Raw genomic sequence first — 96066 nt, 5'->3', positions numbered from 1 at the left:
CGCCGGAGAGCCTCGCCGCGTTCAGGGCGCAGACGCCGGCCGGGCGGCCCGCCGCGGTGACCGCCTCGGTGGGGGAGTGCCGGGCGTGTTCGTCGCCGTCGCCCCGCCCGCCGAGCCGGCGCCCGCCTCCGTGGCGGGCGCCGGCCGGCGGGGCCGCCGCCCGTGGCGCAGGGCCTCGCTCGTGCCGTACCTCTACCTGCTGCCGGCGCTCGCGCTCCTGATCGTGTGGACGTACAAGCCGCTCGTGGAGACGTTCCAGCTGTCGTTCTACGACTGGAACCTCCTCCCCACCTCGCCCCAGACCCCCGTCGGCGTGCAGAACTACACCGACGTCGTGGAGCTGCCCGAGCTCCGGGCGGCGCTGCGGAACACGGCGATCTACGTCGGGGCCTCCCTCGTGTTCTCACTCGTGCTTCCGATCCTGGTCGCGCTGCGGGCGCGCCAGGTGCGGGGACGGGCGCGGACGGTCTACCAGGCGCTCGTCTTCGTGCCGTTCCTCGTGACGCCCGTGGCCACGGCCGCCGTCTGGCGCTGGCTGTTCGCCGAGCAGGGCGCGATCCCCACGGTGGCGCGAGCGATGGGTCTGGACTTCGGCAACGTGTTCCGCGACCCGGCGCTCGCGATCTGGGCGGTCGTCGTCATCGTCGGCTGGCAGATGCTGGGGTTCGGCGTGCTCGTCGTGTCGGCGGGCCTCGCGGGCATCAGCCCCGAGTACGCCCAGGCGGCGTCGCTCGACGGCGCGAGCTCGGCACAGATCACGCGACGGATCCTGCTTCCCCTGCTGTCCCCGACGATCGTGTTCCTCGGGCTGATGACCATCCTGCTGGCCGCGCAGTGGAGCTACCCGATCATCGACCTGCTCACCCAGGGCGGCCCCACCAACGCGACCACGAACATCTACTACCTGCTGTACCAGTTCGGGTTCCAGAACTTCGACGCCGGGCTGTCGGCGGCTGCGGGGGTGCTCTTCTTCCTCGGGTTCGCCCTGATCGCGTGGGTGTTCATGGAGCTGCAGGACCGGCTCAGCTTCTACGACAACTGAGAGAGGCACCCCCATGGCATTCGTCGCCGTCGACGCCCCCGTCGCGCTGACCGCCCGTCCGGACGCGGCGGACCGCGCCGGCGTCGAGACCGACGACGCACCGGTCGCGTCCCGCTCCCGCGCGAGCGTGGCCACGGGCCACGTGGTCCTGGCCGTCGTCGCCGTCTTCAGCGTCTTCCCGGTGTACTGGATGTTCGCCACGTCGCTGCGCGCGCCGGAGGACGCGCTGTCCCAGACGCCGTTCCCCTGGCCCCTCAGCCTGGAGAACTTCGCGTACGTCTGGGACACCATCCCGATGGGCTCGATGCTCGCCAACACGTTCGCGATGGCGCTCGTCCTGGCCGTCGTCCAGCTGCTCGTCGCGACCCTCGCGGCGTACGCCTTCGCGGCGTGGGAGTTCGCCGGCCAGAAGCTGCTGATGTTCCTGTTCATCGGGTCGTGGCTGGTCCCGTTCCAGGTCACGATGATCCCCAACTACCTGCTCGTGTCGCAGATGGGCCTGCTCGGCACGATCGGCGGCGTCGTCATCCCGCAGCTCTCGGGGGCGTTCGCCGTCCTGCTCATGGTGCAGCACATGCGCGCGTTCCCCCGCGAGCTGCTGGACGCCGCCCAGATGGACGGCCGCTCGAGCTGGTCGATCCTGTGGACCGTCGTCGTGCCGAACATGAAGCCGGCGCTCGCGGCCCTCGGGATCATGGGGTTCATCTCGGCGTGGAACGAGTACCTCTGGCCGTCCCTGATCATGCAGCAGAACGACGCGCTCGTGCAGGTCGGTGTGCGCAGCTTCCTCACGGCGGAGGGGAACAACTGGGGCGCCACGATGGCCGCCGCCGGCCTCGCCTGTATCCCCGTGCTGCTCGTCTACGTGTTCCTGCAGCGCTATGTCGTCGACGCCTTCGTCCGGTCCGGGCTGAAGTAGCGGTACTGGTCACCTGGGTTACGACGGGTTCAGCCGAAGTTCGCGTCCAGCCAGGAGCGGCCGACGAGGGCGGTGGTCGACCTCGGGAGGCGCGGATCGCCGCCGTCGGCGAGCGCGCGGCAGGCCCGCATCGCGGCGTTGAAGCTCCAGGACTGCCTCGCGCCGCCCTCCATGCTGCCGCCGTCCGGGTGCCAGGTCGCCGTCCAGTCCTTGCCGTCGAGCAGGACGAACGGTCCGGCCACGACACCGAGGACGTCGTCGTCGATTCCGTCGAGCAGGCCCGCCGAGCCCCAGTCGCAGGCGTCGCACCCGCAGTCGGGGACGCCGTAGTCGATCCGGTGACCGGGGTCCTGGACCGCCACCTGCAGGAAGTCCGTCGTCTCGCCGTGCACCGTGGGCCCGGCGTCCTGCTCCAGCAGCACGAGCGGCAGCGTGCCCGGCACGGGGGAGACGATCCGCACGCCGCGGTCGAACTCGTGCCGATCCGTCGTCACGGGCCCGAGGTGCTCGACGACGACGCCCGGCAGTGCGCCGAGCATCTCGGTCCATGCGCGGGCGCGGCCGTGTACCACCCGGTACTTGTGCGGATCGGAGACCCGTGAGTACTCCTCCTCCCGCGCCTCCGCGTCGTCGGGCCGGGGCGACGGCCAGGACGGAAGGTCCAGACGGGCGTACGCGGCGTCGACCTGGGCCTTCAGGACGCCGGGGGTCACGACGCCCCGAGCCCGCGCACCACGAGTCCCTGCGCGAGGACGCCGAACGCGCCGCGCTCGTCGTGCAGCACGCTGCTCGTGAGGCCCGCCCCGGCGTCGCCGAAGGTGACGGTGGTGTCGAGCCCGAGCCACCCCGGCTCGGGCGTGCGGTACAGGTGCGCCGAGAGGTCGACGTTGGGGAACGCGACCTGCTGCGGGTCGGCCCGCACGGACATGCCGTTGGCGAGGTCGAGCAGGCCCGCCGTCCGGGCGAGGCCGCCCACCTTCTCGTCCTCGACGAGCTCGTGGTCGGTGCGCACCCACACGGTGCCGCGGCCCGGGGCCGCCAGCGTGCGGCGCACGTCGATCGACTCGACGAAGGCCCCCGGCCAGTCGGCGCTCGGCAGCCAGGCCTCGTGCTCGTCGGGGCCCGGCACGGGCGCGGGCGAGCCCCCGGCCAGGGCGCGGGTGTCGCCGACGGCCGTGAGCCAGGCGCGCAGCGTCACGACCCGGCGTCCGCCGCACGCCACCTCGGCCTCGACCAGCTCGACGCCGCGGCCGGGGCGCAGCACCCGCACGTCGGTGGTCATCTCCTCGAGCGGGTACGGGCCCCAGATGTCGAACGTCAGCCGCGTGGCCGCCAGGTCGTCGCGGCCGCGCCGCTCCCGGTCGGTCTCCACCAGGTGCGTGAGCAGCCCGAGCGTCGGCGCCACGTGCTGCTCGTCGGTCTTCCAGGCGCCGCCCACGTGCGGGGTGGGCTGGAACGTCGTCGCGCCGGTGCGGCGGAAGTAGGCCATGGTTCCGTCCTTCGAGGTCCGTCCTTCGTGGGGAGTGACGGCCATCCTGCCAGGGACGTCACGTGCCTGGCGTCAGCGTGCGGGTGCGACGACCCCCAGGAGCACGAGCGGTCGGCGACGAGCGCCAGGCCGCCGACGCGGAGCCGCGACGCGGCGGAGTCGATCGACCAGCCGGGACACCAACCGCACCACGACCGCGCCGTGCCGGTGCGCGAAGCCGCCGAGGGTGAACCTCGCAGGTCAGGACGTCGCGAGCCGGACGTCCACCGACGCCGCACCCCGCAGCGGCGCGAGCTGCTCGGCCTCGCGGCGCAGCTCCTTCTCCGCGCGCTGCGGCAGGGCGTCGAACGTCGTCACCGCGAGGGTCAGCGTCGTGCCGCTCTTGCGCGGGCGCCAGGTGCCCGCGACCTCGCCGTCGACGAGGACGGTGCCCGGGGCGCCGACCGACTTCCACATCTCCCGGTGGTGCTCCATGCCGACGATCGTCTCGCGGTCGCGCAGCTGCGTGTACGGGTCGCGCGGCGGGAGCAGGCGCACCCCCGTCGGCGCGGGCGTCGACCCCAGGGCGTCGAGGTCGTCGGCCAGGAGCCAGGCCCGTCGACCGACGTCGACCGGCGCCAGCTCGTCCTCGATCGGCTCCCACCAGGGCCCGACGTCGCCGGCGCGGACCCCCAGCCAGGCGGCGAAGTCCGCCCGGGTCGACGGCCCGTAGCAGCGCAGGTAGCGGCGGAGCAGCTCGGCGCGCGCGGCCTGCGGGTCGGCGTCCGGGAGCGGGTGGCCGAGCCACTCGTCGACCAGCACGAACGGGGCCTGGTTGCCCTCCCGGGGTGCGAAGCACACGACGCCCTGCAGCGTGAGGACGCGCAGGCAGAAGTGGACGACGCCCTCCCCGAGGGGCTGGCCGGCGGCGTACGGGCCCTCCTCCGTCCAGGTGCCGCGCCGGTCGCGGGGCAGCCGGGGAGCGACCCGCGCGGACAGCTCCGCCCCCAGCTCCCCGACGGCGAGACGGCGCCCGCCGAGCACGTCGCGGATCTCGTCACTCGTCAGGTCGACCGCCTCCGTCAGGCTCAGGCCGAGCCGGTCGAGCGACGGGCCGACGCCCTGGAGGAGTCGGCGCGTCGCCTCCTCGGTGGGAGGCAGCACCCCGGCGGTGAAGACAGCCGCGTCGGCGGTCGGGACGACGAACGGCGCGCCGCGCATGGCCCAGGTCGTCAGCAGGCTCTTGTCCTCGCCGAGCGCGCCGTCGAGCCGCTCCGTCGAGATGCCCTCCACCCGGGCGTGCAGGGCGAGCAGCGCCGACCCCGGCGGGCTGTCCTGCACCCCGCACCGCCCGGCCACGTCGACGAGGTCGCTCTCCGACCCCCGCCCGTCGAGGTGGTGCGCGGCGAGCCGGAACCGGACGACCTCGGCCCGCGACGCCCGCGCGGTCACCGCGGGCGGCCCGCGGCGACGTCGCGTCCGTCCGTGTCGGCGGCCCATGACGCGAGCAGGCGCAGCCGTTCGGCCGACGGCGACCCCGGCTCCGCGGTGTAGACGAGGAGCACCTGACCGGGCTCGGCGGTGATGGCGAGCTCCTCGAACGCGAGGGTCAGCTCCCCGACCACGGGGTGGTGGAAGCGCTTGGTGCCCGCGCCGTGGATGCGGACGTCGTGGGCGGCCCAGAGCGTCCGGAACGTCTCGCTGCGCGTGGACAGCTCGCCGACCAGGTCCTGGAACGCCTTGTCGTGCGGGTTCCGGCCCGCCTCGGCGCGCATCACCGCCACGCACATCTCGGCCATGAGGTCCCAGTCCGGGTAGAAGTCGCGCGCCGCGGGGTCGAGGAACTGGAACCGGGCCAGGTTGGGCGTGCGTCCGCCGTCCCCGATGACCGGGGCGTAGAACGCGCGACCGAGCGCGTTGGTGGCGAGCAGGTTCTGCCGCGGGTCGCGGACGAAGGCGACGGCGTCGGCGATCGCCTCCAGCGCCCACTGCAGGCTCGGCCGCGGGGCGCCGGGCCGGGGCGCCCGGCCGCGCGGGCGCCCGGACGTCGGGATGCCGTCGGCCGCTCGCGCGAGGTCCAGCAGGTGCGCGCGCTCGGCGTCGTCGAGCCGCAGGGCGCGCGACACGGCGTCGAGGACGGAGGCGGACGCCCCGGCGATCGCGCCCCGCTCGAGCTTCGCGTAGTACTCGACGCTCACCCCGGCGAGCGTCGCGACCTCGCTGCGGCGCAACCCCGGGACGCGCCGGTTCGGCCCCGCGGGGAGGCCCGCCTCGTCGGGGGTCACCTTGGCGCGGCGGGACATGAGGAACTCGCGCACCTCGGATCGGTTGTCCATGCGGCCAGGCTAGGCACGGAAGGCCGGCCACGGCCGGGCGGAGGGGTGCACTGTCGGTACACCCCTCGACAGGGACTCCCGTGCCGCGAGCGCGGCGCGGATGCTGGAAGGCATGTCGGCCCCCTCCGCACCAGCCGCACAGGCCCGGTATGCCCGGTTCCTGCCGGCGCTGCTGCTCCTGCTCACCGTCTTCGGGCCCATCTCCATGGACCTGTACCTGCCGGCGCTGCCCGCGCTGACGGCGGACCTCGGGGCGGCGACGTCGGTCGCGCAGCTCACGGTGACCGCGTGCCTGGTCGGGCTCGCCCTGGGGCAGCTGGTCGCCGGCCCGCTGTCGGACCGGCTCGGACGGCGCGGGGTGCTGCTCGTCGGCGTCGTCGCCTACGTGGCGACGTCGACCCTGTGCGCCGTCAGCCCCACGGTGGAGCTGCTGATCGGCGCGCGGTTCGTGCAGGGCCTGGCCGGAGGGGTGGGGATCGTCATCGCGCAGGCCGCCGGCCGCGACGTCTTCACCGGCGGCGCGCTGATCCGGTTCTACGGCCGCCTCACCGTGGTGGGCGGGCTCGCGGCGATCGTCGGCCCGCTGCTCGGCGGCCAGCTGAACACCGTCACCGACTGGCGCGGCCTGTTCGTCTTCCTCGCCGCCGCGGGCGCCGTCATCCTCGTCGCCGCGCTGGTCGCCTTCCCGGAGACCCTGCCCCCCGACCACCGGACGGCCGGCGGGTTCGCCCGGACCGGCCGCGACTTCCGGGTGCTGCTGTCCGACCGCGTCTTCGTGGGCGCGGTGCTCCACCAGGGCTTCATGTACGCCGCGCTGTTCGCCTACCTGTCGGGCGCGACCTTCGTGCTGCAGGGCATCTACGGGCTGTCCCCGCAGGGATACGCGCTCGCGTTCGGCCTGAACTCCGCGGGGTTCATGCTCTGCGGGTTCCTCGCCGGGCGCGCCGCGGAGCGCTGGAGCGTGCCCGGCACGCTCGCGGTCGGGACGGGCCTCGCGGCGCTCGGCGCCGTCGGGCTGCTCGTGTCGGGCCTGACGACGACGCCGCTGTGGGTCGTCGTCGTGTCGCTGCTGGCCCTGGCGAGCGGCGTGGCCACGACCTCCCCGCCCGCGACCACGCTCGCGCTGGTCGGGTACCCGCGGCTCGCCGGCACGGCGTCGTCCCTGCTGGGCACGCTCCGGTTCGGCTTCGGCGGCGTCGCCGCCCCGCTGGTCGGGCTCGCCGGGGCGGCCACCATCCTGCCGCTCGGGCTCGTCACCGTCGTCGCGGTCGGCCTCGCCGCCGTCGCCTTCCTCGCGTTCGCCGCGCGCCGCCGCGCCGCCGCGCCCGCTGCCCACCGCGTCGCTCTCGACGCGGACCCCGTCCATCTCTGAGAAGTCGCAACGAACGGAGCATCAACATGCGTGGAGTCGTCCTCGAGGCCGCAGGCACCGTCACGGTCGCCGAGCGGGAGAACCCGACGATCGTCGAGCCGACGGACGCCATCGTCCGCCTCGCCGCGACGTGCATCTGCGGGTCCGACCTGTGGCCCTACCGGGGCCTCGAGCCCGCCGACCATCTGCCCATGGGGCACGAGTACGTCGGCGTCGTCGAGGAGGTCGGCGACGCCGTGCGGAACGTGAAGGTCGGCGACTTCGTCGTGGGGTCCTTCGTCATCTCGGACAACACCTGCGAGATCTGCCAGGCCGGCTACCAGTCGAAGTGTGTCCACGCCCAGTTCGTGCACGGCACCATCGGGACGCAGGCGGAGCTCGCGCGCATCCCGCTGGCCGACGGCACGCTCGTCGCGACGCCCGGCCGGCCCGACGCCGACCTGATTCCTTCGCTCCTGGCGGTCTCGGACGTGCTCGGCACCGGCTGGTTCGCCGCCGTGGCCGCCGAGGCCGGCCCGGGCAAGACTGTCGCCGTGGTGGGCGACGGCGCCGTCGGCCTCATGGGCGTGCTCGCTGCCAAGCAGCTCGGGGCCGAGCGCATCATCGCGATGTCGCGCCACGCCGACCGCCAGGCCCTGGCGCGCGAGTTCGGCGCGACGGACATCGTCACGGAGCGCGGAGACGACGGTGTGGCACGGGTCAAGGAGCTGACGGGCGGCCTCGGCGCGCACTCGGTCATCGAGGCCGTCGGCACGCAGGAGGCGATGAGGCAGGCGACCCGTGCCACGCGCCCGGGCGGGCATGTCGGGTTCGTCGGCGTCTCCCACGACGTGACGATCCCGGGCGAGGAGCTGTTCTTCTCAGAGATCCACCTGCACGGTGGCCCCGCCCCGGTGCGGCGATTCCTGCCGGACCTCATCCAGCTCGTCTGGGACCGGAAGATCGACCCGGGCAAGGTTTTCGACCTCACCCTGCCGCTCGAGCAGGCGGCCGAGGGCTACCGCGCCATGGACGAGCGCCGCGCCACCAAGGTGCTGCTCACGGTCTGACCCGTCGGTGGAGCCTGTCGAGCCTGTCGACGCCACGAGCGAGGTGTCGACAGGCTCAACCGGCGTCACGCGGCGCGAGGACGAGGGTGTCGGCGAGGGCCTGCGGCACCCCGGTGCCGCGCACGGGACCGGGGTCAGGGAACGACCCGTGCCCGAAGAGGATGCGCCGCGCCGCCGCCCGACCGGGCGGGGTGCGCAGCAGCGCGACGCCGGCGCTCGCGGCGGCGGGCGTGCGGACCAGCGATAGGCCGCGGCGCAGGGTGAGCCGGCCGCGGAACCGGGCGCGCAGCGCGGCGCCGTCGTACCGCGCGAGCTCGCGACGGTCGCCGGTGCGCAGGGCGCGGTCGAGGACGTCGGCCGCGTGGTCGGACAGCCGCAGGCACGGGTCGAGCCCGCCCGCGGTGAGAGGCGAGACGGCGCCGGCGGCGTCGCCCACGAGCAGCCCGAGCGGGCCGGCGATGCGGCGCAGGAGCCCGCCGACCGGGATGGGCCCGGCGCGGCGCTCGACCGCCTCCGGACGGGGGACGCCCGCGAGGCCGGGTGCGGTCGCGGCGAACCGCCGCAGCGCGTCGCGCATGCCGTGCGGGTAGCGGTCGGCGTACCCGGCGACGCCCACGTGCGCGTGCCGGCCGTCGTCGAGCACCCACGCGAGGTAGCCGGGCGCGAGGCGCGGGTCGAGCACGCAGTGGAAGGCGGGCACCACCTCGCGGGGTGGCACGGCGTAGACCTCCTCCGCGCCGACCAGCAGCTCGCGGTTGCGGTCGAGGCCCAGCTCGCGCGCGACGGCGGACCGGGCGCCGTCGGCCCCGACGACGAACGTCGCGCGGACCTCGAGCGGGCCGCCCGGGCCGTGCAGCAGGTGGACGTCGTCGCGCCGCCCGAGGTACCGGGTCCCGAGCTCGAGCCGCACGCCCGCCGCGACGGCCCGACCGGCGAGCGTCACGTACAGCGGGGCCATGTCGCCGACGCGGAACTCGTCGTGGGCGCTGTCGAGGGTGATCGGGCTCCGGTGCGACGGCGGGTACAGCACCATCCGGCGGATCGGCGGCCCGAGGTGCTCCGGCGGCAGGTCGAAGTCCTCCAGCGTGCGGCGCACGAAGATGCCGGTGGTGCGCACGGTGGTGTCGAGGCGGGTGCGACGGTCGGCGAGGACGACGTCGTGCCCCCGCCGCGCCAGCTCCGTGGCGGTCCACAGCCCGGCGAGGCCGGCCCCGACGACGAGGACGTCAGCGCGCACCGTCGCCCCCCTCTCCGGACGTGGCGTCGTCGTCCACCCACTCCAGCAGGTCGCCCGGCTGGCAGCCGAGCACCCGGCACATGGCCTCGAGGGTGGCGAACCGGACGGCCTTGGCGCGCCCGTTCTTCAGGACGGCGACGTTGGCCGGCGTGAGGCCGACCTGCTCGGCGAACTCGCCGACGCTCATCTTGCGGCGGGCGAGCTCCACGTCGAGGCGGACGACGATGGGCATCAGATCACCCCGTCGAGGTCGGTGCGCAGCTCCGTGGCCTGCCGCAGCAGCGCGCGCAGCACCACCATGAGCAGCCCGACGGCGGCCCCCACGAGCAGCACCAGCAGGAGCAGGGCCGCCAGCCCGACGAGGCCCTCGGCGGCCACGAGCAGCACGAACGCGGCGAGCACGAGCACCCAGGCGCCGGCCGCGGCGGCGACGATGCCGTTCACCCAGACGAGGGCGTGGTCGGAGAAGATCCGGTCGTCGCGCACCATCGTCAGCAGCCGCCACGTGCACACGATGACCGCCTCGACGCAGACCAGGCCGACGACGGCGAGCACCAGCAGCGGCCACCGGAGCGGCGCCAGGTCGGGCGACTCGTCGGCCATCCGCGCGAACGCCGCGGGCAGCACCGCGACCTGGGCGACGACGAGGGCGGCGAAGGTCGCGACGAGCAGCGCGCGGAGCGGTCCGACGAGGCGTTGGGTGCGTGACATGCGGACGAGACTGGCGCCATCGCCTATCGAAAGTCAATAGATATCGATCGTTTCGCAGAACCTTCGCAGGACCACCGCACCCGGTCGTCGACGTGTGTCTCGCCGCGGATGCTGCCGGGTGCCATGCTCGGCGGCGAACGGAGCCCGACCGACTGGAAGGACACCATGCCCGCCTATGCCATCGCGCACCTGCAAGAGGCCGCCCCGGCCCCTGAGGTCGTCGAATACATCGAGCGCATCACCGCCACGTTCGAGCCGCACGGCGGCCGATTCCTCGTGCACGCCGCGCAGCACGAGGTGAAAGAGGGAGCGTGGCCGGGGAACGTCGTGGTGATCGGCTTCCCCGGGATCGCTGAGGCACGGGCCTGGTGGGACTCACCCGCGTACCAGGAGATCGCACCGCTGCGCTCGCGGCACATCGAGGGCGACATCATCCTGGTCGAGGGCGTCCCCGCGGGGTACGACCCCGCTACCACCGCCAAGGCGATGCGGGAGGCCATGCCGACCGAGTAGCCCCCCGTATCAGCCGATGGCGGTACGGGGGTCTGGCGGCGTGCTCGGCTCAGGCGCCGAGGGTCACCGCCCCTCGGCGTCGAGCAGCTGCTCGCGCAGGATGTCGGCGTGCCCGCAGTGGTGGGCCAGCTCGCGCAGGACCTGCAGGTACACCCAGCGCAGCGTTCGCGGTCCGGCCCGGTGCCCGGTCGCGACGGTGTCCAGCGGCAGGTCGACGACCACCGCCCGGGCCGTCGCACAGGCCGCGCGGTGGGCCGCCGTGACGGAGGCGACGGTGTCGTCGTCGGTGAGCCGGAACGACTCGTCCGGGCCCTGAACCAGGCCGAGAGCCCGACGGGACGTGCCGCCGACGCACTCCTCGAACCACACCCGCTGCATCCATGTGACGTGCTTGAGCAGACCGAGCAACGTCGTCGCCGACGACACGAGCCGGCGGCGGGCCTGCTCCTCGGTCAGGCCGTCGAGGGTCGACTCGATGGCGCTCCGATACTCGTCCACGAACGCGTCGAGCTGGATGCGTTCGTCGTCCAACGGCACATCGAACGAGCTCATGAAGGTCTCCCGTGCGTCGTGAGCCGAGGGCGTACTCCCGGTGGTGGACCGGGTGCCGAACGGTCGGGATGGCGGGCCGGGCATCAAGGACACTGTGGACAGGCCCTAGTCGTCGCCGAACACCCCGCCGTCGAGCAGCCAGTGGTAGCGCAGGCGCAGCGCGCGCTCGGTGCTGGCCACCAGGGTGGCGACCAGGAGCGCGACGTTGAGGCCGGAGGGGAGGCGGACCGGCGAGGTGAACGTGCCGAACCGGTCGGCGACGGGCGGGATCTGCGAGACCTGCTCGACGATCTGCGGCACACCGAGCACCAGCGCGACGGCGAGGACCACCCAGGTCACGACGCCGATGCCGCGGCTCAGGCCCGGCCGGTCGCGCTCCAGGCGGGCGCGGCGGCCCTCGGCGGACGCCGGGTCGGGCACGAGCTGCCGCTCGCGCCCGTCGGGGGTCACGTAGTGGCAGCGGCGCAGCCCGTAGCCGCTGTTGTCCACCTGCACGGTGCCGCCGGTGACGAGGAACTCGGCCGGGAGCTTCGACGTGGCCTGGTGGACGCCGTCGCGGTACAGCCGCGCCCGCACCTCTCCGTCGTCCGAGTCGCCCCCGAGCCGGACGTCGACGGACCACCGCTCGGGCCGTCCGTCGTCGCCCACGAGGTCCAGGTGGAAGAGCGTGCGCAAGAGCGGCTGCCACCACCGGAAGCGCTTCAGGGCGTGCCCGTCCCCGGGCTTGATCCGTCGGGCGGCACGCCGACGCCTGCGGTCCGAGAACATCCCGGGCAGCGTATCCGTGCTCCGGACCCGTGGCCCGTCGGACGCGGCGGGTGCACGATGTCTCGCGAACCCGACCGCACCGCCCCGCCACGGAGGACCCGAGCGATGAGCACGTCCGAGACGCCTGCCCGCGCACGGCTCGTCCCCATGCGGGGGCGCGACCCGCACGAGCCGGGCCGCACCGCGAGCACGCTGGAGCTGTTCTTCGACCTCGTCTTCGTGGTCGCGGTGAGCACCGCCGCCGTCCAGCTGCACCACGCGCTCTCCGAGGGCCACGTGGGCGACGGGCTGGCCGCCTACGGCATGGTGTTCTTCGCCATCTGGTGGGCATGGATGAACTTCACCTGGTTCGCCACGTCGTTCGACACCGACGACTGGCTCTACCGCGTCCTGACGGTGGTCCAGATGGCCGGCGTCCTCGTGCTCGCGGCGGGGATCGAGCCGGTGTTCGTCGACCGCGACTTCACCGTGGTCATCGCCGGGTACGTCGTGATGCGCGTGGCGATGATCGCGCAGTGGCTGCGCGCCTCCGCGGCGGCGGGGCCGACCCGCGGCGCGACGCGCGCCTACGCCGCGGGCATCGCGGTGGTCCAGGTCTGCTGGCTCGCCCTCCTGGTGCTCCCCGAGGGCGTGCAGGCGGCGGCGTGGGTCGTGCTCGCGGCGGCCGAGCTCGCCGTCCCGGTGGTGGCCGAGAGCCGCGGCCGCACGCCGTGGCACCCGCACCACATCACCGAGCGGTACGGCCTGTTCACCCTGATCCTGCTCGGCGAGAGCCTGCTCGCGTCGTCGAACGCCATCATCGAGGCCCTGCACGACGAGCAGGACCTCGGCTCGCTGATCTCCCTCGCCGTGCTGACGGTCGTGGTCACCGCCGCCCTGTGGTGGATCTACTTCTGGCCCCCGCACCACCGCGTCGTCGGGGAGGACGGCCGGCTCTCGCGGTCGCTGCGGTACGGGTACGTGCACTACTTCGTCTTCGCCGCCGCGGGCGCGTTCTCCGCCGGGGTCGAGGTGGAGGTCGACGCCCTCACCGGGCACACCGAGCTGAGCGACGTGGGCGCGTCGTTCACGGTCACGATCCCCATCGCCGTGTTCGTGCTCGGGATCTGGTGGATCGCGATCCGCGAGAACGCCGACCGCATGGTCAACACGGTGGTGCCCGTGGGCGCCCTGCTCGTGCTGTGCGACCCGGTCGTGCCGATCCCGGTCACCCTCACCGCGGTGATCATGGTGGCGGTCGTGGTCGTCCTGGTGCTGCACCCGCCGCTCAGCGAGCCGCGACCTCCGCGAGCAGTTCGGCGGCGGGCGCCGGGTGCACCGGCCGGCCGAGGTGACTCGACCTGAGGGTGCGCACCTCGGAGCGGTTGTCGGGCGTGACGGCGGTGGTGAGGCCCGCGGGGCGGGGAGGCTCAGGCGGACGCGGGCAGCGGCGCGTCCTGGCTCGTGCGGCGGGCGTTCACGGCGCGTGCGAGGAACAGGCCGACGATGCCGAGCGCGATGAACAGGAAGTTTGTCGGCGCGGCGAGCGTGATCAGGGTGTTGGTGGTGGCGGCGCCGGAGACCTCGTCGATGCCGCCGGTCGAGAGGAAGAGCAGCGGGTCGAACAGGCCGTGCAGCAGGATCGGCCACACGAGGTTCCGGGTCACGCGCAGCGTGAGGTACATGGCGGTGCCGAAGCCGAACGTGTACAGGACGGTCACGGCCACCGTCCCGAGCGGCATCCCCGACAGGAGGTTCGCGGAGTGCAGGAGGGCGAACACCAGGGACGACACCACCATCACCGCCCACTCCGACCAGCCCCCGCGGCGCAGCAGCGTCACGACGATCCCGCGGCACAGGACCTCCTCGACGAACCCGATCAGCAGGCCCGCCGCGAGGGCGGTCGCGACGACCCCGGGTGCGTACGTGGCGTAGTCGATCCCGAGGGCGCGCAGCACGATCGGCACGAGCACGAGAGCCGGGGCCACCCACATCCACCCGCGTGCGGGGAGCGTCTGGCGGGCGAAGAGCAGCGGGAACCACCGCAGCGAGGCGAGGAACACCGTGAGCACGACGGCCCCGGCGAGCAGGGGCGCGGCCAGTCCGAGGAACACGCTGAGCGGTGTCGCGAAGATGTCCTCCGCGTCGATCGACGACCCGAACCACGTGCCGACGAGCAGCCCGGCGAGCAGGTAGAGCGCGAGGTACACGACCGCCACCAGCAGCGCGCGCCAGAGCCCGCCGCGCTCCCAGAAGCTCTGCCATCGTGAGGTGACCGGCATGCCGACCATCGTGTCTCCCGTCGCCGTGCCGTCCGGGGGCGAGCGCCCCCCGGCCCGAACCGTAGACGCTTGCCGACGAAGGTGCGCGCGGGCGCGCACTTCCAGGGGTCACGGCGCCGTACGACCCGGCCGCCCGCGTCGTGCGCGACATCGCGGAGGGCTGAGGCTCAGGCCTCCCCGGCGGCGGCCAGCTCGGCGTCGCTGCGCAGGATGCAGAACTCGTTGCCCTCGGGGTCGGCGAGCACCACCCAGCCACCCTTGCCGTCGGGCCGGCGGCGGTCCGCGACCTGCGTCGCGCCGAGCGCGAGCACCCGCGCGACCTCCTCCGCCTGCGTGCGGTCCGTGGGCCGCAGGTCGAGGTGGCCGCGGTTCTTGACCGACTTGGGCTCGGGCACCTCGATGAACAGCACGCGCCCGTGGCTCTCGGCGGGCGCGTCGTGGTCGGCCGGCGGCACGATCATGCACTCCTCGTGGCCGGGCAGGTTCGGGTCGCCGGGCACGTCCGTGTAGCCGAGCACCTCGGCCCAGAACACGGACTGGGCGTAGGCGTCGCGGGCGTCGAACGTCGTGTGCGAGATGCGTGAGGTCATGCGGGCATCCAAGCAGCGCCCGCGGCCTCCCGACCAGGAATTTCGCCGGTCGTCCGCATATCCTCGCCGGAGCCCTGTCCCCGCGAGCCCCTGGAGGCCCCGCATGGTCGCGCACGACGCGCGGGTCGCGCCGTGAGCGCCGACGTCACCGCCACCGTCGGCTCCGTCGTCTGGTCGGTGGTGGTGTGCGCCTTCTGGGCGGTCTGGCTCGGGGTGTCGCTGCGCGCCGACCGGCGCCGGCTGCGCAACGGCTTCCTGCTGATCGCCGTCGTGTACACGGGCGTCGGGGTGGTGGGCCAGCTCGTGACCCTGCTGCCCGAGGGCGACACCGTGCTGGGGTGGGTCGGGTTCGCCCTGTTCGCGCTGCTCGGGCTGGGGATCCTCGTGCTGCCGGCGTTCCTGGTCCTCAACGGGCTCACGATGGTGCGTCGCGAGCGGCGGAGCGTCGGCAACCTGCTGTCCCTGCTCGTCGGGCTGGCGATGCTCGCCGCGCCGTTCGTCGTGGCCGCGCCCGTCCTGGTGCGCTCCCCGTGGACGGCGGGGCTGTCGGTGGCTGTCATGCTGGGCACGGCCTGGCTCGGATTCGTCTTCCTGGGCTTCGTGGCCCAGACGCTGCTGTACCGGCGGTACGCGGCGCGCGCGCCCGCGCACGGCGTCATCGTGCTCGGCTCGAAGGTGGTCGGCGGCCGGGTGCCGCCGCTGCTCGCGTCCCGGCTCGCGGCCGGGGTCGCGGCAGCCGACCGGCTCGCGGCCGACGGCGGGACGCCCGTGCCGATCGTCCCCTCGGGCGGGCGGGGCGCGGACGAGGACCGCCCGGAGGGCGTCGCGATGGGGGAGTGGCTGACCGACCACGGCGTGCCGCCCGAGCGGGTGCTCGTGGAGGACCGGGCGCGCACGACGCGCGAGAACCTCACGCTCGGCGTCGCGGTGCTGCGGCAGCACGGCGTCGACGGCCCGTACCTCCTGGCGACGAACGACTACCACGCCCCGCGTGCCGCGCTCGAGGCGATGGACCTGGGCCTCGACGTGCACGCGGTGGGCGCCCCGACGGCGCGCTACTTCTTCCCCAGCGCCTACCTGCGCGAGTTCGTCGCGGTGCTGCGCCGCCGCCCGACGGTGCACGTCGTGGCGGCGGCGGGCATCGTCGCCGTGGCGGTCCTGGTGACCGTCGTCGTGGCCGCCGGGCTGTAGGGGATCAGCCGACCGGGACCGGCTCTCCCTCGGCGTCCGGGACGGCCTGCAGGTGCCGGGCGTCGGCCTGCGTGCCGCGCTGCCGCGGGATGAACAGCACGATCACCGCGCCGATCGCCGCCGCGAGGGCGCCGATGACGAAGCACAGCTGGAACGCGGCGCCGGTGGGGATCGCCGGGCTGCCCGGGGCGAGCACGGTGGTCTGGCTGGTCAGCACGATGGCCATGACCGCGCCGGCCACCGTGGTGCCGATGGAGCGCATGAGGCTGTTCAGCCCGACGCTCGCCGCGGACTCCGCGGCCGGCACGTTCGTGAGGATGAGCGTGGGCATCGCGGCGTACCCGATGCCGACGCCGGCGGACGCGACGCAGGAGGCGAGCATGAGCTGCCACGGTGCGTCCATGAGGAAGACGGCGACGACGTAGCCGAGCGCCAGGACGGCGGCACCGATCGCCATGGTGCTGCGGCCGCCGAACCGGGTCAGGAGCCGGGACGAGACCGGCGTGAACAGCATCATCATCAGGCCCGCCGGGGCCATCCACAGCCCGGCCTGGAGGATCGTCTGGCCCAGGCCGTAGCCCGTGGCCTCCGGCATCTGCAAGAGCTGCGGCACGACGATGGACTGCGCCATCATGCCGAAGCCGATGAGCACGGCGGCGATGTTGGTGAGCAGCACCGGCCGGCGGACGGTGGTGCGCAGGTCGACGAGCGGGTCGTGGTGGCGCAGCTCGTACCAGCCCCACAGGAGCAGCACGGCGACACCGCCCACGATCATGCCGAGCGTGCTCGCGGAGCCCCAGCCCCAGTCGTTGCCCTTGGAGACGCCGACGAGCACGCCGACGAGGCCGACGGCGAGGCCGAGGGCGCCGACGACGTCGAGCCGGCCGGGGTGCGCGTCCTTCACGTGCGGGACGACGGTGGCGGTGAGGACGGTCATGACCACGGCGAGGACGACGGAGACCCAGAACAGCACGTGCCAGTCGAAGTCCTGGGCGATCCAGGCGGCGAGGGGCAGGCCGAGCGCACCGCCGACACCGAGGGTGGCGCTGACGCCCGCGACCGCGGTGTTGCGCATGTGCTCCGGCGCCGCCTCGCGGACCAGGCTGATCGCGACCGGGATGTAGCCCATCGCGACGCCCTGCAGCACCCGGCCGACGAGGACGGGGCCCACGGAGTCGGACACCGCGCAGACGAGGGAGCCGACCACCAGCACGGCGGCCGACACCACGAGCACGGGCTTCTTGCCGTACAGGTCGGCGAGGCGGCCGGTGACGGGCATCGCGACGCCGCCGCCGAGCAGCGTGGCGGTGACCACCCAGGACGCCGTGCTGGCCGACGTGGACAGGAGCTCGGGGAGCTCGCTCTGGATCGGGATGACGAGCGACTGCATCAGGGCTGCGCAGAGGCTGCTGAAACAGACCACCACCACGACGGCGATGGCGCGCCGGTCGGCGCGCGGGGGCGCTCCGGCGGCGGGGGACAGGGACGAGCTCACGGCACACCTCGGGATGTGTAAGTTACATAAGACCGTGTGTATGCTACCTACACATTCGCCAGAGTCAACCCCTGGAGGAGTCGATGTCGTCTGGGACACTGTCGTCCGTGACGTCTCCGCACCACGACCAGCCGGTCACCGCCGACCGCCGGGTCGCCGGCCTGCTGGTCCGGCTGGAGGTGCACCGCCGCACCGCCGAGCACCGCAGCCCCGTCGGCACTGCCGACGGCCGCCTGCTGTGGCTGCTCTCCGACGGCCGCCCGCGCACGCTGCGCGAGATCGCCGACGCGCTCCGGCTGGAGCAGTCCACCGTCAACCGGCAGGTGAACGCCGCGCTCGCGGCGGGCCTCCTGCGCCGCTTCACCGAACCCGGGCGACCTGCCCGCCTGATCGAGCCGACCCCCGAGGGTCTCGCCGCGTTCGACGCCGCCACGAGCACCGCCCTCGGCGCCTACGCCGACGGTCTGGCGGCGTTGGGTGACGACGCCGGGGCGTTCCTCGACCTCCTCGACCGGTTCGTCGACGCCTATGGCGACGCGGTGGGCGAGTAGACGCACCCTTGCCCGGAATCGGGCAGATTCTGGCAGGTCGTGATCGACGGATGCATGATGTCCGGGTGACCGACGCCGATCTCGTCGCCCGCATCGCGACCTCCACGGGCCTGTCCCCGTCCGAGGCCGCGCGCGTCGTCGAGGACGTCCTCGCCTGGTACCGCGAACCGGTGGAGGACTACGTGCGGCGCCGGCACGCCTCGCTGCGCACCTACGGGCACCGCAACGAGGAGATCTACGCGCTGATCGCCGCCGAGCTGCGCGACCGCCTCGTCGCGGCGCCCGAGCTCACCGAGCGTCAGGTACGGCGCACCATCTACGGCTAGGAGCTTCGTCCCATGTGCGGAATCGTCGGCTACGTCGGCCCCCAGCAGGCAGCACCCGTCCTCGTCGAGGGCCTCACGCGGCTGGAGTACCGCGGCTACGACTCGGCGGGCGTCGCCGTGCTCAACCCGCGCTCGAGCGCGCACCCGTCGCGCGTCGTGCGGGCCAAGGGCCGTGTGCGCGACCTCGAGGCCGCGCTGCCGGCGCGCCTGGCCGGCACGGTCGGCATCGGGCACACCCGCTGGGCGACGCACGGCGAGCCGAGCGAGCGCAACGCCCACCCGCACACGTCGTTCGACGGCCGGGTGCACGTGGTGCACAACGGGATCATCGACAACTTCGCCGTGCTGCGCTCGCGTCTCGCGGCCGACGGCGTGGAGCTCACCTCCGACACCGACACGGAGGTCGTGGCACACCTGGTGGCGCTCGAGCTCGCCGGCGGGCTGGGCTTCGAGGACGCCGTGCGCGCCGCCGTCGGGCACGTCGACGGCACGTACGCGCTCGCGGTGGTCGACGTCCGGACGCCGGACCGGATCGTCGTGGCGCGCAACGGGTCGCCGCTGCTGCTCGGCGTCGGCGACGGCGAGATGTTCGTCGCCTCGGACGCCGCGGCGATCGTGCGGCACACCAGCCAGGTGGTGCTGCTCGACGACGGCGACTTCGCCTCCGTGACGGCCGACGGGTTCCGCACCTTCACCGCCGACGAGGAGCACACCGCGCGCTCCGCGATCACGATCGACCTCACCGTGGAGGAGCTGGAGCTCGGCGGCCACGCCCACTTCATGCACAAGGAGATCCACGAGCAGCCGGAGTCGGTGGAGCGCATGCTCTCCGGCCGCCTCGACGACCGGTTCGGCACCGCCAAATTGGACGGGCTCAACCTCGACCCGCGCGAGCTGCGCCGCTTCACGCGCGTGAAGATCCTCGGCTGCGGCTCCGCGTACTACGTGGGGCAGCTCGGGGCGTCGATGATCGAGGACCTGGCCCGCATCCCCGCCGACGCCGAGCCCGCGAGCGAGTTCCGCTACCGGAACCCGATCATCGAGCCGAGCACCCTGTACGTGGTGGTCAGCCAGTCCGGCGAGACCGCGGACACCCTGTTCGCCGTCCGCGAGGTGCAGCGCAAGGGCGGCACCGTGGTCGGGCTCGTCAACGCCGTCGGGTCGTCCATCGCCCGCGAGGTGGACGGCGGCGTCTACCTGCACGCCGGCCCCGAGGTGGCCGTGGCGTCGACCAAGGCGCTCACGCACATGGGCGTCGGGTTCGCGCTGCTGGCGCTCGCGCTGGGCCGCGTGCGCGACCTGTCCTTCGCCGACGGCAAGCGGATCATCGCCGGCCTGCGGGCGATCCCCGGGCAGATCGCGCAGGTCCTGGGTGACGAGGAGGACCTCGCCTCCGCCGCGAAGGTGCTCTCCGAGGCGCCGAGCCTGTTCTTCATCGGGCGCGTGCGCGGCTACCCGGTGGCGCGCGAGGGCGCGCAGAAGTTCAAGGAGATCACCTACCGGCACGCCGAGGCGTACCCCACGAGCGAGCTCAAGCACGGCCCGCTCGCGCTCATCAGCCCCGAGCTGCCGACGGTCGCGATCGTGCCCGCCGACGACCTGCTGGAGCGCAACATCACCGCCGCGCAGGAGATCCGCGCCCGTGGGGGCGCCGTCGTCGCGATCACGCATCCCGGCGTCGAGCTCGGGGACTCCGCCACCCGGCGCATCGAGGTGCCGCGCAACGAGGTGGAGCTGGACCCGATCCTGCTCACCATCCCCACCCAGCTGCTCGGCTACCACGCGGCCGTCGCCCTCGGCGAGGACGTCGACCGGCCGCGCAACCTCGCCAAGTCCGTCACCGTCGAGTGACGGGCGGCCGGCGTCAGCCGAGCTCGGCGAGGAGCTGCGCCACCCCCTCGCCGTCCATGAGGCCGATGACGTTGCCGGCCGGGTCGGTGAACCAGGCGCCGTCGCCGCCCTCCATGAACCCGCGGGCGACGCCCTTCTCGTCCTGGTCGAACCCGTCGTACCGCGCGAGGGTCACGCCCTTCGCGAGGAGGTCGTCCACCACCGGGTCGACGTCGTCGACCGCCAGGTGGAAGACGGTGAACGCCGCCGGGGTGTGGTCCTCCTTCGGGTAGACGAACACGGGGGCGCCGGAGCCGAGGTGCAGCACCAGACCCATGCCGTCGTCGAGCGCCGTGACGCGGAGCCCGAGGGTGTCCGCGTAGAAGCTGCGTGCCGCGTCGAGGTCGTCCACCGAGAAGCTGGAGAACCCGCGCCGAGTCGAGACCATGTCAGTTGCACTCCTTCGTGACCACCGGTCCCCGGGGCACGGGGGAGCCGCCACGAGGTGCCGGACCCCTCCAGCATCCGTCCGCGGCGGTGGCCACGCCGCTCCCGGCGGCGCTGCGCCGGGTGAAGTTTCGGACGTCGAACTCGGGACAGCCGCGTGCAGATTCGATATCTGGTGTTAAATTTGCACGGTGATCCCCCGGGCGGTGCAGGACGACGTCCGCCGACGCCTGGAGTCGACGTCGGCGGTCGTGCTCCTGGGGCCACGCCAGGTCGGGAAGACGACGTTGGCGCGGGACCTGGCGGAGAGCTGGCCAGCGGGCGCCGTGTACCTCGATCTCGAACGCCCCGCCGACGTACGACGCCTGGGCGACGCCGATGCCTACCTGCGGTCGCGGGCGCCCCGCCTCACGGTGCTCGACGAGGTCCAGCGAGTCCCCGCGCTGACCGAGACGTTGCGAGGCGTGATCGACGACAACCGGAGGTCCGGCTTCCGCTCGGGTCAGTTCCTCCTGCTTGGTTCGGCGGCCCTCGACCTGCTTCACCTGTCGTCCGAGAGCCTGGCGGGGCGTGTCTCGTTCGTGGACCTGGGTGGCGTCAACGTGGACGAGGCACACGCCGTCGGGATCGAGCCCGACGTGCTCTGGGTTCGCGGGGGTTTTCCTGACTCGCTCGTCGCGGCGGACGACGACACGTCGCTCCGGTGGCGGCAGGACCTGGTGCGCTCCTACCTCGAGCGTGACGTCCCGATGTTCGCCCCGCGCATCCCTGCCGCGACGCTCCGTCGGTTGTGGACGATGCTCGCGCACTCGAGCGGCGGGCTGCTCAACGCCAGCGCGCTCGCCCAGAGCCTCGGCGTCAGCAGCCCCACGGTCGGCCGGTACGTGGACCTGCTCGTGGACCTCGGTCTCGTGCGTCGTCTCCCGGCGTGGCACGCCAACGTCGGGAAGCGGGTGACGCGGTCGCCCAAGGTGCACGTCCGCGACAGCGGGTTGCTGCACGCACTGCTCGACATCGACTCGCACGACATGTTGCTCGGCCACCCCGTGGCCGGTGCGAGCTACGAGAGCTTCGTGGTGGAGTGCCTGGTCGACGCGGCGGGCGATCGATATCAGCCGTACCACTACCGCACCGCTCGCGGCGACGAGCTGGACCTCGTCCTGGTCCGCGCCGGCAGGCCAGAGGTGGTGGTCGAGGTCAAGAGGTCCAGCGCGCCCACGGTGTCGGCGGGCTTCCATCGAGCGGCCGACGACCTGGCGGCGCCGCGTCGCTTCGTCGTCCACCCTGGTGACGACGAGTACCCGGCCCACCAAGCCGTCGTCATCGGGCTGCGCAGGCTCGTCGAACAGCTCCGGGCCTCCTGATCGCCGGCGGGCGGTCCCCGGTCAGACCGGGTCGGGCTGGTCCTCGATCTTCACGCCGGTGAGCTCCGGCGTGAAGGCGAAGAGGGCGCCGTCCGCCTGGCCGACCCACCAGCCGTCGCAGACGAGCGTGGCGTCCTGCTCCTGCCCGGTGGTCCACCAGCCCGCCTTGAGCGTGGAGTCCGTGCGGTAGTCGTCCGTGGTCAGGCCGTCGCGCGCGGGCGTCGCGACGAGCGGGTGGTCGGCGTCGACGGACCGGCAGTCGGCGGGCAGGGACGTCACGTCGGCGTCCATCGTGAGGATGACCTCGTCGCCGGTGGTGCGGAAGACGCCCTGGACGTCGGTGGCGCCGTCGGGCACCCAGGCGGGCAGCACGTCGGCGTCCTTGCCGCTCCGGCCGCTGTCGTAGGAGAAGGCCCGGGTGTGCCCGGCGTTGCGGTCGTTCAGCGCCTCCGTGATGGCGCCGCAGGCGGTGGTCGTGACCGCGACGACGGAGACGAGCGCCAGCGCCCCGACGCCGCGGTAGCGGCGCAGCGGCGAGGTGGTGACGTCGGCGAGGTCGGTCGGGCGGTCGCTGTGGGAGTCGCGGTGGGAGTCGTGGTGCGTCATGCCCTCGACGCTACGAACGCGCAGGTCGCGCCCGCGTCGGCCCCGGAGCGGAACCTCGCGGGCCGCGTGTACGACCACGGGACGACGCCGGGCTCAGGGGTGGCTCAGGGGTTCACCCGAGCCGGCCTCACGGGGCGCCGTCGAGGAAGCCGCGCACCAGTGGCGTCGCCACGGCCTCGCCCTCGTGGAAGTAGGCGTGCCGCAGCCCGGGCGGCACCTCGACCCGCGCGCCGGGGATCCGCTCGCCGAGCAGGGTCGCGTTGACCGCCGGGGCCAGCAGGTCGTCGGCGCCGTGCAGCACCAGCGTGGGGGCGAGCACCCGCGGCAGCTCCTCCCAGGCGTCGTGGCCGCCGCTGGCGCTCAGGTGGTCGCGCCGGGCCTGCGGCGTCATCGACGGGTCGCCCTCGACCGTCGTGGGGCCGGGGTGGGCGGCGAGCCACGCGGGGGTGTACATGAGGTCGAGCAGGGCGGCCCGGGCCGCGCGCCGGTCGAGCTGGGCCACCGCGCGGCGCGCGCCGTCGCCGTCTTCTGAGCTCGACCCGGAGCATTGGAGTTCAGTTCGTCGGGCGCTGGGTGAGGGCGTTGCGGACGGTCGATGTCTCGTCCAGCCAGGCGGCGAGGTCGCGGTCGATCGTGCGGGCCAAAAGCATGTACGCGTCGTGTCCGTGGAGGGCGCTGATGCGACGTTTCTGGCCGGGGAGCGGGATGCCGCGCAGCAAGGGCTCGTGATGGGCGCACCGGTTGCGCACGGCCTGTTGCGCCCCGGGTTCAGTGGAGGCTCGGTTCTGACCGAGGGGACATCGGAGCTGGCGGCGTCGGTCGTCTCCGGACAGCGACGCTCGTCGTCCCTGGCACCGAGGCCGGCCCACCGTGTGTACGGATCGGATCAATGGCGGCGGTCCGATCCTGGCTTGACTGGAGTCACGCGGTGAAGACGCGTTCGGCTGTGTCGCGGTGGGCATACAGGTCCCAGCAGAGGGGCGCGATGTCCTCGGCCGGTGCGGAGGGCATTCCCGGCGGGGCGCCGGTACCGACCCATGCGCCGATAGCGATGTGTGCTGCCTGGATCCCGGTGTCGGCGAGTTCCTGGTGCAGGCCCAGGGCCCAGTTTCGTAGCGCGGCCTGGGCGGCGTTGAGGTTGCCGAGCATCGGATTAGGCTCGATGGAGCCGGCGCCGTTGGTGTAGAGCAGAGTGCCCGCGCCGGCTTCGCGCATCCCGGGTAGTACCGCCTGGGTGGCGGCGATGGCCCCGTGGAGCAGGAGGTCCATCGCCCACTGCACATCGGATGGGCTGGTCGCGGACGGGGCGGTGAGCGGCGCGGAATCGAGGCTCCCGCCCGGCGAGTACTCCAGGACGTCGATGCCGCCGAACCGGGTGTCAGCGTCCTTGAGCGCTTGAGCGACGGCGTCATGGTCGAGCACGTCCGCGGGAAAGGCGGCGGCGGTGATGCCATCGGCCTCGAGCCGGTCGGCTAGGTGTGATGTCCAGGGAGGTTGGTCAGCCGGGTGATCGGTGGCTGGCCGCCGATGGCGGAGTGGGCTCGATGGTGATTGTAGAAGTGGAGCCATCCGGGCAGGGCAGCGTTGCGCTGGCTGGTTGAGTCGTAGAAGCGGGCGTAGGCCCATCCGTCAGCCAGGGTCCGGTGGAATCGCTCGATCTTGCCGTTCGTCTGCGGGCGGTAGGGGCGGGTGCGCTTGTGCACGATTCCGAGGTCCGTGCATGCGTGGGCCCAGGCGTGGGACTTGTAGGCGGCGCCGTTGTCGGACAGGACTCGCTCGATGGTGATGCCGTGATCGGCGAACCAGGTCTGGGCGCGTTGCAGGACGCCGATCGCGGTCGGGGCCTTCTCGTCGGCGTGGATCTCGGCGTAGGCGACACGGGAGTGGTCGTCGATCACGGTGTGCACGAATGCGGTGCCGACCAGCGGTCCCCGCACGCGACCCTTGCGGCGTTCGGTCACGGTCGCGGCACGGTTGCGGTCGCCCTGCGACTTGCCGACATACCGCCACCCGCCGCCGTCGGGGATGTTGCCGAACTTGGTCACGTCCACATGGATCAACGATCCGGGGTGATCGTGCTCGTAGCGGCGCAACGGTTCTCCGGTGACCCGGTCGATGCGCCAGAGCCGGTTGATCCGGCAGCGCACGAGGACGGCATGCACGGTCGCGGCCGGGATGCCGAGCCGGCCAGCGATCTGAACCGGGCCGAGCCGGTGGCGCCAACGCAGTCGCACGATCGCCTTGACGACCGGCTGCGGAGTGCGGGTCGGGCTGTGGTGCGGGCGCGAGCTGCGGTCGGCCATGCCGGCCGTGCCCTCGGCCCGGTATCGATCGGCCCATTTCTTCGCAGTGCGCGGCGAGACCATGAACATCTTCGCCGCGGCGGCGTGGGTCCAGCCCGACTCGACGATCAGCAGCGCCAGACGCAGCCGCGTCTTCGGAGTCAGCAGGGCGTTAGCGTGGGACACGAAGGCCTCCGGTGGGTGGAAGTGGTTCCTCGACAGCTCCACTTCACAACCGGAGGCCTTCGTCTGTCAGACAGGCTCACCGGATCCGAACGGGACAACGTCCCTGGACATCACAGCTAGGGCGTCGAGCTTGGCTCGGTTACGGGCGATGAGTGCGACGTCGAAACCGCGGGAGCCGAAGGTACGGGCGATGGCCAGGCCCATGCCGGGGCCAGCGCCGACGATGGCGATGCTGGGCATAGTGATTCCTTTGCTGGTAGATCGGCGGGGGAATGGCTGGATCGAGAGTCGGCAGGCGCGACCCTGCCCCGCCGTGCCGTCACTGCGTGTGGGCGATGAAGTGGGTGTCGTGGGCTTCGTGATGCCGGTGCAGTGCGGTGGGCGATGTCGCCGATCCACGACGATGGTCAGCGTGGCCCAGCTCTTGATCGAGCCGTACCGGCACCCGCTGTTCCACTCCTGGCTGCGCCGTCGCCGCTTGTGGACCTGCAGCGATCGACCTGCCGATCGTCGTGGCGACGGTGGTGATTACGGGAGCACCACGATCCGGCCGCGGACGTCGCCCTTGGCCAGCAACTGGTAGGCACTGACGACCTCCGCGAGGGGGAGGGTCGCGTGGATCCTGGCCGGGACCGTCCCGTCGGCCACGCGGTCGAGCAGCCGCGCAAGCAGCCGTCCGTCCGAGCGGCTGACGACCGCGCCGACCGTGATGCCGCGCTCCTCGTCGGGCTCCAGCCCGGGCTGCACGCCGACGAAGCTCCCGCCGTCGCGCACGAACGGCATCGCCGTCTCCTGCATCGCCGCGGCGTCGACGACGGCGTCCCACCCGCCCTGGGGTGTGGTGACGAAGCCGGCGCCGAGTCCTCGCACGAAGCCTTCGTCGCCGGGTCGCGCTAGCCCGGTCACCTGCCAGCCCTGTTCCTGGGCGAGCACCACAACCGACGCTCCCACGCCACCGGCTGCCCCTGTCACCAGCAGTCGGCCGCCTTCCGGCGGCGCGGCGCCGAGGATCTCCACGATCTGGGCCGCAGTCGTGAGGGTGAGCGGCGTGCTCGCCGCCACGTTGGGGCACATGCCGTCAGGCAGCGCCGCGATGTCGGCCGCGTCGACCAGAAGGTGCTCGGCGTGCGAACCGTGGTCGCGGTCGAAGCCGCCGACGAAGCCGGCCACCCGTGTGCCGAGGGCCAGCTCAACGCCGGCGCCCGTAGCCTCGACCACGCCCGAGAAGTCCGCGCCGAGCCCGGTGTGCTCGGTCTGGGACACCAGACCGAGTCCGTGGAGCCGGCCGCTCACGACGTCGAGGTCGACAGGGTTGATCGCGGCGGCGGCGACCCTGACCCGAACTTGGCCCCAGCCAGGGTCGGGAACGGGCACGTCGACGATCTCGATCGACTCCGGTCCATCCGGCGTACGGACCACGGCTCGGCGCGATGTCTGGTGGTTCATGGATCTCTGCTCCTTGGTCGGTGCTCTGTTGCCCGAACGGTGGATCACCACCACGATGGAGAAGTTGCTTCCGATCGGGAAGTAGGCACCTTGAGGTGCGTTAGCCACCGGACGACGGGAGAGCCCATGCCGACCATGACAGCGGCCCAGCACCGAGCCGTGGCGAAGCGGGAGTACGACGCCTTCCTCGACGTCTGCCCGAGCCGCCAGCTCCTCGCGCGGATCTCCGACAAGTGGGTCGCCCTGGTGCTCGCCGCGCTCGGCGGTGACGGACCCGGATCGGGACCCACGCGCGGACCTCGGCCGATGCGCTACTCCGAGCTCTCCCGACAGATCTCAGGCGTGAGCCAGAAGATGCTCACCCAGACCCTGCGATCGCTCGAGCGCGACGGACTGGTGACCAGGACCGTCACCGCCACGGTGCCCGTAACCGTCACATACGAGATGACGGATCTTGGACATTCCCTGCAGGGCGTCATGCGGGACATCAAGGCGTGGGCGGAGGGCCACATGGACGAGGTCCTCACCCATCGCGACCACCACGACCAGCGACAGGCGGCCGACGGAGCCTGACACCTTCCGAACAACCGCCCTGATCATGTGTCACATGCCAGCGTCAGGCCTTCTGCCGCCAGTGCGGCATGGATCGATCTGGTGGTTTCGAACCTGTTCCGCGCGCCTCAGGAGGATCTGCTGCACGAATAGGTGACAGCGGTTGTCAGGCGGCGAGTGCGACCTGAGTGGTCATGATGGCTTCGTACTCGATGGGGGTCAATCGTCCGAGGCGCTGCTGGCGGCGGCGTCGGTGGTAGGTGCGTTCGATCCAGGTGATGATCCGGATGCGCAGCTGCTCGCGGGTCGTCCATAGACGCCGGTCCAGGACGTTCTTCTGCAGCAGCGAGAAGAAGGACTCCATGGCCGCGTTGTCGCCTGCGGAGGCGACCTGCCCCATGGAGCCGACCAGGCCGTGACGACGCAGCGCGGCGAGGAATTTCCTGCTTCGAAACTGACTGCCTCTATCGCTGTGCACGATGCAGCCGGCCACGTCGGCGCCGTCAACCCGGCGCCTGGCGACGGCGTTCTCGAGCGCCTGGACGGCCAGCCTCGACTTCATGCGGTCGCTGATGGAGTAGCCGACGATCCGGTTCGAGTACACGTCCTTGATCGCGCACAGGTAGACCTTGCCCTCGGTCGTCGGGTGCTCGGTGATGTCCGTCAACCACAAGGCGTTGGGCTCACTGGCAGTGAAGTCCCGCTGGACGAGGTCGTCGTGCGCCGGAGGGCCGGGCTTCTTGCCGTTCTTCGAGCGCTTCTTGCCGAACACCGACCACCAACGCCCGTCCCGCACGAGTCGCCACATCGTGCGGTCACACGCGATGTGGCCGGCGTCTCGGGCCTCGTCGGCCAGCAGCCGATACCCGTACTCAGGGTCATCGCGGTGGGCGTCGAACAGCGCGTTCGCGAGGTGCGCCTGCTCGAGCTCCCGGGCCGTCACAGGTGCGGCGAGCCACCGGTAGTAGGGCTGGCGGGCGAGCTTGAGGACCCGGCACGTCACCGCGACGGGGACACCGTCAGCAGCAAGTTCACGGACGAGCGGGTAGGTCATTTTCCCGGCAGGTGCGCCTGGGCGAAGTACGCCGCCGCCCGGCGCAGGACCTCGTTCTCCTGCTCCAGCAGCCGCACACGCTTGCGGGCTTCGCGCAGCTCGGTCGACTCGTCCTTCGTCACGCCAGGCTTGGCGCCGTCCTCGACGTCAGCTTGGTGCAGCCAGTTGCGCAGGCACGACTCGGAGATGCCGAAGTCCTTCGCGACCTGCTTTATCGGGGTCTCGCCCTGGCGCGCGATCGCCACGACGTCGTCGCGGAACTCCTTGGGATGGGGTCTGGGCACGGGACACATCCTTCCAGCAGCGCCCGCAGGCACCACAGGTCAGGTGTCACCTATTCGTGCAGCAGACCCGGATCGGTCGGTTCTGAGGAGTCGCGTCCTCGTCCCTGTGTCCTGTCGTGCATGTCGTGGGGCGGGCCATGTCGCCGCTTGCGTTCGAGTGCGCTCGAAGCCCTACCGTCCTCGGCATGGAACAGGACGACGCACTGCATGAGGCGCTGCGCCTGGCGGTGGACCCCCCGGGCGGGGTCTCGGTCGAGGCGCTGCGCGAGCTCGCGCGCGACGACGACGCCACCGAGTGGGACATCGCCACCACGGCCAAGCACCTCGAGGTCAGCCCGCACACCTTGAGGTACTACGAACGCACCGGGCTGGTCCGCGTCGCCCGCGACGCAGCCGGCCACCGCCGCTACGACGCGCCGGCCGTGCGGCGGCTGGTGTTCCTCACCCGGATGCGCACCTCGGGCATGTCGATCAGCGACCTGCGCCATTACGTCGACCTTGTCGACGCAGGACAGGACACCGTGTCCGAACGTCTCGACCTGCTGCTGGAGCACCGCGACACCCTGCGGTCCCAGATCGCCCGCCTGCAGCTCGCGCTGGCCGCTACCGAGTACAAGATCGCCACCTACCAGGAAGCACCGCAGCCATGACCACCACCGCGCAGCACGACATCGACAGCCCCGCCAACCTCGCCCGCCGCCGGCACGGCCAGTCCGTCCTCTCCCAGATCGACGGGCATCAGGGTGAGGCCGTTATCGACTCCCTCGCCGATATCAGCCCCGCCCTCGGGCATCACGTCGCCGCGTTCGCGTTCGGCGACATCTACGACCGACCCGGACTCGACCCACGCAGCCGACAGTTCGTCACCCTCGGCGTCCTGACCGCGCTCGGGGGCTGCGAACCCCAGCTCAAGGTGCACATCGGCGCAGCCCTCAACGTAGGCATCAGCCGAGAGGAGATCACCGAGGCGATCCTGCACGCCGCCGTCTACTGCGGGATCCCCCGAGCGGTGAATGCGACCTTTGCCGCCCGTGACGTCTTCACCCAGCGTGACGGCGATGCCGCTCGCACATCCGGGGAGGCCCCCGACCTCGCCACGGACTGACGGGCCCGCCCCAGCCACCAGTGGCGGCTACCAGGGGGGGGCGGCCGCGTGGTCGACGTCGCTGGCCGGTCCTCGACAGCGCTTCCCGCGGCACAGACGAGGTCGGGGTCGGCGTCCGCCTCGCTGACCGTCCGCGGGTCGAGACGCGAGCGGTGGCGTTCCTACACGTGGACGTGGCCTGGTAGAACGGGACGACGGAGGGACGGCACCCGGGATACCCGAACGCGATCCCCGCGTTCGCGTGGTTTTCGAATTTCCAAAACCCGATTCTGGTGCGTTGGTGGGTTGAGACCGCCGTCATTTTTGAGCGTCGACATCGATCTGTTGAGGTTTGACAGAACCATTGTGCCGCCACCGCCTCGGTGAGGGACGGGGCCCTGGAAACCCGCTCGTCAGCTCGCGGGATGAATCGACGTCGGCGCGGCCGGGTCGTAGGGATCGACGACGATCTGGACGTCGTCCTCATAGATCACGCGCCCCGGGTCTTCCGACTCGACCCGGACGCACTCCACGCCGTGCGCCCCGAGGATCTCGAGGTACGGCGGCACCCGCTCGAGGAGGTGAGCGGCCGTCTCCTTGAACCACGCCGTGGCGCGCGGGTGCACCGTCTCGTCGTAGACGGAGGGGTCGGTGTCCGTCGGATCCGGGTAGGCGGCGTTGTACCAGTCGTTCCCTGCGCGCCACGCCGCATGCTCGTCGGGCGTCAGGTGCCCCGCACGTCCGAGGAGGTTGGTGAGCCCGAAGACACCAGTGTGCACACCGCGCTTGCCGGGGATCGGCGACTGAAAGCGGACGAACATGAACGTAATCTCACCACGATCGGTGACCCTGACCTTGCTGACCTCGACAGCACCTGCCCGTGCGGTCGACCTCGGGCTTCGAAACGTCCAGAACCCGAGTCTGGCGCGCCTCAAAATCGGTCATTTCTGGAGCGTCGGCCGCTGTTGTTGAGATTCGACGAGCCGGGGGTACGGAATTTCCCTTTAGGTGACGCTGGCCGCGTGCGCGCGTGACATCGATGGAGATCAAGCCCCTGGACGGAACCGCCGCGCACGATCACGGCGTCGTCTGGATGAACGTGCCCTACGCCAAGTCCTCGGGCAGCCCACTCAGCCTGCAGATCCTCTGGCCGCCGATCCCGGACTGGTTCAGCCAGGCCCGTTATCCCACGATCGTGTTCGTCCAGGGCTCCGGCTGGCGCCGCCAGGAGCTCGGGCAGTGGCTTGTCGCGTTGTCACAGTTCGCCCGTCGTGGGTACGTCGTGGCCATCGTCGAGCACCGTTCCAGCGATGTCGCGCCGTTCCCGGCGCAGATCGAGGACGTCCGAGCGGCCGTCCGTTTCCTGAACGAGAACGCGGAGCGCTACCGCATCGACACCGACCGGGTCGCACTGTGGGGCGACTCCTCCGGCGGTCACCTCGTGGCCCTCACCGCTGTAACAGACGGAGTCGCCGGAGCACCGGGGGTGCACGACGACGCGCCTCTCGGAGTGGGCGCCGTCATCGACTTCTATGGACCGAGCGATCTCGCACGGATGCCCGTGGACGACGCATGCGACACGCTCCTCGGCGGGCATGACCCGAAGCAGCACCCTGAGCTCGCGACACCGGCCGCCGCCGCGACGCACATCCGGCCCGCCACGGAGCAGACGCTCCCGCCGTTCCTACTCATGCACGGCAGCGACGACGACGTCGTTCCCTTCGAGCAGAGCGTCATCTTCGGCGAAGCGCTGACCGAGGCCGGGCACGACGTCGAGCTCTACTGCCTCGATGGTGCTGGGCACGGCGCTGGAGCGTTCTTCCGGGAACCCGTCCTCGACCTGGTCGACGAGTTTCTGCACAAGAGCCTCGACACCTGACACGAGAGCGGCGGTCCGCCGCTCTCCCCACGTGACCCACTACTGAAAGGCACGCCTCGCCCGGAGGTGCGAGTTCCAGGACGCGGTGCGCCCGTGGCTAAGTAGCCGTTCAAACCATCAGCGCGGAAGATCGCAGCCATGGTGGAGCAGCGGGCGCAGGGCGCGATCTGTCCCTTTTGCGAGATTGCGGCTGGGCGTGCACCGGCGTTCGTCCTGACGGAGACGGACGACGCGCTGGCAATCCTCGACATCGCACCGGTGAGGCGGGGGCACGCACTCATATTGCCTCGCAGGCACGTGGAAGACCTCACGAGTACGGGAGCGCGCGAAGCGGTCGCCGCGCTGGCCGGGCCGCTGACTGAGGTCTCGGCCCTGCTCGTCGAACGGCTGGGCGCCTCTGGCCTGACCTGCATTCAGGCGAATGGGGCGTCTGCCGGCCAGGAGATTGCACACCTGCACTTCCACCTGGTCCCGCGGTTCACCGCGGATGAGCGGTGGACGATCTGGACCCGACAGCCGCGTGATCGATGCGCCCTCGAGCAGGTGTTCCGCACCCTCAGCGGAGGGTAGAGGCCGGGCGTCATCGCATGCAGGTGCGAGTTCTGCATCAGATGCAACTCGCACTCTTCCACTGGTAGAGGTGCGTGCTCGCGAGGTGCGAGTTCCTGGGGCAGGCCGCGCCGCGAAGCGGCTCCGGTCTCACGCGCCGGCGAGGTGCCGGCGGCGCGTGGACACCGACACTCCGAGCGCCCGTGCTACGGCGGCAACAGGTTGGCCGCCGGCGACGGATGCTCGCGCCGCGGCGAGTCGTTCCGGCGACATCACGGTGGGGCGTCCGCAGACCCGTGCGCGCGAGCGGGCGGCCGCCAGGCCATCGAATGTGCGTTCGCGGATCAGGTCGGCCTCCAGCTGGGCAAGGGCGGCCAGCATGTGCACCATGAACCGGCCTGCCGACGTGCTCGTGTCGATCTGTTTGGACAGGGACCAGGTCCGTTCCCTGTCACGTCCTGCGTGTTGAGTTCGATGTCTGCACGCGGCGCGGCGCCGGTGTTCAGTGTGCTGCTGTGGCTACGCGGTCGCGGAGCAGGGCGAGCTTCTCGGCGGCGCCGGTGTTCGGGGCGGCCCAGTTCAACACGATGTGCAGGTCGGCGCGTTCGATGGTCATGATGTCGCAGTCGAGGACGATCTCGCCGAGCTCGGGGTGGACTACCGTCTTGTGTGAGCGCCCGATCGGCAGGGTTTCGTAGCGGGTCCAGAGATCGGCGAAGCGCCGGTTGGACTCCCGCAGCCCGTTGATCAGCTCGGTCACGGCGCGGTCATCCGGGTATCGGTCGGCGGCCCGGCGCAGGTCGGAAACCATCATGCGCTCGAAGGCGTCGGCGTGTGCGGCGCCGCGCTCGATGCGGGAAGCGCCGGGTACGGGCAGGGCGGCGAAGTGCCCCCAGATCAGATTGCTCGACCGGGCATCGGCGTTGGCCGGGCTGCCGAACAGCTCGGCCCAGAGCTGGTTGTTCTGCACGATGTCCCAGGAGGCGGTGAAGACGGCCAGCGGGGTGTCGCTCATCCGGTCGATCATGCGCTGCACGCCGGGCGGCACCTCACGTGGCACCGTCCCGGACGGCGGGACGACCGCGCCGGCCAGCCGGTAAAGCAATTCGCGCTCCACGGCATTGAGCCGCAGCGTCTGCGCGAAGGCCGCCAGCACCTGGGGAGAGGGATTCTTCGCACGGCCCTGTTCGAGCTGAACGAGGTAGTCGACGGAGATGCCGGCCAAAACCGCCAGCTCCTCACGGCGCAGGCCCGGAACCCGTCGGTTTCCCGCAACCGGCAGACCCACCGTGGCCGGGCCGATGCGCTCCCTCCACGCCCGCAGTGCTGGGCCGAGCTCGGTGTGAGTGGTCATGAATCCAGTATGAGTCTGCTGGCGAGGGGCTGGGGGGTACTGGCGCTACCAGTGACGACAACGCCTGGTGCCCCCCTGTCACCAGGCCGAGTATCGACGTGTCAGTCCGAGTGCGTCAGAGGCACGGCGGAACCCTGCCGCCCTACTCGCGGCGCCATTAATGCAAGGAGATACCCAAGATGGCACCCACCGTCGGAATCATTGGCTCCGGTCTGGTTGGCGGCTCCGTCGCTCGGCTGGCGGTCGAGGCCGGCTACAGCGTTGTGCTCAGCAATTCGCGGGGCCCGGAATCGATCGCGGAACTCGTATCGGAGCTCGGTCCGCTGGCGCGCGCCGCAACGGTCGATGAGGCGATCGAGGCCGGCGACATCATCGCCCTCCCCGTGCCGCTCGCGAGTTTCGAGGCCCTGTCGGCCGACAAGCTGGCCGGGAAGGTCGTCCTGGACCAGACGAACTACTACCCGGAGTTCTGGCGCAACGCCGAGCTCGATGCGGGGAAGCTCACCTCGAGTGAACTCGTGCAGCGGCACCTCAAGGACTCCCTGGTCGTGAAGGGCCTGCACAATCTGGACTGGAACCACATGTACTCCAACGCCCGCCCGAAGGGCGACGCCGAACGGACAACGCTGCCGATCGCGGGCGACGATCCCGCTGCCAAGAAGGCGGTGACGCGGTTCTTGGAAGCGGTCGGCTACGACGTGGTCGATGCCGGCTCGCTCGCGCAGAGCTGGCGGATTGAGCCTCAGACGCCGCTCTACTTCTGGCCGTACGCCCCTGCCATCCCGGACGGGATCACTGGGGATGAGGAGAAGCGCTTCTACCTCGAGCACCCGGTCCCGCCCGTCTCGCCCGAAGCCGCCCGCGCGATGATCGACGGCGCGAAGCGCCCATCACCCGTCGGTGGCACGCTGGCGGGGATGCCTCCCGCTCACGTCGCCATCTTCATGGACCAGGCGAGCGCCAACACCGTAAACAAGTAGAACTCGGGCACGCCGAGTGCCGTCCTGCGGCAGTCGGCGCGCCGGGGCCTTGACCCCTGATGGTGAACACGCGGGTTGGTCTCGGATGCGAGCTCTTGCATCAGAGGCAACTCGCACACGTTTAGCTGGTAGAGGTGCGTGCTCGCGAGGTGCGAGTTCTCGGGCAGGGAGCGCCCCGCGGAGCCGGCTCAGCGGTGAGTCCGTTGAAGCTCACGGAGTGCCGGCAAGGCGCCGGCGGACCGTCGAGGCTGAGACTCCGAGCACTCGCGCGTCGCCCTCATCGACCTCGGCGAGCAGCGCGGCCGGGACCGGACGGGCGTCGCGCGGCCCGGACGCCGTCTCGACCCGCAGGTGCCGCGCATGCCCATGCGATGGCGAGCATGCTCGACGAGCTTGCCGCCGACGACGGGCCCCTCGCGGCCCTTCGCTCAGCCGGCCACGACGAAGCCCTTGCAGTGCCAGCTTCACGCCCGTCTCGTCAGGTCAGAGCCCTAGGTTTCGAAACATCCAGAACCCGATTCTGACGCACCTCAGAATCGGTCAGTTTTGAAGTGCCCAGGCCCGTTGTCGGGTTCCGCAGAAATCGGTGCGCGGAGCATCTGTGGACCTGGGCCCGCGGACAGAGGGGTGGGCGTGCGTGCTGAGGGCGTGGCAGTGATATCCATGGCGTGTGAAGTCCGCAGCAGACGCCCACGACCTGCCCTTCGACGCCGTCCTGTGCGACATCGACGGAGTGATCCGCTTCTACGACACCGACCTGGTGTCACACCTGGAGGAACGGGCCGGTCTGCTGGCGGGCACCACGGCAGCCATCGGGTTCGCACCGGAGAATGATCTGCCCCTGCTGCTCGGACAGATCACGAGGGAACAGTGGGCCTACTCGATCGTCCAGGGTCTTGTTTCCGACGTTTCGCAAGCTGAGGCGCAGGCGCTGGCCAAGGCATTCAGTGAGGCAGAATCCCGCACCGACGAAGCCGTCGTGAGCCTCCTTCGCCGGGTCCGGTCGCACTGTCCCGTCGTCCTCGTGAGCAACGCGCCGGTGTGGCTAGACGAAGACCTCGAGCTCCTCGGGCTGCGCGACCTCGCGAACGGCGTCGTCAACAGCTCGCTCGTCGGCGTCGCCAAGCCGGACCGTCGCATCTACGAGATCGCGGCCGAACGGGCTGGTGTCCCCGTCGACCGTTGCCTCTTCGTAGATGATCGCGAGGAAAACACCACAGCAGCAGCCGAGCTCGGAATGACGACGGTGCTGTATCGCTCCGCTGCCGAGCTGGAGGAAGCGCTCGCTCCCGTCCTCAGGTCTTCACTCCTGACCTGAGGACAGGAGCGCCACAGCCAGAAGGTTTCGAAACGTCCAGAACCCGGTTCTGGCGCGCCTCAGAATCGGTCGGTTCTGACATGCCTCAGGTGCCCTTCCGACCAGCAGCTCCTGGTATTGGTTCCGACGGTCAATGACGACAACGTTTCTCGGTGAGGCTCGACAGCACCCACTGCGACATTCCGCCAGAACGTGTGTGGCGGGCGCTGCAAGGACCTGACCCGCGGCGACAGGAGACGATTGAGGTGCCGAGTCGAGGAGGGACTGTGCCACACCCGGTCACCACCGAGCATCGCGCCGATGAGCGCCACCGTCTTCGTCCGCCACTGTGGGCCACGCTGGCGGCGCTGGGCATCGTCGTCCTCGCCGTGCTGGCTGCGACCGTCGGGTCGCGCGTCATCGCGCCACAGGCGTGTCCGGCGATCGGGTACTCCAGCCTCCTGGCGGTGACGATGACGGGCGAAACGTTGGAGGTCGACCTGGTCCAGGTGCGGGACAGCGACCGGTGGCAGCCTCCCGCCCCGGGGAGCGAAGATGCGACAGCGCCCTCCCTCATGACGTCCCGCGACGGGGACACGTGGACGTTCACGCTGGTCTACCCGCCGAACCCGATCGCCCTGCGCGCTCTGGACGACGCCGGCGACGTGATCGCGCGGACGGAGGTCGACGTCCACTGGGTGCGTGTAGGCGGAACGGCGGAGTGCGGCGGCCCGATGGAGGGCCATGTCGACTGGGCTCTCTGACCTCCTCCACCGCTCTCCCGGTCGTCACCGGACCACCTCGACCTCAAACAGGACCCTCCTGTCGGGCCCGCTAGCTCAGGTTTCGAAACACCCAATACCCGATTCTGGCGCGCCTCAGGTGATGGCCTAGCGACTGGCGGCCCGTTGAGTCAGCCCCTCACTACTAGTCTCAGGAGGAGCAAGCCAGCGGTCGAGGACGGGCAGGGTGGGGCGATGGGCGAGCGGGCGCGGTCGAACGTCTGTGGGCTGGTCGCCGCGGTTCTGATGTCCACTTTGGCCGCCTGTAGCGGAGCCGGAGACCTCTCCGTCATCAACGAGAGCAACGACGAGGTGAAGGTTTCGACCGGGGACGAGCAGTTCGAGGTTCCCGCGACCGGGCAATCGGTTCTGCTCGACTACAAGTGCACTCCAGGCGACGTCACGGTCGAGTTCACCTCGGGCCAGGTAGCCACGGTCGCTGGACCAGTGTGCTCGGATGAGCAGATCGTGATCCACACCGGCGAAGTCAGGTTGGAACCGGCCGACAAGGAGTAGGCCACGAGGCCCTCCGCGAGCGAAACCTCCGGATCCCAAGCCGCGTCCTGGCGCGCTGGCGGAGGTTGTGTCAGTTCGGTGTGCGCAGCGGAATTCGCCCTTCGATGTCGTCTGCCCGGGACGTGCCGGGTGCCATGATCTGCGCATGACGCTCCAGGGAGACGTCGGCCGCGACACCGGTCGAGAGGAGGCCGCCCTTCTCCTTGTCGCGGCCCTGGGGGTCATGACCGCGTCGGTCAGCGTGGCGATCCTCGGACCCTGGGCACCAATCGTGGGCGTGGCCGTGCTGGCGCTCATCCGGCTCGGACTTAGACGTCCAGTCGCCACCGAGCGATCCAGACTGTTGCGAGGAGTGCTGACCTGGGCGCTCGTCGGGTGGACAGCGGTGGCCGCTTTCATGGGCGCAGCGCTCTTGATGGTCGGGACAGACATCGACTGAAGACGCCTGACACCGACGGACCCACTTCCGAGCTGTCGATGGGGGTGCCGTACATGATCTCCTGGAGGGGCGATGGCTCACCTGGCCAAGATGCGGCCTGTGGAGGTGCCTGAAGAGCGACCGGCCCGGGGCATGAACGTCTGGTTCTTCCTCATCCTCGCGTTGATGATCGCGTCCGCGATGCTCGTCCCGGGGCTGTCGCTGGTGTGGCCGTTGGTGGGGTTGCTTACCCCGCTCAGGAGGTCGCGGTGGCGCATGGCGTGCCTGTGGGGCCTCGGGGGTGCAGAGCTCGTGAGGCTGTGGCTAGGGCTGGCGGCCTGGGACGGGACCTGGCCCGATTGGCTCGTCTTTGACTCGGAAGACCCGGTGCACGAACGCTAGCCAGCCCAGGTCCCGCAGGCCCGAGCGACGGTGAGACCCGGCTCCGGGTGGGTTTCGAAACCTCCAGAACCCGATTCTGGCGCGGCCCAAAATCGGTCGGTTCTGGAATGGCCCGTGTCGAGATCCGCCAAGTCGGCGCCCGCCAGGGTCGGAACTCATCAGTAGGCGGCCGCGCCGGTGATGATATCGACGGCGTAGTCGGCGCCGACCGCCAGCCCATAGAGCAGGCCTGCGAGGACGACGACCGCTACAGCAGCTGGCAGCCAGGCCCTGACGTCTTGGGGGGCGTGGCCGGTGCGGCGTCCATCGTGGATCCCGACGACCGTCCGTCTTGGTGGTTGCGGTGACCCGTGCTGGCTTCACCGCTCGGCTCCCGGCCCGTAGACCGTGATCTGCACGCTCCCGCCGATGGCGGCGTCGACGCGTGCGCAGTCGGTCGTGTCGTCTGTGATCGCGGTGGCTGTCAGGGTGTCGTCGGCGCCGACCGACGAGTAGGTCATGTACAGCTCCTCGGCGAGGTGCTTCGCTTCGCCGACGGTCAGGCAGCGGTCCGCGATCTTCGTACGAAGCTGGTCCGCCAGCGGCCATTCGCCGTCGACGAACGTGTCCAGCGGCTGGCCGCCGGACCCGACGGTGACGACGCCCGGTTCCTGGGCGTCAACCCACGAGCACGGGGCGTCCGGGTCCTGGTGGTCGACCCGCACCACGGACCAACCCTGGAGCCCGAGGCGTTCCAGCTCCGTCCGGGCCCACTCGACCTGTTCGGGAACGGTGCGGCAGGCCGCGTTGCCGCCATCGACGAAGTCCAAGGCGCTCTGTCGCATCTCAAGCGCCTGCGGGGTGACCGCTACGCCGGAAGCGAGAACATTGGCCCCGCCGGGCACCTGGCCGGCGGGCGTGACGTAGGTGTAGTCCTGGAGCGTGAACGCGACCGGGTCCTGGATCGGGGCGAGTCCGGCGTCGCGCATGAGCGTGTCGCAGTCCGCGATCGCGTCGCCGGTCAGCCAGGACCCGACCACGGCGGCGTCCTGGTCGGACCAGTCCGCGAGGCAGTTGGGGCCCTGCGGTGTGCCCCCGAACCATCCCTCGATCCCGGCGTACCCCACCCCGCCGCCGATCAGCAGCACGGCGAGGCCGATGCTGAGGATCCCGCGCTTGCCGAGCCGCTTCTTTCGCCCTGTCTGCCGCTGTACCTCACCGAGGGCGCGGGGTGTCGCGGCGATCGAGTCCTGCATCGCCGACCAGGCCCCCGTGCTGATCGGAGGCAGCTCCGACTGCCGGACAGGGTTCGTCGCCCGCAGGCGTGTCATCGGGTCCGTCATCATGCCTCCTCGCTCCGTGCCGTCGTCCGCTGCGTCGTGACCGGCGTGGATGCTGCCGGGAGCGTCGCCGGTTGCTCGCTTTGCGCGAGGACCGACATCTGCTGGGCCAGGCGTTTGCGCGCCCGGTGGAGTCGCACACGCACCGCGCCGCGCGAGATGTTGAGAGCCACGGCGATCTCGTCGCGCGCGAGCTCCTCCCACGCCACCAGGCGCAAGATCTCCCGGTCGTCGTCCGGCAGGCTCGCCATCGCCCGTTCGACGTCGTCGAGGCGTGACGCACGGCGGGGCACCTCGAAGCCGCGCAGGTCCTCACGGAGCCGGTCGGCCAGCGCGATCCGGCGCCGTTCGCCGCGTTGGTGATTGGCCAGCACACCCCGGGCCACGCCGAAGAGCCACGGCCGAGCATCTTCGCCCGCAGGGACTTCGTCGAGACGACGCCACGCGATGAGGAACGTCTCGGCGACGACGTCTGCCGCGTCCTCCGGCACCGCGAGCCGGCGCACCGCGTAGGCGAGCAACAGCAAGTGCGTAGCCCCGAAGATCGACGCGAACCTCTCGTCCGCCGTCTCCGGCTCCTGCTGCGGCGGCTGCCGACCCATCGATGGCCCTCCCTGGCTTCCCGTGTCACCTCTACATGTCCGGCGACCCGCGAAGCGTTACAGGTGAGCGATCCATGATCCGAACCCACTCGAGCGTCGGAACGCTCACGGGGAGGGTTTCGAAAGCTCCAGAACCCGATTCTGGAGCGCGTGAGAATCGGTCGTTTTCAGGGAGGGCGAGGGTGAGGGCCTCAGATGGACGCGGACAGGTGGAAGAAGTCGTCCCTCGGGGTGGCTCCAGAAGCACGGCGGCGTGGTTCCGGCGAGCGGGCTCCCTGTCGGACATTACGTCCAAAACGTCTCGGGAACACTCGAACCTATCGCCATTTCGGCACTACATCTGGGACGACACGCCGAAGTGTTCAAAATTCCGGTGTGTTGTGTTTTGCGCCGTTTGTCCGGGATGAAGCGGGTGGGGCAAACCGCTCCGCGGGGACGCGTAGATCCTCCAGGAGCCGCGCTATTCCGCCGATCCGCGGCCTGGCGTTCCGGCGGCCTTCGCAGGCATGCGGCCGCGTGTGAATGACACGGATGTCAACCACAACATGTAGTCCCCGCCGTTTTGGCGACCCTCACCGGTACCATCGGGGTAGTTCGAGGAAAAGGTCTTCGAACGCCGAAGGCCCGGTGTTGGAGCACCGGGCCTCGGGGACACCACTAGCCGAGACGTACTCGGGCGAGGATGTCGGGGTTCTGGTCGAACACCGACAGTCTCGCACGGAATCGCCGGCCCGCAGAACATGCGGTCCGGCGATTCCGTGATCGGGTGCGTCGGAGCAGGAAGGGGACACATCGTGCCCCAGGAAGTTCCTCTCTCTCAGTTCGTGAAGTACGCGTCGACGCCGCCGAACCGCCGTGGTCCGGTCGTCGGCCAGATCGTCGGAGGTGCGGGCTGGAGCCCGCGCACCGACTTCTATCTCGGGATGCGTCATGCTCTCGTGAGCGATCGGCGCACGACCCGGGACGGGGCTGCTGTCGAGGCGGCCGCCGTGAACGCGAACACGCGGAAGCAGGCGCGCTACTCCGCGCTCGCCTCCGCGTGGAGCAACATCCTCGGACGGTGGGCGGCGTGCAGCTCGGTGCACGTCGAGCGCACCCGGATCGCGATCGGCGGGCTCTCGGTCCGTGTGCCGGCCCCGATCGCGGAGGAGCACGAGGACGGCACCATCGAGCTCGTGAAGGTCCATCTCGCCGAGCCGGAGCTCGATCCGACGACCATCGACATGTTCCTGCGGCTCTATCAGCGCGCGTATGCCGCCGAGTACCCCGAGGCGGGTATCACGTTCGTCGACCTCTCACGGGGCGGTCTGTGGACCAGCGAGGGTCGGGACTTGGCGGCGCTGGACTTCTGGATCGAGACCGACGCCGCCGGCCTCGCGTACGCGCTGCGCACCGCGGCCTGATCATCGACCGTGGCTGCCCCCGGCGCCTTCCTGGTGCCGGGGGCGTCCTCGTGGACGAATCCGGCGTGGCCCCTGGTGTCGCTGGGAGGATGTCGGACATGACGTCGTCTGGCAATGATCTGGAGCCGGCCGGGTACGCCGAGCTGTTGGCTGATCTGAAGGCGCGGGTGCGCGCGACGCGGTTCCGGGCGGCGCGGGCGGCGAACACGGAGGTACTGCGGCTGTACTGGTCGGTCGGACGGGACATCCTGGACCGGCAGCGCACTGCGGGCTGGGGGAGCAAGGTCGTCACGTCCTTGGCGGCGGACTTGCGGCGCGAGTTTCCGGATCAGCGCGGCTGGTCGAGGTCGAACCTGCTGTACATGCGTCGGGCGGCGGAGACCTGGCCGACCGAGGAGGAGTTCGTCCACCACGTTGGTGGACGATTGCCGTGGCGGCACGTAACGGTGCTGCTCGACCGGCTTGCCACGCGTGAGGAGCGGGACTGGTACGCCGCGCGTGCGTTGGAGGACGGGTGGTCGCGCGCGGTGCTCGAGCACCAGATCAAGGCCGACCTGCGTCGTGCGATTGGGGCGGCGCCGACGAACTTCACCGCCGCGCTTGAGGCTCCGGATTCCGAGCTGGCGCAGCAGCTGGTCAAGGACCCGTATGTGTTCGAGCACCTCGCGATGGTCGAGCGAGTGGCGGAGCGTGACGTCGAGCAGGCGCTGATGGACCGGCTGCAGGACACCATGCTCGAGCTCGGGCGCGGCATGGCGTTCGTCGGGCGTCAGGTGCGCCTGGCCGTGCCGGACGACGCGAGCGACCGTGTGGAGGAGTTCTACGTGGACCTGCTGTTCTTCCACGTCGAGCAGTTGCGCTACGTGGTGGTCGAGCTGAAGATCGGGCAGTTCGAGCCCGGCCACGTCGGCCAGCTCGGCACGTACGTCGCGATCGTCGACGATCAGCTGCGCCGGGCGGAGATCCACGCACCGACGATCGGGATCCTGCTGTGCACGGGCAAGGCCGGTCCCACGGTGCGGTACGCGCTGGCCAGCACAAGCGCGCCCGTTGCCGTGGCGGACTACCAAGGTCTGCCGCCCGACGCCCGCGGCGTGCTGCCCAGCGCCGCCGAGCTCGAGGCCGTTATCGAGGACGAGCTCGACCACCGGCCGTGACTCAGGAACCCCTCCTGACCAGCCAGAACGCCTGACCGATAATGGTCGCTATGTCCGATGGTCCCACCGACGGTGCGAGTTCGCCTGGCCGGCGAGCAGCACCAGCGCGGGGCCCTCGCCTCGCACCTGGTACGCGATCGTGGCGGAGTCCTCGGCGATCGCGAACGGCACGGGCTCCACCCTAGGCGCGGCCACCGGGTACGCCGCGACCGCCTGCCTGCGTCCTGCGAGCCCCGCTGACCCCACCGGGCTAGGCTCACGGCCGACCCGGTCCGCACGACGAGGCGAGGCAGCGATGAGCGGTACCGACGTGGGCGCCGGTCTGATGATCGTGCTGCTCGGGCTCGCGGTGACGGTGGTGGCGGTGGTCGTGGTGGCCCTCTGCCTCCGGGCGCGGCCGCACTGGTCCGTGTGGGTGCTGAGCGCCGTCGCCCTGGCGGTCGTCGTCGCCGCGCTCTGGGCCGCCGTCGCGCCTGCCGTGACGGTGGACGGCGTCACCTGCACGGGGAGCGCCGCGGACCGGTTGGTCGGTGCCTCCACGCCGGACGACCCGTTCCCCGAGGAGTGCCTCGAGGAGGCGCGCGTCCAGGTGGTCGGGTGGCTGTTCCTCGTCGCGGTCGTGCTGCTCGTCTGGGCCGTGGCGATGGCGCGGGCGTTGGGCGCGCGGCGGCCGGGCACGCGCGAGGACGCCGCGGCGGCCGCCTAGGTGTGATGTCCAGGGAGGTTGGTCAGCCGGGTGATCGGTGGCTGGCCGCCGATGGCGGAGTGGGCTCGATGGTGATTGTAGAAGTGGAGCCATCCGGGCAGGGCAGCGTTGCGCTGGCTGGTTGAGTCGTAGAAGCGGGCGTAGGCCCATCCGTCAGCCAGGGTCCGGTGGAATCGCTCGATCTTGCCGTTCGTCTGCGGGCGGTAGGGGCGGGTGCGCTTGTGCACGATTCCGAGGTCCGTGCATGCGTGGGCCCAGGCGTGGGACTTGTAGGCGGCGCCGTTGTCGGACAGGACTCGCTCGATGGTGATGCCGTGATCGGCGAACCAGGTCTGGGCGCGTTGCAGGACGCCGATCGCGGTCGGGGCCTTCTCGTCGGCGTGGATCTCGGCGTAGGCGACACGGGAGTGGTCGTCGATCACGGTGTGCACGAATGCGGTGCCGACCAGCGGTCCCCGCACGCGACCCTTGCGGCGTTCGGTCACGGTCGCGGCACGGTTGCGGTCGCCCTGCGACTTGCCGACATACCGCCACCCGCCGCCGTCGGGGATGTTGCCGAACTTGGTCACGTCCACATGGATCAACGATCCGGGGTGATCGTGCTCGTAGCGGCGCAACGGTTCTCCGGTGACCCGGTCGATGCGCCAGAGCCGGTTGATCCGGCAGCGCACGAGGACGGCATGCACGGTCGCGGCCGGGATGCCGAGCCGGCCAGCGATCTGAACCGGGCCGAGCCGGTGGCGCCAACGCAGTCGCACGATCGCCTTGACGACCGGCTGCGGAGTGCGGGTCGGGCTGTGGTGCGGGCGCGAGCTGCGGTCGGCCATGCCGGCCGTGCCCTCGGCCCGGTATCGATCGGCCCATTTCTTCGCAGTGCGCGGCGAGACCATGAACATCTTCGCCGCGGCGGCGTGGGTCCAGCCCGACTCGACGATCAGCAGCGCCAGACGCAGCCGCGTCTTCGGAGTCAGCAGGGCGTTAGCGTGGGACACGAAGGCCTCCGGTGGGTGGAAGTGGTTCCTCGACAGCTCCACTTCACAACCGGAGGCCTTCGTCTGTCAGACAGGCTCACCGGATCCGAACGGGACAACGTCCCTGGACATCACACCTAGGCTGCCGTCGCGGTCCTGCGGTCGAGACGAGCGGCGACGGACGCCGCGGCGACGGCCAGCGCCGTGGTCGCCGTCGACACGACGATCACGCCGGACCAGCCGGCGTCCTCCCAGACGTGCGTCGTGACGGCGCCCATGACGGCGCTGCCCACGTAGTAGGCGAACAGGTACGCGCTGGACGCCTGCGCGGTGCCGCGGCCCTGGCGGTGCGCGCGGTCGACCGCCCAGCCGCTGACCAGGGAGTGGGCGCAGAAGAAGCCGACGGTGAGCACGCCGAGCCCGACCACGACGGTCGTCACGGCCGGCGGCGCGGTGAGCGCGACGCCGACCGCGAGCAGCAGCAGCCCGAGGACGACGGCGGTGCCGCGTCCGCGCCGCCGGGCGAGGAGCTGCGCCACGGACGGCGTGACGATGCCGACCGGGTACGCCAGGTACACGAGGGTCACCGCGTGGCCGAGCGAGAAGGGCGGCGCCTCGAGCCGGAACGCGACCGCGTTGTAGACGCCGACGAAGGTGCCCATGCTCGCGAAGCCGACGGCGCACAGCAGCGCGACGACGGGGTCGCGGAACGCCGACGCCGTCCCCGTGAGGACGCTCCCGAGCCGCAGCGGCCTGGGCGTGAACCGGGCGGGCCGCGGCACCAGGGCCCACAGCGCGACGGCGGCGAGGAGCGTCGTGACGCCGAGCACCTCGGTGGCCAGGGTCCACCCGCCGAGGGCGGCGAGCGGCCCGGGCACGAGCCGGCCGACGGCGCCGCCCACCGCGGTCCCCGCGATGTAGGTGGCGTTGGCGCGGGCGTGCGCGCCGGGGTGCATCTCCTCGCGCAGGTAGGCCAGCGCCACGGCGGGCAGGCCGGCCAGCGCCACCCCGGCGAGGCCGCGCAGCACCAGCAGGCTGCCCCACGTCGGGGCGAAGGCGCTCGCGAGCCCGAGCACGCCCGACGCGAGCAGCGACCAGCGCATCACCTCGACCCGCCCGAACCGGTCCGCGACCGGGCCCACGGCGAGGAGGGCGACCGCCATCGCCGCCGTCGTCACGGACAGCACCTGCGCCGACGCGCCCGCCGAGACGTCGTAGTGGGCGGCGACCTGCGGCAGCAGCGGCTGCACGTAGTAAAGCAGGGAGAAGTTCGCGAGCCCGCCGGCGGCGAGCCCCAGCAGCGTGCGGCGGTACGCCCGCGACCCGGGGCGGTGGCCCTCCACGGGCGCCGCGCCGGGACGCGGGGTCGCCTGCGGGGCGGTCGAGAGCTCGGGGGCGGCGGTCACCGGTCCACGGTGCACCCGGCCCGTCGATGCGCAAAATGATGCGGGTGCGCCATGTGATGCGAGGATCGCATCTGGACGAGTCGGGTCGGAGGGGTCGCGGATGGACGAGCAGACGCTGCGGGTGTTCCTGTCGCTGTGCGAGACGGAGAGCACCCGCGACACGGCGGCGCTGCTGCGGGTGGACCAGTCGACGGTCTCGCGCACGCTGGCGCGGCTGGAGGCGGGGCTCGGCGTCGAGCTGTTCCGCCGGCACGGGCGCCGCATCGCCCTCAACCGCGCGGGCGTCGGCTTCCGTGGCGACGCGGCGCGGGTGCTCGACGAGATCGAGGTCGCGCGCCGGCACGTGCGCCAGCAGGCGCTCGGTGCGCGGACGGTGCGGCTCGGCTTCCTGCAGTCGGTCGCGCGCTGGCTGGTGCCGCGCATCGTGACCGAGCTGCGCCGCGACGACCCCGCGCGCCGCTTCGAGCTGCGGCAGGGCTTCGCCCAGGACCTGTTCGGCTGGCTCGACGACGACGTGCTGGACCTCGCCCTGGTCACGCCCCCGCCGCCCACCCGCACCACGGGGTGGCGGCTGCTGCACGAGCAGGTGCTGTGCGTCGCCGTCCCGCCCGGGCACCGGCTGGCCGGCCGGGCGGGCGTCGAGGTCGCCGACCTGCAGGGGGAGCGGTTCGTCGCGTTCTCCCGCACCACCGAGCTGCGCGGCGTCGTCGAGGGCATGCTCGGCGCCCAAAGGGTCGAGGTGGAGGTCGCGTTCGAGTCCAGCGAGGTGGACACCATCCGGGGCCTCGTCGCCGCGGGCCTGGGCGTCGCCGTGCTGCCCCGCCCCGAGCGGCCCGACGCCGCCGATCCGGTCTACGTGCCGCTGCGCCCCCGCACGACGCGCCGGCTCGGCGTGGCCTGGCCCGACCGGTCGCGCGTCCCGGCGCCGGCCCGGGTCCTGACCGGGTCGTGACCGGGTCGTGACCGGCTCCTGACCCGGCCTGAGCGGGTAGGTTCGCGGACGTGACTCCCGAAGCGCTGACGCCGGAGGCCGTGGCGGCCCTGCAGCGTCGGACGTTGATCACCGTCGTCGCGAGCCAGGTGCTCGGCGGCGCGGGCCTCGCCGCCGGCGTCACGGTCGGCGCGCTCCTCGCGCAGCAGATGCTCGGCAGCGACGGGCTCGCCGGGCTGCCCACGGCCCTGTTCACGCTCGGGTCGGCGCTCGCGGCGTTCCTCGTCGGGCGCATCACGCAGCGGGCCGGCCGCCGGGTCGGCCTGGGGCTGGGCTTCGCCGCGGGCGGCCTGGGCGCGGTCGGGGTGGTGGTGGCCGCCGCGCTCGACGTCGTGCCGCTGCTGCTCGTGTCGCTGTTCGTCTACGGCGCCGGGACGTCGACCAACCTGCAGGCCCGGTACGCCGGCACCGACCTGGCGGCGCCCGACCGGCGGGCCACCGCGGTGAGCGTCGCGATGGTCTCGACGACCCTCGGCGCCGTCGCGGGCCCCAACCTCGTGGAGCCGCTGGGCGGCCTCGCGACGTCGCTCGGGCTCCCGGCGCTGGCCGGGCCGTTCCTGCTCGCGGCCGTCGCCTTCCTCGCGGCCGGGGCCACGCTGTTCGGGTTCCTGCGGCCCGACCCGTTCCTCGTCGCGCAGGAGCTCGCGCGGGCCGACGAGGCGGCGTCGCCCGCACCGGTGCCCGACGACGCCCCCGGCGGGCGGCGCGCGGTGCCCACGGGCGTGGTCGTCGGCGCGACGGTGATGGTGCTGACGCAGGTCGCGATGGTCGCGATCATGACGATGACGCCGGTGCACATGCGCGGCCACGGCCACGACCTGGGCGACGTCGGCCTCGTCATCGGGATCCACGTGGCCGCGATGTTCCTGCCGTCGCTCGTCACGGGCGTGCTCGTGGACCGGGTGGGGCGCGTGCCGATGGCCATGGCCGCCGGCGTCACGCTGCTGCTCGCGGGCATCACCGGCGCGGCCGCGCCGGGGGACTCGATGGGGCTGCTCGTGCTGTCGCTCGCGCTGCTCGGCCTGGGGTGGAACTTCGGGCTGATCGCCGGGACGGCGCTCGTCGTGGACTCGACCACCCCCGCCACGCGCGCCCGCACGCAGGGCACCGTCGACGTCCTCATCGCGCTCGCCGGGGCGGGCGGGGGCGCGATGTCGGGCATCGTGATGGCGGGATCGAGCTACGCGACGCTCGCCCTCGGGGGCGGGGTGCTGTCGCTGCTGCTCATCCCGGTGCTGTTCCTCACGCGGGCGGGGCGGCCGGCGGCGGCCTGACGCGCGCGCCGGGGTGTGCCGGGGTCAGGACTCCGGCTCGACCGGCCCGTCCTCGCCCGCGACCAGCTCGCCGCAGCTCGCCTCCTGCGCCGTGACGACCACCGGGTCGTCGGGGCCGACGTCGTGCGCGACGGTCGACTCCTCGCCGTTCGACGCCGTCATCGCGCCGTCGTCCAGGTCGACGAACGTGCGCGTCACCGTGAACGACGTGCCGTCGGCCGAGGTGGCGTTCAGCCCGGCGAGGCGGAGCTTCCCGTCCACCTCGGTGCAGCCGACGCCCGTGCCGTTGCCGGTGAAGCCCTTGTCGAAGGTGTACCCGTCGCCCGCGAGGTTCTGGGTCGCGGCGATGTCGCAGTCGGCCACGGAGAAGAGCAGCACCTCGCGGCCGGTGTCGACCAGCGCGACCGGGGCGGTGCCGTCGCCCGCCGCCACGACGTTCACGACGGCGGACGCGCGCTGCGGGCTCGCCGAGTCGATCGGGACGGAGAACGTGGCGCCCGACGCCGTGGTGAGGCCGAAGCGGCGGTCGGCGCCACCGGTGAGCCACGCCGTGTCGGGCTCGCCGTCGCCGTCGACGTCCACCACCTCGTGGGTGTCCGCGCCCTCCGGCGTGCCGTCGTCGGTGGCGTCGCAGCCGGCCGCGCCGGTCGTGCTCGGCGAGGGTTCCGCCGCGTCGTCTTGCGACTCCGTGGCCGTGGGGGACGACGTGGCGGGGGACGACGCGGTGGCGGACGGCGCGGCGGCGGGCGCGCCGCCGCCGTCGTCGCTCCGCACGACGAGCCAGACGACGACGGCCACGACCACCACGGCCACGAGGACGACCACCCGCCAGGTCCACGGGTGGCGGACGGGGCCGGTGGGGTCGGTGGGTTCGGGGGAGTCGCTCATGTTCCCCAGGCAATCACTCTCAGGCGGGGTCGTGCACCCCGTGGAGCCGGGCGTGCAGCGAGCGGATCTCGTCGGCGAGCTCCAGGGCGGGGCCGCGCGTGGGCACGCCGGGCGCGACCTCGCCCACCGGCAGCGGGCTGACCGGCCCGGGGGCGACGCCCCACTCCTGCAGCCACGCGCCGAGCTGCGCGGTGCTCGCGGCGTACACGATCGGGCCGAGGCCCACCCAGGCGTGCGCCGCGCTGCACATCGGGCAGTGCTCGCCGGAGGTGTACGCGGTCGCCCCGCGCCGCTCCTCGGGGGAGAGGTGCTCGGCGGCCCAGCGGGCGATCTCGAGCTCGGGGTGGCGGGTCTGGTCGCCGCCCCGGACGCGGTTGCGGTCCTCGAACAGCACCGTGCCGCCGGCGTCGACGAGGAGGGAGCCGAACGGCTCGTCCCCGTCGTCGAGCGCCTCGCGGGCGAGGTCCACGCACCGGCGCAGGTGCGGCAGGTCGTCGGCGGTCACCGGGGTCGGGCTCGGGTATCCCATGACGCCATCCTCACCCCGCGGGCGCCGGGTCTGCTTCTCGTCGCACCCGACCCTCACGACCGGCGCCGCAGCGCCGGGTCCTCCTCGTTCGCCTCGAGCGCGGCGATGAGCGTGCGCGCGTCGTGCGGCCCGCGGTGCCGGACGCCGTCGAGGAAGAACGTGGGCGTGCCGCGCGCGCCCGACGCGGCGGCGCTCGCCTCGTCGGCGCGGACGCGGGCGTGCACGGCCTCGTCCGCCATGTCGGCGTCGAACCGCTCGAGGTCGAGGCCGATCCGGGCGGCGTGCTCGCGCAGGTCGTCGGGCTCCAGCCGGGACTGGTGGCTGAACAGCTGGTCGTGCATCTCCCAGAACTGCCCCTGCCGCTCCGCGGCCTCGGCGGCGACGGCCGCGAGGTACGCGTGGGGGTGCACGTCCTCCAGCGGCAGGTGCCGCACGACGTACCGCACGCGGTCGCCGAAGTGCGCGCGCAGCTCGGCGCCCATGCCGGTGGCGCGGGCGCAGAACGGGCACTCGAAGTCGAGGTACTCGACCACGGTGTGCGCGGCGTCCTCGTCGCCCTTCGCGTGGTCGCGGCCGGTCTCGACGACGGGCGTGAGGGTGACGGGCAGGTCGGCGCTGGCCTCGCCGTACCGCACCCGCGCGACGGTGAAGATCGTCCAGCCGAGCAGGGTGGACAGCACCATCGCGATGAGGATCCCGACGGTCGCGGCCTGCCCCGCGGGGGTGCCGTCGAACGCGAGGTCCACGACCAGCAGCGACACCGTGAACCCGATGCCGGAGAGGGCCGCGCCCCCCAGGACGCTGCCGGGGCCCACGCCGTCGGGCAGCGTGCCCAGGCGGGCGCGGACCGCGCCCCACGTGCCGAGGCCGATGCCGACGAGCTTGCCCACGACGAGACCCGCCACGACGCCCCAGGTGATGACGGAGCCGAGGGCCGCGGCGAGGGCGCCGCCGCGCAGGTCGATCCCCGCGTTGGCGAGCGCGAACAGCGGCACGACGACGAGCGACACGGGCGCGCGCAGCGCCTCGTGCAGCCGGTGGTTCACGGAGATGGACCGCGCGAGGCCGACCTGCACGCTGCGGGCGACGCTCGCGTTCGGCGACTGCCAGTAGTCGCGGAACAGGGTCTTGGCCTCGAGCACGTCGTCGCGCCGCGTGGCGAGCGCGGGCACGAGCAGCCCGGCGAGCATTCCCGCGATCGACGGGTGCACCCCTGCCTGCACGGTGGCCCCCCACAGCACCACGACCACCAGCACGTACGGGGCGCTGCGCCACTCGCGCATGCGCCCCAGCAGCCACAGCACGCCCAGGCAGGCCGCGGCGACGACGAGCGGCGCGATCCGCACGTCCTCGGAGTAGACGACGCCGATGATGCCGACGGCGAGGAAGTCGTCCACCACGGACAGGGTGAGCAGGAAGACGCGCAGCTGGCTCGACATCGTGGGCCCGACGAGCGCGAGCACGCCGAGCAGGAACGCGGTGTCGGTGCCGACGACGACGCCCCAGCCGTGCGGGTCGGCGTGCCCGGCGACGGCGAGGAAGACCAGCGCGGGGACGACGACGCCGAGGGTGCCCGCGACCAGCGGGACGAGGCGCGAGCTGCGCTGCCGCAGCGAGCCGATCGCCAGCTCCTGGCGCACCTCGAGCCCGACCACGAAGAAGAACAGCACCATGAGGCCGTCGTTGACCCAGTGGTGCAGGTCCATGTCGAAGCGCAGGTCGCCGACGTCCACGTGGATCGGCAGCTCCCACAGCCGCTCGTACCAGCCGGACAGCGGCGAGTTCGCCCACACGAGCGCCAGCAGCGTCACGCCGACGAGCAGCAGCGCCGCACCGGACTCGGTGCGCAGCCGTTCCCTCAGCGCGCGTACCGGCATAGGTCGTCTCCCGTCCGTGGGTGGGTGCGGGTCGGCCAGGTCAGCCAGGAGCCTACGTCTCCGCAGGCCGCCGGTCTCGGGATCGGCCCCGGGCCCGCGCGGGGAGAACAGCGTCCACGCGGTCCGTGTTCCCGGCGGTGGTCGGGAATCACGGGCGCCTCCGGCGGGTTAGGGATGAGGGTAGTTGAGAATTGTTCTCAACACCGGAGGAGGGAACGTCTGATGGCAACCCGCACCGACCTGCGCCCGGTGGTCAAGCTTCGCTCGACGGCGGGCACCGGCTTCACGTACGTCACCCGCAAGAACCGTCGCAACGACCCGGACCGCGTCGTGCTGCGCAAGTACGACCCCGTCGTCCGGCGGCACGTCGACTTCCGCGAGGAGCGCTGACGACCACGACCCTGGTGACAGAGAGGAACCGCACCATGAAGCAGAGCATCCACCCCACCTACGGCCCCGTCGTCTTCCGCGACACCAGCGTCGGCACCGCGTTCCTCACGCGCTCCACGCTGGCGGGGGAGACCGCCTCCGGGCCGGGCCGGCCCACCCGCACCGTCGAGTGGGAGGGCGGCCGCACCTACCCGGTGATCGACGTCGAGATCTCGAGCGCCAGCCACCCGTTCTGGACCGGGGCCTCGCGCGTGGTCGACACCGCCGGCCGCGTCGAGAAGTTCCGCCGCCGCTACGGGCAGAGCGCCCGCTAACCCCGTCCGCGTCGGGTCTGGCGTCCGGCGACGCCCTCCTGCTATGTTCCACGTATTAGATATACCTAAACGATGGAGCATGGATTCATGGAACCGCGCACCGCCGCGACGCTGGACCCGCGCGTGCTGGACGACGTCACCGCCCGCGTCGCCGACGCCTTCGACGCAGCCACGGCCGAGGTCTTCGCCGCGGCGCTCCGCCGCACGCTGCGGGACGCCGTGGCGCTCGAGCCGGACGGCACGGCGTTCGTCCTCACGGGGGACATCCCCGCGATGTGGCTCCGCGACTCCGCGGCCCAGATGCGCCCGTACCTCGCGCTCCTCGGCCTCGACGCCGGGCTCGGGGACGTCGCGGCCGCCCTGGTGCGCCGGCAGAGCCGCCAGATCCTCCAGGACCCGTACGCCAACGCCTTCAACCGGGGGCCGGACGGGGCCGGCCACCAGGCCGACCGCACGGCGATGGCGCCGGGCGTCTGGGAGCGGAAGTACGAGGTCGACTCGCTCGCCTTCCCGCTCCAGCTCGCGCACCAGGTGTGGCTCGGCACCGGGCGCACCGACCACCTCGACGAGGCGTTCCGCAGTGCCGCGGAGCTGGTCATCGCCACCCTCCGCACCGAGCAGGACCACGACGCGCGGTCCGACTACCGGTTCCAGCGGGACGACTGCCCGCCCACCGACACGCTCGTGCGCGACGGCCAGGGCTCGCCCGTCGCCGTCACCGGCATGACCTGGAGCGCCTTCCGTCCCAGCGACGACGCGTGCGTCCACCACTACAACGTGCCCGGCAACCTGTTCGCCGCCGCGTCGCTGCGCGGCCTGGCCGAGCTCGCCAGCGGGCCGCTGGACGACCCGGACCTCGCCGCGCGGGCCGCGGCGCTCGCGACCGAGCTCGACGAGGCGACCCGGCGGCACGGCGTCGTGGAGCACCCCGAGCACGGGCCGATCCTCGCCTACGAGGTCGACGGCCTCGGCCACCGGCTGCTCATGGACGACTCGAACATGCCGAGCCTGCTCTCGCTGCCGCTCACCGGAGGCATCGCCCCCGACGACCCGCTCTACCTCGCGACGCGGCGCTTCATCCTCAGCGACGACAACCCCACCTTCGTGCGCGGCGCCACCGGCGACGGCCTCGGCAGCCCGCACACGCCGCCGCGCTACGTCTGGCCGATCTCCGCCGCCGTCCGGGGCCTGACCTCGACGGACCCGGCGGAGAAGCGCGCGCTCGTCGCGTCGATGCTCGCCACCAACGCGGCGCGCGGGCGGATGTGCGAGTCGTACGACGTCGACGACCCGGAGCGGTTCACGCGGAAGTGGTTCAGCTGGGCCGACTCGATGTTCTGCGAGCTCGTGCTCGACGTCGTCGGCCACCGGGTCCCCGGGACGGCGACCGCAAGGTTTACGCACGCCGCATAGGAGCGGTTCGTGCGGATCGGCAAAGGAGGCGATCAGCACCATGACAGTCACGACAGCGGCAACGGCGCCGCTCGGGCGTGAGGAGGCGGCACCGCCGCCCTCCCCGCCCGGACGACGCCGGCCCTCACGCCAGTGGCGGATCCAGGAACGGTGGGGCTGGCTCTTCGTGGCCCTCCCCATGCTCCTGTTCGCCGTCTTCGTGGTGGTCCCGGCGGGCATGGCGCTCGTCATGAGCTTCACGAGCTACTCGGTCATCGGCGACTCGGAGTGGCTCGGCGTCGACAACTACCGCCGGCTCTTCCTCGACCCGTACTTCGCGATCGCGCTGCGGAACACGGCGTACTACACGCTGCTGTTCGTCCCGCTGGGCATCCTCGTCGCGCTCGCGACGGCCCTGCTGCTCAACCGCCGCGTGCGGGTCGCGTCGCTGTTCCGCACGTTCTTCTACGTGCCCGTGGTCTCCTCGACCGTCGCGACCGCGACCATCTGGTACTGGCTGCTCAACCCGCAGTTCGGGATGATCAACGTCGCCCTCGGCTGGTTCGGGATCGACGGGCCCGCCTGGCTGTACGACTCGGTCTGGGCGATGCCGGCGATCGTCATCATGAGCGTCTGGGCGGGCTTCGGCACCAACATGATGATCTACCTCGGCGGCCTGCAGGGGATCCCGCCGCAGCTCTACGAGGCGGCGCGCATCGACGGCGCGGGCTGGTGGCAGCAGCTGCGCTACGTCGTCATGCCGAGCCTGTCGCGCACCACGTTCCTCGTCTCGACGCTGCTCGTGATCGGCGCGTTCCAGGTGTTCGACCAGGCCTACGTGCTCACCAAGGGCGGCCCGGGCAACTCGACGATCACGCTCGTCTACTACATCTACACGCAGGGCTTCGGGAACCTCGAGATGGGCTACGCGTCGGCGATCTCGTTCGTCCTCTTCGCGATCATCGCGGTCTTCGCCGTCATCAACGCCCGGGTCACGGGAAGGGACAACTCATGAGCGCGCAGACCGCCTCCGCCGGGTCCCCCGCGTCGCTCGCCGGCGCGGCCGTGCTGACCGGGCCCGCCGCCGGCGGGTACGTCGAGCCGCACACGAAGCACCGGACCCCCGCCCAGCGCGTCGGCGCCGTCGCCTGGTGGGTCGCCGTCGTCGTCGTCGCGATCCTCACCGTCTTCCCGCTGCTCTGGACGCTGGTGACGTCGCTCAAGCCGGCCGGGGACATCCTCTCGGGCGCGACCGACCTGATCCCGAAGACCGTCACCCTCGAGAACTACGAGCGGGTGATGACCGAGGTGCCGTTCGCGCGGTACTTCTGGAACTCGATGGTCCTGGCCGTCGGGGGCGTCGTGCTGAACCTCTTCTTCGGCTCCCTCGCGGGGTACGCGTTCGCGAAGCTGAAGTTCCGTGGCCGGCGCGCGCTGTTCGTGACCCTCCTGGGCTCGCTGATGGTGCCCGGCATCGTGACCATGGTGCCGTCGTTCCTCGTGCTGCGGGCCATCCCCTTCGCGGGCGGGAACAACGTCGTCGGCCAGGGCGGCGTCGGCCTGCTCAACACCTACTGGGCGATCATCCTGCCCGGGGCCGCCGGCGCGTTCGCCGTGTTCTTCATGCGGCAGTTCTTCTCGTCCATCCCCGACGAGCTGGGCGAGGCCGCGCGCATCGACGGCGCCTCGGAGTTCCGGATCTTCGCGCAGGTCTACCTGCCGCTGGCCAAGGCGGGCGCGGCCGTCCTCGCGATCCTCACCTTCCAGGCGGGCTGGAACAGCTTCATGTGGCCGCTCATCGTGCTCAACGTCCAGGAGATGTGGACCGTCCAGGTGGGCCTCGCGTCGTTCGTCACCGACTACGCGACCGACTACGGCCCGCTCATGGCGGGCACCGTCATCACCAGCCTGCCGGTGCTGCTGCTCTTCGTCCTCGCCCAGCGCTACATCATCGAGGGGGTCTCCCATGTCAACGCCCGTTAGCCGCCGCGCGATCCTGCGGGCGCTCGGCGTGGGCGCCGGCGCCGCCGTCCTGGCGTCCTGCGCGGCGCCGAACCAGCCTCGGTACACGGACGCCGGCGCCCGCCGGCTGACCATGTGGGGCAGCTGGTCCGGCGACCAGGCCACCCAGATCCAGACGCAGCTCGAGGCGTTCAACGCCGCCCAGGGCGAGTACGCGTTCCACTACGTGCCGCAGGGCGTGCTCGAGGAGAAGATGCTCACCGGCATCGCGTCGGGCAACGTGCCCGACCTGGTGCTGTGGGACCGGTGGCAGACGGCCAAGTACGGGCGTCGCGGCGCGCTGCAGGGGATCGACTCCTGGGCGGCGCGCGACGGCGTCGACCTGGCGTCGTTCTACGCGGAGTCGGTGCGGGAGATGAGCGTCGGCGACGAGACGTTCGGGCTGCCGCTCCTGGTGGACACGCGAGCGCTGTTCTACAACAAGGCGCACCTCGACGAGGCGGGGATCCGCCCGCCGACGACGTGGGCCGAGCTGGCTGACGCCGCGGAGGCCCTGACGGTCCGCGAGGGCGGGCAGCTCAAGCGCGCCGGGTTCGAGATCCAGGACGTGGGCCTCTTCAGCATGTGGCTCAAGCAGGCCGGCGGGGAGCTGCTCGACCCCACCGAGCGGTTCACGGCGTTCGACTCCCCGCAGGGCCTGGAGGTGCTCGACTTCTGGGACGACCTGCTGCACCAGCGCAAGGTGTACGAGCTGGGGTTCTCCGACGGCATCGACGCGTTCGCGCAGGGTGCCGTGTCCATCAAGTACGACGGGCCGTGGAACTTCCCCACCTGGGACGCCGTCGACGGGCTCGAGTACGGCGTCGTGCCCGCCGTCGTCGGGCCGCGCGGCGACTCCGGCGCCTCGATGGGCGGCTTCGGGCTCGTGATCCCCACCGACGCCCCGTGCCCCGAGGGCGCGTGGGAGCTCATGAAGTGGTGGGCGGCGGACCAGGAGAACAGCCTCGCGTTCGCCGAGATCAGCAAGAACATCCCGGCGAACGTCGAGGCGTCGCGCCGGGCCGTGGGCAGCGTCGACCGGCGCTTCGCCCCCATGGTCGACACGATCGAGGTCGCCTCGATCCGTCCGCCCGTGCCCGGCTACTCGGACGTCGAGGGCCTCGCACTCATCCCCGCCCTGCAGCAGGTGATGTCGGGGGCCCTCAGCGGGCCCGCGGCGCTCGCCGACGCCAGCGCCCAGGGCGACCGCATCCTGGAGGCCAACCGATGACCACGACCGTCCCCGCCGCCGGGCGCCTGCTGACCTGGGCGGACCGCGCCGACGTCGCGCAGCACAGCCTGGACCTGCTCTACGGCGCCGCGCAGCCGCAGCTCCTGCACAACGGGCATCCCGCCGCCGACGACGGCACGTTCAACTACTGGTGGCTCGCGCACGTGATCGACTGCCGCCTCGACGCCGCCCTCCGGACGGGCGACGAGGCGTGGCTCGACGCGGCCCGGGCGACGGCGGCGAACATTCGCCGGCGCAACGACGGCAGCCTGTTCAACGACTACTTCGACGACATGCTCTGGTACGCGCTCGCCCTCCTGCGGCTGGCCGACGCGACGCCGGACGACGTCGAGCGTGCCGCCGTCGAACGGGACGTCGTGGCCCTGTGGGAGCACGTCGTCACCCTCGGCTGGAACGACCTGCACGGGCCGTCCCTGTCGTGGCGCAAGCAGCAGCCCGACTACAAGAACACCCCCGCGAACGGGCCGCTGGCGATCCTCGGGGCGCGGCTCGGACGCCGCACCGGCGACGAGGCCTACCTCGACCGCGCGCTCCGGACCGTCGCCTGGCTGGAGGAGCACCTGGTCGGGCCCGACGGGTTCGTCGAGGACGGCCTCGGCCGCGAGGGCGGGGACGCCGTCGACACGCACTGGCAGTTCACCTACAACCAGGGCTTGTACATCGGGGCGTGCGTCGAGCTGTACAAGTCCACGGGTGACGCCGTCTGGCTCGACAAGGCCGAGCGCACGGCGCTCACCTCGGTGCGGCGGCTCGCGACGGACGGCGTCTTCCACCGCGAGGGCGCGCTCGTCGACGACGACGTCCCCGACGCCGCGGGCGGGGACGTCGGGCTGTTCAAGGGGGTCTGGTACCGGTACGCCGCGCAGCTCCTCGACGAGCGTCCCGTCGCCGAGGTGCTCGACCTCGTGCGGGCCAGCACCGACGCCCTGTGGGCGCACGGGCTCGTGCCGTTCGACGACGCCGCGCCGTCGGGCGGGGCGCCGCGGGCCGCCGTCGACGCGCTGCGCGAGGCAGGCGTCGTGCTGCGGCCCGGCGACGACTGGGCGCTGCCCGCGCCGACCCAGGTCGGCTACTCCACCGTGCTGAGCGCGATCATGGCGCTCGAGGTCCGGGCGCTGCTGGAGTGAGCGCCCTCTCGCCGAGGTAGTTCGAATCTCCGCGAGGTAGTTCAATCCACCGCGAGGTAGTTCGGGATGGGGCGAGGTGGTGCGGGATGTCTCGTCGCGAGGCGCGCCATCCGGTCGCTCGTTCCTCGCGACCTCCCGCCAGGCCCGACCAGCCTCGCGACGAGACATCCCGCACCACCTCGCGGCCTTCGTCTCGCGCACACCTTCGGCAGGGTCCGACTACCTCGCGGGAGCTCGGACTACCTCGCGGGAGCTCGGACTACCTCGCGGGAGTCCGGACTACTTCGCCGGGGCGGTGGAGCCGCCCTCGACGATCCGGACGGGCACGGTGTCCTGCGCGACGTCGCCGCGCTCCTCGACCTGTCGGGCGATGAGCTCGAAGGCGCGGGTGCCGATGGCGCGCTGGTCCTGCTCCACGTGGGTGAACGGGGTGGCGGCGTCGACGAACTCCGGGGGTGCGTCGAAACAGATGATCGAGAGGTCGCCGGGCACGGACCGGCCGATCCGCTGCGCGGCCTGGAGCACGAGGCGCGCGGAGTGGTACTCCGTCACGACGCACCCGGTCAGCTCGGGGCGGGCCTCGAGGAACGCGACGAGCCGGTCGACGTCGTCCTCGGGGGTGGTCGCCGACCCGGGCACCACCGACCGCACGTCGGAGTACACCTGGCCCTCCTCGAGGCGGACCTGGTGGGCGGCGTGGGCCGCGACGACGCCGCGGCGGCGCTCCTCGAGGGACGAGACGGAACTGGGGGACTCGACGAGCGCGATCCCGGTGTGCCCGAGGTCGAACAGGTACTCGGCCGCGATCCGGCCGCCGTTGACGTTGTCGGAGGTCACCGTGCTGACGGGCACGCCCTTGAGGGTGCGGTCGACGATGACGATCGGGAAGCTGCGGCCGACGAGCGCCGCGACGGCCTGGGGGATGAACTGCGAGGACGACGGCAGCAGCACGAGCCCGTCGATCCCGCGCGCCAGCTGGTCCTCGATGAGTCGTTCCTCGAGCTCCGAGTCGCCCCGCGAGGTGGCCACGACGACGTGCGCCCGGTGGGCGGACGCCTCGAGGATGCCGCCGAGCAGGTGCGAGCCGAAGGCGTCGTCGAAGCCCGGCACGATGTACCCGACGAGGGGGAGGCCGTTCGCGGGGGCCTTCCGGTCGTCGTCCGGGGCGGTGGAGACGACGACCGTCCCGATCCGCGGGCGGCGCGTCACGAAGCCCTCGTCCCGCAGCATGTCGAGGGCGCGCTTGATCGTGATCGCGCTGACGGCGAACTCCTCGACGAGCTCAGCCTGCGACGGCAGCTTGTCGCCGACCGCCAGCGTCCCGTCGACGATGCGGGCGCGCAGCGCCTCGTGCACCTGGGCGTACAGCGCCTCGGTCAAGCCAGCTCCCTCATCGGGCCGAATGAATATGGTCCTGCTCCAGGACCATTGTGGGCCACCGGGGCCCGACCGTCTGTGGTCACGCCAGTACCCGTACCGCCCTGATACGTTTCAATCGCCCAGGACGACGGGCGCCAGATGTTCCCTATGGCGGGTTCGTCCCGCGAGGAGGCGCGACGATGCGCATCGAACGGCTCGTGGCCGAGTACGACGCTCCGGACCTGGGGATCGGCACCGCCGCGCCCCGGCTGTCCTGGACGCGCAGCGGAGGAGACGGCGAGCAGCAGGCGTTCGCGCTGCGGCTGCGGGCCGCGGACGGCGACGTCGAGCTGGCCGGCGGGACGGGACCCGAGCAGGTGTTCGTCGCCTGGCCGTTCCGGGAGCTGCGCTCGCGGGAACGGGTCGAGGTCCAGGTCCGGGTCGAGGCGGGCGGTGAGTGGACGCCGTGGAGCGAGCCGCTCGCGATCGAGGCCGGGCTGCTGGCGCCCGAGGACGTCCGGGCGCGGTTCATCAGCCCGCGGGACGTGGGCGGCCTCGACGGGGGCGCGGTGGTGCTGGCGCGGGACCTCGAGCTGGACGGCCCCGTGGCCGACGCGCGCCTCTACGTCACGGCGCACGGCGTCTACGACGCGTGGATCGGTGACCGGCGGGTGGGCGACCACCGGCTCGATCCGGGCTGGACGACGTACGACGCGCGCCTGCGCTACCAGACCTTCGACGTCACGGAGCACCTGCAGGCGCCCGGCGGGGACCGGATCGCGGTGGGTCTCGGCAACGGCTGGTACCGCGGGCAGCTCACGTGGAACCTGCAGCGCGACTCGTACGGCGACCGCCTGGGGCTCCTCGCCCAGCTCGAGATCACCTACGCGGACGGCCGCCGGCAGACGGTGGTCACCGACGAGCGGTGGTGGGCCGGGACGACCGGCGTGCTCGCCGACGACCTGTACGACGGCCAGGCCACGGACCTGCGGGTGCCGCTCGCGCCCGCCGCCGTCGCGGACGGCCCGGTCGACGTGCTGGAGGCGGACCTCGGCCGGCTGGTCGCGCCGACGGGACCGCCGGTGCGCGAGGTCGCGACCGTCCCGGCGCGCGAGGTGCTCACCTCGCCGGGCGGCGCGCAGATCGTGGACTTCGGCCAGAACGTGGTCGGCTGGGTGCGCCTGCGCGTGGCCGGGGAGCGCGGGGCCACGGTCACCGTGCGGCACGCGGAGGTGCTCGACGACGGCGAGCTGGGCGTGCGCCCCCTGCGGGCGGCGAAGGCGACGGACACCTACGTCCTCGCCGGCGGGGAGCAGGTGCTCGAGCCGGGGTACACGTTCCACGGCTTCCGGTACGCGGAGGTCACGGGCGCCGAGGTGCGCGCCCAGGACGCGGAGGCGGTGGTGGTCAGCTCCGACCTGCGCCGCACGGGCTGGTTCGAGTGCTCGGAGCCGGACGTCAACCGGCTGCACGAGAACGTCGTGTGGGGCATGCGGGGCAACTTCGTCGACGTGCCCACGGACTGCCCGCAGCGCGACGAGCGGCTCGGGTGGACGGGCGACATCCAGGTGTTCGCGCCGACGGCCAGCTTCCTGTTCGACGTCGGCGGCTTCCTCGGTTCGTGGCTGGAGGACCTCGCGGCGGACCAGCACGCCGACGGCGGCGTGCCCATGGTCGTGCCGGACGTGGTGCACGAGAACGTCAGCGGGCCGCGCCCCGGGGACGAGGGGCAGTCGCCGGGGGCGGGGCGGGCCGACGCGGCCGTGCACGTGCCGTGGACGCTGTACGAGCGGTACGGCGACGTCGGCGCGCTGGCGCGCCAGTACGACTCGATGCGCGCCTGGGTGGACAAGGAGCACGCCCTGGCTGGCGACTCCCTGCTCTGGGACACGGGCTTCCAGTTCGGCGACTGGCTGGACCCGGACGCGCCGCCGCACGACGCGGCCGCCGCGAAGGCCGACCCGGCGGTGGTCGCCACGGCGTACCTGGCGCGCAGCGCCCACCTGCTGGCGCGCACGGCCGAGGTGCTCGGGCACGAGGCCGACGCCCAGCGGTACGGGCAGCTGGCGGACGACGTCGCGCGCGCCTTCCGCGCCGCGTACGTGGGCGAGGACGGCACGGTCCGCAGCGACTGCCAGACGGTGTACGCGCTCGCCATCGTGTGGGACCTGCTGGCGACCGACGCCCAGCGGCGCGGCGCGGGGGACCGGCTGGCCACGCTGGTCCGTGAGGCGGACTTCCACGTCAGCACGGGTTTCCTCGGCACCCCGGTGATCCTGGACGCGCTGTGCGAGGCGGGGTACCCCGAGCTGGCGCACGCGATGCTGCTGACCCGCACCAACCCCTCGTGGCTCTACCCCGTGAGCATGGGCGCCACGACGATCTGGGAGCGGTGGGACTCGATGCTGCCGGACGGGTCGGTCAACCCCGGCGAGATGACGTCGTTCAACCACTACGCCTACGGCGCCGTCGCCGACTGGCTGCACCGCCGCGTGGCCGGCCTGGCGCCGGCCGCGCCCGGCTACCGGGAGGTCGCCGTGCGCCCGCTCGTGACCGGTCAGCTCGACCGTGCGGAGGCGGCTCTCGAGAGCCCGTACGGCCCGGTCCGGGTCTCGTGGCGCCTGACGGGGGAGCGGTTCGAGCTGGAGCTCGACGTGCCGCCGGGGGTCACGGCGCACCTCGACCTGCCGCTGGACGAGCCCGCCCGCTCGGTCGGGCCCGGCCGGCACCAGGTGGCCGGGGACTGGGTGCCGGTGGGCAGCGCGCTCCCGGCACGGTGACGACGCCGCGGGGCCGGACGTGCCAGGGTGGAGCCCATGGCACCCAGGATCGCGACGAACACCCGCGTCGAGCGTGACGAGCTGCTGGACTTCCTGCGTTCGCGGAAGCACGGCGTGCTGGTCACGACGCGCGGCGACGGCTCTCCCCAGCTCAGCCCGGTCACCTACGGGGTGGACGCCGAGGGGCGGGTCGTCGTCTCCACCTACCCGGACCGCGCCAAGGCGGCGAACCTGCGCCGCCGCCCGCAGGCCTCGTTCCTGGCGCTCGGCGACGACTTCGACGACGCCTGGGTGCAGGTCGACGGCACCGCCGAGGTGCTGGACGTCCCCGACTCCGTCGAGCCGCTGGTCGACTACTACCGGGTGGCCGCCGGCAAGGAGCACCCGGACTGGGACGAGTACCGCGAGGCGATGGTGCGGCAGGGCAAGTCGCTCGTGCGCGTCACGATCGAGCGCTGGGGTCCGGTCGCCACCGGCGGGTTTCCCCCGCGGCTCGCGCAGGACTGACAGGATCGGCCGCACGACGACGAGAGAAGGTGGACGATGGCGATCACCCTGTGCGTGCTGCTGTGGGCGGCCGACGGCGAGACGGAGACCCTCGAGGAGTACGAGACGGACGTGCTGGCGCTGGTGCCGCGGCACGGCGGGCGGGTGCTGCAGCGCGTGACCAACGTGGCGCACACCGACGACGCGGCCCACGGCGCGGTCCAGCCGACGGAGGTGCAGCTCATCGAGATGCCCGACGAGGACGCGCTCGCCGCCTACCTGGCGGACCCCGAGCGCGCGGCGCGGCTCGACGTGCGCGAGCGCGCGATCGCCCGGACCGAGATCCTGCGCGTGCAGCCGGTCGGGCCGGGTGGTGCCTGACCCGTGCGCTGGCTGCCCGACCCGGTCTGGCCGGTGCTGGTGCTGGCACTGATCACCGCCGTCGACGGCCTGATGTGCGTGCGGCCGGTGGCGTTCATCGCGCAGTGCTTCCGCGACGTGCGCTTCCCGGAGCGCTGGTGGTGGGTGGTCCCGTGGGTCAAGGCCGCCGCCGTCGTGGGGCTCGTGGCCGGGATCTGGGTGCCGGTGCTGGGGACGGTCACGTCGGCGGCGCTCGTCGCCTACTTCGTGGTCGCGCTGACGTTCCACGTGCGCGCCCGGGACCTCGGCCGCAACTTCTGGGTCAACGCGATAGGCATGTTCCTGATCTGCGTGTTCGTGCTCTGGTGGTCGTTCCTGCGCTGACCGGCGTCATGGACCTCACACGGGTCACCGAGGAGCCGCACAGGCCGGGATGGTGACGTGAGCGCATGAAGCGTAGGAACCTCACGTCCCAGCCCGGCCGCTCCCGGGCCGGCCTCCGTCTCTCGTCCCGGCCGAGGCCGCTCGTCGCGGGGGCGGGCGCCCTGGCGCTCGTCGGCACGCTCGCCGCCTGCGACGCGACCGCCTCCGCGGACGACGCCGGTGACTTCTTCGACACGAGCTCCGTCCACACCGTCGCCGTCGACTACGACGAGGACGACTACCAGGAGATGCTCGACACGTACGCCGACACCGGCGACAAGGACTGGATCAGCGCCACCGTCACCATCGACGGCGAGGAGTACGACGACGTCGGGCTGCGGCTCAAGGGCAACTCCAGCCTGCGCGGGCTCGGCGGCGACGGCGGCGCGCAGCAGCAGGACGACGCGCAGCAGGACGACGCCCAGCAGCAGGCGCCCGGCGTCGACGAGGGCGACGGCACGGCGTCGGCGGACGACCCGGCGGGGCTGCCGTGGCTGATCCGCCTGGACAAGTACGTGGACGGCCAGGAGCACGACGGCCGCGCGGACTTCGTGGTGCGCGGCAACAACACCGAGTCGTCGCTCAACGAGGCGGTGGCGCTCAAGGTGCTGGAGCTGGCGGACGTGCCGGCCGAGCAGGCGTCGTACGCGCGGTTCAGCGTGAACGGCAGCGACGAGCGGCTGCGGCTCGTCCTCGACCTGCCGGACGACGACCTGTGGAACGAGGACAACTACCCCGACGGCGGCATCACCTACAAGGCGGACGCCGAGGGCGACTGGGGGGTCAAGGACGACGCGGCGGCGTACGCCGAGTCGTTCGAGGCCCAGTACGACAGCTCCGGGTCGACGGACGACGACGCGGCGTACGAGCCGCTCGCGACGTTCCTCGAGTTCGTCAACAACTCCTCGGACGAGGAGTTCGCCGCGAACCTCGGCGAGCACCTCGACGTCGACTCGTTCGCGAACTACCTCGCGGTCCAGGACCTGGTGGCGAACTCCGACGACATCGACGGCGCCGGGAACAACGCCTACCTGCACGACGACCCGGGCAGCGGCCTGATGGAGGTCGTCGCCTGGGACCAGAACCTGTCGTACGGCGGGATGGGCGGCATGGGCGGACCCGGCGGCCAGGACGGCCCCGGCGGGCAGGCGGGCGAGCGCCCCGACGACGGCCAGATGCCTGACGGCGGCAAGATGCCCGAGGGGATGGAGCACCCGGACGGCGCTGGTCAGGGTGCCGGACAGGGCGGCGGCCCCGGGGGAGGCGGCGGCCTCGGCGGGCAGGAGAACCCGCTGGTGACGCGGTTCCTGGAGAACGACGACTTCAAGGCCGCCTACGAGTCCGCCGTCGAGGACCTCACCACGTCGATCTACGACAGCGGCGACGCCCAGGACTACCTGGACTCGCTGACCTCGACGCTCTCCGACGAGGCGTCCGACCTCGTGGACGCCGACACGCTCGAGAGCGAGTCGCAGTCGATCTCCGACCTGCTCACCGGGGACGCCGTGGAGAGCGGCCAGGGCAACCAGACGGACGGCCAGGCCGACGGCCAGACCGAGAAGGACGGTCAGGGCGCCGCGGCGTCCTGATCCGCCCGGCCCCCGATCCCGGCCCGATCCCGGCTCCCGATCCCTGCGCGCTCAGGCGCCCGCGAGCCGGCGGACGGCGCCGAGCACGTCCACGTCGTCGTGCGGCTCGGTGTCCAGGGCGCGGTGGATCGTCATGCCCTCGATGAACGCGTCGAGGACGCGGCACGTGGCGGGGTCGAAGTGGTGGCCCAGCGCGTCGCGGCTGCGGCGCATCCAGGCGTTCGTCAGGGGGCGGAACGCGGGGTCGCGGGCGGCGAGCGTGTAGAGCTCGTGCGAGAGGACGAGGTCGCGCTGGGTGGCGAACACGTCGAGCGTGATGAGGCGGACGACGGCGTGCACGGCGGCCTCGCGCGTCGGGGCGTCGACCATGCGGCGCTCGAACTGCGCCGCCGCCTGCTCCGCGAACCGCCCGAACGCCTCGCGCAGCAGCTCGTCCATGCCTGCGAAGTGGTAGGTCATGGAGCCGAGGGGCACGTCCGCGGCCTCGGCGACGCGGCGGTGCGTGGTGCCCGCGACCCCGTGCTCGGCGACGACGTCGAGGCAGGCGTCGACGATGCGGTCGCGGCGCTCGGGGTCGTGCCGCCGTCGTCGGGCGGCGGGGGAGCGGGCCGGGGTCGCGTGGGTCATGACCCCATGATCGCGCCCGCCGGCTGCGGCTCGGTCCGGGCGGCGCGGCGCCCGGAGAGCACGCCCGCGGCGGCGACCACGACCAGGCCGGCCAGGGGGACGACGAGCAGGCCGACCCGCAGGCTCGTGGCGTCGGCGACGAGGCCGACCACCGGCGGGGACAGCAGGAAGCCGAGGCGCATGAGCCACGACACGACCGTGAGCCCGGTCCCCGCCCGCAGGCCCGGGAGCTCGTCGGCCTCGTGCATGGCGGCCGGCACGAGGGTGGCCACGCCGAAGCCGGCGCACGCGAAGCCGGCGATGGTGCCCGGCACGGACGGGAACGCGAGCGCGAGGCCCGTGCCGACCGCGACGAGCAGCCCGCCCGCCCGCGCCACGGCGCGCTGGCCGAACCGGTCGACGAACCGGTCGCCGAGCATCCGCCCGACGAACTGCGCCCCGACGAGGGCGACGTAGCCGGTGGCCGCGACGGCGGCCGCAGCGCCCAGCGAGCCCGACAGGTACACGGCGGCCCACGAGCTGCCGGCGTCCTCGACGAGCGTGCCGCCGACGGCGACGAGCACGAGCGCCGCGAGCACCAGCGCGGTGCGGCCGCGCCCCGTGCCCGCCGTCCCCGCCTCGGCGGCGGTCGCGGCCGAGCCGTCGTCGGTGGCGCCGTCGAGCCCGGGCAGGCAGAAGCGCAGCGCCACGAGCGCGACGGCCGAGAACACGACCGCCGACACGCCCAGGTGCCAGCCCCGCGGGACGTCGAGGGCGATCGCAGCCGCGGCCATCGAGCCCCCGAGCACCGCGCCGATCGACCACACCGCGTGGAACGAGTTGAGGATCGAGCGCCCGTAACGGCGCTGGACCCGCAGGCCGTGCGCGTTCTGGGCGACGTCGGTGCACGCGTCCATCGCCCCGCCGGCGAACAGCGCCGCGACGAGGATGCCGAGGCTCGGCGAGAGGCCGGCGGCCAGGACGCCGAGGCTCGTGAGGATCGTCCCGGCCACGGCCACCCGCGCGGAGCCGAACCGCCGGACCAGGACCCCCGCGGCGAGGCCCGCCGCGATCGCGCCGGCCGGGAACGCGGCCACCGCCAGCCCGTAGGTGGCGTTGCTGATCCCCAGGTCGGCCTTGATCTCCGGGTAGCGCGGGATGAGGTTGGCGAACAGCGCGCCGTTGGTGAGGAAGAGGGCCGCCACGGCCGCGCGGGCGCGGCGGTCGGCCGCGGTGGGGCGGGGGGCGGTGCGATCCATGTGTACGAGCGTACACAGCGCCGCCCGGTCCGCCTACCAGGCGGTAGGAGATGGCTCCGGCATCTCGCGGCCGGGCACGGTCAGCCCGTCCACGAAGCAGTAGCCCCAGTACTCGCCGGGCTCGATCGACCGCATCACGGGGTGCCCGGTCGCGTGGAAGTGCGCCGTGGCGTGCCTCGCGGGCGACGAGTCGCAGCACCCCACGTGCCCGCACTGCAGGCAGGCGCGCAGGTGCACCCACGTGCCGCCGGCGGCCACGCACTCGGGGCACTCGCCGGTCGTCTCCGGCGGGACGGGGGCGATCTGGTCCAGGTGCGTGCACGTGCTCGTCATCTCGCGTCCCCTTGCTGTCGGGTGCCGTCGCTGTGCCTGCGAGTCGACTGCGAGTCTAGGGAGGCGCGGCGAGGGTGGCGCGTTGCGCGCTGCGCCCCGGGCAACACGCGGCTAGCGTGACGACATGCCCGAAGGATCGACGCTCCCGAGCGGTTCCGACGCGGGCCGCGAGCGCACCGCGGTCATCGTCGAGGACGATCCGGACATCCGCGAGCTGCTCGAGGCCGTGCTCACGCAGGCGGGGTTCGCCACGTACACGGCCGCGGCGGGCCGGCCCGGCGTGGACCTCGTCCGCGAGGTCGACCCGCTGGTCACGACCCTCGACGTGAGCCTGCCGGACATCGACGGGTTCGAGGTGTGCCGGCGGATCCGGGCCACGTCGGACACGTACGTCGTCATGCTCACGGCGCGCACGGACGAGATCGACGCCCTGATGGGGCTGGACGCCGGCGCCGACGACTACCAGACGAAGCCGTTCCGCCCGCGCGAGCTGCGGGCGCGGATCGAGGCGATGCTCCGGCGCCCGCGGCGCGCGGACGTCGCGGCGTCGTCAGCGGCCGTCGCGCCCGAGGCGGCACCGACGCCCGCGCCCCTCGCCGCCGCTCCCGTCAGGGCGGCCGACGACGCGATCGTCGCGGACGGGCTCGTCGTCGACGTCGCGGGCCGGGTCGTCAGCGTCGACGGCGACGAGGTCCTGCTCACGCGCAGCGAGTTCGACCTCCTCGCCGCGCTCGCGGGCGCCCCGGGCCGGGTGCTGGCCAAGGAGGCGCTGGTGCGGGTCCTGTGGGGCGACGAGTACGACGCCGGGACGCCGGTGACGGACGCCGACCGGCGCAGCGTCGAGGTCCACCTCGCCAACCTCCGGCGGAAGATCGGCGACGAGCCGACGGCGCCGCGCTGGATCCGCACGGTGCGTGGCGTCGGCTACCGGTTCGACCAGCGTCCCTGAGCGAGGACCGACGCGACGAGCATCGTGGCGCTCCGCGCCTGCGCGGAGACGTCGTCCAGGTGCCGCCGAGCGCCGTCCACCCCCGCGCGGTCCAGCGACGCGAGCGCCCGGTCGGCCGCGGCCGCGAGCCCCGTGACGCCGAGCATGGTCGACGTGCAGCCGAAGGACAGCAGGGAGTCCCGCACCGCCTCGTGGTCGTCGTGGTGCAGGGCCCCCTCCAGCCCGGTGACACGGTTGGCCAGCAGCGCGACCCACGACCCGGCGAACCGGCCGACGGCGGCGCGGTCGCCGTCGAGCTCGTCCGCGAGCTCGACCCATGCGGCCTCGAGGGCGGCGGCCTCGCCCGGCTCGGGACGGCCCGGGTCGGGGGTGCTCACGCGCGCAGCCCGTGCTGGCGGCGCAGGAGTCGCCGCACCATGAAGACCGTCTGCAGCACGGTGACTACGCCGAGCACCGGCCAGCCGACCGCCAGGGCGACGGACTGTGCCGCCGTCGGCAGCAGGGTCCAGGCCCAGACGATGCCGGCCAGCGCGACGAGGGCGACGAGGAGCGGGCTGAGGTACGCCCAGCCGGCACCGCGCTCCGCCTTGGCCTGCGCCGCCCAGTTGTCGGTGCGGGACCTCGACAGGAACTTCGACCAGGCCCGGACGAAGTGCCCGATCCGGATCCACATGTACAGCTCGGCGGGCACGAGCGTGGCCGCGAACAGGACGTCGCGCCAGGTGCGGTCCCGCATGGACATCGCGATGCGCACGTTGAGCAGGACGGCGACGGCCGGCGGGATCAGCCAGACCGGCGAGAACCCGAAGGCGCCGATGCTCAGGGAGCCCGCGAGGAGCAGCCCGAACAGCAGGCGGGTGGCCGCGTTGACGACCATGCCCACGTTCTCCATCCACCGCAGCCGCAGGTTGGGGTGGAGCGGCTGGCCGCGCGTGTCGCCGCGCTGCCCGGGCCACATGAGGTCGATCGCGCCGTAGTTCCACTTGACCTGCTGGCCGTCGAGCGCGCGCAGGGTGGTCATCCCGCCCACGACGGCGCGGGCGGTGGCGCTGATCTTGGTGGAGTAGCCGAGCGACTTGATCTGCAGGCTCAGCAGGGAGTCCTCGACCTCGGAGTCGCTCACCCAGGGGGCGCGCTGGTGGTGCACCAGCATGACGTCCTCGAGCGCCGACATGCGGAAGAGGGACGCCTGGCCGCCGAGGACGGCCATGTTCCGGCCGCGCATCAGGTTCTGCATGTTGAAGGCCGCGAACTGCGCGCGCTGGCCGGTCAGCAGGAACCGCTTGAGCGGGCCGCGGGGGGAGGTGTCGACGGTGTAGATCGCGGAGATGCCGCCGATGCGGGGGTCCGACTCCATCTCGGCCTCGAGCTGCTCGAGGGCGTCCTTCGCCAGGACGGTGTCGCCGTCCACGCCGAGCAGGTAGTCGGCGCCGCGCACCAACCGGTAGCCGTAGTTGAGGGCGCCGACCTTCTTGTCGGGGACCTGGCCCATGTCGTGCACGTAGACCCGGGTCGTCTGCTCGCGGCCCTTGCGGACCACGGTGTGCTCGCCGGCCAGCTTCGACGCCTTCTTGAACGTCTTGTCGCTGGTGTTGTTCACGACGACGTGGACGACGTCGGGCAGGCGCGTCTGGCGCAGCAGGCCCCGCAGGACCGCCTTGATCGTCTCCGCCTCGTTGTATGCCGGGACGATCGCGCCGATGGTGGCGCGCCGGGTCGGCTCGGCGACGACGAGCTCGGCGGGCGTGAACTCGTACCGGTCGAGCTCGGTGCCGATCGCGAGGGGCAGATCGAGCACGGGGGACGTGCTGGGCTCGGTGAGCGTGGCGGTCATGAGGGCTCCGGGTCTTCCGCGATGGGTCGTTCGGGATTCAACGACTCTCATCCTCGGGACCGATCCTGCGGGGACCGTCGGGGTCGCCGCAGGGAAGCCTCAGGATCGCCTCAAGATCGTGACGACCGTCGGCTCGCATCCGTCGACACTCACCACGCGGGCTGCGCGCCGCGCGGCACGGCTCCCGGCCCTACTCTGACCGCATGCCTGACCGTATGGCCGACCGCATACCCGAGCGCACGGCCGAGCGCACGCCCGAGACCGCCGACGACCGCCCCGTGATCCTGCTCGCCGCGCACGAGCACGCGCCCCAGGTGGAGCTGGAGTTCCGCGCACGGTACGACCGCGACTACCGGATCGAGCTGGTGGGCTCCGCCGACGCGGCGCTGGACCGGCTGCGGGGGTTGGTGGCGTCGCACGTGCAGATCGCCATGGTCGCCGCCGAGAACCGGCTGCCCGACGGCGGCGCGATCGAGCTGCTGCACCAGGTCCCCGCCGTCGTGTCGACCGCGCGGCGGGTGGCCCTGCTGCCCATGGAGGAGTACGCGGAGTCCCTCGACGCGATGCGCGCCGCCGCGCTGCGCCGCGACATGGACACGTTCGTCGGCATCCCGCGCGGCGTGCGCGACGAGGAGTTCCACATCGCCCTCGTCGAGCTGCTCTCCGAGTGGGGCTGGTCGGTGGCACGGCCCACCGTGACGTCCACCGAGATCGTCGCGCCGCGCGGGGACCGCACGGCGGCCGCGATCCGCGACCTCGTGGAGCGCCTCGGCATCCCCAACCGGGTCCTCGACCCGGACGACGACGAGGGGCGGGCGATCGTCGAGGCCGCCGGCCCCGGCGCGGAGCTCCCGGTGGTGCGGGCGATGAACGGCCGCGTCCTCGCGGGGGCCACGCCCGCCGCGTTCGCCGAGGCGATGTACGGGGGCTTCGACTCCATCCCGGAGGGCTCGGTGGCCGACGTCGTCGTCGTGGGCGCGGGGCCGGCGGGCCTCGCCGCCGCCGTGTACGCGGCGTCGGAGGGGCTGTCGACGACGGTGCTGGAGCGGGACGCCATCGGCGGCCAGGCCGGGTCGAGCTCGATGATCCGCAACTACCTCGGCTTCCCCCGCGGGATCTCCGGGATGCGGCTGGCGCAGCGCTCGCGCGTGCAGGCCGGGCGGTTCGGCGCCCGCTTCTACACCGGCCGGCCGGCGATGCGGATCGAGCGCAGCCCGGCGGGCGAGCCGGAGCACCACCACGTGCACGTCGACGGGGTGCAGCTGTGCGCCCGCACCGTCGTCCTCGCGACCGGTGTCTCGTACCGGCGGCTCGGCGTGCCCGGCATCGACGACCTCGTCGGCGCGGGCGTGCACTACGGCGCGGCGAGCTCGATGGCGCGCGAGATGCAGGACCGGGACGTCGTCGTGGTCGGCGGCGGCAACTCCGCGGGCCAGGCGGCCGTGCACCTCGCGAAGTTCGCCGGCTCCGTGACGATCCTGGTGCGGCGCGCCGGGCTCGCCGAGACGATGTCGGACTACCTGGTGCGGGAGATCGAGGCGACGCCGACCATCGCCGTGCGGTCCCGCACGGGGGTCGCCGACGGCGGGGGAGACGGCCGCCTGCAGTGGCTGGTCACGGAGGACCTGGACACCGGCGAGCGGTCCAAGACGCACGCCGACGGGCTGTTCTGCCTGCTCGGGGCCGAGCCCGACTGCGGCTGGCTGCCCGACGGCCTCGCCCTCGACGACCACGGCTTCGTGCTCACCGGCCGCGACGTGCCGCAGGAGTCCTGGGTGGACGGCCGCCCGCCCGCGAGCCTCGAGACCACGCTGCGCGGCGTGTTCGCCGTCGGCGACGTGCGCGCCGGGTCGATGAAGCGCGTCGCGTCCGCCAGCGGCGAGGGCGCGTCGGTGCTCCCGCTCGTCCACGCGCACCTCGCGTACCTGCGGGAGCAGGAGTTCGGCGCCCCGGCCTGACCGGCCGGTCGGTCGGCCAGACGGTCCCTCAGGCCGTCGCCGTCGTGATCGGCGGCGGCGTGCGCCGGTCACGCACGAGGACGACCACGATGCTCGCCGCGGCGAGGACGTACACCACGACGATGAGGAAGTAGCCCGCCGAGGCCGCCGCGCCGTCGGTGTGGTGCACCCCCGACAGGAACGTCGAGAAGTCCCACGCGGCGTGCAGGGCCATGCCCGCCACCAGTGCGCCGAACCCGCGCCGCGCGACGTAGAACCCGAACCCGCTCAGCGCCGCGAACACCACCTGCAGGACCGCGCCCGGCTCGCCCAGCAGCAGGTTGGTGAGGTGGAAGAGGCCGAACCACACGGTGGTCAGCACGGCGGCGGACGCCTCCGACCGCAGGGCGCCCCGGAGCGCCCGCAGGATGATGCCGCGGAACAGCGTGTCCTCGGTGAACCCGACCAGGAGCGCGGCCAGCAGGACCACGAGCAGGTGCCCGGCGTCGAAGGCCCCCCAGTCGACCGAGGCGAGGGTGAGCGCCACGACGAGCACCATGACGACCGGCAGCGCCCAGAGGACCCCCATGCGCAGGCGGGTCGCGTCGCGGAAGACCCCGCTCGCCGCCCAGCCGGTCCGCCACAGGACGACGCCGAGCAGGACCGCGCCGGCCGCGAGCGGCAGCACCGCCCCGAGCAGCGTGCTGCGCGTCGTGTCGAAGAGGTGGTCGTAGTCGATCCCGGACAGCCGCATGAGCCCGACGACCACGACGGCGTAGGCGACGAAGACTGCCGTCGCCGCCCGGACCGACGGCGCGGGGGCCGTCGTGCGCACCGCCGGGAGGGCCGCGCTCATGCCGTCGTCTCCGGCATCGTGTCTCCTGTCCCCGGTCCGGGCGCCCGGTCCGGACGCCCGCGAGCAATCTAGGCGCAGGTCGCGCCGCGCGCCTGGCGGACGCACAGCCCTCCGGTGGCCTGCCGAGCGCCTCCGGTGGCCTGCCGAGCGCGGGCGGGGGATCGCGGGTGGAATGGCCGTATGGCATCTGCGCAGGACGTCGCCTCCGACCTCGCACCGTGGTCCCTGCCTCCCGAGGCGGTGCTCGCCGCGCTCGACGCCGATGCCGGCGGGCTGGCGTCGTCCGACGCCGCGGCCCGGCTCGCGGAGGTGGGCCCCAACCGGCTGCCGCCGCCCGAGAAGGACCCGCTGTGGAAGCGGATCCTGGTGCACTTCGACGACGTCCTCATCTACATCCTGCTCGTCTCCGCGGTGCTCAAGGCGATCCTCGGGGACTGGGTGGACTTCACCGTCATCCTGCTGGTCGCGGTGGTCAACGCGGCGATCGGCTTCGTCCAGGAGGGTCGCGCGGAGAGCGCGTTGGACGGCATCCGCAGAATGCTGTCGGTGCACGCGGAGGCGCGCCGCGACGGCGCGTGGGCCAAGGTCGACGCGGACGACGTCGTGCCCGGCGACGTCGTGCGGGTGCGCTCCGGCGACCGCGTGCCCGCCGACGTGCGCCTGCTGCAGGCGACCAACCTGCGGGTCGAGGAGTCCGCGCTCACGGGCGAGTCGGTCGCGGCGGGCAAGTCGGCCGACGCGGTGCCCGTCGACGCGGGGGTCGGCGACCGCACCAGCATGCTGTTCTCCGGCACGCTCGTGGCCGCGGGCCAGGGGGTCGGGGTGGTCACCGCCACCGCGGAGCGCACGGAGATCGGGCGCATCCAGACGATGATCTCGGAGGTCGCGAGCCTGGAGACCCCGCTGACCAAGCAGCTCGACCGGTTCGGCAAGCTGCTCGCGGTGCTCATCCTCGGCATGGCCGTGGTGATGGTCGTCATCGGGCGGGTGGTGCACGACTTCTCCGTGCCGGAGCTGGTCTCCGCGTCCATCGGGTTCGCCGTCGCCGCCGTCCCCGAAGGCCTGCCCGCCCTGGTGACGATCACGCTCGCGCTCGGCGTGCAGCAGATGGCGCGCCGCCGCGCGATCACGCGCAAGCTCCCCGCCGTGGAGACGCTCGGCTCCGTCACGACGATCTGCTCGGACAAGACGGGCACGCTCACCAAGAACGAGATGACCGCGCGGCTGGTGCGTACCGCCGGCCGGTCGTTCGACGTCGCGGGCGCCGGCTATGCGCCCGTCGGCGAGCTCACGCTCGCGGGCGAGGGGTCGCGGCACGCCGACCTCGCCGAGGACCGCGACCTCGCCGCCGTCGTCGCCGCGATGATGCTGTGCAACGACGCGCGCGTGGTGCCGGGGGAGCCCGGCGGGCAGGGCGAGGACTGGCGGCTGGTCGGCGAGCCGACGGAGGGCGCGCTGCGCAGCCTCGGCATGAAGGCCGGCTTCGACACCGCGGGCTGGTCGCGGCAGGACCTGGTGCCGTTCGAGTCCGAGACCAAGTACATGGCCACCCTGGACCGGGACGCGGACGGAAGGGTGGTCGTGCACGTCAAGGGCGCACCGGACCGCGTGCTGGACCGCTGCACCACGCAGACGGCGCCGGACGGCACCGCGCAGCCGCTGGACCGCGCGTCCTGGGAGGCGCGGATCGACGAGATCGGCGGCCGGGGCCTGCGGGTGCTGGCCGCGGCGAGGACCCGCGCGTCGGCGGGAACCAGCGCGCTGGACGCGTCGGACGTCGACGACGGCCTCGAGCTGTGCGGCCTGGTCGGCATCGTCGACCCGCCGCGCCCCGAGGCGATCGACGCCATCGCCCAGTGCCGCGACGCGGGCATCGCCGTCACGATGATCACCGGCGACCACGCCGGCACCGCCGTGGCGATCGGCCGCGAGATGGGCATCGTCCACGACGAGGTCGGTCCCGGCGGCGCGGGCGAGGGCCCCGCCGTCCTCACCGGCGCGGAGCTGGAGGCGATGAGCACCGAGCAGCTGCGCGCCGTCGTGCAGGACGTGCACGTGTACGCCCGCACCAGCCCGGAGCACAAGATCCGCATCGTGTCGGCGCTGCAGTCGCACGGCGAGGTGGTCGCGATGACGGGCGACGGCGTCAACGACGCCCCCGCCCTCACGCAGGCCGACGTCGGCGTCGCGATGGGCATCAAGGGGACCGAGGCCACGAAGGACGCGGCCGAGGTGGTGCTCGCCGACGACAACTTCGCCACCATCGAGCGGGCCGTGGAGGAGGGGCGGCGGATCTACGACAACATCCGCAAGTCCGTGCTCTTCCTGCTGCCCACCAACGGCGCCCAGTCCCTGGTGATCCTCGTGGCCGTCCTGTTCGGCCTCACGCTGCCGCTCGCGCCGGTGCAGGTGCTGTGGATCAACATGATCACCGCCGTGACGCTCTCCCTCGGGCTGGCCTACGAGAAGGCCGAGCCCGGCATCATGTCGCGCCCGCCGCGCGACCCGAAGGCGTCGATCCTCGATGCCGCGTTCGTGCGCCGCATCCTCGTCGTGTCGCTGCTCATCGGCGGCGCCACGATGCTCGTCTTTTCCGCCGAGCGGGCGCAGGGCGCGCCCCTCGCCGAGGCGCAGACCACGGCGGTGACGATGCTGGCGCTCGGCCAGCTCGCCTACCTCTTCAACTGCCGCTTCCTGGACCGGTCGAGCCTCACGGTGGACGTGCTGCGCGGCAACCGGGTCGTCTGGATCTCTGCCGCCGCGCTCGTCGCCCTGCAGTGCGTGTTCATCTACGCGCCGTTCATGCACCCCTGGTTCGACTCCGCCCCGATCGGGTGGGAGGAGTGGGGCACGACGTTCGGCTTCGCCGTCGTCGTGTTCCTCCTGGTGGAGGGGGTCAAGGCCGTGGGGCGGGCCCGCGCGGCGCGGAGCCGCTGACGGCGAGACGTGGCCCGTCGGCGAAGGTGAGCTCGACGAGACGGCTGTCGAGCCAGTCCTCGAGCAGCACCGGCTGGGCCAGGTGCCCCGGGTTGGCGGGCTGGTTGAGGTCCGCGACGATCGCGGCGAGCACGCGCCGCCGCTCCCCGGGGTCGGTGACGGGCCGGGCGGTCGCGGCGAGGTCCGCCCGGACGCGGTGCTTGAGGTGCAGGGTCAGGTGCGGGTCGGCGACGAGGTTGACGTACCAGCTCGGCGACGGCACCGTGCCGCTGCACAGGTAGGTGCGGCCCGCGACGCGGTAGAAGAAGATCTCGATGCGTCGCGGCAGCCCGGTACGGCGGCCGGTGGTCGTGACGTCGACGGTCCGGGCGGCGGTGGAGGCGTCGGGCGTCAGCTCGATCGCGCGCCGCACGGCCTCGTCGCCCGCCGCGCCCGTCATGCCCGTCATGCCCGTCATGCCCGTCATGCCCGTCACGCTGCGGCCTCGGCCGGCAGCGCCGGCCCGAGCAGCAGCCCGCCGTCGAGGACGACGTCGGAGCCCGTCGCGAACGCGGCCTCGGGTGAGGCGAGGAAGAGGACCAGGCGCGAGACCTCGTCCGGCCGGGCGAGGCGGGGGACCGCGAAGGGCTCGGGAGAGTAGGCGTCGGAGATCGGTGCCGACCCGGGGGCGTTCGGCTCGGTGACGAGCGGCGTCTCGACCACGCCCGGGTGCACGGCGTTGACGCGGATGCCGTCGCGACCCAGCTCGAGCGCGGCCGTGCGGGTGAGCCCGCGCACGGCCCACTTGCTGGCGACGTACGCCCCGAAGGCCGCGGTGCCGCCGTAGGCCATCGTCGAGCCGATGTTGACGATCGACCCGCCGCCGGCGCGCCGCATCGACGGGGCGACGGCGCGGACGCCCAGGAACTGGCCGGTGACGTTGATGTCGAGCGCGCGCTGCCACGTGGCCGGGTCGAGCTGCTCGAGGGTCGCGGCGGGCTGTTGGACCCCGGCGTTGTTCACCAGCACGGTCACCGGGCCGAACCGCGCCTCGGCCGCCGCGACGGCGGTGGCCCACTGCTGCTCGTCGCGCACGTCGAGCAGCACGGCGACGGCGCGCTCGCCGAGGGAGTCCGCGATCTCGGCGCCCCGGCGGTCGTCGACGTCGGCCACGACGACGTTCGCCCCCTCGGCGTGGAAGGCGGCCACGTGGCTGCGGCCCATGCCGCCGCCGGCGCCGGTGATCAGCACGGTCTGGTCCTCGAATCGTCGTCCCACCGGAGTCCCTCTCGCATCGTCTAGTGGTGAGCCGAGCGACTCACCACTAGCACGGTAGGCAGGGCAGAGAGGTGAGTCAAGTGACTCACCTCGTGACCCACGGCATGATGGAGGGATGGCGACAGGAACGGGCGAGTACCACCGGCGGGTGGCCGAGCAGAAGCGCGCGGCGATCGTCGAGGCCGCGACGACGCTCTTCGTCGCCCAGGGATACGCCGGGACGTCGCTGGCCCGGGTCGCGGAGGAGGCGGGCGTGTCGCGCGCGACCCTGTTCAAGCAGTTCCCCACCAAGGGGAGCCTGTTCGAGGCGATCGTCACCGAGAACTGGGGCCTCGAGGACGACGGCGGCACCGACCCCGGCCCCGGCGACCTCGCGGCGGGCCTGCGCGAGTACGGGAGGCGGTACGCGGTCCTGATGTCGCGGCCGCAGATGGTCGGGCTGCACCGCATCGTCATCGCGGAGATGCCCCGCTTCCCGGACGTCGCGGAGGCCCAGTTCAGCCTGGGGAAGATGCCGTTCTTCGACGCCGTCGACCGCTACCTCCGGGCGGAGCACGACAACGGCACGGCGCAGGTCGACGACCCGGTGACGGCGACCACGCAGTTCCTCGGCATGATCGCCAACTTCGTGTTCTGGCCGAGGCTGCTCGTCGTCGACTGGGAGCCGACCGCCGCCGAGGTCGACCGTGCCGTCGCCGAGGCCGTCACCACGGCCGTCGCGCGCTACGGCCGGCGGTGACGGACCCCCGGGGAATAGAGGTGGCCCAGGTCACGGTTCTGAACGCCATGACCGCCCCCGCGCTCGACCTCGTCCCCCTCACCGCCGCCCGCTCGGTCAAGCTCGTCGTCGACGGCGCGGCGGCGCTCCCGACGTGGGTCGTGGAGGTGGGCGGCGACCTGTTCGTCCGGTCCGCCCCGGGGGCCAGCTGGCCCGCCGGCCTCGCCGCCGGCCGGGGCCGCGTGCGCGTGGACGGTGCGGTCGGCGCCGTCGAGCAGGCGGTCGTCCTCGGCGAGGTCGAGCCGGAGCTGCACGGCCTGCTCGACGACGCCTACCGCGCCAAGTACGGCGCCTGCGCGCCCGAGCGGGTGGCGGAGGTGGTGTCCGACGCCGCCGCGGCGACGACGTTCCGGCTGCGCTCGCGGCGGGCGTCGTGGGCCGAGCGGGTGGCGTCGGTGGTCGCCGCGGCGCGCGGCCGCCGCCGCGTCGTCGAGGGAGCGGGCGCCCCGTGCTGAACCGCCGTCTACCGTAGACCCGCAGGGTCACGGGACGGCGAGAGGATCAGGGCGTGGGGCGAGGCAACGGGCGACCGTCGATGGCACAGGTCGCCGCCCGCGCGGGCGTCTCGCTCGGCACCGTGTCGCACGTGCTCAACCACCCCGACCGGGTCACCGAGGCCACGCGGGCCCGGGTACGGGACGCGATGTCCGAGCTCGGGTTCCAGCGCAGCTCGGTGGCGCGCTCCCTCGCGGGCGGGTCGAGCGACTCGATCGGACTGGTGCTCACCGACCTCGGCAACTCCCTGTTCGTGGACCTCGCCCGCGGCGCGACCCGCGAGGCCGAGGAGTCCGGGATGCACGTGCTGCTGGCCGACGGCGACAACCACGTGGGGCGCGAGCTCACCCATCTGGCCGTGTTCGACGACCTGCGCGTGGCGGGCACGATGATCACCCTCAGCGACGAGGAGCACATGGCGGCGCTGCTCGGCGCCCGGTCCTCCGAGCGACCCCTGGTGCTGCTCAACTTCTCCGCGCCGTCGGCCTGGTACTGCAGCGTCGCGGTGGACCACCGGCGCGGCGGGTACCTCGCCACGCAGCACCTGCTCGAGCGGGGCCGCACGCGCCTGGCGTTCGTGGGCGGGCCCGGCGCGCTGCGCCCCGTGACGCAGCGCCGGGACGGCTTCCGGCTGGCGCTCGACGAGGCCGGCCTCGCACCGGTCCGCGAGCTCGCGCCGCCCGAGGGGATCAACCGCGCCGACGGCGCGTGGGCTGCGCGGGAGCTGCTCGACGACGTCCGGGCGGGCCGGGTGGACGGGATCTTCGCGGCGTCCGACCTCATGGCCGCCGGGATCCTCGAGGTGCTGCTGCGGTCCGGCGTCGCCGTCCCCGACGACGTCGCGCTCGTCGGCTACGACGACAACCTCGCCGCCCGCGACGTGCCGGTGCCGCTCACCACCGTCGCCCAGCCCGGCGCGGAGATGGGCCGCCGGGGGGCGCGCCTGGTCATCGACGAGGCGCGCTCCCCGGGCACCCACCGCCACGAGGCGGTGGTGCTTCAGCCCACGCTCGTGGTGCGCGCGTCGACCTCGGGCGACGCCGGGGCCTGAGCCGGCGCCCGCACCTCGTGCTCCCCGTGCCCGACGACGGCGGGCTCGAGCCCGGGCACGTCGACCTCGGCCGTCGCGCCCACCGGGACGGTGAACCGCACCACCAGCTCGCCGTCCGCCAGCGACCACGCGACGGCCGCCGTGCCGTACGGCGTGACGTGCCGGGCCTCGGCGTGCGTGAGCCCGCCGCCCGGACGCGGGGCGACGCGCAGGCGCCGGTAGCCCGGCTCCGCGGGCGCGAGGCCGGCGACCACGCGGTGCATCCAGTCCGCGACGGAGCCCAGTGCGTAGTGGTTGAACGACGTCATGTCGCCGGGGTTGACCGTGCCGTCCGTGAGCATGCTGTCCCAGCGCTCCCAGATGGTGGTGGCCCCCAGGTCGACCGTCGCGAGCCAGGACGGCGACGCGTGGCTGAGCAGCAGCGCGTACGCCGCGTCGAGCTGGCCCGTGCTGCTCAGCGCGTCCGTGACCAGCGGCGTCCCGGCGAACCCGGTGCCGACCGTGCACCCGCCGCCGTGCACCAGCGCGGCGAGGCGCTCGCCCGCGCGGCGGCGGGCGTCGTCGTCGGGCAGCAGGTCGAAGACGATCGACAGCGCGTGCGCGGTCTGGGTGTCGTGCGTCGGGGCTCCCGTCCCCACGTACCGCCGCTGGTACGCGGTGCGCACCTCGTCGGCCAGCCGGCCGTACCGGGCGGCGTCGTCGTCGCGACCGAGGGTGCGGGCGACGTCCGCGACCGACCGCGCCGACCGCGCGAGGTACGCCGTGGCCACGAGGTGCGGGTCGGTCTGCGCCTGCAGGGGGTCGTCGGGCGGCGCGGTCGGGTCGAGCCAGTCGCCGAGCTGCGTCCCGGTGTCCCACAGCCGGTCCGGTCCGGCGAGCCCAGCCACCTTGTCCACCCAGGCGGTGGCGCTCGCGTACTGCCGGGCTAGCAGGTCGCGGTCCGCCGAGTCGCGGTGCAGCACCTCGGGCACCAGCGTCGCCGCGTCGCCCCAGCCGGCGATGTCCTGCGTGGGCCGCCAGAACGCGCCGCCGGGGATCCACGGCACGTAGACCGGCACGGTGCCGCCGAACCGCTCCTGCTCCGACGCGAGCGACCGCAGCCAGTCCGCCAGCATGCCGTGCACGTCGTAGAGGAACGCGGCCGTCGGGGCGAACGCCTGGATGTCCCCGGTCCAGCCGAGGCGCTCGTCGCGCTGCGGGCAGTCCGTGGGGATGTCCACGAAGTTGGAGCGCAGGCTCCACACCACGTTCTCGTGCAGGCGGTCGAGCGCCGGGTCGCTGCTGGCGAACCAGCCGGTGCGGGCCATGTCGGTGTGCAGCACGCGGGAGACGACGGCGCGGCCGATCTCGGCGGCCGTGGGCTCGCCGGGCCAGCCCGAGACGTGCGCGTACCGGAAGCCGTGCACGGTGAACCGCGGCTCCCAGGTGACGGCCTCGCCGTCGAGGACGAGCTCGTCCGTCGCCGCCGCGTCGCGCAGCGTGCGCGTGTAGAGCGTGCCGTCCTGCAGCACCTCGGCGTGGCGCACCCGCACCACCGTGCCCGCGGGCGCGGCCGGCACCGCGAGGCGCAGGCGGCCGGAGTGGTTCTGGCCCAGGTCGAGCAGCCAGCCGTCCTCCCCGTCCGGGCCCGGCGCGCGCGTCACGCCGACGGGGGTCAGCTCGCCCGTGCAGCGCACCGGCGGGCCGTCGGGCGCGGCCAGCACGGACCGGTCCAGCGGGTGCACGACGACGGGCGACCAGGCCGCGTCGTCGAACCCGGGCTCCGACCAGCCGGCCGGGGCCAGGCGCGCGTCGTACGTCTCGCCGTCGTACAGCGACGCGCGCGTGAGCGGGCCGGGCGCGCTGCGCCACGACCCATCGCTGCCCACCACGACCGTGCCCGCGTCGGTGACCACCTCGAGCTGCGCGAGCACGCCCACGTGCGTCCCGTACAGGTCGCGGTGCCCGCCCTCGAAGCCGTAGCGCCCCCGGAACCAGCCGTCGGCGAGCCAGGCGCCCAGGGCGTTGTCGCCGGGGCGGACGAGGGCGGTGACGTCGTAGGTGTGCACGCGCAGCCGGTCGTCGTAGGGCGTCCAGCCGGGCACGAGCTCGTCGTCGCCCACGCGCCGGCCGTTGAGCTCCGCCTGCACGAGGCCGTGCGCGGTCAGGTGCAGGCGCGCGGACCGCACCTCGGCGCCCGGCACCGCGAAGCCGGTGCGCAGCAGCGGGGCGCGCCGCGTCTCGGCCGGCCCCTCGTCGTAGCCCGGCCCGACCAGCTCGGCCGTCCAGTCCCCGGCCGCGAGCCCGCGCTCCACGACCGCGGGCGCGCTCCAGTCGCCCCAGCCGTCGTCGTCCTCGGCGCCGCCGTCCCGGGTGCGCACGCGCACCTCGGCCCGGGCACGGGTGGGCAGCGGCGCGCCGGGCCAGGGGACGAGCACCTGGTCGGGCGACGCGACCACCGCGGCGGCGTCGTCGAGCACCGTGCCGTCGGGGGCCGTGGTGCGCCACGCGACCTCGTAGGCCGCCTGGCGGTAGGCCGGGCGCGCGTGGTCCAGGTGCCACGACAGGCGGGGCCGGTCCTCGCCGACGCCCAGGGCGGGCCGGGGGTGGTGCTCGACCCGCAGGACGGGCGCGGGGGTGGTCATCGGGCTCCTTCGGGGGCGGGGGTCGGGACGGCGGCCGGCTCGTCGTCGGCGACGCGGGGGTACCGGGAGATCCAGAGCCAGCCGATCAGGCCGCCCGCGGCGATGCACGCCGCCACGAAGACGAACAGCACGTCCGGGCTGGTGGCGAGCAGCGTGGGCGTCCACAGGGCGACGACGGCGGCGACCACGCGGGTGAACGCGATCATCACGCCCTGCGCGGTGCTGCGGTAGGTGGTGGGGATGAGCTCCTGCGCCCAGACCTTGAACATCGGCTCGCCCGCGACGGCCCCGGCGATCGAGCCGACGACGCCCATCGTCACGAGGGTCCAGACCTCGACGCCGAACGCGACGGGGACCAGGTAGCCGAGCGTGTAGAACACGGCCATGACGCCGAACCAGCGCATCCGGTTCCGTCCGTCGACGATCCGCATCAGCAGGTAGGTGGCGCCGAAGGCGATCGCGAAGGTGACGAAGCCGATCGTGGAGGCGAACCGCACGGTCGAGCCCGCGAGCTCCGTGTACATGAGCGTGGAGAACTGGCCGCCGGTGTTGGCGCCCACGTTGACCAGGGCGTAGAAGAGCGCGACGGCCACCATCGGCATGAGGTACGGGCCGCGCAGGAGCTTGGCGAGGGTGCCCCTGTCGACCGACCCGGACGTCGCCGCGGCGGGCTCGGCGTGCGCCGCCTTCCAGCGCGAGGACTCGGGCATCCCGGCCCGCAGGACCAGGACGACGAGGGCGAGCACCAGGAGCTGGCCGTACATGATCCGGCCGCCGGTCATCCCCATGTTCCCGACCGCGATGCCGAACAGCTGCGCGGCGATGATGCCCACGAGCCACAGGATGTGGGAGAAGGAGACGAGCTTGCCGCGGTGCTCGGGCGGCGCCTCTTCGGCGATCATCGCCAGGGACGCGGGCAGGTCGGCCCCGACCGCGAGCCCGAGCAGCACGATGCCGACGTAGAGCGCTCCCGTGCCGGGGGCGGCCACGAGGACGGCCGCCCCGACGGCGTACACCGCCATCGTGGCGAGGAAGACCCGCTTGCGGCCGAAGAGGTCGGCGAGACGGCCGCCGACGAGCGCGCCGACCGCGATCATGAACGTCAGGAGCGCCGAGTACTGCCCGAACTGGGCGTCGGTGATGCCCAGCGGCTCCTTGTACAGGACCAGGGCGGTGCCGGTCGTGATGATCGCACCCGCGTCGAGGTAGGACGCCATACCGGCGACCGTCGTGCGGTACCAGGTCCTGCCCGGGATGCGCCCGGGTGCTGCTGCTGAGGTCGACATCGAACCCCTCGTCTTCCGTGATCGGCGGTGATCGTTGCGCCCGCCGTCGGTCGGTCCCGCGGTTGAAGCGCTTCAAGATGAGTCGTTCCAGAGAATGCCCCGGCCGCGGTGGCCGTGTCAAACGTCGTGGCTCGGCCACGGTCGCCTCGGCGCGCGGACCTGCCCTGACGGTGCAAAGATCGGCGCGAGCGAAGACCGCCCCGCATCGGTGACGACCAGCCCGCCGCGAACTCGGGAGGACATCGAGGATGGCGCAGGAGCACACCACGACGTCCACGAGCACCACCACCAAGGTCTCGCTGCTGACGCTGACGTCGATGGTCGTCGGGTCGATGGTCGGCGCCGGCGTGTTCTCGCTGCCGCGGCGGTTCGCCCAGGAGACGGGCGTCATGGGCGCCCTCATCGCATGGGTCGTGGCCGGCGCCGGCATGCTGATGCTCGCGTTCGTCTTCCAGCGGCTCGCGATCCGCAAGCCCGACCTCGACGCCGGCGTCTACGCGTACGCCAAGGCGGGGTTCGGCGAGTACACGGCCTTCTTCTCCGCCGCCGGCTACTGGGCCAGCGCGTGCGTCGGCAACGTCACCTACTGGGTGCTCATCATGTCGACGCTGGGCGAGTGGGTCCCGGCGCTCGGCGCCGGCGACACGGTGCTCGCCCTCGCGCTCTCCACCGTCGGACTGTGGATGTTCTTCCTGCTGGTGCGGCGCGGGATCAAGGAGGCGACGGCGATCAACCGGATCGTCACCGTCGCCAAGGTGATCCCGATCATCGTCTTCGTGCTGCTCGCGCTGTTCGTCTTCGACCCGGCGGTCTTCGCGGAGAACTGGGGCGGCGCCGACTACGCAGGCTCGCTGTTCGACCAGGTGCGCGGCACGATGCTGGTGACGGTCTTCGTGTTCCTCGGCGTCGAGGGCGCGAGCGTCTACTCGCGGCACGCGAAGCGCCGCGAGGACGTCGGACGGGCCACGATCCTGGGTTTCGTGAGCGTCTTCGCCATCTTCGCCTCGGTGACGATCGTGTCCTACGGCATCATGCCGATGGCGGAGATCGCCGAGCTGCGCCAGCCGTCGATGGCGGGGGTGCTCGAGGCGGCGGTCGGGGAGTGGGGCAGCGTCTTCGTCGGCGTCGGCCTCATCGTCTCGGTGCTCGGCGCGTATCTGGCCTGGACGCTCATGGCGGCCGAGGTGCTGTTCGTCGCCGCCAAGGACCGCGACATGCCGCGCTTCCTGACCAGGCAGTCGGACCGCGACGTGCCCGTCAACGCGCTGCTGCTGAGCACGTCGCTGTCGCAGGTGGTGCTGATCCTCACGTACTTCTCCGAGGACGCGTTCGACTTCGCGCTCGACATGACCGCCGTCATGACGCTCATCCCGTTCCTGCTCGCCGCGCTCTACGCGGTCAAGCTGCGCGCCACCCGCGAGACGTACTCCGGCGCGCCGTCGTCGACCCTGCGCGGGGACCTGGTGATCACCGTCCTGGCGACCGCCTATACGGCGTTCCTGGTGTTCGCGGCCGGCCTGAGCCTCGTGCTGGTCTCGTTCATCTTCTACGCCCCCGCGACGGTCCTGTTCCTCATGACGCGCCGCGAGCAGGGGCGCACAGTGTTCGCCCCGGCCGAGCTGGCCCTGTTCGTGGCGGTGGTGGCTGTCGCGGTGGTGGCCGTGGTCGGGCTCGCCGCGGGGTGGATCTCGATCTAGCCCGGCCCTGGCTCGTCCCTGTTCGTCACCGCCGTCCCCGTCCGTCTGCGAAAGGTGCTTCACGATGACTGCTCCGTCCGCCCCCGCCCACGGCGTCCACTCGGAGGTAGGCCGGCTGCGCAAGGTGCTGGTGTGCTCGCCCGGGCTCGCGCACGAGCGGCTCACCCCCACCAACTCGGACGACCTGCTCTTCGACGACGTCATGTGGGTGGAGTCCGCCCAGCGCGACCACCTGGACTTCGTGAACAAGCTGACGAACCGGGGCGTGCAGGTCGTGGAGCTGCACGACCTGCTGGCGCAGACGATGGCGATCCCCGAGGCACGCGACTGGCTGCTGGACCGCAAGGTGGTGCCGAACCAGGTGGGACTCGGCCTCGTCGACGGCACGCGGGCGTACCTCGAGTCGCTCACGGAGCGTGAGCTGTCGCGCTTCCTGATCGGCGGGCTCTCGACCCACGACCTGCCCGGCGACTACCGCTCCGACTACGTGAACCTGGCCCGCGAGTCGACCGGCACGCCGGAGTACCTGCTGCCCCCGCTGCCCAACACGCTCTACACGCGCGACACCACGTGCTGGATCTACGGCGGCCTCTCCCTCAACCCGCTGTACTGGCCGGCGCGCAAGGACGAGACGCTGCTGATGAAGGCGATCTACTCCTTCCACCCGGAGTACTTGGGCTCCACCGTCTGGTGGGGCGACCCGGAGCAGGACTGGGCGCAGGCCACGATCGAGGGCGGCGACGTCATGCCGGTCGGCCACGGGACGGTGCTGGTGGGGATGAGCGAGCGGACGTCGCGGCAGGGCATCACGCAGTTCGCCCGGGCCCTGTTCGACGGCGGCGAGGTCGAGCAGGTCGTCGTCGCCGGGATGCCGCGCCTACGGGCGGCGATGCACCTGGACACCGTGTTCACGTTCGCCGACCGGGACCTCGTGACGGTGCACCCGACGATCGTCGACGGCATCCACGCGTTCACGCTGCGCCCGTCGGACAAGGCACCGGGCGTCGAGGTGACGGACGAGGGTGACACCCCGTTCGTGGACGTCGTGGCCCGGTCCCTCGGCCTGCCCCGCCTGCGCGTGGTCGAGACCGCCGGCGACGTGTACGCCTCCGAGCGGCAGCAGTGGGACTCCGGCAACAACGCCGTCGCGCTCGAGCCCGGCGTCGTCTTCACCTACGACCGCAACACCCTGACCAACGCCGCGCTGCGGCGCGCCGGCGTCGAGGTCATCACCATCGTCGGCGCCGAGCTCGGCCGCGGGCGGGGCGGCGGGCACTGCATGACCTGCCCGATCTCGCGCGACCCGGCCGACTGAGGGCGCGCGCCACCGCAGGCCCGTCACGGCGGTTCCGGCGGGACGAGCTCGCGTCCGGTGAGGTCGACGGGGTCTGCCACCGGGTCGCGCGAGACTCGGCCGGTCGGCGACGTCCAGACCAGCGTGCCGTCGGCGTCCTGCCTGGCCAGCCACTGCGTCTGGTGCTTCAGCACGTGGTGCCGGCGGCAGAGGTGGGCCAGGTTGGCGGCCGTGGTGGCCCCGCCGTCCGCCCACGCGACGGTGTGGTCGACGTCGGCGCGGGCGGCCGGGCGGGTGCAGCCCGGGAACCGGCAGGAGCCGTCGCGGGCCTGCAGGTAGGCGCGCAGCGCCGCCGGGACCGCGTATGTGCCGGGGTCGGTGGCGAGGACCTCGCCGGAGCACGGGTCCACCAGCAGCCGGCGCAGCGACGGCGCCGCGCCGGCCAGGAACACCGCGACCTCGGGGTCGATCGGCCCGTGCCCCACCAGCTCGGCCGGCGCGTCGGACCGGTCGAGCAGCGCCAGCACCGGCACGGTGACCTGCACGCGGGGCACGATCCGGCGGGCGTGGTCGGCGAGGTCCGGCACGAGCCCCGAGTCGATGCCGGTCGACGTGCCCGCGTCGTCGGGCCCGGCGAGCAGCAGCGCGCCGCAGGCGTCCGCGCGGAGCTGCGCCACGGTGCGGCGGTCGCCCCCCTCCCGGGCGGTCCGCGCCGCCGTCGTGAGGCGGTCGAGGGCCGCGTGCGCGGTCGTGGCGGGCAGGAGCGCGCTCAGCCACGCCATGCCGTCGGCGGCAGGGTCGACGAACACGCCGCGCCGCTCGACCGCCCGCCGGTGCCGCAGCGAGAAGGGCTCGGGGTGTGCGCGGTCGCGAGCGCGCCGGAGGTACGTGCGGAACTGTGGCAGGGTCGCCGTCGCGGCGCGGGGGAGCGCCTCGGCCTGCGCCGCGGCCCGAGCCTGGGCGTCGGGGATGTCGGCCAGGGTGTCGGCCATCGCGGTCGCGTGGGCGGCGCCGATCCGGCCGCGGCACAGCGCCTCGAGGGTGGCGGTACCGCTGCTCGTCAGCGTCTGCGCGGTGTCGAGGAGGTGTGCGGCCCGGTGCTCGGGGACGCGGAGCGATGTCGCCAGGTCGGCCACGAGCGCGCGCTTCGCCAGCTCGTGGCGCCGGCTCGTCCCCGCGCGCAGCACCTGGAGCTCCTCGCCGGCCAGCAGGTCGGGCTCGCACCGCACCGCCGCGCGCCGTGCCCGCTCGACGGCCAGCAGCTTCTCGCCCTCGAGGGCGTCGATCCGTGCCTGGATCCGCACCACGTCGTCGAGCGCGGCCGAGACGTCGTGCACCGTCGTGGGACCCGCCGACGAGAGCTCGGCGTCCCACGGCGTCGTGACGACGGGCAGGTCGCCGTCGTCCACCACGGTGCCGGTCTCGAACATGTGTTCGAGCCTAGCGACCGAGAAGGCCTCGCACCAGGGCCGATGCCACCCCTGTGGACGAGGCGGGCCGGGTGCTCCGCCTCGTGAGGACGGTGAGGGTCACGAGGTCGAGGCGGCCACGGGCGGCTCCGTCGTGAACAGCCCGCGGACCCTGCACGGCTTCGACACCCATGGTTTCCCCAACCTGTTCCACCTCGGGCCGATGCAGAACGCCAACGCGGTGAACTTCGTGCACATCCTCACCGAGCAGGCCGAGCACATCGCCGCCGTGATCGCGCAGGCGGCCAAGGCCGGCGCCCGGTACGTCGAGCCGACCCGCGAGGCCGAGCAGGCCTGGTGCGACACGATCGTGGACGTCGCCGTGGACAACTCCGCGTTCCTCGCCGAGTGCAGACCCGGCTACTACAACGGCGAGGGCACCCGCCGCGCGGCCCCCACGTCGTACAGCCCTGGCCCGGTCGCGTTCCACCGGCTGCTCGCCGAGTGGCGCGCCGGCGGCGGTATGGACGAGGTCCTCGTGACCTCGTGACGGCGGGAGGTCACCGGCGTGCAGCCGCTACCGTGCCGCCATGACGATCGCGCTGCTCGGCGACCACGGCGACCACACCAGCCACCGGGAGCTCGACGCCCTGGTGCCGCGACTCGCGGACGAGCTGGGCGTCGAGGCCGTGTGGGTGCCGACGGACGCTCCGTTCGACCTCGCCGCGTACGACGGCGTGTGGCTCGTCCCCGGCTCGCCGTACGCCGACGAGGGCGCCGTGCTCCGCGCGATCACCGCGGCCCGGGAGGGCGGGACCCCTTTCCTCGGCACGTGCGCCGGGATGCAGTATGCGGTCGTCGAGCTGGTGCGGAACGTCCTGGGTGACCCCGCGAGCCACGCCGAGTCCGACGGCGACCGGGAGGACAACGCCGTCGCTGCGCTCGCCTGCTCGCTGTACGGCGAGGAGCGGGTCGTGACGCCGGTGCCGGGCACGCGATTCGCGTCGTGGGTGGGCGAGCCGTTCGTCGGCATGCACTACTGCCGGTACGCGCCGACGGCGGCGGCCGTCGCCGCCCTGGAGGGGGCGGGGGTCGTCGTCGGCGCCGTCGCACCGGACGCGGGCGCGGAGGTGCTGGAGCTCACGGGCCACCCGTTCTTCGTGCTGAGCCTCTTCCAGCCGCACGTCGGGGCGTCGGCCGGGCGCCGGATCCACCCGCTGGTGCGGGCGTTCGTCGCCGCGCTCTGACGGGCCTCAGCGCCCGGCGCGGACGCCGGCGAAGTACCGGGACACGCCGACCGCGGCGAGCAGGCCGCCGGCGACCGTCGCGGCGGTGTCGAGGTTGGGCCCGAAGCGGAACCGGCCGACGCCGAGCAGCAGGCTCGCGCCCGCCACGGCGTTGATCCCGGACCACACGACGTTCTCGCCCGGCGTCGACGGGCCGACCCCGGGCGGGTCCGCGAACGGGCTGGGGAACTCCTGGCCGGACAGCCCGTGCACGCCGTGCGGGACGGCGTTGACGAGCAGGGCGGCCCCCGCGACGTGGGCGAGGACGTGCAGGGCGGGCGTGCGCCCGGGGCTCGCGGTCATGGCCGCACGCTATCGGCGCGCGGTGTCAGGGGCGGAACGCGCTCGCCACGACCTCCTTGGCCGGGCCCGTCCGGTCGAGGAAGCCGACGTCGCCGGCGAGCAGCTCCCGCGCGGCGGCGACGAGCCCCGACAGGGCGTTCCACGCGAACGTGCCGCCCACGGAGATCCGCGCGACGCCCGCCCCGGCCAGCTCCGCCGGGGTGGGCCCGCCGCCGAGCAGCAGCACGTTGACCGGGAGGTCGACCTCGCGGCAGACGGTCGCGACGTCTCTGAGGTCGCGCAGGCCGGGCGCGTACAGGACGTCGGCGCCGGCCTCCTGGTAAGCCTGGAGCCGCGCGATCGTGTCCGCGAGGTCGTCCCGGCCGTGCAGGTGGTTCTCGCAGCGGGCGGTGAGGACGAGGTCGCCCGCCGCCTCGGCCGCGGCGGCGACGCGCTCCACGGCGAGGGCGCGCTCGTAGATCGGGTCGTCGGCGCGCCCGGTGTGGTCCTCGATCGAGCACCCGGCCAGGCCGGTGCCGCGCGCGGCGGCGACGGTCCCGGCGACGTCGGCGGGGGCGTCGGCGAAGCCGTTCTCCAGGTCGGCGCTCACGGGCACGTCGACGGCGGCGACGAGGTCCGCGGCGTTGCCGAGCGCCTCGTCGCGGGAGACCACGCCGTCCGGCCGCCCGAGCGTGGCCGCGAACCCGCTGCTCGTCGTCGCGATCGCTTCGAAACCGAGCGTGGCGAGGATGCGCGCGGAGCCGGCGTCCCAGGCGTTCGGCATGAGCAGCGGGTCGCCCGGGCGGTGCAGGGCGAGGAAGTCGGCGGGCATGCCTCGACGGTATCGGCGCCCAACGACGCGCCCCGGCCACCGCGCCCGCGGCGTCGAGGATCGCTAGGCTCGGGCCTTGTGACCTGCCCACCAGCCCTGCGCGCCGGGGCGTCGGCATGAGCCGCGAGCGCTTCCCGCGCTGGGTCTACGAGCGCGGCACCGAGCCCGACCCGCGGTTCTCCCTCGCCAACGAGCGGACGATCCTCGCGTGGATCCGTACGGCCCTCGGCCTCATCGCGGGCGGCACGGCGCTCGAGGCGCTCGACCTGCCGATGGAGCCCCGCCTGCGGCTGGCTTCGGCGATCGTGCTGCTCGTCGCGGGCGCCGTCGTCCCCGTGGTGGCTGCGATCGAGTGGGCACGCACCGAGCGGGCCATGCGGGAGCACGGCCCGCTGCCGGGCGCTCTCACCGGGTTCTTCCTGGTGGTGACGGTCAGCGTCGTGGGCGTCCTGGTGCTGCTGGCTCTGCTGCTGGACCAGGGCTGACGGTCGGCGCGGCATGACGGACCAGCCGACCCCGCCGCTCGTCGGGCCCGAGCGGGACCGCGGGCTCCAGGCTGAGCGCACGGCGCTGGCATGGCGGCGCACCCTGCTGTCGTTCACCGCCGCGTGCGGGGTGGCCTGGCAGGTGCTCCCGACCGTCGACGGGCCGTCGACGCTGGCGTTCGCCGCCGCGGTCGCGCTCGTCCTCACCCCGCCGCTGTGGTGGTTCGCCAAGCGGCACGCCCGGCACACCCACCATCACCTGTCCCGCGACGAGCCTCGGCTGCGGCACGGGCGGCGGATCGCCACCATCTGCGGAGGCACCTGCCTGCTCGGGGTGGCGGGCCTGGCGCTGGTCATCGTCTTCTGATCTCAACCGGCGGGGATCACTCAAGGACCGGGAGGAAGAACAGTCCTGCGATCCTCCCGCTCGGCGCCCACGCGGTGCGGCACGTCAGGGCGCCCGCCTCGAACCTCAGGCGCACCTCCACCACGACGTTCGAGTCCACCACCAGGGATGTCTCCTCGCCGAAGTCCTCGAACGCGCCGACGGACCGGACCAGGTCCTCCCACACCTGCTCGAGCCGTTCCGCGGGCAGCGCCGTCGCCAGGGGATCGTCGAAGTCGTCGCGGGCGGCGTCGAACCTGCCCTGATCCAGGTGACTCACGAGCAGGTGCACGCGCTCCGGCGCCGAGGCCATCAGTGCGGTGGTCATGTCCACTCCCTTTGTCGTCTTCTTCTTGGTGCCGTATCGCCGGAAGGCGGCCTGCCTGCTCAGGCCGAGGCCTGCCCCGATGCCGGCCCAGGTCTCACCCTGGGCGCGCGCGAGGTCCACCTCGGACTGGACGGACAGGGTGACCAGCTCGCGAAGGTGTTCCAGGGCGACGACCCGGCCCACCGAGCCCGCGGCGCTCGCGCGCACCGCTGCCACCTCTCGCTCGAGCTCGTCTGCCATGGCCACGTGTAAACGATATGTTTACATCAGGTGATCGGTCAACGGGCAGACCGCTACCGCCGTCTGGTTCACTGACGCCCGTGTTCGTCGTCGTCGGCCTGTTCAGGCTCTGTGTCGCGCTGTTCGCGATCGTCGGTACCCGCGACATCTGGCGGGACGGGAACGTCGACGGGCTGGTCTACTTCACCAACCTCACGGGGTTCCTCGTGGTCGCGGTGTTCACCTGGGCCGGGGGCGCGTCGCTGCTCCGGCGGCGGCAGCCGCCCGCGTGGGCCAAGGGCGTGGTGACGCTCGCCGCGTCCATCACGGGACTGGTCGCGTGGCTCGTGCTCGCGCCGGAGGCGGCCGACGCCCCGACGGTCTTCCTCGGGTTGACCGACGGGCAGATCGAGCACCGGGCGGTGCCCCTCGCCGTCGTCGCCGACTTCCTGCTGTTCGATGCGCACCGCCGGATGCGGCTGCGCGACGCCGGGCTGTGGATGCTGTTCCCGGTGCTGTACTTCGGGTTCGTGCTGCTGCGCGGCTGGCTCAGCCCCGGCAGCGAGTACCCGTACGGGTTCGTCGACCTCGACGCACTGGGCTGGGGCGGGCTCGGGCTCAACCTGGTGGTCTACGGCGGCGCGTTCTACGTGCTCGGGCTCGTCATCGTCGGCCTGGACCGGGCGCTGCCAACCCTCTTCACGCCGAACAGGCGGTTGGTCGCGGAATGAGCGCATCCGGGCGCCGATACCGCGACCAACCGCCTGTTCGGCGTCCTGGGTGGGGGGTCAGGGGGTGACGATGGCGAAGTCCGGGTCGCCCGGGTCGAGGACGGCGACGAGGCGACCGAGGACCCCGGCGTCGCCCGACACCTCGAGCCCGGCGGCGGCGAGGGCGTCCGGCGAGCCGGCGGCGAGCGCGGGCAGCGCCTTCCTCGTGCCGGTGATCGTCGCGTCGGCGTCGCCCTGCTGGGGCGCCGCGCTGTAGGTGAGGACGCCGTGGGCGAGCCGCAGGCGGTACCGGGTGTCGACATCCGTGAGCACGACGTCGATCGTCAGCGTCTCGTCCCACGCCCGCGGGCCGTCGACCTGGATGGCGATGGCGTCGAACAGCATCTCGGGGGAGAGGTTGGCGTAGATGTCGGGCGCGTTGGTCTCCGTCGGGGTGCCGAAGGAGCCGTCGCGCAGCTCGGTGGCGCCCGAGAGGTACACGCTGCGCCAGGTGCCGTTCTCCGACCCGTACCCGAGCTGCTCGTAGGTGTCGGCGAGCAGCTCGCGCGCGCTGGCGTGGTCCGGCTCGGCGAAGACGGCGTGGTTCGCCGCCTCGGCGGCCCAGCGGAAGTCGCCGGCCTCGAAGGCCTCGCGCGCGTTCGCGACCAGGGCGTCCACACCCCCGGCGAGCTTCGCGTAGCGCTTGGCCCGCTCGACGGGGGTGTGCTCCCACAGGTGCGCCGGGTTGCCGTCGTACCAGCCCATGTAGCGCTGGTAGATCGCCTTGACGTTGTGGCTCACCGAGCCGTAGTAGCCGCGGGCGTGCCACGCGTTCTCCAGCGCCGGCGGGAGCGTGATCTCCTCGGCGATCTCGGTGCCGACCAGCCCCTTGTTGAGCAGCCGCAGCGTCTGGTCGTGCAGGTAGGCGTAGAGGTCGCGCTGCAGCGACAGGTACTCGACGGCGCGCTCGCGGCCCCAGGTGGGCCAGTGGTGCGAGGCGAACACGACGTCGAGGTCGGCGCCGAAGAGGTCGACCGTCTCGGTGAGGTACTGCGACCACGCGTGCGGGTCGCGGACGACGGCGCCGCGCAGCGTCAGCAGGTTGTGCAGGGTGTGGGTGGCGTCCTCGGCGGCGCACAGCGCGTGGTGGTCGGGGAAGTAGATGAGCATCTCCGTCGGGGCTTCCGTCCCCGGCGCCATCTGGAAGACCATCCGCACGCCGTCGACCGTCTCCTCCTGGCCCGTCGTGGTGATGTCCACGGTGGGGGAGATCAGGGTGACGGTGCTGCCGGTCGAGGTGGTCTGGCCGAGGCCGGCGCCGACCTGGCCCTGCGGGCCACGGGCCAGCGCGGCGCCGTACATGTAGCCGGCGCGCCGGCCCATCGCGGTGCCGGCGTACACGTTCTCCGACACGGCGTGCTCGGTGAACCCCTCGGGGGCGAGGACCTGGACGCGCCCGGCGTCGACGTCCTCCTGGCTGGTGACGCCCTTGACGCCGCCGAAATGGTCCACGTGCGAGTGCGTGTAGATGACGCCGGTGACGGGGCGGTCGCCGCGGTGCTCGCGGTACAGCGCGAGAGCGGCGGCCGCGGTCTCCTGGCCGATCAGCGGGTCGAGGACGATGACGCCCGTGGTGCCCTCGATGAAGGTGACGTTGGAAAGGTCGAAGCCGCGCACCTGGTAGATGCCCTCGACCACCTCGAACAGGCCCTGCTCCGCGACGAGCTTCGACTGCCGCCACAGGCTCGGGTTCACGGTGTCCGGCGCGTCGCCGTCGAGGAACGCGTACGTGTCGTTGTCCCAGTACACCGTCCCGTCGGGTCCGGTGATGGCGTTCGGGGTGCGCTTCCCGAGCAGGCCGCGCGTCGCGTCCTCGAAGTCCTGGGTGTCGGAGAATGGCAGGCTGTTCAGCAGGGCCTGCTGCTGGCTGACGACGGTAGGGGAAGCGGGCTTGGGCGTCGTAGGCATGGCGCCACGATGGCACTGCTCGCACGACGGCGCTCGGTGAGCGTTCAGCCCTCGGCGGACGCCGCGGGCGCCCGCTTGCCCAGCTCCGCGGCGGTGAGCAGCAGCACGGCGGTGAGCAGCAGCGACGCGACCATCACGGTGACGAGCACCTCGGGCGTGTCGACGAAGCTGGTCCCGGCGATGAGCAGCGCCGCCGACAGGTTGCGCTGCGCCGTGCCGAGCGACGTCACCGACCGCTGGGCGCGGCCGGAGCCGCCGAGCAGCCAGCCGACGACCAGCAGGACGACGGTGAACAGCAGTGTGGCGACCAGCACGCCCGTGCCGACCTGGTCCCAGATGGCGGGCAGGCCCACGATCACCGCGGCGCCGATGCCGAGCGCGAGCGCCGTCGTCGAGACACGGTTGAGGATCGGGGCGAGCGTCGCGGACCCGGGGTAGCGGGCCCGGACGACGAGCGCGACCGCCAGCGGCAGCAGCATGAGCAGCAGGAGCGGGCGTGCGATGTCCCAGGCGCTCACGGTGACGCCGTCGACGAGCAGCGGCAGCACCAGCGGGACGTAGCCGACCGTGACCACCATGAGCAGCACCATGAGGCCCACCGAGTACGGCACCTCGCCGTGCGCCAGCTGGGCCAGCTTGGGCAGGAACGGCGCGCCCGCGGCGACGCCCAGCAGCAGCAGCCCGAGGGACTGGGAGTCGCTCAGGCCGAACAGCGCCGAGATGCCCCACGCCGCCGCGGGGGCGACGACGAAGCTGTGCACGAGGCCGAGCAGCACCAGCTTCACGTCCTTCAGCGGCGTGAGGATCTGCTGCACGGTGAGCGACAGGCCGAGGCCGACCATCGACGTCAGCACGAAGGTGAGGATCGCGACCTGCGCGATGCCGGTGAGGACGTCGGTCACGGGGACTCCTGATCGGTGGGTATGTCGGTGGACGGGTCGGCGGGGGAGCGCGGCCGGGCGGTGCGACGGGCCTCGGCGAGGTCGTAGGCCTCGCGCAGGGAGCCGAGCACGCCGCCGGAGTCGCCCAGGACGGAGGCCTGCAGGCGCCTGCTGACCCCGCCGGCCTCGAAGCGTCGGCGCAGGTCGTCGGGCACACCGCAGACGACGACCTCGACGCCGTGGTCGTGCCAGCGGTCGAGCAGGCGGTCGAGGGACTTGAGGAAGGTGGTGGAGGGGATGCCCGCCGAGCCGCGCAACGAGATCACCAGGGCGGCGTCGTGCGTGCCGGCCGTGTGCGGCCACTCCTCCTCGAGCCGGTTCACCTCGGCGAAGAACCCGGAGCCCACGTAGTGCAGCACCGTGGTGCGCCCGCTGGGCAGGTCGGCGGGGGCGTCCTCGACCCGGAAGTCGCCGTCGTCGGTGGGCACGAGGCTGATCAGGCGCCCGCGCTTCGCCGCCTGCACCGCGAACAGCACGATCGACAGGGCGGCGCCGAGGAAGATCGCCTGCTGCAGCGGCAGCTGCGTGGTGGCGGCGAAGGTCACGACCAGGGCGGCCGCCGACAGCCAGGACGTGCGGAACACCAGGGCGATGTCGGCCCACCGGCCCACGATCAGCTCGCCGCCGATGACGAGCAGCAGGCCGCCGATGACCGCCATCGGGATCTCGCCGGCCAGCGGGCCGAGGACGAGGACGAGGACGATCAGCCACACGCCCGCGAAGATGCCCGCCCACCGGGTCTGCGCCCCGCCGCTGGTCGCGACGCCCGTGCGGGACAGCGACCCGCCGACGGGCAGCGCGCCGAAGAAGCCGCCCGCCACGTTGGCGAGGCCCTGCGCGGTGAAGTCCTTCGAGACGTTCGTCCGCGAGCCGTCCGGGTTGGGGACGGCGGCGCCGATCCCCGCGGCCTGCGCGAGGGCGACGAGGGCGATCGCGAACGAGCCCGTGGCCAGCGCGGGGAGCGCGCCGAGGTCGGGCAGCGTGAACGGGGGCAGCGAGCGCGGGATGGCCGCGATGTCGGAGACCCGCTCGACGTCGGTGCCCAGGATCGCGACGACGACGGTCACGACGACGAGTGCCATCAGCGTGGCCGTCTTGCGCAGCCGGGGCACGAGGTGCAGCACCGCCCAGACGACGACGGTCGCGGCCGCGACCAGCACGGTCGCGAGGTCCCAGTCGCCCACGTGCACCAGGGCCTCGACGAGCTTGCCCACCGTGTTGTGGGACTCGGGCACGTACCCGGTGGCGTCCTTCACGACGCCGGCCACGATCTGCACCGCGATCCCCGCGGTGAACCCGGTCATCACCGCTGTCGAGACGAACGACATGACCGAGCCGAGCTTGAGGACCCCGAGCAGGGCCATCCACAGCCCGACCATGACCGTCATCGTCGCGACGGCGCCCAGGTCGCCGGGGTCGAGGCCGGCGTCCGACAGCACGCTGTGCGCCGTGAACGCGATCGCGCTGGTCAGCGTGGTCACCATGAGCACGGTGCGGGAGAAGATCGACCCGATCACCGTCGGCACGGCCCCCGACCACAGGCCCAACGGCGCCGCGAAGCCGCCGACCGTCGCGTAGGCCATGCCTTCGGGGATGGAGAACAGCCCCGTGACGAAGCCGGAGACGACGTCGCGCGGGGAGGGCTTCGACATGCGCACCCCAGCACAGTGCCGCACCGGGTGCGGGGCCGCGACCTGGGGCGACGTGTCCTCCGGTCCCTCTCGCCGCGCCGAAGCCCG

General features: G+C 72.7%; 102 protein-coding genes. 52 read left to right on the top strand and 50 right to left on the bottom strand.

Annotated features, from left to right (window positions below; translation table 11 throughout):
- Together ACQFYA_RS20730 and ACQFYA_RS20725 are read left to right on the top strand one after the other, a co-directional pair.
- Positions 1–1042 (top strand): carbohydrate ABC transporter permease (locus ACQFYA_RS20730; protein ID WP_499127373.1); only part of this gene is annotated, 1042 nt, incomplete at its 5' end.
- Positions 1043–1055: 13 nt separating this feature from the next.
- A complete protein-coding gene (locus tag ACQFYA_RS20725; RefSeq protein WP_499127371.1) occupies positions 1056–1961 on the top strand; it encodes a carbohydrate ABC transporter permease in 906 nt (301 codons plus the stop codon).
- Positions 1962–1990: 29 nt separating this feature from the next.
- Here the strand turns inward: ACQFYA_RS20725 and ACQFYA_RS20720 are convergent, their stop codons facing one another.
- The 4 genes from ACQFYA_RS20720 to ACQFYA_RS20705 form a co-directional block, all read right to left on the bottom strand.
- A complete protein-coding gene (locus ACQFYA_RS20720; RefSeq protein ID WP_499127369.1) occupies positions 1991–2674 on the bottom strand; it encodes a DUF6226 family protein in 684 nt (227 codons plus the stop codon).
- A complete protein-coding gene (locus tag ACQFYA_RS20715) occupies positions 2671–3450 on the bottom strand; it encodes a thioesterase family protein (RefSeq protein WP_499127368.1) in 780 nt (259 codons plus the stop codon). Before ACQFYA_RS20715 ends, ACQFYA_RS20720 begins: the two co-directional genes overlap by 4 nt.
- Positions 3451–3690: 240 nt before the next feature.
- A complete protein-coding gene (locus ACQFYA_RS20710; RefSeq protein WP_499127367.1) occupies positions 3691–4881 on the bottom strand; it encodes a winged helix DNA-binding domain-containing protein in 1191 nt (396 codons plus the stop codon).
- A complete protein-coding gene (locus ACQFYA_RS20705; RefSeq protein ID WP_499127365.1) occupies positions 4878–5765 on the bottom strand; it encodes a helix-turn-helix transcriptional regulator in 888 nt (295 codons plus the stop codon). The genes ACQFYA_RS20710 and ACQFYA_RS20705 overlap by 4 nt, the downstream gene beginning before the upstream one ends.
- 112 nt (positions 5766–5877) lie before the next feature.
- Here ACQFYA_RS20705 and ACQFYA_RS20700 point away from each other — a divergent pair, with 112 nt between their 5' ends.
- Positions 5878–7137: a multidrug effflux MFS transporter gene (locus ACQFYA_RS20700; RefSeq protein WP_499127363.1), complete on the top strand. Its 1260-nt coding sequence runs from the start codon at positions 5878–5880 to the stop codon at positions 7135–7137.
- A gap of 26 nt (positions 7138–7163) precedes the next feature.
- Positions 7164–8186 (top strand): zinc-dependent alcohol dehydrogenase family protein, encoded by a 1023-nt coding sequence (locus tag ACQFYA_RS20695; RefSeq protein WP_499127361.1) that lies wholly within the window; start codon positions 7164–7166, stop codon positions 8184–8186.
- Positions 8187–8241: 55 nt separating this feature from the next.
- Here ACQFYA_RS20695 and ACQFYA_RS20690 read toward each other — a convergent pair whose 3' ends face one another.
- The 3 genes from ACQFYA_RS20690 to ACQFYA_RS20680 are packed head-to-tail and all read right to left on the bottom strand — an operon-like array spanning position 8242 to position 10134.
- Positions 8242–9423 carry an FAD-dependent oxidoreductase gene (locus tag ACQFYA_RS20690; RefSeq protein WP_499127359.1) on the bottom strand — a complete coding sequence of 394 codons (1182 nt, stop codon included), beginning with the start codon at positions 9421–9423 and terminating at the stop codon, positions 8242–8244.
- Positions 9413–9655 (bottom strand): helix-turn-helix domain-containing protein, encoded by a 243-nt coding sequence (locus ACQFYA_RS20685; RefSeq protein ID WP_499127357.1) that lies wholly within the window; start codon positions 9653–9655, stop codon positions 9413–9415. The genes ACQFYA_RS20690 and ACQFYA_RS20685 overlap by 11 nt, the downstream gene beginning before the upstream one ends.
- Complete coding sequence (locus ACQFYA_RS20680) at positions 9655–10134, bottom strand: DUF2975 domain-containing protein (RefSeq protein WP_499127355.1); 480 nt, start codon at positions 10132–10134, stop codon at positions 9655–9657. Before ACQFYA_RS20680 ends, ACQFYA_RS20685 begins: the two co-directional genes overlap by 1 nt.
- Before the next feature lie 165 nt (positions 10135–10299).
- Here ACQFYA_RS20680 and ACQFYA_RS20675 point away from each other — a divergent pair, with 165 nt between their 5' ends.
- Positions 10300–10647, top strand: coding sequence for a DUF1330 domain-containing protein (locus ACQFYA_RS20675; protein ID WP_499127354.1), 348 nt, complete (start codon positions 10300–10302; stop codon positions 10645–10647).
- Between the two features lie 63 nt (positions 10648–10710).
- Here ACQFYA_RS20675 and ACQFYA_RS20670 read toward each other — a convergent pair whose 3' ends face one another.
- Together ACQFYA_RS20670 and ACQFYA_RS20665 are read right to left on the bottom strand one after the other, a co-directional pair.
- Positions 10711–11199: a DinB family protein gene (locus tag ACQFYA_RS20670; RefSeq protein WP_499127352.1), complete on the bottom strand. Its 489-nt coding sequence runs from the start codon at positions 11197–11199 to the stop codon at positions 10711–10713.
- Between the two features lie 105 nt (positions 11200–11304).
- The gene (locus ACQFYA_RS20665; protein WP_499127350.1) at positions 11305–11967 is read right to left on the bottom strand and encodes a hypothetical protein; all 663 of its coding nucleotides are present in this window, start codon (positions 11965–11967) and stop codon (positions 11305–11307) included.
- Positions 11968–12072: 105 nt separating this feature from the next.
- On the opposite strand from ACQFYA_RS20665, the gene ACQFYA_RS20660 reads away from it, so the two are divergent.
- Positions 12073–13311 carry a low temperature requirement protein A gene (locus ACQFYA_RS20660; RefSeq protein WP_499127348.1) on the top strand — a complete coding sequence of 413 codons (1239 nt, stop codon included), beginning with the start codon at positions 12073–12075 and terminating at the stop codon, positions 13309–13311.
- Between the two features lie 65 nt (positions 13312–13376).
- Here ACQFYA_RS20660 and ACQFYA_RS20655 read toward each other — a convergent pair whose 3' ends face one another.
- Positions 13377–14228 carry a CPBP family intramembrane glutamic endopeptidase gene (locus ACQFYA_RS20655; RefSeq protein ID WP_499127347.1) on the bottom strand — a complete coding sequence of 284 codons (852 nt, stop codon included), beginning with the start codon at positions 14226–14228 and terminating at the stop codon, positions 13377–13379.
- 167 nt (positions 14229–14395) lie between these two features.
- Positions 14396–14818 (bottom strand): VOC family protein, encoded by a 423-nt coding sequence (locus tag ACQFYA_RS20650; RefSeq protein WP_499127345.1) that lies wholly within the window; start codon positions 14816–14818, stop codon positions 14396–14398.
- 132 nt (positions 14819–14950) lie between these two features.
- Between ACQFYA_RS20650 and ACQFYA_RS20645 the strand changes: the two genes are divergently transcribed.
- Positions 14951–16009, top strand: coding sequence for a YdcF family protein (locus tag ACQFYA_RS20645; protein ID WP_499127344.1), 1059 nt, complete (start codon positions 14951–14953; stop codon positions 16007–16009).
- Positions 16010–16013: 4 nt separating this feature from the next.
- Here the strand turns inward: ACQFYA_RS20645 and ACQFYA_RS20640 are convergent, their stop codons facing one another.
- The gene (locus tag ACQFYA_RS20640) at positions 16014–17504 is read right to left on the bottom strand and encodes an MFS transporter (protein ID WP_499127343.1); all 1491 of its coding nucleotides are present in this window, start codon (positions 17502–17504) and stop codon (positions 16014–16016) included.
- A 107-nt stretch (positions 17505–17611) separates the two neighbouring features.
- On the opposite strand from ACQFYA_RS20640, the gene ACQFYA_RS20635 reads away from it, so the two are divergent.
- The 3 genes from ACQFYA_RS20635 to glmS all read left to right on the top strand — a co-directional run bounded on the left by ACQFYA_RS20635 (position 17612) and on the right by glmS (position 20232).
- Positions 17612–18055, top strand: a complete 444-nt coding sequence (locus ACQFYA_RS20635; RefSeq protein WP_499127342.1) for a MarR family winged helix-turn-helix transcriptional regulator — start codon at positions 17612–17614, stop codon at positions 18053–18055.
- A gap of 65 nt (positions 18056–18120) precedes the next feature.
- A complete protein-coding gene (locus ACQFYA_RS20630; RefSeq protein WP_499127340.1) occupies positions 18121–18381 on the top strand; it encodes a hypothetical protein in 261 nt (86 codons plus the stop codon).
- A gap of 12 nt (positions 18382–18393) precedes the next feature.
- On the top strand, positions 18394–20232 hold the full coding sequence (gene glmS, locus ACQFYA_RS20625) for a glutamine--fructose-6-phosphate transaminase (isomerizing) (protein WP_499127339.1): 1839 nt from the start codon (positions 18394–18396) through the stop codon (positions 20230–20232).
- Positions 20233–20245: 13 nt separating this feature from the next.
- Here the strand turns inward: glmS and ACQFYA_RS20620 are convergent, their stop codons facing one another.
- Positions 20246–20659: a VOC family protein gene (locus ACQFYA_RS20620; RefSeq protein ID WP_499127337.1), complete on the bottom strand. Its 414-nt coding sequence runs from the start codon at positions 20657–20659 to the stop codon at positions 20246–20248.
- A gap of 190 nt (positions 20660–20849) precedes the next feature.
- On the opposite strand from ACQFYA_RS20620, the gene ACQFYA_RS20615 reads away from it, so the two are divergent.
- Complete coding sequence (locus ACQFYA_RS20615) at positions 20850–22022, top strand: ATP-binding protein (RefSeq protein ID WP_499127335.1); 1173 nt, start codon at positions 20850–20852, stop codon at positions 22020–22022.
- A 21-nt stretch (positions 22023–22043) separates the two neighbouring features.
- Here ACQFYA_RS20615 and ACQFYA_RS20610 read toward each other — a convergent pair whose 3' ends face one another.
- The 7 genes from ACQFYA_RS20610 to ACQFYA_RS20580 all read right to left on the bottom strand — a co-directional run bounded on the left by ACQFYA_RS20610 (position 22044) and on the right by ACQFYA_RS20580 (position 26695).
- The gene (locus ACQFYA_RS20610) at positions 22044–22628 is read right to left on the bottom strand and encodes a hypothetical protein (protein WP_499127333.1); all 585 of its coding nucleotides are present in this window, start codon (positions 22626–22628) and stop codon (positions 22044–22046) included.
- Positions 22629–22755: 127 nt separating this feature from the next.
- Entirely contained in the window at positions 22756–23130 is a 375-nt protein-coding gene (locus tag ACQFYA_RS20605; RefSeq protein WP_499127331.1) for an alpha/beta fold hydrolase, read from the bottom strand.
- A 52-nt stretch (positions 23131–23182) separates the two neighbouring features.
- Positions 23183–23347, bottom strand: a complete 165-nt coding sequence (locus ACQFYA_RS20600; RefSeq protein ID WP_499127329.1) for a hypothetical protein — start codon at positions 23345–23347, stop codon at positions 23183–23185.
- Between the two features lie 202 nt (positions 23348–23549).
- Positions 23550–24197, bottom strand: coding sequence for an SDR family NAD(P)-dependent oxidoreductase (locus tag ACQFYA_RS20595; RefSeq protein WP_499127327.1), 648 nt, complete (start codon positions 24195–24197; stop codon positions 23550–23552).
- Entirely contained in the window at positions 24101–25096 is a 996-nt protein-coding gene (locus ACQFYA_RS20590) for an IS481 family transposase (RefSeq protein ID WP_499127523.1), read from the bottom strand. The genes ACQFYA_RS20595 and ACQFYA_RS20590 overlap by 97 nt, the downstream gene beginning before the upstream one ends.
- Before the next feature lie 66 nt (positions 25097–25162).
- On the bottom strand, positions 25163–25336 hold the full coding sequence (locus tag ACQFYA_RS20585) for a hypothetical protein (protein WP_499127325.1): 174 nt from the start codon (positions 25334–25336) through the stop codon (positions 25163–25165).
- Positions 25337–25624: 288 nt separating this feature from the next.
- Positions 25625–26695: an NADP-dependent oxidoreductase gene (locus tag ACQFYA_RS20580; protein WP_499127323.1), complete on the bottom strand. Its 1071-nt coding sequence runs from the start codon at positions 26693–26695 to the stop codon at positions 25625–25627.
- Between ACQFYA_RS20580 and ACQFYA_RS20575 the strand changes: the two genes are divergently transcribed.
- Positions 26669–27115, top strand: coding sequence for a winged helix-turn-helix transcriptional regulator (locus ACQFYA_RS20575; RefSeq protein WP_499127321.1), 447 nt, complete (start codon positions 26669–26671; stop codon positions 27113–27115). The two genes, ACQFYA_RS20580 and ACQFYA_RS20575, sit on opposite strands and share 27 nt — an antisense overlap.
- Before the next feature lie 145 nt (positions 27116–27260).
- On the opposite strand, the gene ACQFYA_RS20570 is transcribed toward ACQFYA_RS20575, so the two are convergent.
- Positions 27261–28432 (bottom strand): IS3 family transposase gene (locus tag ACQFYA_RS20570; RefSeq protein ID WP_499120832.1). Its coding sequence is split into 2 segments (ribosomal slippage): positions 27261–28151 and positions 28154–28432, totalling 1170 coding nucleotides; the frame shifts between segments, so codons are not numbered across the junction.
- A gap of 185 nt (positions 28433–28617) precedes the next feature.
- On the opposite strand from ACQFYA_RS20570, the gene ACQFYA_RS20565 reads away from it, so the two are divergent.
- On the top strand, positions 28618–29082 hold the full coding sequence (locus ACQFYA_RS20565; protein ID WP_499127319.1) for a MerR family transcriptional regulator: 465 nt from the start codon (positions 28618–28620) through the stop codon (positions 29080–29082).
- Entirely contained in the window at positions 29079–29537 is a 459-nt protein-coding gene (locus ACQFYA_RS20560) for a carboxymuconolactone decarboxylase family protein (RefSeq protein WP_499127315.1), read from the top strand. The genes ACQFYA_RS20565 and ACQFYA_RS20560 overlap by 4 nt, the downstream gene beginning before the upstream one ends.
- Before the next feature lie 392 nt (positions 29538–29929).
- Here the strand turns inward: ACQFYA_RS20560 and ACQFYA_RS20555 are convergent, their stop codons facing one another.
- Positions 29930–30337 carry a hypothetical protein gene (locus ACQFYA_RS20555; RefSeq protein ID WP_499127312.1) on the bottom strand — a complete coding sequence of 136 codons (408 nt, stop codon included), beginning with the start codon at positions 30335–30337 and terminating at the stop codon, positions 29930–29932.
- A gap of 218 nt (positions 30338–30555) precedes the next feature.
- On the opposite strand from ACQFYA_RS20555, the gene ACQFYA_RS20550 reads away from it, so the two are divergent.
- Both ACQFYA_RS20550 and ACQFYA_RS20545 read left to right on the top strand, forming a co-directional pair.
- Positions 30556–31395: an alpha/beta hydrolase fold domain-containing protein gene (locus ACQFYA_RS20550; RefSeq protein WP_499127310.1), complete on the top strand. Its 840-nt coding sequence runs from the start codon at positions 30556–30558 to the stop codon at positions 31393–31395.
- Between the two features lie 138 nt (positions 31396–31533).
- Complete coding sequence (locus ACQFYA_RS20545) at positions 31534–31965, top strand: HIT family protein (RefSeq protein ID WP_499127308.1); 432 nt, start codon at positions 31534–31536, stop codon at positions 31963–31965.
- 129 nt (positions 31966–32094) lie between these two features.
- On the opposite strand, the gene ACQFYA_RS20540 is transcribed toward ACQFYA_RS20545, so the two are convergent.
- Together ACQFYA_RS20540 and ACQFYA_RS20535 are read right to left on the bottom strand one after the other, a co-directional pair.
- Complete coding sequence (locus tag ACQFYA_RS20540; protein WP_499127636.1) at positions 32095–32376, bottom strand: recombinase family protein; 282 nt, start codon at positions 32374–32376, stop codon at positions 32095–32097.
- A gap of 70 nt (positions 32377–32446) precedes the next feature.
- The gene (locus tag ACQFYA_RS20535) at positions 32447–33298 is read right to left on the bottom strand and encodes a helix-turn-helix transcriptional regulator (RefSeq protein WP_499127306.1); all 852 of its coding nucleotides are present in this window, start codon (positions 33296–33298) and stop codon (positions 32447–32449) included.
- Between the two features lie 179 nt (positions 33299–33477).
- On the opposite strand from ACQFYA_RS20535, the gene ACQFYA_RS20530 reads away from it, so the two are divergent.
- From ACQFYA_RS20530 to ACQFYA_RS20505, 6 genes are all read left to right on the top strand, one after another.
- Positions 33478–34278 (top strand): NADPH-dependent F420 reductase, encoded by an 801-nt coding sequence (locus ACQFYA_RS20530; protein ID WP_499127304.1) that lies wholly within the window; start codon positions 33478–33480, stop codon positions 34276–34278.
- A gap of 670 nt (positions 34279–34948) precedes the next feature.
- Positions 34949–35596 carry an HAD-IA family hydrolase gene (locus ACQFYA_RS20525; protein WP_499127303.1) on the top strand — a complete coding sequence of 216 codons (648 nt, stop codon included), beginning with the start codon at positions 34949–34951 and terminating at the stop codon, positions 35594–35596.
- Between the two features lie 266 nt (positions 35597–35862).
- Complete coding sequence (locus ACQFYA_RS20520; protein ID WP_499127301.1) at positions 35863–36339, top strand: hypothetical protein; 477 nt, start codon at positions 35863–35865, stop codon at positions 36337–36339.
- A gap of 213 nt (positions 36340–36552) precedes the next feature.
- Entirely contained in the window at positions 36553–36873 is a 321-nt protein-coding gene (locus ACQFYA_RS20515) for a hypothetical protein (protein WP_499127299.1), read from the top strand.
- A gap of 145 nt (positions 36874–37018) precedes the next feature.
- Positions 37019–37312: a hypothetical protein gene (locus tag ACQFYA_RS20510; RefSeq protein WP_499127297.1), complete on the top strand. Its 294-nt coding sequence runs from the start codon at positions 37019–37021 to the stop codon at positions 37310–37312.
- 72 nt (positions 37313–37384) lie between these two features.
- Positions 37385–37693, top strand: a complete 309-nt coding sequence (locus ACQFYA_RS20505; protein ID WP_499127295.1) for a hypothetical protein — start codon at positions 37385–37387, stop codon at positions 37691–37693.
- A 359-nt stretch (positions 37694–38052) separates the two neighbouring features.
- Here ACQFYA_RS20505 and ACQFYA_RS20500 read toward each other — a convergent pair whose 3' ends face one another.
- Together ACQFYA_RS20500 and ACQFYA_RS20495 are read right to left on the bottom strand one after the other, a co-directional pair.
- Positions 38053–39015 carry a hypothetical protein gene (locus tag ACQFYA_RS20500; RefSeq protein ID WP_499127293.1) on the bottom strand — a complete coding sequence of 321 codons (963 nt, stop codon included), beginning with the start codon at positions 39013–39015 and terminating at the stop codon, positions 38053–38055.
- Complete coding sequence (locus ACQFYA_RS20495; protein WP_499127291.1) at positions 39015–39614, bottom strand: RNA polymerase sigma factor; 600 nt, start codon at positions 39612–39614, stop codon at positions 39015–39017. The genes ACQFYA_RS20500 and ACQFYA_RS20495 overlap by 1 nt, the downstream gene beginning before the upstream one ends.
- Before the next feature lie 824 nt (positions 39615–40438).
- Between ACQFYA_RS20495 and ACQFYA_RS20490 the strand changes: the two genes are divergently transcribed.
- Positions 40439–41017 (top strand): hypothetical protein, encoded by a 579-nt coding sequence (locus tag ACQFYA_RS20490; protein WP_499127290.1) that lies wholly within the window; start codon positions 40439–40441, stop codon positions 41015–41017.
- Positions 41018–41115: 98 nt separating this feature from the next.
- Complete coding sequence (locus tag ACQFYA_RS20485) at positions 41116–42174, top strand: PDDEXK nuclease domain-containing protein (protein ID WP_499127289.1); 1059 nt, start codon at positions 41116–41118, stop codon at positions 42172–42174.
- A gap of 48 nt (positions 42175–42222) precedes the next feature.
- Here ACQFYA_RS20485 and ACQFYA_RS20480 read toward each other — a convergent pair whose 3' ends face one another.
- Complete coding sequence (locus tag ACQFYA_RS20480) at positions 42223–42345, bottom strand: hypothetical protein (protein WP_499127287.1); 123 nt, start codon at positions 42343–42345, stop codon at positions 42223–42225.
- 124 nt (positions 42346–42469) lie between these two features.
- Here ACQFYA_RS20480 and ACQFYA_RS20475 point away from each other — a divergent pair, with 124 nt between their 5' ends.
- On the top strand, positions 42470–42880 hold the full coding sequence (locus ACQFYA_RS20475) for a hypothetical protein (RefSeq protein WP_499127286.1): 411 nt from the start codon (positions 42470–42472) through the stop codon (positions 42878–42880).
- On the opposite strand, the gene ACQFYA_RS20470 is transcribed toward ACQFYA_RS20475, so the two are convergent.
- Both ACQFYA_RS20470 and ACQFYA_RS20465 read right to left on the bottom strand, forming a co-directional pair.
- On the bottom strand, positions 42877–43872 hold the full coding sequence (locus tag ACQFYA_RS20470; RefSeq protein WP_499127523.1) for an IS481 family transposase: 996 nt from the start codon (positions 43870–43872) through the stop codon (positions 42877–42879). The genes ACQFYA_RS20475 and ACQFYA_RS20470 overlap by 4 nt on opposite strands.
- A 116-nt stretch (positions 43873–43988) precedes the next feature.
- A complete protein-coding gene (locus ACQFYA_RS20465) occupies positions 43989–45257 on the bottom strand; it encodes an MFS transporter (protein WP_499127284.1) in 1269 nt (422 codons plus the stop codon).
- 100 nt (positions 45258–45357) lie between these two features.
- Between ACQFYA_RS20465 and ACQFYA_RS20460 the strand changes: the two genes are divergently transcribed.
- Complete coding sequence (locus tag ACQFYA_RS20460) at positions 45358–46209, top strand: LysR substrate-binding domain-containing protein (protein WP_499127282.1); 852 nt, start codon at positions 45358–45360, stop codon at positions 46207–46209.
- A 50-nt stretch (positions 46210–46259) separates the two neighbouring features.
- Positions 46260–47522 carry an MFS transporter gene (locus tag ACQFYA_RS20455; RefSeq protein WP_499127281.1) on the top strand — a complete coding sequence of 421 codons (1263 nt, stop codon included), beginning with the start codon at positions 46260–46262 and terminating at the stop codon, positions 47520–47522.
- 24 nt (positions 47523–47546) lie between these two features.
- Here ACQFYA_RS20455 and ACQFYA_RS20450 read toward each other — a convergent pair whose 3' ends face one another.
- From ACQFYA_RS20450 to nhaA, 3 genes are read right to left on the bottom strand one after another with little or no spacing between them, the layout of a single operon-like run.
- Positions 47547–48410, bottom strand: a complete 864-nt coding sequence (locus ACQFYA_RS20450) for a hypothetical protein (RefSeq protein WP_499127279.1) — start codon at positions 48408–48410, stop codon at positions 47547–47549.
- A gap of 19 nt (positions 48411–48429) precedes the next feature.
- Positions 48430–48939 (bottom strand): nucleoside deaminase, encoded by a 510-nt coding sequence (locus ACQFYA_RS20445; RefSeq protein ID WP_499127278.1) that lies wholly within the window; start codon positions 48937–48939, stop codon positions 48430–48432.
- 53 nt (positions 48940–48992) lie between these two features.
- Positions 48993–50816 (bottom strand): Na+/H+ antiporter NhaA, encoded by a 1824-nt coding sequence (gene nhaA / locus ACQFYA_RS20440; protein WP_499127276.1) that lies wholly within the window; start codon positions 50814–50816, stop codon positions 48993–48995.
- Positions 50817–51038: 222 nt separating this feature from the next.
- Between nhaA and rpmG the strand changes: the two genes are divergently transcribed.
- From rpmG to ACQFYA_RS20405, 7 genes are all read left to right on the top strand, one after another.
- The gene (gene rpmG / locus ACQFYA_RS20435) at positions 51039–51206 is read left to right on the top strand and encodes a 50S ribosomal protein L33 (RefSeq protein ID WP_430549294.1); all 168 of its coding nucleotides are present in this window, start codon (positions 51039–51041) and stop codon (positions 51204–51206) included.
- Positions 51207–51241: 35 nt separating this feature from the next.
- The gene (locus ACQFYA_RS20430) at positions 51242–51520 is read left to right on the top strand and encodes a type B 50S ribosomal protein L31 (RefSeq protein WP_499127274.1); all 279 of its coding nucleotides are present in this window, start codon (positions 51242–51244) and stop codon (positions 51518–51520) included.
- 87 nt (positions 51521–51607) lie between these two features.
- A complete protein-coding gene (locus tag ACQFYA_RS20425; protein WP_499127273.1) occupies positions 51608–52933 on the top strand; it encodes a glycoside hydrolase family 125 protein in 1326 nt (441 codons plus the stop codon).
- Between the two features lie 40 nt (positions 52934–52973).
- Positions 52974–53927 carry a carbohydrate ABC transporter permease gene (locus ACQFYA_RS20420; RefSeq protein WP_499127271.1) on the top strand — a complete coding sequence of 318 codons (954 nt, stop codon included), beginning with the start codon at positions 52974–52976 and terminating at the stop codon, positions 53925–53927.
- A complete protein-coding gene (locus ACQFYA_RS20415) occupies positions 53924–54895 on the top strand; it encodes a carbohydrate ABC transporter permease (protein WP_499127269.1) in 972 nt (323 codons plus the stop codon). Before ACQFYA_RS20420 ends, ACQFYA_RS20415 begins: the two co-directional genes overlap by 4 nt.
- Positions 54879–56144 (top strand): ABC transporter substrate-binding protein, encoded by a 1266-nt coding sequence (locus tag ACQFYA_RS20410; protein WP_499127267.1) that lies wholly within the window; start codon positions 54879–54881, stop codon positions 56142–56144. Before ACQFYA_RS20415 ends, ACQFYA_RS20410 begins: the two co-directional genes overlap by 17 nt.
- Positions 56141–57292, top strand: a complete 1152-nt coding sequence (locus ACQFYA_RS20405; protein ID WP_499127265.1) for a glycoside hydrolase family 76 protein — start codon at positions 56141–56143, stop codon at positions 57290–57292. Before ACQFYA_RS20410 ends, ACQFYA_RS20405 begins: the two co-directional genes overlap by 4 nt.
- 279 nt (positions 57293–57571) lie before the next feature.
- On the opposite strand, the gene ACQFYA_RS20400 is transcribed toward ACQFYA_RS20405, so the two are convergent.
- Positions 57572–58672 carry a GntR family transcriptional regulator gene (locus ACQFYA_RS20400; protein ID WP_499127263.1) on the bottom strand — a complete coding sequence of 367 codons (1101 nt, stop codon included), beginning with the start codon at positions 58670–58672 and terminating at the stop codon, positions 57572–57574.
- 179 nt (positions 58673–58851) lie between these two features.
- Between ACQFYA_RS20400 and ACQFYA_RS20395 the strand changes: the two genes are divergently transcribed.
- The 5 genes from ACQFYA_RS20395 to ACQFYA_RS20375 all read left to right on the top strand — a co-directional run bounded on the left by ACQFYA_RS20395 (position 58852) and on the right by ACQFYA_RS20375 (position 64289).
- Positions 58852–61431 carry a family 78 glycoside hydrolase catalytic domain gene (locus ACQFYA_RS20395; protein ID WP_499127261.1) on the top strand — a complete coding sequence of 860 codons (2580 nt, stop codon included), beginning with the start codon at positions 58852–58854 and terminating at the stop codon, positions 61429–61431.
- Between the two features lie 36 nt (positions 61432–61467).
- The gene (locus ACQFYA_RS20390) at positions 61468–61938 is read left to right on the top strand and encodes a PPOX class F420-dependent oxidoreductase (RefSeq protein ID WP_499127258.1); all 471 of its coding nucleotides are present in this window, start codon (positions 61468–61470) and stop codon (positions 61936–61938) included.
- A gap of 36 nt (positions 61939–61974) precedes the next feature.
- A complete protein-coding gene (locus tag ACQFYA_RS20385) occupies positions 61975–62298 on the top strand; it encodes a DUF1330 domain-containing protein (protein WP_499127256.1) in 324 nt (107 codons plus the stop codon).
- A gap of 3 nt (positions 62299–62301) precedes the next feature.
- Positions 62302–62661, top strand: coding sequence for a DoxX family protein (locus ACQFYA_RS20380; RefSeq protein ID WP_499127254.1), 360 nt, complete (start codon positions 62302–62304; stop codon positions 62659–62661).
- Positions 62662–62726: 65 nt separating this feature from the next.
- A complete protein-coding gene (locus ACQFYA_RS20375; protein WP_499127252.1) occupies positions 62727–64289 on the top strand; it encodes a CotH kinase family protein in 1563 nt (520 codons plus the stop codon).
- Positions 64290–64340: 51 nt separating this feature from the next.
- Here ACQFYA_RS20375 and ACQFYA_RS20370 read toward each other — a convergent pair whose 3' ends face one another.
- From ACQFYA_RS20370 to ACQFYA_RS20360, 3 genes are read right to left on the bottom strand one after another with little or no spacing between them, the layout of a single operon-like run.
- Positions 64341–64916, bottom strand: a complete 576-nt coding sequence (locus ACQFYA_RS20370; RefSeq protein ID WP_499127250.1) for a TetR/AcrR family transcriptional regulator — start codon at positions 64914–64916, stop codon at positions 64341–64343.
- Positions 64913–66154 (bottom strand): MFS transporter, encoded by a 1242-nt coding sequence (locus ACQFYA_RS20365; protein WP_499127249.1) that lies wholly within the window; start codon positions 66152–66154, stop codon positions 64913–64915. Before ACQFYA_RS20365 ends, ACQFYA_RS20370 begins: the two co-directional genes overlap by 4 nt.
- 33 nt (positions 66155–66187) lie before the next feature.
- Entirely contained in the window at positions 66188–66487 is a 300-nt protein-coding gene (locus ACQFYA_RS20360; RefSeq protein WP_499127246.1) for a UBP-type zinc finger domain-containing protein, read from the bottom strand.
- Between the two features lie 124 nt (positions 66488–66611).
- Between ACQFYA_RS20360 and ACQFYA_RS20355 the strand changes: the two genes are divergently transcribed.
- Complete coding sequence (locus ACQFYA_RS20355) at positions 66612–67436, top strand: response regulator (protein ID WP_499127244.1); 825 nt, start codon at positions 66612–66614, stop codon at positions 67434–67436.
- On the opposite strand, the gene ACQFYA_RS20350 is transcribed toward ACQFYA_RS20355, so the two are convergent.
- Complete coding sequence (locus ACQFYA_RS20350) at positions 67412–67813, bottom strand: hypothetical protein (protein WP_499127242.1); 402 nt, start codon at positions 67811–67813, stop codon at positions 67412–67414. The genes ACQFYA_RS20355 and ACQFYA_RS20350 overlap by 25 nt on opposite strands.
- On the bottom strand, positions 67810–69270 hold the full coding sequence (locus tag ACQFYA_RS20345) for a glycosyltransferase family 2 protein (RefSeq protein ID WP_499127238.1): 1461 nt from the start codon (positions 69268–69270) through the stop codon (positions 67810–67812). Before ACQFYA_RS20345 ends, ACQFYA_RS20350 begins: the two co-directional genes overlap by 4 nt.
- A 203-nt stretch (positions 69271–69473) precedes the next feature.
- On the opposite strand from ACQFYA_RS20345, the gene ACQFYA_RS20340 reads away from it, so the two are divergent.
- On the top strand, positions 69474–71228 hold the full coding sequence (locus tag ACQFYA_RS20340; protein ID WP_499127236.1) for an NAD(P)/FAD-dependent oxidoreductase: 1755 nt from the start codon (positions 69474–69476) through the stop codon (positions 71226–71228).
- A gap of 28 nt (positions 71229–71256) precedes the next feature.
- Here ACQFYA_RS20340 and ACQFYA_RS20335 read toward each other — a convergent pair whose 3' ends face one another.
- Entirely contained in the window at positions 71257–72063 is an 807-nt protein-coding gene (locus ACQFYA_RS20335) for a CPBP family intramembrane glutamic endopeptidase (protein WP_499127233.1), read from the bottom strand.
- 180 nt (positions 72064–72243) lie between these two features.
- Here ACQFYA_RS20335 and ACQFYA_RS20330 point away from each other — a divergent pair, with 180 nt between their 5' ends.
- On the top strand, positions 72244–75000 hold the full coding sequence (locus tag ACQFYA_RS20330; protein ID WP_499127230.1) for an HAD-IC family P-type ATPase: 2757 nt from the start codon (positions 72244–72246) through the stop codon (positions 74998–75000).
- Here ACQFYA_RS20330 and ACQFYA_RS20325 read toward each other — a convergent pair.
- Together ACQFYA_RS20325 and ACQFYA_RS20320 are read right to left on the bottom strand one after the other, a co-directional pair.
- Positions 74960–75466, bottom strand: coding sequence for a nitroreductase/quinone reductase family protein (locus ACQFYA_RS20325; RefSeq protein WP_499127228.1), 507 nt, complete (start codon positions 75464–75466; stop codon positions 74960–74962). The two genes, ACQFYA_RS20330 and ACQFYA_RS20325, sit on opposite strands and share 41 nt — an antisense overlap.
- Positions 75467–75471: 5 nt before the next feature.
- The gene (locus tag ACQFYA_RS20320; RefSeq protein ID WP_499127226.1) at positions 75472–76257 is read right to left on the bottom strand and encodes an SDR family NAD(P)-dependent oxidoreductase; all 786 of its coding nucleotides are present in this window, start codon (positions 76255–76257) and stop codon (positions 75472–75474) included.
- Between the two features lie 115 nt (positions 76258–76372).
- On the opposite strand from ACQFYA_RS20320, the gene ACQFYA_RS20315 reads away from it, so the two are divergent.
- The 3 genes from ACQFYA_RS20315 to ACQFYA_RS20305 all read left to right on the top strand — a co-directional run bounded on the left by ACQFYA_RS20315 (position 76373) and on the right by ACQFYA_RS20305 (position 78581).
- Positions 76373–76996 (top strand): TetR/AcrR family transcriptional regulator, encoded by a 624-nt coding sequence (locus tag ACQFYA_RS20315; protein ID WP_499127224.1) that lies wholly within the window; start codon positions 76373–76375, stop codon positions 76994–76996.
- Positions 76997–77043: 47 nt separating this feature from the next.
- Complete coding sequence (locus ACQFYA_RS20310; RefSeq protein ID WP_499127222.1) at positions 77044–77490, top strand: DUF2255 family protein; 447 nt, start codon at positions 77044–77046, stop codon at positions 77488–77490.
- 80 nt (positions 77491–77570) lie between these two features.
- Positions 77571–78581, top strand: coding sequence for a LacI family DNA-binding transcriptional regulator (locus ACQFYA_RS20305; RefSeq protein WP_499127220.1), 1011 nt, complete (start codon positions 77571–77573; stop codon positions 78579–78581).
- Here the strand turns inward: ACQFYA_RS20305 and ACQFYA_RS20300 are convergent.
- The gene (locus ACQFYA_RS20300; RefSeq protein ID WP_499127218.1) at positions 78530–81205 is read right to left on the bottom strand and encodes a glycoside hydrolase family 78 protein; all 2676 of its coding nucleotides are present in this window, start codon (positions 81203–81205) and stop codon (positions 78530–78532) included. The genes ACQFYA_RS20305 and ACQFYA_RS20300 overlap by 52 nt on opposite strands.
- Positions 81202–82491: an MFS transporter gene (locus ACQFYA_RS20295; protein ID WP_499127216.1), complete on the bottom strand. Its 1290-nt coding sequence runs from the start codon at positions 82489–82491 to the stop codon at positions 81202–81204. Before ACQFYA_RS20295 ends, ACQFYA_RS20300 begins: the two co-directional genes overlap by 4 nt.
- Before the next feature lie 248 nt (positions 82492–82739).
- Between ACQFYA_RS20295 and ACQFYA_RS20290 the strand changes: the two genes are divergently transcribed.
- Positions 82740–84188 carry a basic amino acid/polyamine antiporter gene (locus ACQFYA_RS20290; RefSeq protein ID WP_499127214.1) on the top strand — a complete coding sequence of 483 codons (1449 nt, stop codon included), beginning with the start codon at positions 82740–82742 and terminating at the stop codon, positions 84186–84188.
- A 64-nt stretch (positions 84189–84252) separates the two neighbouring features.
- Positions 84253–85503 (top strand): arginine deiminase, encoded by a 1251-nt coding sequence (locus tag ACQFYA_RS20285; protein WP_499127212.1) that lies wholly within the window; start codon positions 84253–84255, stop codon positions 85501–85503.
- Between the two features lie 23 nt (positions 85504–85526).
- On the opposite strand, the gene ACQFYA_RS20280 is transcribed toward ACQFYA_RS20285, so the two are convergent.
- A complete protein-coding gene (locus ACQFYA_RS20280) occupies positions 85527–86912 on the bottom strand; it encodes an HNH endonuclease signature motif containing protein (RefSeq protein ID WP_499127210.1) in 1386 nt (461 codons plus the stop codon).
- Positions 86913–87045: 133 nt separating this feature from the next.
- Here ACQFYA_RS20280 and ACQFYA_RS20275 point away from each other — a divergent pair, with 133 nt between their 5' ends.
- Both ACQFYA_RS20275 and ACQFYA_RS20270 read left to right on the top strand, forming a co-directional pair.
- Positions 87046–87441 carry a hypothetical protein gene (locus ACQFYA_RS20275; protein ID WP_499127208.1) on the top strand — a complete coding sequence of 132 codons (396 nt, stop codon included), beginning with the start codon at positions 87046–87048 and terminating at the stop codon, positions 87439–87441.
- A 40-nt stretch (positions 87442–87481) separates the two neighbouring features.
- Complete coding sequence (locus ACQFYA_RS20270) at positions 87482–88138, top strand: glutamine amidotransferase-related protein (RefSeq protein WP_499127206.1); 657 nt, start codon at positions 87482–87484, stop codon at positions 88136–88138.
- Between the two features lie 6 nt (positions 88139–88144).
- Here ACQFYA_RS20270 and ACQFYA_RS20265 read toward each other — a convergent pair whose 3' ends face one another.
- On the bottom strand, positions 88145–88480 hold the full coding sequence (locus ACQFYA_RS20265) for a hypothetical protein (protein ID WP_499127204.1): 336 nt from the start codon (positions 88478–88480) through the stop codon (positions 88145–88147).
- A gap of 25 nt (positions 88481–88505) precedes the next feature.
- A complete protein-coding gene (locus tag ACQFYA_RS20260; RefSeq protein WP_499127202.1) occupies positions 88506–89291 on the bottom strand; it encodes an isocitrate lyase/PEP mutase family protein in 786 nt (261 codons plus the stop codon).
- A 116-nt stretch (positions 89292–89407) separates the two neighbouring features.
- Between ACQFYA_RS20260 and ACQFYA_RS20255 the strand changes: the two genes are divergently transcribed.
- Together ACQFYA_RS20255 and ACQFYA_RS20250 are read left to right on the top strand one after the other, a co-directional pair.
- Positions 89408–89776 carry a YidH family protein gene (locus ACQFYA_RS20255; protein WP_499127200.1) on the top strand — a complete coding sequence of 123 codons (369 nt, stop codon included), beginning with the start codon at positions 89408–89410 and terminating at the stop codon, positions 89774–89776.
- Positions 89777–89789: 13 nt separating this feature from the next.
- The gene (locus tag ACQFYA_RS20250) at positions 89790–90143 is read left to right on the top strand and encodes a DUF202 domain-containing protein (RefSeq protein WP_499127198.1); all 354 of its coding nucleotides are present in this window, start codon (positions 89790–89792) and stop codon (positions 90141–90143) included.
- A gap of 16 nt (positions 90144–90159) precedes the next feature.
- Here ACQFYA_RS20250 and ACQFYA_RS20245 read toward each other — a convergent pair whose 3' ends face one another.
- On the bottom strand, positions 90160–90729 hold the full coding sequence (locus tag ACQFYA_RS20245; RefSeq protein WP_499127634.1) for a DUF3887 domain-containing protein: 570 nt from the start codon (positions 90727–90729) through the stop codon (positions 90160–90162).
- A gap of 80 nt (positions 90730–90809) precedes the next feature.
- Here ACQFYA_RS20245 and ACQFYA_RS20240 point away from each other — a divergent pair, with 80 nt between their 5' ends.
- The gene (locus tag ACQFYA_RS20240) at positions 90810–91439 is read left to right on the top strand and encodes a Pr6Pr family membrane protein (protein ID WP_499127196.1); all 630 of its coding nucleotides are present in this window, start codon (positions 90810–90812) and stop codon (positions 91437–91439) included.
- Between the two features lie 57 nt (positions 91440–91496).
- Here ACQFYA_RS20240 and ACQFYA_RS20235 read toward each other — a convergent pair whose 3' ends face one another.
- The 3 genes from ACQFYA_RS20235 to ACQFYA_RS20225 are packed head-to-tail and all read right to left on the bottom strand — an operon-like array spanning position 91497 to position 95979.
- Positions 91497–93386: an alkyl/aryl-sulfatase gene (locus tag ACQFYA_RS20235; protein ID WP_499127194.1), complete on the bottom strand. Its 1890-nt coding sequence runs from the start codon at positions 93384–93386 to the stop codon at positions 91497–91499.
- 44 nt (positions 93387–93430) lie between these two features.
- Complete coding sequence (locus tag ACQFYA_RS20230; protein ID WP_499127192.1) at positions 93431–94288, bottom strand: hypothetical protein; 858 nt, start codon at positions 94286–94288, stop codon at positions 93431–93433.
- Positions 94285–95979: a SulP family inorganic anion transporter gene (locus ACQFYA_RS20225; RefSeq protein ID WP_499127191.1), complete on the bottom strand. Its 1695-nt coding sequence runs from the start codon at positions 95977–95979 to the stop codon at positions 94285–94287. Before ACQFYA_RS20225 ends, ACQFYA_RS20230 begins: the two co-directional genes overlap by 4 nt.
- Between the last annotated feature and the right edge of the window lie 87 nt (positions 95980–96066).

This window comes from Promicromonospora sp. Marseille-Q5078 (assembly GCF_050315395.1).
GTDB lineage: Bacteria > Actinomycetota > Actinomycetes > Actinomycetales > Cellulomonadaceae > Isoptericola.
This window is presented reverse-complemented; position numbering and strand designations above follow the sequence as displayed.

What these genes read in the sequence shown, in the direction of transcription:
- ACQFYA_RS20725 (WP_499127371.1), top strand. Translation starts at nt 1,056, where the DNA reads ATGGCATTCGTCGCCGTCGACGCCCCCGTCGCGCTGACCGCCCGTCCG.
- ACQFYA_RS20715 (WP_499127368.1), bottom strand. Translation starts at nt 3,450, where the DNA reads ATGGCCTACTTCCGCCGCACCGGCGCGACGACGTTCCAGCCCACCCCG.
- ACQFYA_RS20705 (WP_499127365.1), bottom strand. Translation starts at nt 5,765, where the DNA reads ATGGACAACCGATCCGAGGTGCGCGAGTTCCTCATGTCCCGCCGCGCC.
- ACQFYA_RS20700 (WP_499127363.1), top strand. Translation starts at nt 5,878, where the DNA reads ATGTCGGCCCCCTCCGCACCAGCCGCACAGGCCCGGTATGCCCGGTTC.
- ACQFYA_RS20695 (WP_499127361.1), top strand. Translation starts at nt 7,164, where the DNA reads ATGCGTGGAGTCGTCCTCGAGGCCGCAGGCACCGTCACGGTCGCCGAG.
- ACQFYA_RS20685 (WP_499127357.1), bottom strand. Translation starts at nt 9,655, where the DNA reads ATGCCCATCGTCGTCCGCCTCGACGTGGAGCTCGCCCGCCGCAAGATG.
- ACQFYA_RS20680 (WP_499127355.1), bottom strand. Translation starts at nt 10,134, where the DNA reads ATGTCACGCACCCAACGCCTCGTCGGACCGCTCCGCGCGCTGCTCGTC.
- ACQFYA_RS20675 (WP_499127354.1), top strand. Translation starts at nt 10,300, where the DNA reads ATGCCCGCCTATGCCATCGCGCACCTGCAAGAGGCCGCCCCGGCCCCT.
- ACQFYA_RS20670 (WP_499127352.1), bottom strand. Translation starts at nt 11,199, where the DNA reads ATGAGCTCGTTCGATGTGCCGTTGGACGACGAACGCATCCAGCTCGAC.
- ACQFYA_RS20665 (WP_499127350.1), bottom strand. Translation starts at nt 11,967, where the DNA reads ATGTTCTCGGACCGCAGGCGTCGGCGTGCCGCCCGACGGATCAAGCCC.
- ACQFYA_RS20660 (WP_499127348.1), top strand. Translation starts at nt 12,073, where the DNA reads ATGAGCACGTCCGAGACGCCTGCCCGCGCACGGCTCGTCCCCATGCGG.
- ACQFYA_RS20655 (WP_499127347.1), bottom strand. Translation starts at nt 14,228, where the DNA reads ATGCCGGTCACCTCACGATGGCAGAGCTTCTGGGAGCGCGGCGGGCTC.
- ACQFYA_RS20650 (WP_499127345.1), bottom strand. Translation starts at nt 14,818, where the DNA reads ATGACCTCACGCATCTCGCACACGACGTTCGACGCCCGCGACGCCTAC.
- glmS (WP_499127339.1), top strand. Translation starts at nt 18,394, where the DNA reads ATGTGCGGAATCGTCGGCTACGTCGGCCCCCAGCAGGCAGCACCCGTC.
- ACQFYA_RS20620 (WP_499127337.1), bottom strand. Translation starts at nt 20,659, where the DNA reads ATGGTCTCGACTCGGCGCGGGTTCTCCAGCTTCTCGGTGGACGACCTC.
- ACQFYA_RS20610 (WP_499127333.1), bottom strand. Translation starts at nt 22,628, where the DNA reads ATGACGCACCACGACTCCCACCGCGACTCCCACAGCGACCGCCCGACC.
- ACQFYA_RS20595 (WP_499127327.1), bottom strand. Translation starts at nt 24,197, where the DNA reads ATGGCTCCACTTCTACAATCACCATCGAGCCCACTCCGCCATCGGCGG.
- ACQFYA_RS20585 (WP_499127325.1), bottom strand. Translation starts at nt 25,336, where the DNA reads ATGCCCAGCATCGCCATCGTCGGCGCTGGCCCCGGCATGGGCCTGGCC.
- ACQFYA_RS20575 (WP_499127321.1), top strand. Translation starts at nt 26,669, where the DNA reads ATGCCGACCATGACAGCGGCCCAGCACCGAGCCGTGGCGAAGCGGGAG.
- ACQFYA_RS20565 (WP_499127319.1), top strand. Translation starts at nt 28,618, where the DNA reads ATGGAACAGGACGACGCACTGCATGAGGCGCTGCGCCTGGCGGTGGAC.
- ACQFYA_RS20560 (WP_499127315.1), top strand. Translation starts at nt 29,079, where the DNA reads ATGACCACCACCGCGCAGCACGACATCGACAGCCCCGCCAACCTCGCC.
- ACQFYA_RS20555 (WP_499127312.1), bottom strand. Translation starts at nt 30,337, where the DNA reads ATGTTCGTCCGCTTTCAGTCGCCGATCCCCGGCAAGCGCGGTGTGCAC.
- ACQFYA_RS20550 (WP_499127310.1), top strand. Translation starts at nt 30,556, where the DNA reads ATGGAGATCAAGCCCCTGGACGGAACCGCCGCGCACGATCACGGCGTC.
- ACQFYA_RS20545 (WP_499127308.1), top strand. Translation starts at nt 31,534, where the DNA reads ATGGTGGAGCAGCGGGCGCAGGGCGCGATCTGTCCCTTTTGCGAGATT.
- ACQFYA_RS20535 (WP_499127306.1), bottom strand. Translation starts at nt 33,298, where the DNA reads ATGACCACTCACACCGAGCTCGGCCCAGCACTGCGGGCGTGGAGGGAG.
- ACQFYA_RS20530 (WP_499127304.1), top strand. Translation starts at nt 33,478, where the DNA reads ATGGCACCCACCGTCGGAATCATTGGCTCCGGTCTGGTTGGCGGCTCC.
- ACQFYA_RS20515 (WP_499127299.1), top strand. Translation starts at nt 36,553, where the DNA reads ATGGGCGAGCGGGCGCGGTCGAACGTCTGTGGGCTGGTCGCCGCGGTT.
- ACQFYA_RS20510 (WP_499127297.1), top strand. Translation starts at nt 37,019, where the DNA reads ATGACGCTCCAGGGAGACGTCGGCCGCGACACCGGTCGAGAGGAGGCC.
- ACQFYA_RS20505 (WP_499127295.1), top strand. Translation starts at nt 37,385, where the DNA reads ATGGCTCACCTGGCCAAGATGCGGCCTGTGGAGGTGCCTGAAGAGCGA.
- ACQFYA_RS20500 (WP_499127293.1), bottom strand. Translation starts at nt 39,015, where the DNA reads ATGACGGACCCGATGACACGCCTGCGGGCGACGAACCCTGTCCGGCAG.
- ACQFYA_RS20495 (WP_499127291.1), bottom strand. Translation starts at nt 39,614, where the DNA reads ATGGGTCGGCAGCCGCCGCAGCAGGAGCCGGAGACGGCGGACGAGAGG.
- ACQFYA_RS20485 (WP_499127289.1), top strand. Translation starts at nt 41,116, where the DNA reads ATGACGTCGTCTGGCAATGATCTGGAGCCGGCCGGGTACGCCGAGCTG.
- ACQFYA_RS20475 (WP_499127286.1), top strand. Translation starts at nt 42,470, where the DNA reads ATGAGCGGTACCGACGTGGGCGCCGGTCTGATGATCGTGCTGCTCGGG.
- ACQFYA_RS20460 (WP_499127282.1), top strand. Translation starts at nt 45,358, where the DNA reads ATGGACGAGCAGACGCTGCGGGTGTTCCTGTCGCTGTGCGAGACGGAG.
- ACQFYA_RS20450 (WP_499127279.1), bottom strand. Translation starts at nt 48,410, where the DNA reads ATGAGCGACTCCCCCGAACCCACCGACCCCACCGGCCCCGTCCGCCAC.
- ACQFYA_RS20445 (WP_499127278.1), bottom strand. Translation starts at nt 48,939, where the DNA reads ATGGGATACCCGAGCCCGACCCCGGTGACCGCCGACGACCTGCCGCAC.
- nhaA (WP_499127276.1), bottom strand. Translation starts at nt 50,816, where the DNA reads ATGCCGGTACGCGCGCTGAGGGAACGGCTGCGCACCGAGTCCGGTGCG.
- rpmG (WP_430549294.1), top strand. Translation starts at nt 51,039, where the DNA reads ATGGCAACCCGCACCGACCTGCGCCCGGTGGTCAAGCTTCGCTCGACG.
- ACQFYA_RS20430 (WP_499127274.1), top strand. Translation starts at nt 51,242, where the DNA reads ATGAAGCAGAGCATCCACCCCACCTACGGCCCCGTCGTCTTCCGCGAC.
- ACQFYA_RS20425 (WP_499127273.1), top strand. Translation starts at nt 51,608, where the DNA reads ATGGAACCGCGCACCGCCGCGACGCTGGACCCGCGCGTGCTGGACGAC.
- ACQFYA_RS20420 (WP_499127271.1), top strand. Translation starts at nt 52,974, where the DNA reads ATGACAGTCACGACAGCGGCAACGGCGCCGCTCGGGCGTGAGGAGGCG.
- ACQFYA_RS20415 (WP_499127269.1), top strand. Translation starts at nt 53,924, where the DNA reads ATGAGCGCGCAGACCGCCTCCGCCGGGTCCCCCGCGTCGCTCGCCGGC.
- ACQFYA_RS20410 (WP_499127267.1), top strand. Translation starts at nt 54,879, where the DNA reads ATGTCAACGCCCGTTAGCCGCCGCGCGATCCTGCGGGCGCTCGGCGTG.
- ACQFYA_RS20405 (WP_499127265.1), top strand. Translation starts at nt 56,141, where the DNA reads ATGACCACGACCGTCCCCGCCGCCGGGCGCCTGCTGACCTGGGCGGAC.
- ACQFYA_RS20395 (WP_499127261.1), top strand. Translation starts at nt 58,852, where the DNA reads ATGCGCATCGAACGGCTCGTGGCCGAGTACGACGCTCCGGACCTGGGG.
- ACQFYA_RS20390 (WP_499127258.1), top strand. Translation starts at nt 61,468, where the DNA reads ATGGCACCCAGGATCGCGACGAACACCCGCGTCGAGCGTGACGAGCTG.
- ACQFYA_RS20385 (WP_499127256.1), top strand. Translation starts at nt 61,975, where the DNA reads ATGGCGATCACCCTGTGCGTGCTGCTGTGGGCGGCCGACGGCGAGACG.
- ACQFYA_RS20375 (WP_499127252.1), top strand. Translation starts at nt 62,727, where the DNA reads ATGAAGCGTAGGAACCTCACGTCCCAGCCCGGCCGCTCCCGGGCCGGC.
- ACQFYA_RS20370 (WP_499127250.1), bottom strand. Translation starts at nt 64,916, where the DNA reads ATGACCCACGCGACCCCGGCCCGCTCCCCCGCCGCCCGACGACGGCGG.
- ACQFYA_RS20365 (WP_499127249.1), bottom strand. Translation starts at nt 66,154, where the DNA reads ATGGATCGCACCGCCCCCCGCCCCACCGCGGCCGACCGCCGCGCCCGC.
- ACQFYA_RS20360 (WP_499127246.1), bottom strand. Translation starts at nt 66,487, where the DNA reads ATGACGAGCACGTGCACGCACCTGGACCAGATCGCCCCCGTCCCGCCG.
- ACQFYA_RS20355 (WP_499127244.1), top strand. Translation starts at nt 66,612, where the DNA reads ATGCCCGAAGGATCGACGCTCCCGAGCGGTTCCGACGCGGGCCGCGAG.
- ACQFYA_RS20345 (WP_499127238.1), bottom strand. Translation starts at nt 69,270, where the DNA reads ATGACCGCCACGCTCACCGAGCCCAGCACGTCCCCCGTGCTCGATCTG.
- ACQFYA_RS20340 (WP_499127236.1), top strand. Translation starts at nt 69,474, where the DNA reads ATGCCTGACCGTATGGCCGACCGCATACCCGAGCGCACGGCCGAGCGC.
- ACQFYA_RS20335 (WP_499127233.1), bottom strand. Translation starts at nt 72,063, where the DNA reads ATGAGCGCGGCCCTCCCGGCGGTGCGCACGACGGCCCCCGCGCCGTCG.
- ACQFYA_RS20330 (WP_499127230.1), top strand. Translation starts at nt 72,244, where the DNA reads ATGGCATCTGCGCAGGACGTCGCCTCCGACCTCGCACCGTGGTCCCTG.
- ACQFYA_RS20325 (WP_499127228.1), bottom strand. Translation starts at nt 75,466, where the DNA reads ATGACGGGCATGACGGGCATGACGGGCATGACGGGCGCGGCGGGCGAC.
- ACQFYA_RS20315 (WP_499127224.1), top strand. Translation starts at nt 76,373, where the DNA reads ATGGCGACAGGAACGGGCGAGTACCACCGGCGGGTGGCCGAGCAGAAG.
- ACQFYA_RS20310 (WP_499127222.1), top strand. Translation starts at nt 77,044, where the DNA reads ATGACCGCCCCCGCGCTCGACCTCGTCCCCCTCACCGCCGCCCGCTCG.
- ACQFYA_RS20305 (WP_499127220.1), top strand. Translation starts at nt 77,571, where the DNA reads ATGGCACAGGTCGCCGCCCGCGCGGGCGTCTCGCTCGGCACCGTGTCG.
- ACQFYA_RS20300 (WP_499127218.1), bottom strand. Translation starts at nt 81,205, where the DNA reads ATGACCACCCCCGCGCCCGTCCTGCGGGTCGAGCACCACCCCCGGCCC.
- ACQFYA_RS20295 (WP_499127216.1), bottom strand. Translation starts at nt 82,491, where the DNA reads ATGTCGACCTCAGCAGCAGCACCCGGGCGCATCCCGGGCAGGACCTGG.
- ACQFYA_RS20290 (WP_499127214.1), top strand. Translation starts at nt 82,740, where the DNA reads ATGGCGCAGGAGCACACCACGACGTCCACGAGCACCACCACCAAGGTC.
- ACQFYA_RS20285 (WP_499127212.1), top strand. Translation starts at nt 84,253, where the DNA reads ATGACTGCTCCGTCCGCCCCCGCCCACGGCGTCCACTCGGAGGTAGGC.
- ACQFYA_RS20280 (WP_499127210.1), bottom strand. Translation starts at nt 86,912, where the DNA reads ATGTTCGAGACCGGCACCGTGGTGGACGACGGCGACCTGCCCGTCGTC.
- ACQFYA_RS20270 (WP_499127206.1), top strand. Translation starts at nt 87,482, where the DNA reads ATGACGATCGCGCTGCTCGGCGACCACGGCGACCACACCAGCCACCGG.
- ACQFYA_RS20265 (WP_499127204.1), bottom strand. Translation starts at nt 88,480, where the DNA reads ATGACCGCGAGCCCCGGGCGCACGCCCGCCCTGCACGTCCTCGCCCAC.
- ACQFYA_RS20260 (WP_499127202.1), bottom strand. Translation starts at nt 89,291, where the DNA reads ATGCCCGCCGACTTCCTCGCCCTGCACCGCCCGGGCGACCCGCTGCTC.
- ACQFYA_RS20255 (WP_499127200.1), top strand. Translation starts at nt 89,408, where the DNA reads ATGAGCCGCGAGCGCTTCCCGCGCTGGGTCTACGAGCGCGGCACCGAG.
- ACQFYA_RS20250 (WP_499127198.1), top strand. Translation starts at nt 89,790, where the DNA reads ATGACGGACCAGCCGACCCCGCCGCTCGTCGGGCCCGAGCGGGACCGC.
- ACQFYA_RS20245 (WP_499127634.1), bottom strand. Translation starts at nt 90,729, where the DNA reads ATGGCAGACGAGCTCGAGCGAGAGGTGGCAGCGGTGCGCGCGAGCGCC.
- ACQFYA_RS20235 (WP_499127194.1), bottom strand. Translation starts at nt 93,386, where the DNA reads ATGCCTACGACGCCCAAGCCCGCTTCCCCTACCGTCGTCAGCCAGCAG.
- ACQFYA_RS20225 (WP_499127191.1), bottom strand. Translation starts at nt 95,979, where the DNA reads ATGTCGAAGCCCTCCCCGCGCGACGTCGTCTCCGGCTTCGTCACGGGG.